Source organism: Ktedonobacter robiniae (assembly GCF_016587375.1).
GTDB lineage: Bacteria > Chloroflexota > Ktedonobacteria > Ktedonobacterales > Ktedonobacteraceae > Ktedonobacter > Ktedonobacter robiniae.
Map to the genome: position 1 here is coordinate 576715 of NZ_BNJG01000001.1, position 115343 is coordinate 692057.

Sequence of the window (115343 nt, forward strand, 5' to 3'; positions counted from 1 at the left end):
ACCCTCATGTATCAGTTGATGCATCTGCTCATCATAGGCATGCCCTGCGCGTATGGCTTTCTCAAAGGTCGTGGGATTGGCTGTCACTCCTACAACGCCGTCTTCCTCAAGGAGACGGTGAAGTTGTCCAGACTTGATCTGGGCACGATCAATATTGTCATACCACAGGCTTTGTCCCAATGGCCTCAATTGAAGTAATGGATTGCTCATAGCCTCATCCTCTTTTCTGCTTGCTGGACTCTGTCCAAATAAACACGTAGCTCGCTTGTTAGGCGTTTCTCCAAAAAGAGCTTCAGAGTATCAGACTCTCACTTTCCCAAGAAGCGCTGGGTGAAGGTCGCAATAAAGCTGACCTCGATCAACAGACCCAATACTGCTTCTATGGCAGCCAGTCGTGCGAAGGCATCTCCTAATGACATGTTTTGCAGCAAGAAGCCACGCCCATGAAAACAGACCACGCTCAAAACGAGTGCCTCTTCCCAGCTAAGATGAGCAGAGGGGGTGAATAGATAGAGACAAGTGAAGCAGAAGATAACGATGAGATAGGCAAGCAGGCTCCTTCCAGGCTTGTACCCGTAGCCTGCGAGCAGGTCAAGGCAGGTTGGGAAATAGAACTGCCCTCCGCCAGCCATGGGATATGCGGCCGCAAGCTCAGTATAAGCAAGGCCGACCATGACATAAACCAACCCTGAAGAGAGAAACGCAACGTTTGCCGCACCCTGGGCCGCCACCATCACGAGGCCTAAGGCCACATACACATCAACCTCGACATCCGCATAGCCCCAGGTATAGGAACCCCAGACTCCAACAGCGCGGCGCAGATTGGGGCTTTCTTGGGGGGTCCCAGTGGCGGTGGTATTGTTCAGTTGAGCTGTCTCTTGCGCCTCTTTGCCGATCATAAATAAACCTCAAATACAAACGATAATACTAATAATGCATTCAAAGTATTTTATTAGTATATCACCTTGGTTTATAAAAATGAACTGAAGAATAACTCAAAATCGAAACAGACACCGTTTGGAGGTAGTAGTCAGGTAGCATCGTAATGAAAGGGGCATAGTGGAGACATGTGCCAGAGATGTTACATATCCTTTTCTCCAAAACGTAGTTTCCATAGAACGAAACACAAGAGAAAGCTCGACATCAGTTTTCCTTGAACAAGCAAGAGGCAGAAACTATTCGAGCCTATCTCATTCGTTCTTACGTACCAAGGTGAAGTGCAGGAGATTGAAAGAAAAGGAAGGAAAAGGTTTATCCTATGCTCATTCGCTCAGATCCACTGCGCGGGGTGGCAAGTTTACGTCAGGCCATGGATGATGTGCTTGAGCAAAGTCTTGTGCGTCACGGATGGCCGGAAACCTTGCCACAAATGCTTCCTCCTATGGATGTGGAAGAAACTGACCGGGGCTATCACATTCGCTTGTCCGTTCCAGGTTTAACCCAGAAAACCTTGAGGTCATTGCACAGCCAAACACACTGACTATTCGAGGAGAGGTTAAGCAGGAAGAAACAGAACGGCAGAAACGAAAGAATTTGCTGAGACGAGAAATTCGTACAGAAGCGTTTGAGCGCAACGTCACATTTGATCGCCCACTTGATCCTGATAATATCACCGTTTCCTACGACGAGAACGGCATCTTGGAATTAGACATTCCTGCGCGCGAAGAGGCAAGAGCACGTCACATCAGTGTTACCAGTACCAAGCAAGCAAAAGCTATGGGGGCAGGTCAAACTGAGCAGGCAGCACAAGGTGGACAAACGACGCAGCAGCAAGCACAAGGTGGACAAACGACGCAGCAGCAACGTGGACAGGGGTGAGGCTTTAGTTAAAGCGGTGTGGAAATGCGCAGGCATTTCCACATCACCATCTCATACCTATGTGAGGCACAATTTGTCTTGCTCAAGGTGATAGAGCTGTTCTCAGTAGGCCGCTGTTAGGGGGACTCTCGTCTTATACCCCTGCATAGCAACAATATGGGGTTTCTGACAGGATCTTATCCGGTAACGGGCTCCAAGGCGGGATCAACCTCGATCCGGTTTTCAACTTCGGTGACACCGGGAGCTGACCATGCGCTCTCTTCCGCTACCAGTTTCTCCATATTGGAATGTACCTTCCCGTGGAGGATAACCTTGCTACCCTGAACTTCGACCGTAATATGCTTTGCGTCCGTCTCCGCATTGCGAACAAGGGCTTCCTCGATTTTTAACTTCAGGTCACCTGGTATCGGATGAGGTTTGACCGTGAGAAGATTGTTGATGCCCTTGACCCCTGGTATGCGCTGAACAACATGTTCGGCTTCTCTCTTCTGGAAGTTGTACTCGACCTCACCCTTAAGCGTTACCCGGCCGTTGCTTACCGTCACATCCAGGTCATCAATCGGAACGGGTGCATGCCATGCAAGGGCATCTCTTACAAGTTTAGTGAGGTCATCATCGGTGCGCTGAGCGGAACTGGCCAGGCGAACCTCAATTTCATTGACGACATCCCTGACTCCGCGAACGCGGCGAGCAGCGGCCTCGGCAGCAACCTTTTGCACATATGAATCGACCCAGCCCAGCAACGTGACGACCCCATCCCTGGTAATGACGCCGATTTCGTTTGCGCGGACACGTGGCTCCCACCTCAATTCATTCAGCACATCCTCTTGAATTTCTTCATCAGTATGTGGGCTAATCGCCATGGTGTGTGCCTCTTTCTCCTATTTTCACCGTAGAGTCTTCAACACCTACCGTTTCCATTCTATCAAACAATAGTTTCAACCTGATCCTGGTGCAGCCTTCAATGCTTGCCATGCATGTCATGATCCGCATTAGAGCATCTCAAGCGGCCGCTTCGAGGTTGGCGGTGGAAACGCGCTGTCGAGGATAGCAAGCTCTTGTTTCGAGAGGAAGATTTTGAGCGCTCCGCAGTTCTCCTGGGTGTGCTCTGGTGTACTGGCTTTGGGAATAGCATTCACTCCATCAAGCCGGATTACCCAGGCAATTGCCAGCTGAGTCGGCGTCACTCCGTGACTGGCAGCTACTCTCTGAAGCACGGGATGATTAAGCAGTCGACCCTGCTCAATCGGCGAGTAGGCCATGATTGGAAGATTACGCGCACGACACCAGGGCAACAGGTCATACTCGATACCACGCCGAGTGAGGTTGTAGAGTACCTGGTCGGTCGCGACGTCTGCACCATTGCGCGTGATAACAAGTTCTTCCATATCGAAGACATCGAAGTTACTGACGCCCCAGTGGCGAATTTTACCGACACGGGCTAAATCAGCGAAGGCACCGAGCGTCTCTCTCACTGGCACAAGGCCGCGCCAGTGTAGCAGATAGAGGTCAATGCGGTCTGTTCCGAGACGCATCAGGCTACCCTCGCAGGCCGCGATTGTCCCGCCCCGTGTTGCATGCTCTGGCAACACCTTGCTGACCAGAAAAACCTCGTCGCGCCGCCCGGCAATCGCCTCGCCAACAAGTTCTTCAGCAGCACCATCAGCGTACATTTCAGCTGTATCTATCAGTATCATACCGAGATCGAGGCCAAGGCGTAATGCCGCGATCTCGTCATCTCGATGTCGCGCGTCTTCCGCCATGCCCCAGGTCCCCTGTCCAAGCACTGGAATTGCCTCCCCGGAGGGAAGCTTTATCGTGCGCATGGCAACAGACATGGTAATTCTCCTTTGGCTGGTAGACAAACTTCGCTAAGGCACTGCTGAAGAGCCTTTCTACTCTCCTGGCTTTATAAGGTTCTGATAACCAACCTTGCAGGGAGATGAAATCTTCATTCCCATCTTTACCATAAACGCATGTATATTATTTTATTTACTCAAATGACAGATATCATAAATGTAAATCTTTGTCAAAGTCATAAATAGAGAATTTTCCTAAAGAGAGACCATGACTCGTGTAAGAATTGAACCTCCTAAGATCTTCAGATGCGAAAGGGAGAAACCTCTTTTGGCGACCAAGCGTGTAATAGGCTGAGAGAGAGCGATTTGTAGAGCATTAACACTATTAGTTGAACTGGGGTCAGATATGACGAAGCCTGCTCTCGTTGTAGTGGATGATTCGCCCACCACTTTGCATCAGCTTGAACATGATCTCCAACAGAAATACGGAAACCGCTTTCGCATCCTTGAAGCGACCTCGTGTCAACAAGCCATCGATCAACTTCGAGAGATGAATGTGCAAAACGAGCCAGTTGCCGCTCTCCTGGTTGATGCGGACATGCCAGAGATGCAGGGCTCAGAGTTTCTACAAATCGCACGCGCCCTCTATCCCAAGGCCAGGCGCATCTTGCTCACCACCTATGAGGATAGCCGAGCAGCCATTCAGGCCATCAGCTCGGCACTCATCGACTATTACATCATGAAACCATGGGAACCACCAGAAGCCAATCTCTATCCCGCACTCGACGATCTCCTGGCTGACTGGCTGGCTTTCTATGAAACCTCCCAGAACCAGCTACGCCTTGTAGGCCATCGCTGGTCACCCCAGATGCATGAGATTGGCGACTTCCTGGCACGTAACCGCATCCCCTACCAATGGCTCTATGTCGAAAATAGCTCGGAGGCGAATCAGGTACTGACTCAGCTAGGTCTCAGTCTGAGGAATTTGCCTGTTGTGATTTGTCCAGATGGCTCTTACCTGGTCAAACCCAGTTTAGTTCAGCTTGCGGAGAAAATCCACCTCAAGACGCATGCAGAGCAACCTTTCTATGACCTCATCATCATTGGCTCGGGGCCTGCCGGACTTGCAGGGGGAGTCTATGGCGCCTCAGAGGGGCTGCACACCCTGCTCATAGATCAGGAAGCAGCAGGGGGACAGGCTGGAACCAGTTCGAGAATCGAGAACTACCTCGGTTTTCCAGTGGGATTATCGGGAAGCGATCTCGCCTGTCGCGCCGTTATCCAGGCCAAACGCTTTGGGGCGGAGATCATCACGCCGCAAAAGGCCACAAAAGTGCGCCTGGATGGACAGTACCGTTGTGTTGAGCTAGGTGACGGCACAGAATTACGTTGCCATGTCCTCGTGCTCGCCTGCGGGGTCTCTTACCGCAGATTGGATGTACCAGGAATTGGACACCTGACGGGGAAGGGAGTCTACTATGGCGGCTCCGTTACTGAGGCCATGACTTGTATAGATGAAGACGTGTATATCGTAGGAGGCGCGAACTCGGCTGGTCAAGCCTCCATTTACTTTGCAAAATACGCTCGTCATGTAACCATGTTGGTACGTGCCGACTCGCTTGCAAAAGACATGTCCAGGTACCTCATTGATCAGATTGCGAGCACACCCAACATCGAGGTCAAAACGAGTACGCACGTCATTGCCGCCCATGGCAAACAGCACCTCGAAAGCATCACAATCTTCAATGACATCACCCAGGCTGAGCAAACGCTGCCCGCAACCTCACTCTTCATCTACATAGGAGCTGAGCCTCACACGGAATGGCTACAAGGCATAGTGCGGGTGGATGAGAAAGGCTTTATCCTGACCGGTTCGGACCTTATTCACGAAGGGCGGCTTCCAGAGGATTGGGCGCTTGATCGTGAGCCATTCCACCTGGAGACAAATGTACCCGGCGTTTTCGCCGTCGGCGACGTACGCCACGGTTCTGTCAAACGCGTCGCCTCCAGCGTCGGCGAGGGAGCCATGGCGGTCATGTTCGTACATCGTTACCTGGATAACATCGCCCTCAGAACGTAGTGGTTTTCATCCAATTGTTTACTGCTTATGCGAGAAAAGTCGCTCCAGGTGCGGCTAAGGAGAGGGATCATGGAACATTCCATACTTTATAAGGAAAATGTCCCCTACCTGAGACCGGTTGAAACGCTTCAGATTGGCTATACCCCGCTATGGCCGCCGCTTCTGAATGACGACATGCTCTACATTGCTGCGCGCAACCACACGCTCTATGCCCTGGATAAGCATACACACAAGCCACTTTGGAGCTATAAAGCACAGGGAGATCTTCTATCTGCACCAACTCTGCTTGACGATGTCCTCTATATCGCATCCTCTGATCGCACAGTCTGCGCACTCGAGGCCAGGACTGGCGGTATACTATGGTATTACCAGGCCCAAGGGACATTACTATGCGCGCCCACCATAGCTGAAAGTGTTGCCTACTTTGTCGCAGGCCAAACACTCTACGCCTTAGACGCCGGATTAGGTGACGTACTCTGGTCTTATGACTTGCAAGAACGTGCACACGTACCTTTGACGGTAAGCAACGGCATTATCTACATAGCGGAGAAAAGCAGACTCTACGCCCTTGATGCCATTCGCCGGGCCATCATCTGGAGTTATGCAACTCAGGATACAGTGCGCGCAGCGCCGGCCGTCGTAGATGAAATGGTGTACCTCGGTTCGCAAGATCACACGCTCTACGCGCTCAATAGTGAAACCGGGCAAAAGCTCTGGAGTTATACCACTCGGGACGCCATTCTCGCCTCGCCAGCCATTGCCTATGGGATGGTCTTTGTTGGCTCCAATGATTACACACTCTATGCTCTGGAGGCCAGATTTGGCACGCTGCGGTGGCAGTATGCGACCAATGGGCCTCTTCTCGCACCACCTGCCTTCTCAGATGAAACACTGTTTGTGGGCTCTTTCGACCACTCCTGCTATGCTCTGGACGCACTCACAGGAGAGAAACTCTGGAGTTACGGCACCAGGGGACCAATAGATACGTCGCCGAGCATCGCAGAAGGCATCTTGTATGTCTCCTCCACCGACACTTACCTCTACGAGTTCGCCAGCGACCGCCGATGGACCTTTACTACCGGCAATGCCATCGAATCCTCGCCAGCGACTGCAAATGGCATGGTCTACTTTGGCTCAACGGACCATAACGTCTACGCGCTTAAAGGGGAAGCTGGTGAAGTGCAGTGGAGCATAGAAACCGGCGAGGAGATCTTCTCCTCTCCCCTGGCAGATAGCACACGCGAGGTCATCTACATCGGGTCAAATGATTTTACGCTTTACGCCCTGGCCGCAAGCACAGGAGCTATCCTGTGGGATTTCCTTACTGCGGGACACATCATCTCTTCGCCTGGCGAATGGAATGGCATGGTCTATGTCGGTTCAGCTGATCATTGCGTCTACGCCCTCGATGTAGAGACAGGCGAAGAAATCTGGCATTATGAAACAACTGGAAACATCACTTCCTCGCCCTGCATTGTTGATGGTGTTCTCTACATAGGTTCACTTGACCAGCAAGTTTATGCGCTCAATGCCAGCGATGGAAAGCTCATATGGTCGTACATGACCGGAGGAGGGGTCCATTCTTCGCCCACTGTAGAGCAAGGACTCCTCTATGTAGGCTCACGCGACTATAAGCTCTATGCTCTGGATACCAGGACAGGAGCAAAACGCTGGGAGTTCGAGACAGGCAACATTGTGGATTCATCTCCTACTGTTGCCAATGACATTGTGTATGTTGGCTCACACGATCACCATCTCTACGCATTCGATGCGCGATCGGGGAAAAAGCGTTGGCAATATAGAACAGGCGGCGCAGTAGCCTCCTCACCGAGAATAACCGATGGAACAGTCTATGCAGGCTCGGAAGATGGTAATCTCTATGCACTCGACATTCATTCAGGAGAGAAGCGCTGGTGCTACCCTACAAAAGGGGCAATCCATGCCTCAGTGGCGACCGATGAAGACACTGTCTACATTGGCTCCTCTGACCACTCCTTCTATGCCTTGCAGCGCATCCAACTTCCAACGCATCTTCACCTGCCAAGCTGATGCCTCAGCGCCAAGTAGCAGGAATTCGGAAAGGTAGCCAAACAGAGGCGTCACGTTGACGGGCGCAAGGCGATGGTGCCTGTAATCAGTCAGATACCTCACGGCTAAAGCCGGAGGCTTGTCCCTACGCTGAAGCGTGAGACGATAGGTCGTCTGACAGCGGCCCACTAGCCAAAGATGTACCGAGGCTAGCAAGGTGTTTCTCTCGAATATTGCGAGAGGCGTTGAGGTCAGCATTCAAGCTGAATCCACACACACGACAGAGGAAGAGACTTTGAGAACGACGGTTATTGCGTGCCTGATGCCCACAGCGAGAGCATGTTTGGCTGGTGTGACGCGGGTCTACCTTCACCACGTCAATGCCCTTCTCTTGCGCTTTGTACGAGAGGAAGGCATGGAATTGGGCAAAGGACCACGAATGCAAGCGGCGCTGCCCTTCCCCCTTGCGCATACGAGTGCGAGAGCGAATGTGAGTCAGGTTCTCAAGCACAATGGTAGAACCGGGGGTCGTGTGTTGCACGATACGCTTGGAGAGCACATGGTCATGGTCTTTGCGTTGCCGAAACAGTTTGCCAGAGAGCTTGCGCAGGTGACGTTTCGCGCTCTTGGTGCCTTTGGCTTGCAACTTTCTTCGGAGGCGGAAGATACGGCGCTCTTGCTCTTTCCAGCGTCGTTCTCCCAAGAAGTGGCGATTGGAGGTCACAGCAGGATGATTGAGGCCCAAATCGACGCCCACAACCTCTTGCGAGGGGGTAACAAGAGGGTCAGGAAGACTCACCACCACATGCAGCGTGTACTTGCCCTTGCGAGAACACAGATCAGCACTGCATACCTTCCCGCCAATGTACTTTTGAGCATGTTTGGGAACGGTAAAGGCAAGCTGAACTCGTCCTTCAACGGTGGCAAGGCTACAGGTCAGGCTCTCCCACTTCACCCAATACGAGCGAGCATCATAGCGGATAGGACAGACACGAGAGTGTGGTGTACTCGCCTTGAGCCCCTTCTTGCGTCGGTCAAGCGCACTCTTGACCGCTTCCGTGGCTTTCACACGAGCGGCACATACCAATTGCGAAGGCAAGTTGGGATACTCACGGCGCAAATCGTAGTAGGTGCGCTTATGCAATTCAACGCCATTACTGCACTGAGAGGTAAAGCCTTCTTCAGCCACAGTATGAAAGCAAGCGGTATGCTCCTGCAACGTTTGCTGCAAGAGAGTGGCTTGCTCGTGCGTCGGAGTAAGTTGCAAAACAATCGTTCTGTCCATAGAGAATGTATTTCATATATAACGTGTTTTGTCAAGTCGGGAGTACTCCCGGCCCTATCTACCCCAAGGAAAGGAACGCCTCTTTCCTCCCCATACCTGAAGGTAGGGGTATCCAGAGGCGGAGGTTCCGATGAATGTGGGGCAGGGGGCCGGGTTCTCTCACACAGACCCCCACTGGTCACTCGCAGGGCGGTATCCCTGAAAGGGTGCTCTCGCCTTCCCCTCAGCACATGCTTTGCAAGGAATAGGGGCAAGAAGTCGCACTCTCATGATTCTCTACTATAAATAGTTAGATGGCAGGCTATTTATAGTGGATTATGGGTTTGCAGCCCAGAACAATTAAATACTTTATTTGTGTTGCTACTGACAATAATTCATAGAGATATTTTTCATTTGATGCTATCTTTCATTTAATGAAAGGAAAAGGGCAACAGCAGAGCATAAATAAATACTGATCAGTCAATTGGCGCAGGTCTCATTCCGAGGAACTATAAGGGCGATCATTGTTACACTCTTGTTTTCCAATGTACCGTCGTAACGCAGGTCCTCTCTCTTAGGACCCTCAATGACGAGAGATGCGCCTAAATTTCAGTATCTAGATGGATTGCCGCGTCATCGTTATCGCAACCTCAAAGGTATTTCGGCGTAACACGCAATCAAGTGAGCGAAGCTGCCAGGAAGGCGACCAAGTGCGCTTCTGAGAGACGAATATCTCAAGGGTGAGATATGGCGGCACCGTCAGCCACTACGAAGCGGTGCTCACGGTTGCTTTTTCATAGCTTGTTTGTTGTTTGGCAAGATGCCGCTAATAAGAGTCAAAAACAGTGCTCAAAGGAAGAGGGTCATGCTATGCAGTCAAACAATCCGGAACAACAGAAGGCCACAACTGGAACCACGACAGCTACCCAGGCAACCCAACAGGGGCAACAGCAGGCTCCGCCTGAAGCGACGACAGCCATCCAGTCAGTTCCCCCGAGCGAAGCAGAACAGGAAGAGCACCGCAAAGCGGAAGAGTACCTGGATCAACTGCGCAGGACGCAGGCAGACTTTGCCAATTATCGACGTCGCATGGGCAAGGAACAGGTCGAGGGGCGCATCGCAGCCCAGAGTAGCTTGCTCTATCAGATGCTGCCGGTCCTGGACGATCTTGAAATAGCTCTGCGCTCGGCACCTACGGAGATGTGTCCGCATTCCTGGGTGCAGGGTCTGTTTCTGGTCGCGCGCAGACTCGAGTCAATGCTTGACCAACTGGGTGTGCAACGTGTTGGTGCCATCGGCGAACAATTCAACCCACGCTGGCATGAGGCCATCGCGACCGAGGCTCGAAGAGATGCGCCAGAGGGGACCATTCTCGATGTACATCAACAAGGATATATCATCGAGGACCACGTCATTCGTCCAGCCAGGGTGAGTGTCGCGGGAGCCTCCCCACAACGCGAAACGCCCACGAAGCAAGAAAAGACTGATCCTACTAATAACAGGCAAACGCAAGCCGAATGAGTTGTGACAACGCCTCATTGGAGTCGAGGATGCCAGGAAAAGAAGCAGCTTCTGGCATTCGACAGTTCACGTGAGCAGGCCACATACATGCTCGGGCTCCTTGTCGAGAGGAGCCGTGGACACAATACGAGAGAGAGGGGCAACAATGGCAAAGGTACTCGGCATTGACCTGGGAACAACAAACTCAGTCATGTCAATCATGGAGGCAGGCGAGCCAACCGTTATTGAGAACAGGGAGGGTGCGCGGATTACGCCCTCTATCGTTGCGATTACAAAGAATGGCGAGCGCCTGGTGGGCCAGGTCGCCAAACGCCAGGCCGTGACCAACCCAGAAAATACCGTCTTCTCCATTAAGCGTCTCATGGGGCGTAGGTTCGATGATCCCGAGGTACAGCGTACGATAAAAATGGTTCCCTACAAGATTACAGGCGCTGCGAACGGTGATGTCCGCGTCGTGATGGGAGGGCGTGAGTATAGTCCGCCAGAAATTTCGGCCATGATCCTCCAAAAGCTGAAAGTCGATGCGGAAGACAAATTGGGGGAGCGCATTACGCAGGCCGTCATCACTGTCCCCGCCTACTTCAACGACTCACAGCGCCAGGCCACGAAAGACGCGGGTACCATCGCAGGACTTGAAGTCTTACGCATCATTAATGAGCCAACCGCGGCCTCACTTGCCTATGGGCTGGACAAGAAGCATGACGAGCTGATTGGCGTCTATGACCTTGGTGGTGGCACCTTTGATATCTCCGTCCTACAACTGGGGGAGGGTGTCATTGAAGTCAAGTCCACCAATGGTGATACTCATCTGGGTGGCGACGACTTTGATCAGCGGATTGTGGATTGGCTTGCTGACGAGTTTCGCAAGGATCAGGGTATTGATTTACGCAACGATCGCATGGCGCTGCAGCGCCTAAAAGAAGCAGCTGAGCGCGCCAAGATCGAGCTCTCCTCATCGACTCAGACCGAGATCAACCTCCCCTTTATTACAGCTGACGCCAGTGGGCCAAGGCACCTTGTGATGACACTTACACGTGCCAAGCTAGAGCAACTGGTGGGTGACCTGATCGAGCGCACGCGTGGTCCGGTCATGCGTGCCTTGGAGGATGCGCAGGTCAAGCCAAGCGACGTCAACGAGGATGTGCTGGTGGGCGGGCAGACCCGTATGCCAGCCGTAGTTGAGTTTGTCAAAAACATTTTCGGCAAGGACCCGCACAAGGGGGTCAATCCCGATGAGGTCGTCGCCGTTGGCGCGGCTATCCAGGGAGGTGTGCTGGGAGGCGAGGTTAAGGATGTCTTACTCCTGGATGTCACCCCGCTCTCACTTGGCGTCGAGACACTGGGTGGAGTGACAACCAAGCTCATTGAGCGCAACACGACCATTCCTACACGCAAGAGCGAGACTTTCAGCACAGCCGAGGACAATCAATCAGCAGTGGACGTTCATGTACTCCAGGGTGAACGTGAACTGGCAAGCGATAACAAGAGCCTGGGCCACTTCCGCCTGGAGGGTATCAGTCCCGCGCCGCGTGGCATGCCACAGATCGAGGTCACCTTCGACATCGACGCAAACGGCATCCTCAACGTGACCGCGCGCGACAAGGCCACGGGTCGTGAGCAAAAGATCACCATTACCGCCTCCAGTGGTCTCTCGCAAAGTGATGTTGACCGCATGGTGCGTGAAGCGGAGCAGCACGCTCAGGAAGACCGCCAGCGCCGCCAGGAGATCGAGATACGCAACAATGCTTCCAGTGTGGCCTACCAGGTAGAGCGTACTCTCAAGGAGAACACGGAGAAACTCTCACCCAGTATGCGCAATGAAGCCGAGAGCAAGGTCAAGGCTGTGCGCGACGCCCTAATTGGGAGTGATATAGCACGTGTGCAAAGCAGCATGGCTGAACTAGAGAGCACCTATCAGCGCATGCAACAGGAGATTGCCAGCTATACAGGCGCTCCAGCTGGCAGCCAAGCCACTGAAGCAAGAGCGCAAGCCAGTTCTGGCAGCGAGCCAGGGACCGTCGAAGGAGAATACCGAGAACTCTAGCGACTCACCTGACTCACTTATAGATATCCTGGGGGCTGCCTCTCTAGCTTTGGAGCACCTCCAGGATAGCAAGCGCACCGTTACAGTTACAACTGAATGCAGACATACAAGATTGCTCTCTATGGATGCACTCAGGAGAGCAGGAAAGGATGTGCAATATGCTCTTAGCTTCAGCGCATCTCATCGCGTTACAAGAGCTGGCTGCCGAAGAGGCTGCGGGACACGCAACACATTCATTGGCAGAAGATGATCCTCAGGAACACATTTATCGCGAACTTGAATTGCAGGGCCTTGCCCTTCTCCAGCCTCCTCGCGCCTACCAACTCTCCTATGCCGGGCGTGAGGCGCTTGACCTCATGAGAGCAATGCATGCGGAGAACTTGCTTCCTACTATAGATCGTCTCGAGCACAACTGGCGTTTTCTCGGCTCAGATATTCTGGCCGCTTTACACGCAGCAACGTTAAAAAAGGGGCAGGTTGGTCCGGTAACAGTAGATATGCTGCGTGCACGCGGCTTCACAAAGCAGGTGCAGGATACACTCGAAAAGCGTCAGCTTACCTGTCTAAATCGTTATGGCGAGGCCTGGAGGGATTTCGCTGAACACCATCGTCCACGTCTGGAGATTTATGGCGATCTCGCAAATGCGATCCGCCACATGCATCCTGGCTATGCCCAGAAACCAGCCGCTCAAATGACCGCAGAACAACTAGCGCTCATGGAAGCCATGAACCTCCTGGCCTGGTCGATTCCTGAAGGGGATAATTATGTCCTAACGGCATTAGGCCAGGCCGTCTATGATGCTTTGCGTAAAGAAGGCTATAGCCCTCTAGATGTGGCTCTTGATGAGCCATTGCTCCAGGTACTAGCAGAGTTAGCTGATAAGGGAAGCTCCGTTTTAACGCCTGAACAAATAGCCAGCCTCCAATTGCTGGGCTATGTCGATGCGGATGAAAAACTGAGCGAAGCAGGTTATGCAGCGCTCAAAGCATATTCTCTTCTACAAAAAGAGGTACCAGAAAAGACGCGTACATTCGCGATCACCGAACCTGAAGTTGAATTACTCACGACCATCGATCACCTGGTTCAGGAACATAAACCCACCAATAAAGAGGCCCTACATCGCGTGCTAGTTAATCGTATGGTCAAACGCTATCGCGCCCTGGAAGGACGCCGTGGCCGAACCTTACGAGAGAGAACGCCGTTGAAGCGTCAGGCTGTGGCGCTGCTAGAGCAGGTAAAAGAGCACGATGAGTGGTTTAACACCAATTGGGATCTCGAGGAGCTCCTCGTTGGCCTGGAGGCCTTTGACTTGCTAAGAGCTGAAATGGAAGGCCGTAATATGGGCTATCGCCTGACGTTCACAGGTCAAAAAATTGTGGAAGAGCAGGAGGGGAACACACGCGACATCAGCGCTACAGCGGTTAAAGCTCTAACGATTGCCGAAACCCACCTGGGCGTTCCTGCGCAGTGGTGGATTGAGCAGGCACGTGAGGAAGAGCTTATTGGCACTGGAGGGATCACTGCATCGGGCCGCTTTTACGCCAATCTCGCCAACCACTGCATACGAAGGCTTGCACTTACACGAGAGGAGGCCGAACTTTTGGAGCAACTCCCCGACACCGAAGGGGAATCATGTGGTTTTGGCAGCAACAGCCGAGAAGGGCTCGACGAAGAAAAACGCAACTGGGCGCTGGAAAAGCTCGAAGCACGCGGCTTTATTGACAGGCTTGTTGATTGTCAGATGATACGTACGGAGGCGGGGCAACTCCTCACCAGAGCTGTGAGCGGGGCGATGCACCTCGGGCATCCCGTTACGCCAACCCTCGTGCGCGTGCTCGCCGCCATCCGGCAGGTGGGGACATTATATGTGAAAGAGCGCAAGGTCCGTATGCAGCCTCACCAGTGGGAAGAAGCAGAGCGCCTGAGCGGTTTAAGGGAATCTGAATTTCGCGAAATGCTGCACATTGCCCGTATGGGTCAGTATGTCGGGGAAGCAACGCTCACAGAGGCAGGTCTAGATCTCCTGGCTGTCCAGGAGCTCATTGACAAAGAATATAGCGTTGCTGCGAAGAGGGCTTAGGAGATCGATATCATTCGGATCCTCTAAAACTCCTCTTCCAGGGAGAAACAACCCATGGCTGTTGATTATAAGGACTACTACAAGACGTTGGGCGTGGACAGGAACGCAAGTCAGAAGGATATTCAAAAAGCCTTTCGCAAACTCGCGCGCCAATATCACCCTGATATCAATCCAGGTGATAAGGCAGCCGAGGAGAAGTTCAAGGAGATCAACGAAGCCAACGAAGTGCTCTCCGACCCAGAGAAACGGAAAAGCTACGACGAGATGGATAGGTACTACCAGCAATACGGGAGCTGGCCGGGTGCGGGCTACGCGGCTGGAACGGGGGCAACAGGCGCTGGTAGAGGACGCACCCACTATCATACCGTCAGCGAAGAAGACTTAAACGACCTCTTTGGCGGCGCGTCTCCGTTCTCGGATTTCTTCGAGACCTACTTTGGTGCAGGTCCAGGAACCAGGCGATCGCGTACGGCTGGCCATACGCGGGCCGAGGCTCGTGCCCCGGCCCGCCAGGACGTCGAGGCTGAAGTCACTGTGACACTTCCAGAAGCCTATAAAGGCGCTACGCGCGTTTTAGAACTGGCCACTACAGATGGCAGCACACGTCGGTTGGAGGTAAAAATCCCCCCTGGGGTTGACGAGGGTTCGCGCATACGGATAGCTGGTCAGGGCCAGGAGGGGCCTGCTGGGCGCGGTGATCTGTACCTGCGTGTACATATGGCGCCTGACTCTCGCTTCACACGGGAGGGGACGACGCTACATACGCGCGTCGAGGTTCCTCTCGCCGAGGCTGTATTAGGTGGAGAGATACAGGTACCGACCCCAGATGACCGCCGCCTGTTGCTGCGTATACCGCCCGGGACCGAGGAGGGTACCGCGTTGCGTCTACGGGGCCAGGGCATGCCTGTTATGGGAGAACCAGATAAAAGGGGCGATCTCTACGCTGACGTACACGTGGTAATGCCTAAACACCTCAGTCCAGAGCAACGTCACCTCTTCGAAGCCTTCGCCCGTTCTGTTGGCTACGTTCCCCAGGCAAGCCCGGTAGAAGAAAGGAGCAGACGTGGATAACTCATATATCACGCGTATTGTAGTACAACCATATGCCGCGCTAAGCTCATATAGCGCGCATGAGGCTGTCACCGCGAGCCACCTCAACATGCGTGCGCTGCATTCCCTGGAAGCATTAGGCCTGGTCCAGGGCGAAGGCAGCAGTAGAAACCGGCGCTATAGCGAAGAGGATGTGCGACGCCTGCGGCGTATTCGCCGCTTACAGCATGAATTAGGAGTGAATTTGGAGGGCGTCGAAGTCGTTCTCCACTTACTCAAGCGCCTGGCAACGTTGCAGCAAGAACTGGAAGAAACGCGAAGCCAAGTGGCTCAGATACAATCTTCATCATGGCAATTTTCTGGCGACTGAGAAAACTGACTCGTGGTCATTGTAGTGCTCAACCTACAAGAATCGTTCATTTGTACACCAACAAGGGAAACGAGAGAGTATGAACATTGAGCGTTTCACCGAAAAAGCTCGTGAAGCCATCAATGAAGCTGGCCAGATCGCGAGAGCAAACAATCATAGTCAGGTTGATGTAGAGCATCTCCTTGCGGCTCTGCTCAGTCAGGAAGGCGGAGTGGTACAGCAAGTTATCGCGAAGGCAGGAGGCAATCTTGAGGCAGCGCAGCGCCTGGTTAGCCAGGAACTTGAGCGCATGCCAAAGGTGTATGGTGGAAGTGAGCCAGGCATTTCACCGCGCCTGCGCACGCTCCTGGAAGATGCATTTAAGGAGATGGGAGCCTTTCACGACGAGTATCTCAGCGTTGAGCACTTGTTGCTGGCCATGTTTAATATAAGCGATGGTGTAACACCAAAGGCGCTAGAAGCGGCAGGGCTTACACGTGACAAGGTGTTACAGGTTCTCACGTCCATCCGAGGAGGGCAACGCGTGACCGACCAGAATCCCGAAGGTAAATACCAGGCGCTCGAAAAATATGGCCGCAATCTCACTCTGCTGGCAGGGCAAGGAAAGCTCGACCCGGTCATCGGCAGAGACGCGGAGATCAGGCGTGTCATCCAGGTCCTAAGTCGCCGCACCAAGAATAACCCGGTCCTAATTGGAGAGCCGGGCGTTGGCAAGACCGCTATTGTAGAGGGATTAGCCCTGAGGATCATGCGCAGCGATGTGCCGAAGACACTGGTCGGCAAACAGATTATCGCTCTCGATCTCGGCGCACTCATCGCTGGCGCCAAGTATCGCGGTGAGTTCGAGGAACGACTTAAAGCCGTGCTCAAAGAGGTGATCGACTCCAACGGCAACATTATCCTCTTCATCGACGAGCTTCACACCCTGGTCGGCGCTGGCGCGGCGGAGGGGGCCATGGATGCCTCCAACATGCTCAAACCCTTGCTGGCCCGTGGCGAGCTCCACTGCATCGGTTCGACCACACTGGAGGAGTATCGCAAATACATTGAAAAAGATGCCGCGCTAGAGCGCCGCTTCCAGCCCGTCATGGTTGATGAGCCAACCGTCGAGGATACCATCAGTATCCTGCGCGGCCTCAAGCAGCGCTATGAGACCCATCATGGCGTACGCATCACCGACAGCGCCCTGGTGTCCGCAGCCGTCCTCTCCAAGCGTTACATTACCGACCGCTTCTTACCCGACAAGGCCATTGACCTGGTGGATGAGGCAGCCAGCCGCAAGCGCGTCGAGTTGGATAGCACCCCTACCGAGATCGACGCGCTGGATCGACGTATTAGACAGTTGCAGATTGAACATGAAGCCCTGAAAAAGGAGTCTGATCCTGGCAGCCAGGAACGCCGTGCAAAAGTTGAACAGGAGATCGCCAATCTGCAAGAGCAACTCAATACTATGAAGCTGGCTCTAGAGCGCGAACGCGGCCCTGTCGAGACCATGCGCCGTGTACAGCAAGAACTCGAACAGGCCCAGATAGAGCTGGAGAAAGCCGAGCTCGAGTACAACTTTGCCCGCGCGGCTGAACTGCGCCATGGCGTCATTCCCAGGCTGGAGCAGCAACTCCACGAGATGGAGGAGAGGCTCGCCAATATCAAAGGTGCTCGTATGCTTAAAGAAGAAGTGGATGCCGAAGATATTGCCGAGGTTATCTCGCAATGGACCCATATTCCCGCGACCAGGCTCATGGAGGGTGAGATAGAGAAGCTTGTCCATATGGAGGATAACCTGCGCAAACGCGTTGTCGGGCAAGAACGGGCGTTACAAGCGGTCTCCGACGCTATACGTCGCGCGCGAGCGGGACTCCAGGACCCCAACCGGCCGCTGGCCAGTTTCCTCTTCTTAGGCCCGACTGGTGTAGGGAAAACCGAGCTGGCACGAGCACTCGCCGAATTCCTCTTCGATGATGAGCATGCCATTATTCGCATCGACATGTCCGAGTATATGGAGAGACATAGTGTAGCACGCTTGATAGGCGCGCCTCCTGGCTATGTCGGCTATGAAGAGGGAGGTCAGTTAACCGAGGCGGTACGCCGTCGTCCCTATAGCGTTGTGCTCTTCGACGAAATCGAGAAAGCCGCGCCAGAGGTCTTCAACATCCTGCTCCAGGTACTCGATGATGGTCGCCTGACAGATGGACAGGGCCGCACTGTTGACTTCAAGAATACCGTCCTGATCATGACAAGTAACGTTGGAGTCCTCTGGCTGCCTGAGCTTGAGAAATTGGACGAGGACGAGGTCCAACGCATGGTTCGTCAACGCTTGCGCGGGGAAGGCTTCCGTCCAGAGTTCATCAACCGCATCGATGAAATCATCGTCTTCCATCCGATTTCGCGCGAACAGATGCGAGATATCGTGAATATCCAGCTGGATCGCCTGCGCCAGCGCCTGAGCGAGCGCCACATTACGCTCCAACTCACCGGCACTGCCCGTGATCGGCTGGCCGAAATGGGATACGACGAGGAATTTGGTGCCCGTCCGCTGAAGCGCGTCATTCAACGGGAGATTGAGAACCGCATCGCGCGCGAACTGCTTGACGGGACAGTGCGCGATGGAGATACCGTCGTCATTGATGTGAAGGATGGCAAGTTTACGCTTGAAGCGGTCAGGGTGGAGGTCCCTGAGGAAGTTCATGCGCGCAGGTAGCGGTTGTATGCCTTGAGCAAAACCACATGGAGGGCAGAGAGGTGCTTGCCAACGATGCATCTGCTTTGCCCTCCTGTCGGGTTCGAGGCAATAAGTAATTGTCTTGTTTTATCTCTCCTGGCTTTTCAGTGTACAACAAGCGGATTGCTATGCGTCATTCGTGCTGGAGGAATAAGATGCAAAGACGATTTTCGATGTGGTGGACATCTATACTGCGGCATAGAGCACTCAGTGAAGGGATAGCCATTGCACTAGTCGTCTCCATTGCCGCCATTGTGGCTGGCTATCACATGGACTGGACTGGTTTTCAGGGCAGAACGCTCTGGGACTGGCTCTACCTCCTTGGTGTCCTGGCAATTCCAATAGTAGTCGGCGTGGGGACGGCATGGATTAGCACTGAACAGGCGCGAGAAGCCGCCCTCCATGGCTACCTCGACAAAATGGCGGATCTCCTGTTGAGCGAGAATTTACGCCAATCAAAAACCAATGCGGAGGTGCGCGCTGTTGCCCGCACACGCACATGGACCATATTGCGGCTCTTAGACCCCGGTCGCAGAAGCATCCTCTTCGCGTTTCTAGCGGAATCTGACCTGATTAACATCATCGATTTGAGCAAGGCCAATTTCAGCGGGGCCGATCTCAGCGGAGCAGACCTGCGCGGTGCCGACCTGAGCGCGGCAAATCTGAGTAGCGCTAATTTACGAGGGGCAAACCTGGATGGGCTTAATCTTCTGGCGACGAACGTCACCATGGCACAGCTCCTTCAAGCCAAATCACTCGAAGGGACTATCATGCCCAATAAATCTCGATCGTCCTGACAGAGAAGAACCCGTTGCAAGCCCCGCGGCTTGCAGCCCCAGCGATGAGGCGGGCTTGTCTTAGCTTCAGCCTTTTCTTGCCTCAGCCTCTAACTAGGCTGAGTTCCTTCATTCTTTGGTAAAATCAACATGCACATGATCAAGTAACTTTAGTGTGACTCCCAGAGCAAGGATTATAGCGGCGCTCACCCCTAACTCCACGGTAGCCTGGGTGAAGTTCACCGAAGGCGCCTGGGTAGCCCCGCTTGCTATCGGGCTGTTCATCCTGGTCGCGATGCGCATTCGACGCCACTACGACCTGGCCGCTCAGGCGCTCGCGCTGCAGGCAGGGGTGGTTGAAGTACCACAGCCACAGCGCCTACCTGCGCTCGTCTCAGGCGTGGAGGCAGGCCTGGCCGAAGCGGAGGAAACGCCCGAGGAGATCCACCACCTGGTGATCGTACCAGTTGCCTCGCTGGACCGCGCCAGTATGCGCGCCCTGGCGTATGCGGCCTCGCTCCAACAGCCCGTGCTCGCACTGCACCTCAGTTCCCCGGAAGAGGATGCTAAACGCTTTCACGATTACTGGCACCTCTGGGGGGACCATCTGCCGCTCGCGGTTATCGTCTCTCCCTACCGCGCGATCGTTGCGCCGATAGTCAAATACATCGAGGTGTTACATTGGCAACGCCCCGACCTCACGGTGACGGTGATCCTTCCAGAGATCGTCGTCCGGCACTGGTGGCACCGCATCCTGCACGGTCAGACTGCGTCACAACTGAGGCATGCACTCCGACCTCTGCCGAAGATTGTCGTCACAACCATCCCGTTCCATCTGCCCGACTAATGCCCATTGTGACACGAAATTGGTGAAATTTGGAGCATGTTCTGTGGATGAGTTGTTTTCTCTCTCTCCATTTGATCAGCCTTCTCACTACTACAAAAGTAGGTTTATCAACAGAAGAAATGGAAAAATTTTCACTATTTTCGGTCGTATTCTGAGGGAGGCTTTATCCAAATGTTTCAAACACTATGTTTGCACTAAGCAGCAAAAGCGAGTGTATCCACGAGGCGATCAAAGAGCACCCGTGGAATTTGAACGATGGCTCCTTCGAGCGCTTATGTACAACCACCTGCCTTGAGCAGCATATCACCTCTAGCACTGCTGATTGAGCAGTGTTGGATTGAGGTACAGGCTGGTCAGGGTCGCCCCCACCACTTGCGCCGACTCCAGGACGAGACGTCCTGCCTCCCGTTTGGCATCCTCGACCTGCTGATCAAGATGGGCCAGCGCATCCTCGATCAAGGCACGTTCCTGCCGGGCCTTGATCAAAGCCTGCTCCAATGCAGCAATACGTGGATTGCCAGCCTGAAGTTCGCGCTCCAGATCCGCCAGATCCTGAGTAAGCGCAGCCTGCTTCTGGATATAGTGAGCAGGTTGTGTATCACGCTTTTTAGTCCAGGAGTCAATCGTGGGCTGGAGATCAGCATGTTGCCTCTCTGCCTGCCCATAGGTCAGCTTGGCTTTGGCGATCCGCTCCTGTATAGGAGCCATCTGGTCTTGCAGTGTGCGCAGGAGTGCGGCAAGTTCCTCAACGCTGGCTTCCAAAGCCTTTTCCCACTTGCCGGTCAAGAGCTGGACAAAAACACGTGCAACAGGCCGATACTCATGCAGCCCTTCTAGCTTTTTCAGTCCTGCCTCATAGAGTGACCACTGATCGATGTAACGCTGTTGCAAGGGCATAAGCCGCGCCTCCTCAGCTTGCCAAGTTGCTTTTGCGGCTTTCATAGCCTGGATGGCTTTCTTATCGCGTTTTATGAGCGATGCCAGCTGCGCTTGAATAGGAGACAACTGGCGCTGCTCTTCTTCTTCCAGGCATTCCAGTTCCGTCTCTATCCGTTTCCGCTGGAGCGGGATCTCCTCTTGACGCTGGTTCCAGTCACGGACCTGTATCGGCAATTCTTGCCGATACTCGGTGATATCGAGCAACACCTTTTCGCGCCTGCGTTCCAGGCGGGTGATCTCCTCACGCTGCTGCTCGATAGCATCATTGACAATCATGGATATCGTGACGTTGTGGAACGCATCAGTCTCCAGATCAGCCAAATGCGGATTGCCTGCACGGACCAGATTTCGCTCCTCAAGAAAGCAGTCCATCCCGTGCTTACGAAAGAAGGTCGCTAGGCGGATAATCGCGTTATCAATCGCGATATTAGTATGCGAGGTAATCAGAACGCGACTCTTATAAAGAATGGCATGTAACATCGCAATAGCGGTCAACACATCAGTTTTCCCCGTTCCGCCAGGACCCAGTATCATCTGTACTTCGCTGGCAAGTGAACGCTGGATCGCCAAGCGCTGCACATCATCAGGGACAAACACGTCGCTGATCGCATCAACGAGTGAGGATGTTACTGCCTCATCAGGGCAATCGAGGTATCCGAACAGCTTAAGACCGAGATCCATAGAGGCTTGCACCTGCCCTAACGCTTCTTTCATCTTGCGCAGGAGATGCGCCCGCTCGACAACCAGGTGCGCATAGGAGAGCGTGCGTTCTGGCAAGCGTTGCATCGTTGTGATCGTGACACGATCATCCTTTGTGTTCGATAACTCCACCAGCAGGTGATCGAAATCGGCACTCTGTAGCTGAAAGTCGGTACTGTCAGGCAGATCCCAGGATGACGACTCCAGCGTAAAGGCGTAGCGATAGCGGCGGTGTTGCTCATAAACCAGCTGGCCATCGACGATAGTATACTGTTTACTTCCTACAGATAACTCAATGGCTCTGTCTAGAGCCTGTTCCATCTCTGGCCGGGGATCATTGAGTGGACGAAATGTATATTGCATAATGCTCACTTTCTTGCTAGCTATACGCCTCTTTAGAAATCGCAGACCCCAGGCGCTCCATTTCGCTAGTACGTAGACCGCAGCCTCTCACGCAGTCGGCCACAATCTGCTCATAGGTTGGCACCTCTTTTTTGTGTCTTGGCATCATTTCTCCTTTCCAGACTTACTGCTCACCTAGAACATACCGAATAGGCACGGTATCAGCGCGGAAATAATGCGGTACTAGCACGGTACGAATACTGAAATGGCACGGGTAGAACACGGGAAGGGTGTCTGCTGACACTCTTTCCGTTGGCCAATCAGATGGCTAGCCAGAACAGGGAAAAGAGGATATGCTGAGAAGAACGCCGGTCTAGAAAAGTTTGGACTTACCGTGGGTCACATATTCTATTATAATACAGCCATTATCAGAAATACATGTATTTCTGATAATGTTCACCCTTTTACCTGTTGCTCCTTGACATGAGTACGCTTGCGTCTGATCTCTCTTGGCCCAGGCATCCGAGTTGGAATATGATCACCAGGACTGTATTTACGTTTTTGCTCCTGCAAGATCGTATCATTCATGTGGATGTAGTTGAGCACAGTGGTCAGATCTTCGTGCCCCAGCAACTCTTGTAAGCTGAAAGGATCGTTGCTCTTGATGAGATAGTTCATGGCAAACGTGTGTCGAAAAATGTGCGGACTGATGCGCTTGCCAGAAATACCAGCACGAGCTTTGAGGCGCTTGAAGAGCATTTCTACCCCGTTTTTGGTCAACGGTTGACGAGTCTCGGAGAGAAAGAGGTGATCTTCACCGGCGCTGCCCCACTCGGCCAGTTCTTCTTCATCTGGACGATATTTGTCCAGGTAGTAAGAGAGGTTGCGCAGACAGTTTTGGCCCAGGGCAATGCGTCGCTCCTTTGATCCCTTTCCCAACACGGTCACGACCCCTTTTTTACGATCCAGGTCATCCAAGCATAAACTGATGAGTTCCGAGACGCGGATGCCGGTATCGTAGAGGAGCCAGAGAATGGCACGGTTGCGTACAGCTGCCCTCTCGGCCAAAGGACCGGTCTCGTTCGGTGGGGCACATGCAAGCAGGAGCTTTTCAAACTCTTCGGTGGTGATGGTTTGGATGAGTGGCCGACCAACTTTAGGAAAGACAACGTGGTCAAAGGGATTGTGCTCAAGGGTGCCACGACGGACGAGCCAATGGAAGAAGGCACGGGCCGAGCGAGCATAGGTTTGCACTGTCCGTTCACTGCGGACTTTGCCACGGGCTCCTGGAGTCGCTCGCAGGTGGGCAAACCAGGCGCTAACGTCATCGGCATTGACCTCATCGATCTGCGTTATGTCCAACTCCTCTTTGAAGAAGATCTGCATCAATCCTAAAGCTGTCCGGTGCCACTCCAGGGTTTTCTCGCTATGGTTACCACCAATATGATCCTGGAGGTAGGCATCAATGAGCGTTGTGATGATGCGCCGTTTGGCCTGGGCCTCTTGCCGTGCTGCTTTCTTGTGCCGCGTAGCCTGAACAACGGCTTCTTGCTCTTCTTGAAGGTGCCGGGTCTCAACCTGCGCGTCGAGTTTGGCACGTTGGGCTTTGGCACGTTCTTGTGTGACGCGTGATCCTTTCTTGTGCGTTCGCCTGTCTGCTCCCCTTGACTGCACGGCGTGTGCAATAGAAGAATCGTTGTTTGTCGCCTTCAATACCATGGTTGCTCGTTTCCTTTCGTCCGCATCATCTTGAAGCCTTACGGGATCTTGGTGACGCATCTGTGTAACACATCAACATACGCGAGCAGTGTTTCAGGTTACCGAGTACCAAGTCTAGCTATGCGTTCTTGCGATAGAAAAGGAATCACGTCAGGCGGCCTCCAGATTCGCGCGAGGAAGAAGCTGAGAGGCAGGTGTTTGCGTTCCCATGCAGGCAGGTGTTTGCTTAGGTGGAAGGGCAGGTGGTCATGGATTGAATGGCTTGTGAACACTTTTGTCAGAACGTGGAACGCGAGGCAGGTGTTTCCCGGAAAATGAAGGCAGGTGTCCGTTGAACGCCTTTTGGCCATAAAGAAAACCGTCCTTCTCATCTGTCATCACTGCTCGCTTCATCTGAAGGAGCTTGTGAAGCACGTTGAGAAGGACGGTTTTCTAAGAAAAGCGGGACACGAGACTCGAACTCGCGACAGCCTGCTTGGAAGGCAGAAACCCACAAGCAGCCCTCCCCAACCCCATCAATCGGCCTGGCAAGCCGTTTTACTCACCTATCACCTAATATGAGCAGCGCTGGAGAAAAAGGTTACGACAATTTTTGCTCTCTTGCGGCAAAAAATGTCCGAACATTTTTGCCATTTTCAGCCTTTTATCACTCGCTGCTTTCGGCTCAAAGACAAAAGAGGCTATAAGGTTTATCATCTTTTATGCATGAGCTTTTTCAACTGCGAGACAAAAGGCGTCATACCATCCTTTGACTATGAGAGCGCCCTCTTCCCGCACTTCTTCTGATGAGAAGCGCATCGTGGGATAACGAAAACAGCGAAATCTTTTCCCCGCAAACATGCTCTTAAAGAAACTATAAGGACTTTCTGCCTACATTTCAAGCGGGAAAGCCTGCCTCTGACATACCACACTTGTATCACAGCAAATGCTTTCTCGTTGTGATTGCTACCTACCATAAAGAGAAAGGAGAATATGTACTCATGCTTTGGCTCTCCTTCTGTTCAGACCAATGTGTCCCAGCAACACCCAGAAAGCAGGGAAAGCTGCATCCAGAGAGACCACACGATGGAAAGAGCCACAAGAGGAGCCGCCCAGACCTCGCTCCTCCTTTCCACCAGCGATCAAAGACACCCATTTCACGAGAAGCATTTCCTCTTCAGCAGGAGAAAGACGACACCATCCCTCCCACTTGCCTCATACGGCATCGTCGCCAAAAGAGAATGAGACCTCAAGCGATGGACAACGTGGATAGGCCATATGGCCCCTACGGGGAACAGCGTGCAAGTCACTCTGAAAAGGAGAAAACATACCATCAACATCATACACGAGGGTACGATTTCTCGTGGGGCAACGCGCTCTCCAACTCCTATGTTCCACAGTCAACCATTGATTAGCGCGCCTGGCGTTATAACGGTTCCGTGTCGTCCAGCTTCACTTCGCACGTCTTTTTATCCAGCGACCAATTCTGGGGAACATGGAATCGGCGTTAAAATACGGCGATGGTAGCGCTCAAAACAACTGCGTCTGATAGCTACCACGGGTGCGAGGAACCAACAATTCAGCGATCTGCCCCGCAAAGGTCGCACCCAAGGCCAAAAACGTTGGGGACGGATGACCTTTTCTCACAAAGCACTTTCTCATTAGAATGCAAAAGATGAATCACACTCGCTATATGTCTATCTATTGTATTTATTTGTGAAATAGCATATTATATAAACATAAACATAAATATCCTCCATTCCTTACACTCCTCGTAAGAAAGAGGCCCTAAGCCCTTTTCATCATAGGAACACGATTCTGAGATAACCTTCCTCACTCTCTTGCCGTTGTACCCTCTTTCATTTCTCGTATGTACGATATCATCTGATAACCGTGGCTCCATAGGAATGAAACGCCTAGCGAGTTCTGTGATTCACAGTAACTCATGAGAGGAAAAGTGAGTAAATGCAACAAGTCAAGACTTATACGTCGAATTTTTTTAAGGGCGAGGCGCGAGAGCAATTTAGCAAGGATTTAAAGAAAATGGCAAAAGCTGGTTGGCATGTCCATACTGTCACTGATAAAGGGATGGGAACAGGCCAAGATCATACTGGCTGCTTGCAAGTATTGTACGAGAGGGATTCCAACCATAGGGAGCATGTGGATTAAAAACAGGCGCAGCCATACAACACAGCGCATGTTCGATGGAACGCGCAGTGAACTGGTCAAACGACTACTTGCAGACACTTGTGAAATGTGCGGAAGCAAAGAGGACGTTGAAGTTCACCACATCCGTAAACTGGCCGATCTCAACACTGAGGGAAGGCCAGAAAAACCCGCCTGGGTCAAACGGATGGCGGCTCGGAGAAGAAAAACGCTTGTCGTCTGTCAAGACTGTCATGATGCCATCCACGCAGGACGACCAACACGGCAGTTTTCTCGGACTGGTCACTGGAGAGCCACGTGAGACGGAAACGCTCATGCGTGGTCGGAGGCAGGCCGACAGAAAAGTGCCCTACAAGGTAACTCGCTGGCGGCCTAGCCTACTGTATAGCCAAGACGTGAGAGGGCCGCAAACAAGTTGATTCTCGTTTGCGGCCCTCTCACATGTTCCCATATTAGGAAATGGTCTTTTTTCTGGTTGGTCCTGGCAAATGAGCATTGCCTTTGCCCGGGTTGTTGCTTGCCTCTGGATGATTGAGCTTCTGCTGTCTCAGGTAGTGATGAATTTGTAAACCGACATCGCGCCCTTCCCGCAAGGCCTCCTCCAACGATTCCAGGTCATGGACAACATCTCCGGCAGCAAAGAGACCCGGTACGAATGTCGTAAAGGGACCTGCCAACTGGAGTTCCTCGCCAGATGCCGTCGTTATAGTCATCTCATGAGGAAGAAATGACAGGTCTGGAACCTCGCCAATGGCGACAATCACTGTTTCAACAGGATAACACTGCCCGCGCCCTGGCACAAAGGCCAGGTGCGAGGTTTGCCCCTGGTCAATCCAGTGCGTCCTCTGGCAACGTATCCCACAGACATGCATATCTTCCGTCCCTAGAAAGCTCTTCGGCATAGTGTACTCGTGAAAGGTGATACGTTTGTGTGGGCGCAACAGTTGTTTTTTTGCCGTCTCAGGGAGTTCTGAAAAAGAGGCAGGGTAGAACACATGGACCGAACTGGCCCCTGCCTCGACAGCACGAGCGGCGACATCAAAGGTATAACGGCTTCCTCCCAAAACCACGACCATTCCCGTGCAGCCACCTTGTGAAGAAAAAGGCCGAGTCAAGAGCGTATCCAGCGCAGAGTACACCCCCTTCAACGCGTCTTCGCCTGGCACATCGACAGATGCCTGGTGTTGTACACCAACAGCTAGTAAGACAGCGTCATAGTCCTGGTATATCTCGTCAAACGAAATGTCGCGCCCAACGTGGGTGTGCAGGCGAAGCGTGCCTCCTGGCCGCATGAGTAACTCCAATAGCTGTGCTCTCGCCTGGGGCGGCAAGCCAAAGGATGGCATCTCAAGGGTGAGCATTCCTCCTGCCGTTGGGCTCTCTTCGAAGATCGTAATAGACCTATAGCCCAGGAGTGCCAGAATGTGCGCTGCATTGAGCCCCACCAGCCCGGCGCCAATAATCGCGATACGCTCTGTATAGGCATTGTGGGATATGGGAGCATTAGGGACAAGCATCGTATAATCTAGCAGTGTTGCATTTGTGCTTGAAGCCAAAGGCTGTGTATCACTCGCCCTGACCTGTGTATACTCATCCATTTGCGGCTGCCTTTCCAACAATGCGTATTTTATCTGGAACGTGTTGGGATTGCTCTCTACCTACCGATTGATGTTGAGAGACCCGAAGAAGGGACCTCTCTAGCATACTCTACAATTAATTTATTTTGGTTTGTAAAAAATACCATGTTTTTGAAATTTTGTCCACTATTATTAACATGATGTGGATTTTTTGGCTAAAAAGAGTAATATTCCTTCTGTTTGTGCTTTATTAATAATGTATTTACCATCGGGCATGATAGCTCTTATGGCAGATCATACTTTGCGTACGCATGCCTCTTCACGCTTGCCATCTGCTCTACCTGATCGAAGGTAGAGGCAACTGCCAGAATACAACCATGAGGAAATTATTCTACAGATGAAGTGTGCGTAGTTTTCCTGGCTGAAAAATCCGAAGTCAATGTTGTTTCTTAACAGAATCAGTTGAGTAGTATATCTTACCTTCCCCCACTCCACCAAATCGGGGCAAGCTCAAATTTAATGCAGATGAGGAAGTTCTGTCACTTCAGGATCGCCAGCGCTGAATTGGCCTGCTGAACTGAAAAGAGCTTAGGATCGTAAGACGCGCCGACCCACTGGCGCAGACGTTCGTGCTCAGGATGCTTTGGATCCTGCAACGACTCAAGTAAAGACGTGTATCCACCTATTCCACCAGCATCCTCTGGAGGACAGGCCCGTTCACCAGCCAGGCAACGCGGTGTGATCCAGAGAGCATCCTCATTCCAGTTTTCATCTGCGAGATGCTCAATTTTTTCAATTGTAATCTGGTGCAGCCAGCTATCACCCAGGTCATACTCATACGTCAACTTCAGCCACTCAGCCCAGACGGTCGCATCGAGCTTTGTGCGTCGGCTATCCCTGATGCGCATGCCCGTATCGTCCCAATCAGGATCAGGAAGCCCATACACCATTGTCTTCTCATTGATAGTGAGCCTGAACAAATACAGATGAGCGTTATCCCGCCCCATAACCACCTGAAGCATTTTATGAAGAGTATGGAGGCTGATGGCACCAGGCACAACCATTTTACGCCAGATAGGCGACTCAACATCAGCTAACTGAACATGCAGGTAATAGCGACTCTCTGACCAATAACTTCCCACGTGCGTCGCCCCTTCTCCATATTTTGACGGATTGCTCTCCAGGAATAACTGCCTCTATGCCCTCACAATTGCGAGGCATTCGCATGCACCAATATAATGTATATTGTATCTGGGCGTGATATCTTTTGAGAGTATCGGCGCCCTGATCGCCAAAATCTCTTAAAACTTGTTCCTTTAATTTTTCCGACATCCATGCCTCGCATTTATTTTTCTTTTTGCTTTAGTATCAAAGAAATTCTTTATATCTTAATATCAACCTATAGATAAAAAGAACTCAATAAATTGCTAATAATAGAATTTGCATTTAAAACGCTTGTGCATGGAGAAACATAAGTTGCTTCTGCTTTTCAGACTCATCATCAAAATGCGTTTGAGCCCTATTTCTATCTTCTGATATGCTCACAAAACCGCTTGAGATGCTTCCTTAGAGGGGTAAAATTTGACAGTAAATTCGTTGTCCAGAGCCGTATATGAATGGACAAAGCTGGACAATTTCGACGGGTAATCTGAGCTCAAAGGCAGGGTTGAGCAGGGTAAAAATATGTGATAGACTTACAAATCAACAGTAACAAACTACTAGGCTATTTGCTAGTGAGAGTAAAGACACAGTGAGGAAGCTCATTTCAGGTGATAGAATGCGTACCTGATCCTTTCTGTGCTGTATGCTTTACTGAAACTTTCCTCTCCGTTAAGCGTGTTACCCTCGAAGTCAAGAAAGGTTTCTCCTTTCGATGAGTTCACCAGATGGCGAGAAAGCATATCTTTTCGGGTATCTCTACAATTGCCCTCTCAACAACCACGCTATATGGCAACTCTTCTTTCTGTCCTTGAACGGTGAAACATTCTTTTATTCCGTAAGTGTTCCCAGAATGGAAACGGTTGCTATTTGTGAGAGTCGTCCCCGTCATACTGCTTCTTCTTGTATGAAGCAGTATGTGCACTCCCTAATCGCAGGGCTACATCTGCAAACCAGGGCCGGAAGTGTTGACCATCTGACTACTTAAGCGGTGTGGTCTGCTTCTGAGGAAGAAAGAAAGACATGTACATGACTTCTCTGCATTTAGAAACAACTACAACGAAATGGGCACGACGACGCGATATCCCTCTTGCCATACTGGCGTGGACGGCGTTGGCAGGTCTTGTTCTGTGGGGCGCGAGTCATATCATCCATACGCTTCTGCTGTTAACGATTGCGGCCCTTCTAGCCTATGCACTGGCTCCTGGTGTTAAGCTGCTCCATCGTTTTATGCCTCGCCTTTTGGCGATCCTGATTATGTACGTGTTGGTGCTTAGTGCGCTTTGTTTCCTGATCTACCTGGTGGTGACGACGGCAATAGACCAGGTGCGCGCCCTGGCCAGTTCTGTCCAGACACTTCTCACTCCCAAGGGAGCTGGTCAGCTTTCCCCAATCGAGCAAACGCTGGGCACTATTGGCATCTCGCACGCACAGATCTCGTCGTTCGGTTCACAAATTACCTCCAGTCTTGAAGGGGCTGCCAGGGATACAGTCCCTGTGGTCAGTGGAGTGGTAAACGCCATTTTAGATTTTGTACTGATCGCTGTACTGAGCGTCTACCTGCTTAATGATGGGACACGTATCTCCACCTGGGTTCGCAAAAACTCTCCTCATGTGGCGCGTGCCAGTACCGTTTTGGATACGCTCCAACGGATCGTTGGTGGCTATATTCGGGGTCAGCTGATCATGTCAACCCTCATTGGGGTTCTAGTGGGTGGCGGCATGTTCATCTTTCATGTTCCCTACGCTGTCTTCCTGGGAGTCATGGCATTCGTCCTGGAGTTCATTCCGGTGTTAGGAACACTAGTATCTGGAGCTATCTGTGTGTTGCTTGCGCTGACTCAGGGATGGCTTATCGCGTTGGGTGTCTTGATCTACTTCATTATCGTTCACATCCTCGAAGGCGATGTCATTGGCCCTCGGATTGTGGGCCAGGCGGTAGGATTGCACCCGGTGATCTCTATCGCTGCTCTGATTGCAGGTGCTGAACTTTTTGGTATCTGGGGGGCTCTCTTTGCTGCCCCTGTTGTGGGTGTGCTTCAAGTGCTCGTTGTGGCCCTCTGGACGAACTGGCGGCACACACGTCCAGAACAATTTGAACAGGTAGAACAGCAGGCTGTGGACACGGCTGATGTAAATTTGTCTGCCCCTTCCAAGATAAAAACGACGCCCGAAGAGCTTGTGTAGAGGAGTATCGAACGAACAGCAGAAACGCTTGGTTGGGGCTGAAACTCGGAAAGGGAGCAGTTCACGGCAAGGCTTTCTTGACCATGAAGATCTCTGTAAACATGAGTTGTATGCAGGCAAGCGTATCAAGCGTGGTTTGTTTCGTGCTGCAAACGGGCGTCTTCTCAATGCCGACGTCAACGGCGCATATAACATCAGTCGGAAAGTAGCACCCAAGAGTTTCGAGGGTGTAGAGGATGTGGTCGTGCATCCAAGATCGTTAGCCATAGCGGTCTAAACCTGAATGTCTAGCATACGCTAGGTTCGGGACGTCAGCGGAAATGAGTCTCCCGTCACATTTGTAGCAGTTGTACGTGATGGGGCACCAGATAGTACCGCATGTCGTGATGACGCTGTGATATACCCTAGCAAGAGCGAGAGAAGCATGTGAGACACAATCAGTACACTGAGAGGAAAGCAATACTGATGACCTCTTGATGCCGCTCCTCAATATGCGTCAAGGTCAGAGTGGATGAAGGAGATTACCTATGTTCAAGCGCATACTTATCCCGCTTGATGGCTCAAAACGTGCTGAAGAGGCATTGTCCATGGGGGCATACCTGGCACGCATGACTGGCGCCTCCCTGCTTCTCGTGAAAGTCATCGCCCCAGAGCTTCTCTATACCGGCCTCTATCCAACGGTGCCCAGCTATGTGGCTGAACAGGTCCACACAACGTATCTCGCTGAGGCCGAAACATATCTCAAACACGTGATTCGCATCTTGAAACTGGAGGATATCTCAGTCTCGACAGAGGTAATAATTGGTATCCCAGATGCGACTATTGTGCAGATCGCAGGAGAACGCCAGGCAGATCTTATCGTGATGCGTAGCCAGGGGCAGACAGGGGTCGCACGCTGGTTCTTTGGGAGTGTCGCACAGTATGTTCTTCGCCACAGCCTGGTCCCAGTTCTGGTCATGCGCGATGGGTGTTCTCCGCTGATGCTTCGGCCTGCTCAGCCATTCCATGTGCCCCGGATATTGGTGCCGTTGGACGGCTCACCCCAGGCTGAGACAGCCCTGGAGCCCGCGGCGGAGATGGCATGCCTTCTGGCGGGAAGTGAGCAAGGACAGATCCATCTCACCTGTGCAGTCCGCTCCGTTACCGCTCGTGATCATTTCACCATCGCCCAGGAGGAACAGCAAAATAAGGCTGTGCAAGCGGAAGCGGAGGCCTATCTGGCTGCTATCGCCACGCGACTACGGGCTGGCGAATTTGCCTCATCGGCGCTGAAGACCAGCTATTCTGTCGTGACCTATACTCGTGAAGAGGAGATCTGGAAACGCATTTTTCGCGAAAGCGAGTGCATTGGCGATGTCCCGGGATATGCGGGCTACGATCTCATTGCCATGTCTACCCATGGCAGGACTGGTCTGCAACACCTCTTGCATGGGAGCATTACAGAGCATGTTTTCGATAGCACTGTCGTACCCTTGCTGATTGTGCATACCCATACTATCCCCAAAGAGGAAATACCGAGCTCAGACGAGCGTGCTTACCTGACTATGTATCACGCACCAGATGGACGAGGGGAGAAGCAATCCAACTTCTCTTCTAAATCTTGATGGGACAAGCACAAACAGGTTCTCTGTAGAGAAAGAATCGGAGGCTGTGTGCGGGCGCTAGAATAGATGTTTTTCGATGTAGAAAAACCCCATCAGTGCATTCAATCCACGGAAAGGAAAAGGAATTTATGGCCAGTCAACGGAATATATCAACCCGCTGGGCTCCCTTCGTGATTGTCATTCTGGCAGGAGCCTGGACGCTCTTCCACCTCATCTGGAACTTCGTCGGGCAAACTTCCGATGATTATTGGGGCATCGCCTTACTCATCCTGTTTGTTCTCGCCCTCATTCTCGCTTTCGTCCATTTCTTTCAGGAGCGCTCGACTCTCAAGGCTACTGGCACAACGGAACCCTTCCCGGAACCAGCGATTGGAAAGTTTTTCTTTGCGTCAGATGGCTCGGCGCCGGTGTGGTTTGTGGTGCGCATGGAAGTCGGTGCCAAGTGGTTGCTGGCTGGATGGGAGAAGATTCAATCTCCGGCTTGGGGGACATCAGGCAAAGCCATCAGCGGTTTTGTCGCAGGAGCGCTGGCCAAAACATCTGGACCCAATCCAGCCGTACAGGGCTGGTACGCCTGGTTTTTACAACACCTCGTGCAGCCCAATGCCGGCCTCTGGTCGTTCCTTATCACCTATGGAGAATTTGCCGTCGGCCTGGGGATCCTGCTAGGCATCCTCACCGGGATTGCTGCGGGCTTTGGGGTTTTGATGAATTTCAATTACCTGCTGGCTGGGACAGTGAGCATCAACCCTGTACTTGGTATGCTTGGTCTCTTCCTGGTCCTCTCTTGGCGCGTCTGCGGATGGATTGGTGGGGATCGGTGGTTACTCCCAGCACTTGGCTTGCCCTGGAAACCAGGGACGTGGTTCCAACTACAAGCCAGAACGAGCGCCTCATCTTCATTAGAATGACACATCCTCCCGAGCGTCTCTCTCTGAAGCCACTGTCTGCTTGAGGCAGACAGTGGCTTTTTATGCAACAGCAACCAGGCCAGTGATTGTCCCTGCTTGAAGCAGAAGACTATCACCTGAACTGCATGCTTACCATCTTATAACCATATAGAGCATCACTCTTCTTCTGCTGGGTCTTGCGACACCCCAATTTGCGGCAGGATGTCAAGCCTGAAAGGGCAGGATGTTTCGCGTATCCCAATCTTGTGACACCCCTTTTTGCGGCAGGGTTTCGCCTGCCAGGGGGCAGGGTGTTGCCCGCGTTGGAGGCAGAGTGTTGCACTGCGCGAGGCAGGCTGTCCGCCTTTTTGGAGGCAGGATGTGATTGGAGGGAGTATGACCCAAAACGACATCGTCCCTGTGCTTCCTTTCGACCGGTCACTTCCTGGTGAAGTGGCCTCTCATCGGCTTGCACAGGGACGATTGATAAAAGAAAAGCGGGAGACGAGACTCGAACTCGCGACAGCCTGCTTGGAAGGCAGGAACTCTACCAACTGAGTTACTCCCGCATAATCGGGGTGCGCGGACTTGAACCGCGGACCTCCTGCTCCCAAAGCAGGCGCGCTACCAACTGCGCCACACCCCGTTTGTTACGGTTGAAATATTAACATGGTTTTGGCGGCTTGTCAAGCACTTTTCGGCGCGATTTCTCAGCCATCCATCATATCCAATTAACCCTTAGCGCGGGCGATCGTTCTTGCGATAACGTAGCTTCAACAAGAACAGGTTCCAGCGCGTGCGCAGGTTGCTAAAAGGGCCGCGCCGCAAGGGGGTAATGGTGACATTGCCAAACTGGACCGATTGATGGCGCGTACGCTGCGCGGAACCCGAACGAGGCGAGACAAAATTGGTGAGCGCGACACACACAATACAGATCATACCCACAATGGCCAGCAAACCTGTGATGAGGTTGGCCTCATGCGTTGGCGTGGCATAGGCATAGCCACCACCCAGCAAGGCCGCCACAATGGTGCTCAGGAGAAACCACTCGTTGGGGGAAAAGTTCCAGGAAAAGCCCCGAAAACGAGGGCCACGTGGGGGTCGCTCCTTCTTCGGGGAGCCTGATCGGCGCTCACTTCTCTTCCCCCCAGACCCCGGAGAGTCTGAGAGTTCCAGGTTGCGCAGTATCTCTTCAATTTCGCGTTCATATTTATTAGGCATAGCCGCTCTGCTTCCTTGTATGGTTACCAGGACGCTCTTGCTTGTAATCATACCAACTTTTGAGCGTCGATACAAGTAGTTTTCTTCCTATTTTCTTCTATCTAGCCAGGTGGGTATATTGCTTCTGCCGCCTGCGGCGGGGGGAGAAAGAAGAATTTGGGTACACCCCAAACCCCGCCAGGGGCGGAGCCCCTGGACCCCGTTCTCGCTCCTCGCCGGTGAGAAGTGGCCCTATCCCTGGACCCGTTCTCGCGTTCATCAGGCTTGTTTGGGGGGGCCTACCAGAGTCCGCACACGTTCTACGAGTTCGAAGGGGTGAAAGGGTTTGGTAATATGGAGCGCCGCCCCCAGATCTTCGCTGATCCGCTCGTAGATGTGCTCAGCGCGTGCTGTGACGATGATGACAGGGATGTGCCTGGTTCGACCATCCTCGTGTAACCCCCTACAAATATGATACCCATCCTCCCCAGGCATCATGACGTCCAGGATAATTAGGTCGGGTAGCGGTCCATGCACAGGGGCAAGGAGCTGCTGCAACTGAGAACCATCCTTCGCGCACTCCACTTCAAATCCATAGCGCACCAGGACAAATGCGAGTATCTCCCGCACCTCCCGGTCATCATCCACAACGATAATTCTCTTTGGCATCATTCCCAATCCCTTTACGGACCGCATCTCTCGCATGTATATATCTCCCATACATGCTGGCTTACGCCTCTCCTCTGCATCTACTCTATACACGTTCGCCGCCCCAATGGTTGACTCACTCTACCCCCTCTGTTATCATATACAAAAGCGCAAATGGAAGTCAGAAACGCATCTAATTATGTATAAAAGGTGGAACTGGCATGAGTAGCACCGCTCCTTCCTGGACATCCATCCTCCACTCCATCATTAAGTCAACCGCCGAGCGTCAACGGATCGCCAATGAACTCTCAATAGCTCCCATGACCCTGACCCGCTGGGCCAATGGTGAGACAAAACCGCATAAGCAACATCTTGTTCGCCTGCTTCAAGCTGTCCCCGTCAAGGACCGCCAGGAGCTCTTTCAAGCCCTGGAACAACAATATCCCGACCTGCATGCCTGGCTGATTGAAGATACCGTCGATACCATTCCTTCTGAGTTCTTCGCCCAGGTCCTGCATATGCGTACCATCACCAACGAACGCCTGCTCTTCTGGCGCCTGGCCGATCTCATCTTGAATCAGGCCCTGGAACAGCTCGATCCTAATCGCCTGGGCCTCTCCATTCGCCTGGTCCAATGCATGCCACCACGCGAGGATGGGGCCATTCATAGCCTGCGTGAGATCGCGGGCAAGGGGCACTTCCCCTGGCCGAGCGACCTGGAACACGAGATTTGCTTCCTTGGGGGCGAGACCCTCTGCGGCTACGTGGTTGAGACTGGCTACCTGCAACTTGTGAGCGACCTGCGCCATGAACATCCTCCCTTTCCCGTCTATCATGATAAATTTGAGGTCAGCGCGGTCGCTCACCCCATTCGCTACGCGGGACTAACCGCCGGGTGCCTCCTTGCCGCCAGCAGCCAGCCACACTACTTCACCCCCCTGCGCGTGGAACTGACCAAATATTTTAGCGACCTGCTGGCCCTGGCCTTCCCCAAAGGAGCCTTCTATGCCAACGAGGTCATCAAGCTGCATGTTATGCCCGAGCCAGAGAAACAATATGCCCTGATCAATACCTATCGTGAACGCACGGCCCGACTGGCTCAACAAGCCGCCCTGGAACACTTACCCTTCGATAATACTCAGACCAGCATCCACGTCTGGCAGCAAATTGAAGGCGAACTCCTCCAACGCTGCTGAAGGTACGCGTCTACATATCATGGGGCGGAGCGTATCGTACCATGATATGTAGACGCGTACCTTCAGCAGCGTCGTTCCACCACAACACCATCCCTTCCCTTTTTAATCAATGCCGTGTTTGCGCATGAGGTAGCGGAGCTGGTCGACTTTGGCGAAACCGAGCAGCTCCGCGGCTCGCGTGCGGTTGTGCCGGGTGGATTCCAAAGCCCAGCGGATAAAGTGGCGTTCGATGCGCCCGTTGATCTCTTCCAACGAGACCGGGCCGGTGGGGCGCGCGTTAAACCATTGCTCCCAGGGGTCTATGGGACTGGGCGCCTGCCCGTCTTTTGAGCCGACGATCTCATGGGGCAGGTGCATTGGCAACAGCTCTTCGCCGCTACTTAAAATAATGGCGCGCTCAATGACGTTTTTTAGCTCGCGTATATTCCCCGGCCAACTATAGTTCTGTAAGAGGTGTTGCGTCTCGGGCGCAAGCTTGCGCACGTTACGACCAAGCGAGCGATTGAAGTCTTCGATAAAATGGGCTGCGAAGAGTAGGATATCTGCTGGCCGCTCGCGCAAGGGCGGCAAGGGAATCTTCAGGACCGCCAGGCGGTAGTAGAGGTCCGAGCGGAAGGAGCCATCCTTCATGGCCAGTTCCAGGTCGCGGTTGGTCGCGGCCAGGATACGCACGTTGATTTTGACCTCCTTGTTGCCACCCAGGCGAAAGAAGGAACGCGTCTCCAGCACGCGTAGCAGCTTGGCCTGCATGTCAAGCGGCATCTCGCCAATCTCGTCCAGGAAGAGCGTGCCTCCTTCTGCCAATTCTAACAGACCGCGCTTCTGCTTCTTGGCGTCGGTAAAGGCATACTGCTCATACCCAAATAGCTCGCTTTCAAGCAGGTTGTGCGCGATGGCGGCGCAATTGAGCGGGTGAAAGGGGCCGCTGGCACGTGGGCTCTGCTCATGAATGGCGTGCGCGATAACCTCTTTGCCGGTGCCGCTCTCGCCGGTGATGAGCACCGAGGCATCGCTGCGTGCGATCTTGGAGACCAGCTCAAAGACGGCATGCATACGCTCACTATGCCCCACGACGTGATTAAAATGATAATTATCGCTGCGCTCTCGCTTTAACTGTCGCAGTTCTCTCGACATCGCGCTGGTATCCAGCGCTCGTTTTACAACTAGCAACAATTCCTCCAGGTCAAATCCTTTGAGTATGTAATCTGAGGCTCCTAACTTCATAGCCTCTACGGCGGTCTGGACGTCGCCATAAGCGGTCAGGATTACTACAGGTAGCTCCGCCTCATGCTCGCGAATACGCCTGAGTACCTCCAATCCACTCAATTTGGGGAGGCGCAGGTCCAGCAAGACAAGATCAATTGTATTCTTCTGGAGTTCGCGCAGGCCCGCCTCGCCATCTGAGGCAGTGTAGACATCATAGCCGCGCTTGCGCAGGTAGCGTGCAAGCTGGTGCGGTAGATGTGGCTCATCATCGACGATCAGAATACCCAGGCTCATCAACGCCCTCCTCCACTAACATCTCCTCTTCCAATAACATATCGCCCCAGGGCGCTTCATAAGCATATTTTCTGCGGGAGCTTGTACAGGCATCCTCATCGAAGATGGGCAGGCGAATCGAGATGGTTGCGCCATAGCCGTAGTGCCCCTCGACGCGGATATAGCCTCCGTGGTCCTCGACCAGGCGGCGCGTGATCGCCAGCCCCAGGCCGATACCGTGGGCTTTGGTGGTAAAGAAGGGTTGGAAGATACGCCCGAGTTGTTCTGGCCTGATGCCCTCGCCAGTATCGCTCACAGCGATCTCAACCCACTGCGAGAGGGTGATGCCTGGACGCTGTAGCCCAACCAGCGCCTGGGGTGAGCGTGTGGTGGCCACGTCCTCCTGCTCGCCCTCCGCTCTCTCCTGCTCGGCTGGTAGCGTCATGCAGGAGACGGTGAGGATGCCCCCTTCGGGCATGGCCTGCAAGGCATTCATGTAGAGATTAAGCAAGACCTGCTCCATTTGCCCGGCATCGACGCCGACGGCAGGGATGTCGCGGTAGACACGATGCACGACGACATTGGCTGCCTCGCACTGTGGCTGAATAAAGTGCAATACCCGGTCACTCAATTCGGAGAGGGAGCAGGGCGTGCGGTGCAATTGGCGCGGCTTAGCGAAGAGCAACAGATCATGCACGATGGCATTGAGCCGCTCGACCTCTTTCAGGACGACCGAGCTCTCCTCGCGTATCCAGGCCTGGTCGCTTCCCAGGCCACAATCAATCTCGTCCGAGGGCAGAGGCTCGGTCGTGGTGGAGAGTTCCTCCATGATCATTTGCATAGAGGTCTTAATCGAGGCCAGGGGGTTGCGCACCTCGTGAGCGACGTTGGCGGCCATTTCGCCCAGAGTCGCCAGGCGGTCCAGGCGCCGCTTCTCCTCCTCCAGGCGATGGACCGAGGTGACATCGGTGAAGGTCACGAGCATACCAATAGGCATGTTACTCTCATCGCTCAGGGGCAGGGCATCGACCTCCAGGACCACTTCGCGTCCCTGCCGGTCGGTGTTCTTGATGGTTCCGCTGCGCAGCTCTCTCAGCAGAGCGTGAAAGGGAGCTGGCAGGCGCTGGAGCAAGCCGGTGGATCCCGGCTCGCCATCCGCTCGCGCCAGGTCACCATTCGGTAGGGCTCCTTCACCTGGCGCCTCGCCTCGGAGAGCGCTGAGGACCGCCTCGAAGGTCTGCGTCTCGCGCACTGGCTCATCTATGCCTGGCGGCGAAGATGGCTGCTCAATAGGTGAGAGATATTGCTCATACGGGGCGGTCGCGACATGCAGGGAGCGTATATCCAGAACACACGCCAGCGGCTGGCCTACAATCTCGCGAGCATGATAGCCAAGAATGGCGGCGGCGGCGCGGTTAAAGGTGGTGACGCGCCCGGAGCGGTCGGTCGTGATCAGGCCGCTGGGAATGCTTTCGAGGATCATCTCTTTGAGGCGCTGGTCCTCAAGCACCTGGCGCAGGAGCTTGCGGGCCTCATTGCGGGCCTCAATGACCTCGTGCATGAGCGTCATATTTTCCAGCGCCGCCCCCGCCTGGCTGGCGAGCACCTGGAGCAGTACCAGTTCGGACTTGCGCAGCTTCCAGGGCGCGTGATAGGCTCCAATGACCACACCCAGGATACTCGTCTCCTGGGCATACTCCTGATCTTTGCTGATGCTCCCACGCAGCAGGGAGCCGCCACGCCGTGCGCCAATCTTGCCACCCAGTAGGGGGACCGCGAAGAAGGTCTTCACAGAGGAGGGGAGAGCCTGAGCCACTTGCTGGCTCCAGGGATCATTTCTGGCACCAGGCAGTTCTAGCAAGAGGATTTCGGGAAACTTCTGTTCACCAAAGTAGCGCAGGAGGAGGGTACGTAACTCTTCTGTCACCCATGTTTCCTTCTCGGGAGACCTGGGGCGCGTCCGCGCGCCCCGTGCAGGCACATCTAGCAAGGCTCCCAGGTCGGCCATCGAGATCTCGCGTGCGCGCTGGACGATGACGGCACGCATACGCTCGTACTCATACATCGAGTAGTGCATCTGGCTGCTGATGCTGTTAAGCAGCGACAACTCATGGATACGCTCCCGGTCGCGCTCCAGCAGGCGTGTATTCTCCAGTAGTAGCGCGACCACGCTCGCGACGGCCTCGACCATGCTCACCTCGTCCGACTGCCAGGTCATAAGCGAATCAGAGGATTCCTCGCGCGGCAGGCGAATGGTGACCATCACACCGATACAGCGCTGGCGATAGATGAGGGGCGCCGCGACATGCGTAGGCGCACGAGAGGGCGTGGCCCTGGCATGCCGCTCGCGCCAGGCCTGCGCCTCCAGGAGATCGCCTGTGAGTGGGATAGGATTGATGCGCGCCACCGAGAGTAGCGCGCTCGACCAGCCCGGCTGGTCATCGAAGGAGCCAGCCACAAACTGGAGTGTCTCGCCAATGCGCTGATAAAAGAGGACACAGCGACAGCGCAGCAGGGTCGCCAGCCGTCGCGGCAGGCTATCCTGTAACGTTTTATAATCAATAATGGCGCTAAAATCTTGTAGCAGGGCCTGCACGACCGCCGCGATCTCAACCTGCTCCACCAGTGGCACCCCTTCTTCTACCCATCAACCCAATCCCCACACGTTCCACAACGACATGCACCAGCCAGGCGTGCCCTCCCACGAAAAATCCCTCTCCACCGCTCTGGCTGAAATCAATCATACCAGATGCCCCCCGCGTAACGCACGCAATAGGACCGCTTTATGAAAATATTGTCACCAAATATCTGAAAGCGCTCGATAGTTGATGTGATATCGGGCAGATCAGAGCCGTACATATATATATAAGCCACACATATAGACATTGAAGGATAAAAAATATGCTCAAACGGCTTTAAGGAGATCACCACATGAGGAAACACTTCCACCTGCGACTCATCGCGCTCCTGCTACTCTGCCTGGTGCTCGCGGCCTGCACATCAGGAGGAGGCTCACCACAGACCTCAAGCCCCCCTACTCCGACCGCGACACCTCCCATCACTCCGACGCCTACTACACCCACAGTCACCAGTCAAGAGGTCCACTTTACGACAGCCGATCATATTAAGCTTGCTGGCCTGCTCTATAGCAAGAGCGGCACGACGGCGATTATCTGTTCTCATGAACTCAATAGCACCAAGGCTATATGGCAAGGGGTCGTGCCCTGGTTCGCCGCACGCGGCTTTATGGTCCTGGCCTATGACTTCCGTGGCAACGGCGAGTCCGAAGGGCAGCGTGATAGCGCCCAATATAGCCAGGATTTACTTGCCGCCATCACCTTTGTCAAAAGCCAGGGCGCGAAAAAAGTCATTCTGCTTGGCGCAAGCATGGGGGGATCCGTGAGCCTGGACGCTGCCTCCCAGGCCAAGGTAGCAGGGGTCATCACCCTCTCCGCCCCCCTCAAAGGTTGGATCGAGGAAAAGAAGATTCCCGCAATCACTGCACCCAAGCTCTTCATCAATAGTCAGGAAGACACCTACGCCCAGGAGACCCAGCACATGTTCGACATTGCCCAACAGCCTAAAGAGATACACATCTACCCCGGCAGCGCCCACGGCACCGCAATCTTTGGAACCGAGAATAGCCGTGATTTAATTGATCGCATCCTCGCCTTCACGACCAAAAACGCACCTCAATAAGACGCCCTTTCTCCAGACATTTTTAGTCCATGCCTGCATGGACTCTACAACTCCCCCCGCATCATATCTGAGTAATACAATGATTATGTAGAGTCCATGCAAGCATGGACCACAATGCCTTACTCCTACACACCTGGAATAATATGGGCGTGCATTGCGGGCGGATGCCCGCCATTCACGATCCTTCTATTATCCCTTGAGCGCCGCAGACGCGAAGGGTAATACCAAATAAAAAAATAGGAAGCAGGCTGTATTAGGGTAGACGCTGAGACGGAAAAAGAGTACAATAACTCATGCGCGAATATGTATGTATTAACTATATCTCTATGTCAAAAGGCCGGGTGTTGCAATGGAGCGCACATCGCCCACAGGGGCGCATGCTGTGACGTATGTTCTATTTGGGGAACGCGAAATTTAGAGGAGGAACAATGTCCGCCAAGGCGAATTCACATCTACCCTCAGAGGCCGCCGAAACGCCTGAGAAAAGTCTTGAACGCCTGCGCTATGAAAACAACAAGCTGCAAAGGCTACTGGAGGCGCGCACGCAGGAGAACGCCCTGCTCAACGAGGTCATCTCGACGGTTGGCTCAACGCTGCGCCTGGAAGAAGTGCTTAAACGCCTGCTCGAAGCCATTAACCGGGCCACCTCCTGCGATATAGCAACCATCTACCTCTATGATCCCGAGAAGGATCTGCTGGTGCTCTCCAGCGCGACCGGGCCGTACGAGGGCTATGTAGGCAAAATACATATGACGCTGGGCGAGGGCATTACCGGCTGGGCAGCCCTCCACCGCAAGCCAATCTTCCTTAAAGAAGCGGCCCTGGCCGATCCCCGCTTCCACTACATCCCTGAGTTTCAGGAAGAGAAGTTCCAGTCGATCTTTAGCGTGCCCATTATCGCCAAGGACAAGAGCCTGACAGGCGTGATCACGCTCCAGGCCGTGGCTCCTCACGAATTTAGCAAGCAGCAGCGCAATTTTATCAGCAACATCGCGGCCCTGGTGACGGGCGCCATCGAGAATGCGCAGTTGTACGAGAGTGCTCAGCGCAAACTCAGCATCCTGACCTCGCTCTCGATGCTGAGCCAGACTATCAGTTCAGGCCTCTACCTCGATGATATGCTCCGCACCCTGGCGACGCTGACGGTCCAGATCATGGAGGTCGATCTCTGCGTGATCATGCTGATGGACCAGGCCCGCGAGCGCGATGCCGACACCTCGCGCCAGCTACGCCGCCTGATCGTTCACGCCACAGCGCCCAACTGGAACGATCAAAGCCAGTTTCAGGCCGTGGATGTTGATCCCCATACCCTCGACCACCTGCGCAGCTTGAGCGATAAAGCCGACCTACAGACTATGCGCGCCTATAGTTCAGAGGCCCAGGACCTTCCCGAGGGGGAGACGCTTGAGCGCTTGAATCCCCTGCGCACCTCGCAGTATAAATCCCTGATCTCCGCTCCGCTGATCGCGGGCACCGAGCAGCTTGGCCTGATCAACTGCTATACCTATAAAGCACGGCGCTTCAACTCAGAGAATCAGACACTCCTGACGACCATCGCCAACCAGGTAGCCATCGCCATCAAAAACAGCCGCCTCGTAAACCAGTTGGCACAGAAAAACCTGGTCAAGGGCTTCTTCGAGGATCTCATCCAGGGCCTGCCGGAGAATGAAGAATCCCTACGCCAACGTGCGCACTTCCTGGGCTGCGACCTCACGCAGCCACATGCCGTGGTGCGCATCGAGATGACGCGTGGTGATGAGAGCACGCACCCCACCAGTGGGCGCAAGGAGGGCGCACCAAGCTCCAGCGCGCTCCAGAACACCTACCGCAGCCTGGGCAATCTCGTCCGCCGCCGCATTCAGGAGAGCGCCCCCGGCTCCATCTTCTATGAGCATGAGAACCTGCTCAATTGCCTGCTTCCGCTTCCGAAGGACTCTGACAGCCTACGTCTCAAGACCTGGATTCAGGAGCTGGCCCACCACATCTATGATGAATACGATGTCAGGCTGGCCGTGGGCCTGGGCAATGCCTGCCAGCAGATCAGCGATTACCGGCAGGGCTTTGCCGAGGCCAGCGAGGCGCTCCAGATGGGCCAGAGCATGCACTCGACCGAGCGCGGCCCCGCCGTGACGCACTTTAACGACCTCGGCGTCTACCGCTACCTCTACAAGATCGCCCATATGGACGACCTGCGCGACGTCTACCAGGAGCAGGTAGCAAAGATAGATGAATATGATAAACGTAAAAATACGGAGCTGCTAACCACGCTGGAGATGTACCTGGAGAACGCGGGCAACCTGACCAAGACCGCCGAGCACCTCTACGTGCACCGCAACACACTTATCCAGCGCCTGGAGCGCATCCAATCCCTCTGCAGCATCGACCTGCAAGAGCGCAGCAACTGGCTGACCTTCCAGGTCGCCATCAAGATCTACCGCTTACGCATGGAGTAGCCGCGTACGCCAGTAGCGGGCGGCCAGCTACTGGCGTACGCGGCTACTTGCGCAGGGTTACGCTTCAATGGGGATGCGCACGGGTTCGGGTTTCTCCTGGGAGCCTTTGCCGCGCAGGGGGATCTCTTTGAGGAAGAGGACGACCACGAGACCAAGGCAGAGTAGCAAGGTGCAGAGCAGGAAGACATGGTGAATGCCCTGGGTCAGACCGAGCTTGACAGCCTGCATGAGTTGGGTGTAGAGGTCCTGGCCCTGGGGGCCGAGGGCGGAGAGACCAGAGTGGACGTGGCTCTGCATCTCCTGAGAGAGCAGGATCTGCGGGTTGTCGAAGAAGTGGAGGGTCCCGACAGGCAGGGCCTTCTTGCTGGCCTCGGGGAGGGCACCATGGAAGGCCGGCAGGTAGCTGGCGTTCATGACTGAACCCATGGCTGCAAGGGCAATGGTGCCGCCGATAGAGCGGAAGAAGACCAGCGAGCAAGTGGCCTGGCCGATCTTCTGCGGCAGGGCGTTCTGCACGATCAGGGTGTAGAGGGACATGCTGGTCCCCATTCCCAGGCCGAGCATGATCATGGCCAGTAGCACATCACTGTCGCTGGCGTTGATATCCAGGCGCATGAGCAACCAGGAGCCAGCGATGCCGATAAGCATGCCGCTGATGGCGGCCCACTTGTAACGTCCGGTGCGGGCAACGAGCTGACCTGAGATGACGCTGCCCACAACCGAGGTGAGCATAAGCGGGGTCAGGACAAGGCCGCTGTTAGTGGCGGTGATACCAACAACGCCCTGGACGAAGAGCGGGATAAAGAAGGTGCTACCGAAGAGGGCCATGCTAAAGATGACCGTGGCGATAGTCGAGATGGTGAAGATGCTGTTGCGGAAGAGCGAGGGTTCGATGATGGGCTGTCCGCCCTCGCGCTGCACGATGGACTCATAGAGCACGAAGACGCAGCCTACGTTGATGGCCAGGGCGAAGAGCCCCAGGATAATGGGCGAGCCCCAGGCATACTCCGAACCAGCCCAGGAGAAGCCGAGCAGTAGCGGAACCGCCGTGGCGACCAGGAGAGCAGCACCCAGGTAGTCAATCTTTGGCTTCTTACTCGTCTGCTTGAGCGTGGGCATGAGAAAAATGAGCACGAGCATGGCCAGGAGGCCGATGGGCAGGTTAACGTAGAAGACCCAGCGCCAGGTCGTATGCTCGGTAATCCAGCCGCCCGCGGTAGGGCCGACTATAGAGGAGAGGCCCCAGACCGCGCCCGTGACGCCCTGCCATTTGGCACGCTCGCGGGGGGCAAAGAGGTCAGCGACGATGGCGATGGCGATGGGCATGAGCGCACCAGCGCCAATCCCCTGGAAGGCGCGAAAGAGCACCAATTGATCCATCGTTTGCGCGGCCCCGGAGAGCGCCGAGCCCGTCAGGAAGATGACGACGCCCACCAGGAAGATAGATTTGCGCCCAAAGATATCTGAAAGCTTGCCATAGATCGGTACCATAACCGTCGAGGCCAGGAGATAAGAGGTCGAGACCCAGGTGTAGCGGTCAAAACCTTGCAGGTCGGCGATAATTCTGGGCATGGCGGTCGAGACAATGGTCTGGTCCAGCGAGGCCAGCAGCATGACCATGAGGACGCCCAGCATGGTCAGGAGGGTATCGCGGGTGGAGTACTGTGGCTCCTCGTAGGTCTCCTCGTGCCTGGTTTCAAGTGGCCTGGAAACTGTAGTCATGGGCATGAATCCCCTTTCTACGCTCTTAGGCCTTCCCTGGCGGTATTTATAATAATGCTTCGCGCACTGGCTCGCGCCTACGGCGCTTGCTGGTTGATGTGGTTGTGGTGGGTCGTGGCAGCCTCTGGCTACCACGACCCACCACAACCACATCAACCATTATTTACTCTTTGTGGGCTATGATGCCATTGAAGTAGATGTGCTTGAGGTGCTGGACCAGCTCCTGGACATCCATGTGCTCGCCCAGGACCAGGCGTTCGTAGCTGCGCGGCGAGAGCAGGCTGAAGAAGGTGGCAACCTGGACGCTGGTCGGTGTTACAGAATCGAAGTCGCCACGGGCCTTGCCCGCCTCCAGGATGGAGGCGATGCGTGCCGCGAGCTGTTCCCAGGGACGCGGCTCCTGCTCGCGCCTGACCTCGAAGAGGCGCTTCATATCGACGCTGTTATAGAGGAGCTGGATCTGCTTGATATAGAAGCCTCCATACATGCAGGTCAGGATGGTCTCAAGCTGCTGACGCGGCGGCATGGCCTCGCTCAGGGCCTCATCAATGGCACGTACAAATGCGTCGAAGTTGTGCAGAAAGACGGCGAAGACAAGCTCCTCTTTGCTGGGGAAATGCAGGTACACCGTCCCCTTGGCAACCCCCACACGCGCGGCAATCTCGTCGATGGAGGTATCATGATACCCCTTCTCGTAGAGAACCTCTTCCGCCGCGGCAAGGATGAGCCGCTCACGCTCCTGGCGCTGCTTCTCCTTTAATGTCTGTGCTTGCTCGCTTGTAGATGCCTGCTCCATGCTCCACCTCCCAACATAGGTATTTTGACCCTATCGTCATCTTTTCGCATTCACGGTCATTCTACAAATCAGTGTACAACGCACACAAACTCATATATGGGTCTGGTTATATAGCGGCAGTTCGCAGGCGGAGCCTGCGAACTACCGCTATATAACCATTTTTTGCGCCTCTTGCAGTTTGATTTCATAGCGTGCTAGACTATGATGTGTCGATATCTTCTCGTCAAACCAAAGAGAATTGGTGGCACCAGCAGCGAGTCAAGTTTCGCGTGGGCTACCTGCTTATAGGGCTTATCCTGCTAGCTATCGGTAGTCTCGGCCATCTCCGCCTGCTCAACGAGGTTGGAAAATCGTTTGGCGGCTTCTACTGGGCTGTAGATACCGATGGACGGGTTGTTATTGTCTCCACCGCGCCTGAGCTCACAAATTTCAATGTCAGGCCCGATACCCTTACCAGTAGCACACGCCTGGTCTCGGTGAATGAGGTACCCGCCCCCCAAGGGCTAACTCAGGCCTATGCTCATGCCAGGCCCGGCACGCTCATCACCTATATCTTCACCACAACGAGTAACAGTCAAACTCAGACTAGCACCATTAGCAGTCCCGCCATGACCTTTACGCTGATGATGTGGTGGCAAAACTATGGTCTGAGCCTGGTGGCCGGCTTTATCTGGCTGCTGATCGGGGGCATCCTGCTCTTTAGGGCCAGCGATTGGAACGGCGCAGTGGAGGGCATTACGATGATCCCGCCCGCGATGCTGCTCCTGCTCTATAGCCATTGGGGAAATATCCAGGTGGCCTATGCGCCAAGCCTGGTCTTTCAGTTGCTGTGGGTCCCGGCCTTCGCCCTGATGGGGGCCTGCTTTATCCACATGAGCCTGACCTACCGTCCTACCTCCCTGCACCATTCACGCATGCCCAGCCTGAACATAGACCTCCCGCCCTATCTGCCGCTAATCGCGCTCCTGGCCTACGAATGGAGTTCGCTACTGCTTACTGGGCGGGTACCTACACGAGTGAACCTGACGGCGAGTCTGGGCTACGCGGTCTTTGGTGGCCTGGTGAGCCTCTTGATTGGTCTGAGCACCCTTATCTATGTCTTGCCGGGCCGCGATGGCCACAGGCAGGAAGGCCCCATCCCAACGCGGGTACGCCACCGAATCTTCGATCTCTTTATGCTCTGGCTAGGGGCTGTGGGCCTGGGCGCTTGCCTTGGCGTTGTGCCCATCCTCTTTACCGGGCATACGCTGATACCGCTGACGACCTTCTATATACTGGCGGCGATCTATCCCCTGGTGCTCTTCTACGCCATTCGTTCGCTGCGCCTGTTGGATCGCTTACACCTGACGCTTGAGCAACGCGAGATGGCCCTTCAGGAGCTACAGAAGACCTCGACTGAGCGTGAGCAGGCGCTCTATGAGCAGCAGAAGGCGGCACGCGAACTACGCCAGAGTAACCGGGAATTGGAGCAGGCGACCTCCCTGCTGCTGCATGCCGATGCCCACCTGCGCTCACTGCTCTCCCAGCGCATCCACGATCAGCCGAAGCAGCACGCGCTACGCATCCGCTCACTGCTGGGACACTGGCACCATAAACTCAGTGTAGAGGCCGACCGCTCGCCTGATGGGCGCGTCGATGTGCGACCGGTGGTGGAGGCCCTGACCAGGGTGCGCAAGATCAGCGAGGAGCTTGAGAGCGACCTGCGGGGGCTGCAATTGCTGGTTGAGGACGCCTATCAGCGGCGCAGCCTGGGCCTGCGCCTGCACCTGGAGAAGCTGGTCCGCGAGGATCTGCCCGCACTCCATCCCGAGTCGCATGTACGTGTACAGGCCGATCTCTGGGCGCTGGATGTTCTGACATTGGACCTGGAGAAGACGCCCGAGGGGGAGAGCATCGCGGAAGCCATCTCTTACACTATCACCCAGGCCCTGCTCAATGTCTACAATCACGCAGGCGCCAAATATGCGCGTGTCTTCACAGAATATAATTCCAAGAACGCCAACGCGAAGCTTGAGGTGACCATCCAGGATAACGGGCGAGGCTTCGATCCAGCCGCGGTGCCCCAGACCAGGACAAGTCTCTTCAAGGCCCGACTGAAGGCACGCGAGGCGGGCGGCTTCCTGACCGTCGATTCCGTTCCCAGGACACAAGATGATGCCTCAGAGCACGGGACCGTCGTGCGCCTGACACTTCCACTTCCCGCCTCCCTCCTGCACCAGGAGGCCGCGCTCAACGCGACCCGCGCCCGCGAGAAGAGTGAGTAGCGTCGGGCCGTTCACTTTAATCTCGGACGGGGTCGGAGGGCTTGCCACGCAGGCCGGCGTAGGCCTCATAGGCGTGGGCCAGCAGGACGCGTCGGCCGGGATCGCTGGGGGCGCCATAGATGGCAAAGAAGTTATAGAGCTCGCTCACGAGGTTCTCGACCGGGCCAATATTGGGCAGCCCCTTGTTATTTAGGAAGCCCATACGCGCGGCGATCTCATCATTACTCAGGCCAAGCGCGATAAGGGAGGCGCATTCCTCCTGGCGCGGCGTCAGGCGCTCGCCCCGCAGGCGCTCCAGCAGGAAGTTCAGCACCTCTGCATCGATGAAGGTCTCATTCTGGTCCACGACCTTCTCAACGATGCGCTCAAGGTAGTCGGGAAGCATATTGCCGAAGAGAACATAGCCATGCAGGCCCCTGGTCTTGTCCCGGCGACGGCTTGTACTACGCGATGTACCACGGCGCGTGTACTCCTGGCGAAAGATCTCCGCCGCCAGCGCCCAACTCGGATCCTGGGTATAAACAACTATACGCAGGCCAGGCGCCATTTCAAGCAGGGTTCGCCCCAGTTCTACACCGTTGTCCGAGCCTAAGCGCAGATCAGAAAATACAAGCCAGCCTTGCAAGGAGGAGTTTTCTGGCTGTCCCTGAATCAAACTCTCTACCAGATGTAGAGCCTCCTCAGCATCCTCAGCCTGCCCACATAGTTGTAACGTCTGCGTCTCCTCGATAAACTCGCAAACGCCTCGCCGTTTGATTGGTGTGTCATCAACGACCAGAACTGGTATCCGCTTCTCTTCCGTCATAGTACTTGTTCAAATTCCTTCTTGTTGACCAGCAAACGCAAGCTTTCGCACTCTTTTCCGCTAAATAAATTGTATCGCATTCGCCCTTGCAAGGCCAACAGATCCGCTACTGGCGTACGCGGCTACTACAAGGGTAAGGGGATGTGGTGCGGTGGCGAGAAGTTTGGGAAATTTCTTAAAACAGGGGGACGACAGAGCCGAGGAGGGCGGCATCGCGTCCGAGAAGGCCAGGAACGACCTTGACCAGGCTGCGTACACGGGCGTTGGTGTCGGTGTTGGCGGCGCTTTTGGCGCTGGAGAGAAGGAAGGCGCTGCTACAGAGAATGTCGCCGCCCAGGATAAACATATGCGGCTCAAAGAGTTCAACATAACGGGTAATGGCATTGCTGAGCCAGCGTCCCATCTCGCTGTAGATCTGGAGGGCAACGCTATCGCCGTTTTCGGCCTCCTCGGCCAGCAGGCGCGGCGTGAGGGTTTCGCGGTTCACCAGGCGCGTAATGAGGTTGCTTTCATCGCCGCGGCGCACGGCCCGCTGGACCATTTTCTGCATGGCATCCAGCGAGATCATGGTGTTGATGCAGCCACGCTTCCCACAACTACAGCGCGGACCGCTCGCAGAGACAGAGATATGACAGATATGCCCCATATATTGGCGCAGGCGCTGCTCATATTCATGTCCGGCTATCTTACCATCCACGATAAAGGCCGCCCCGACGATGGCATTCACATGTAAATAAAGCAGGCGTTGCGCCCCCTGACCCGAGCCAAAGCGCTGCTCGCCCAGAAGTGCGGCCTCCATATCTTCAAGCAGGCAGACGGGCAACTTATAGCGTTGTTGGAGTAGTTCGTAGAGGGGAAAGGCATTGAGGGCGGGGATTGAGGGAATGAGAAGCGGTCTCTGTCTTGTGTAGTCAAGCGTACCGGGAAGGCTGACCCCGATGCCCTCGACGCTCCAGCCTTCTGAGCGAGCTTGCGCCAGCAGGCCCTCGATAGCGCGGACATAGGGTTCAAGCGTGGCAATGGGAGGTCGCCCGCGCAACGTTTTGGTCTCGCTCCGCAGTCGTACACGTCCCTGCCGGTCAATTATAGCTACAGTTGTTTTACTCCCCCCAACCCCCAGCCCCACCGCGACACTCCTGTCTGCACGCATTGGCCAGACCGCCGTTCCGCAAGTGTTCTTACCCTGGCTCTACTCATAGGCTAGAACATCGGTTCGCACTACAACAGGTCTACAGCAATAGATATGAGATTCAAAACTGAGTTTATTTAAAGAAAGTATAACTGGCGGGTAGAACATTTGTCAATACAACATAATACATATAGAACATGTGTTCAATCGTTTCTTGAGAGGCAAATACTTTTCGCGCCTACGGCGCTCAAGGGGTAAAGTGGTGAAGTGAGGATGATGGTCGGCTGGCTATGCCAGCCGACCATCATCCTCACTTCACCACTTATAACTTCTCTCTGGTCAAGCAATTCGATCCGTGGTACAGTAGGACTATGGCTTGATATCATGACAGCGCAAAGAAGAGACAAGGAGATAATTTATGCCCGATATGCCCGATCAGTATTACGATGATGAGCAGCAGCCGCAGAAGGACCCCATTCTCGGGCAGGGACATGGCCTCTCCGACCAGGAGGGGGAGATGATTACACGCATGATCCGCGAGGAACAACATACACGTCGCCAGCTCCATATCCCTGAGCAGGACCTGGCCGAGGAGGCCACGACGGCGATGCGGCCCGAGGTGGCGCGCGTAGTGGCAGTCAGCAAGGTGCGCCAGGTGCTCGGCATGTTTAACCGCGATTTCCTCTATGGGCAGGGGCGCTTCGATGAGTATAAGGATGGCCTGATCCTCAAGTGGGGCGATGGCTACTCGCGCAAGCATATCTGGATCACCGTGGAGGATAATAACCTGGTAATGGAGACCAGCCACTTTAAGAAGTGTGACAAGTCCTACTGCACGGGGACGCATCACGTACTCACGCCCAACCTCTACACCAATATCGACGTCATCAACCAGGAGCTGGGAGATCGCTTCCGCCGCCCGGTCTACGAGCGCTCGGAAGATTAGACAAGGGGCGAGCCGTGACCATACGCGTTCTAGCACTTGAGAAGGATCTCTTCTTCTCGGTCAAAATTCAAGACACACTACGCCACCACGAGATGGAGGCCAGCATCGCGCGCACCCTGGCGACCTTTGAGGAACGCCTGGATGCCAGCGGCGAGGAGCGAGCCAACCTGGCCATCGTCAATATCTCCATCCGAGGCGTTGACTGGGAGGCAGCCATCCGCGCGGCCCGCGAGCGTGACTACCCCGTGCTCGCCTTTGGCTCACATATGGACCTCGATGCACGCACCAAGGCCCTGCAAGCCGGTGCCCAGCGTGTCGTCGCCAACTCCAAATTCGCCACCGACATGCCCGGCATCATCCACAGAATGCTGGAACAGCCTGGCGAACAACTCGACGAATAACCTGTCGAATAATCCGGCTAATTACCCGGTAGGGACCCGCTTTAGCGCGTCCAAAGGCGATTAATCGCCTGTAGGCGTAGCCCAAAACGTTCCATGGCTGCGGGTCGCCTGTTCACTGGCAAAGGATTGGCTTGCGCCGCACTGCCATGAATGGCATTTGGACGCGCTAAAGCGGGTCCCTACCAGATAGGGCGGGGTGAAAAGCCATTTCACGTGGTATTCTGTATAACAAAAGAGTGTGAGCCATTTCGTAAGAAATGGCTCACACTCTTTTGTTTTTCTGCTTTTAAAGGTCTAGTGACCGCAACCGCAGCTGCGGGCCTCGCCGCCGCCCTCAGCGGTTTTGAAGGAATGGCCACAGCCACAGGAAGAGACGGCATTGGGGTTATTGACGGTGAAGCCAGCACCCATCAGGCTATCAACATAGTCTACTTCACTACCATTGATATAACTGATGCTCATCTCGTCGACGAAGACTTTGATGCCACTCATGTTGATCACGGTGTCACCTTCCTGCTCCTCGTCGAGGGTCATGCCATACTGGAGACCAGAACAACCGCCGCCAGCGACGAAGATGCGCAGACCGAGGCTAGGATCATTCTCCTGCTGCAACAGTTCGCTAACCTTCACAGCTGCGGTCGGGGTCATGGTGATGACCTGAGTCTCTGTCGCTGCTTGCTGGTTCTGCTCAATCATGTATTTCACCTCTCATAGGGGCCATACAGCCCCAGGCAATCCGTATTAATAGACTAAAACGTGTTTTTCTGGCTTCGTTTGTGCGTATTATATCCTACACAAAATGAAGCGTCAAGATAACTGTACAAGCCCTAAAGGACCTGTAGGTAGTGTAGCACAGTAGCCGCGTACGCAAGTAGCGGGTTACAGCACAACACCATTCTCTATAAACCAAAACGCTGCTGCACCCGGATCATATTCCCTAATAGGGACGGAATTTCTGGCTCGGCTCCAAAGGGCGGCTCCCCTCGTCCATCGCCGCGCGCGGCCAGGCGAATCATAGAGTTGGCCGCAGACCAGCCCTGGGCCATCAGGTGCGCGCCTAGCCCGCTGGCGATGGCCGTAGAGAACGAGGTTCCACACCAGTCAGCCCAGCCGATATCATTATGATCACCATTGGGAAAGGTCGAGGCAATATATAGACCCCGTACGGCATCAGGGAAGGTATTGCCATCCGCCACACCATAACCATCGCCGCCAAAGGTCGCGACCCCTGTATCCGCGGGGGCGATATTAGCAGCATTGGCAAACATCGATGCTTGCCCCTGGCTGTTGACGGATGAGACGCTCAGGACCGAGTCGTAACGCGCGGGTGCGCGCGGCGGGCGCGGAGCTGCATTCTGTTGCCGGGATGCCACCGAGTCATTTCCGGCAGCGGCGATGATGAGCGCGCCATGGGCGTGTAGGCTCTCAAAGAGCAGGCGTAGCCCGGCCTCAACATGTTCCAGCAATCGCGTGACACCATAGAGCTGCGTCGTGGGCCACTGGCGCTGGTCCAGCCAGACATAGGGCAGACGGCGTACGTCGGGCATAATCGTCAGGCTCAGGTTAATGACCAGGCGCCGGATCGAGCCCGCAACCATCTCGCGCCCCAGGTCGCAGAGGGCCGCGAAGAGTGGATAGAGGTCCCCACCACCAAAGTCGTTGAGGACGCGGATCAGGCGTATACGAGCACGGGGCGCGACATCGCGGACCAGGCCCGTCACCGCCAGGCCATGGTCGGCCATATTATAGTAGCGCGCATCATTGTAGTAATCGCGGCCCGTGCGGACCTCATTCGTCAGCGGATAGCGATCATACTCCACTGAGAACGCGCCATCTTCGTTGCGCAGGTCGGACGCCAGCTTTTGCAGCAGCCAGTTGCGACGAAACTCGGGCCGGGTCGCGGCGCTCATGATGCGATCGGGATGGGGCGCGCTATCCAGAATAGCCACCAGGACATCTTCGGCAGACCTGGTATCCAGCGGAATGTCAGGCTCCATGAGGCGCATGCGCCAACCTATCAGGGCGTTGCTGGGCGCGGGGGCCTCTAGCTGGGGCGCGGGACGCGGCGGCAGCGCCGGTCCCCCTTCACTAAAGTAGAACGGGGCCGCTGTCACCAGCCAGTTGGGCATGGCCGAAACGATCTGCAAGCCTTGCTGTGCCAGGAGATCCAGGCGGGCTTGCAGGTAAGAGAGGACCATAGGCGTAGCATCCGCCACGCCCGGGTCCATATGGCGGGCGTGAAAGAAGATCGCGAGTAGTGGCTGCTTGCGGTGCAGGCCAAAAATAAATGAGCGACGACGCACTGGCGGCATCGTCGGACTCCCCTTCCACCTTCCCGCCGTACCATACGGCTCCAGCGCCAGTTGATATGGAGACAGAAATGTGTTGAGTCGAGTGCGGACCTGCTCTAACAAGGACTCCAGGGCCTCATCAGCAGGCAGGCGCGATAAACGCACCACAACGACCAGTTCACCGGGAATCCAATGGTAAAGCTCGTTGGGCGCGCCCATAACCTCCGAATAACTACGAGACATGCGGGCATGCTCCCCCTCTAGTGGTGTGGGACGTGTGTGCCCTCCGGGGCAAATTGTGCGTATGAGTGGAAATGTTAAACCAAAGAGCTAGAAATGAAGCGCATTCGTTAGCCTCAATTATAGCTGAAGCGGCACCAGGAAACAACGTTCCACAGCACTTTCCTGCTACAATGAAGGGGTGAAAGAGGCTCGTTTTTACATAGGCGCCCGATTTATCGCGCGCCTATGGATTTTGGATGGCCATCACCAGAAGGAGAGAGAGATGTACGCGGAGCAATTGTATCAGACGCTGCGGGAGTTAATTCGCCTCCCGAGTACTTCGGGGCATGAGGAGCGGGTGCGCGAGTATCTTGCCCGAACGCTTGCCAGCCGAGGACTGGAGAGCACCGTTGATTCCCAGGGGAACTTGATCGCCTTCCTGCCGGGCGAGGGCCACCCCCTCTTACTTAACGCGCATATGGACCGCGTGCCGCCGGGTCTGGGGCATGAGCCGGTCCTGCGCGAGGGTGTGCTCTACAGCGATGGCACAACCAACCTGGGCGCCGACGACTGCGCCGGGTTGACAATCATCCTGGAGGTACTGCGGCGCACGCTGGAGCAAGGCCTGCCCCACCCACCGCTGGTGCTGCTCTTCACCGTCATGGAGGAAACCGGCCTGTGTGGGGCCTCGCGCTTCGATGCCAGTGCCTGGCATATTGAAGAGGGATTGGTCTTTGACAATGCCTTTGAGGCGGGCGTGGTCGTCTCGCAGGGCGCGGCCTACGAGGCCTTTGACGTCACCATCGAGGGGAAGACCGGCCATCCTGGCAAGGACCTGGCCCAGACTATCAATGTCCTGAGCATCTTCCGCGAGACGCCGCTCACCCTGGGCGCGCTCAATGAGGATCAGACACGCATCAATATCGGGCGTATTACGGCTGGCAGCGCGCGCAACGCCGTTCCCGCCACGCTGACGCTTGAGGGCGAGCTACGCAGTTTTGAGCCAGAGGCGACCATTCAGCGCTACAGGCAGGAGCTTAAGGAGGCCTTCACGCACACAGCACAGCAAGCAGGTGGCTCGGCACACGTCAAGTTCAATACACACTCGCGTGGCTATCGCGTCGATCCCGGCGAGCCGCTGCTCCAGGTCTATGGCGAAGCCCTGCGTCAGCGTGGAGCACAGCTTGAGCTACGTCCAACCTTCATTGGCAGCGACGCCAGCGGCTTCCGCGCCTCGGGCATTCGCGCCTTTACCGTCTCCACCGGCGTCGTCAACGAGCACTCCTTCGAAGAATATGTCGCGCTCGCCCCCCTGGAGCAACTCGTACAGGACACCCTGCGCCTACTTGCCCTCTGGGTTAATAGATAACAGACAGGGGCTGGATGCTGTGCATCCAGCCCCTGTCTGTTATCTATTAACCCTTCTTCTCTTCTTTTCGACCAGACATGTGCTTGGCGATCTCGATACTGGCCCAACTAAAGTAGGCGTTGGTGAAGAGTAGCACGGCACAGGCCGCAACGAAGCCCCAGCCCAGGCCAACGACCGCATTTGTGTTCGCCCCTACCCCGTTTGCCAGCGCAACACCAAAGGCAATAAAGATGGGAATGACCGCAATCACGGAGATGATACCGAGCCACATACGCATGACGTTCATCCGGGAGATCTCTTCACGCGCCTTGTCGTCAGCGCCGGACTCCTGGCGCATGCGCTTGATGATCATATCAGCGAACATCTCGTCGCCATCGGCGTTGAGCTTCTGCTCTCTGTTCTGTCCAGAGCGATACTCGTCATCACCCCGGTAGCCTTCATAGCTGTCCTGCCAGGCTTTGGCCTGTCCTTCTTGCTCCTGCATATGAGACATCGCTTCGCTCCTCTTTGACCATTTTGACAAATAAAACTTTATTCCATGTTCTATACGCAGGAATACCAAACAGGTTAGAGAGATGTAACATCTACTTGTGTGCTACGACTGTGTGGGTGAGGCCCCTGGATGATATGTACGTACATTCAAAAAATGGAATTTAAAAGAATGTTATTGAGATCGAGTCAAAAGATACATCCCAGATCGTCGAGCACGACGGAATTATTTGAGCGCTATGCTCCGGCTGTCTTCACCTTTCTGAAACAACGTATTAATTCACGGGAAGACGCCGAGGATATGCTGCTCGATATCTTTACGGCCGTGCTGGAGAACGAGCAGGTTCACGATTGGTCGGAAGTTGAACAACGCCGCTGGATCTGGCGCGTGGCGCGCAACAAGATGGTGGATGCCTACCGCAAGTCTGCTCGCATAGCGCCGGTACCGCTGGAGGATGCCTTCGACGGTCTCTTCGCTGACGAAGCGCACGCGCCTGAACAAACGGCTTTACGCGGTGAGGAATACACGCAGCTACGCGCGGCTATAGGCACTCTACCGCCCTTGCAGCAGCAGATTCTGACCCTGCGTTTTGTACACGAGATGCGTAGCGCCGATATCGCCAAACAGGTAGGTAAAAGCGACGGAGCGGTGCGCGTTCTACTCTCACGGGCGCTCAACGCACTGCGCCGTGTCTGTAGTGAGAAGATTTAGGGAGAGCCAAAAGATAATGGCAGAACACAAAGATTTCTTCCTACCGGGACAGGTAGACGAACAGATAGAACAGCTTTTACACGAGGGTGGTCCCACGCGGAGAGAGCAGCGGCTCGCCAGGTCACTGCCAACCCTCATGCGCGACCATGAAGACCAGCAATCCTTGCAGCGCGTCCTGAGCAAACTGCACAGCAATCTCAAGGCGACAACGCCCGAGGACATAAACATCGTATCCCTCCCACAACAGCGCCAGCGCAGAGGAATAAACGCCGGGAATGCGCCAGCCGGGCGGAAGCCGAAAACGCTGCCCAGGGCCTTCACGCTTCTGGCCGCCTGCCTCGTCCTGGTAGCCGTGGTTGGCAGCCTGCTCCTCGTGCTGAACGCCGCCCAGCAGAAGAGAAACACCTCCAATAATACAGCGGCCCATACGCAGACACCAGCGCCTCACAAGACTGTCCAGAGCGAGGCACCAGGAAAGATTGTATACCAATCTGAAGACTACGATAATGCCTCTGCCCTGCAGTGGTCGCCCAATGGGCAGCGCCTGGCAGGCATACTTACTAATAATAGTAATATAACGCTCGCAAGCTGGGATGCAAAAACCGGTGCTCATAAACTCACCTATGCCATCTCCCCTGGTGAAACAAATGTAAGCAATGTCGTCTGGTCCCCTGATGGCAAATACTTGATGGTTTCGGGTAGCTCAAAGATCTACATCTTTAACGCTCAGACTACACAACAGGTCAGAATCTTACCTGTTCCCAGCGGGACAGCTAGCACAGCCTCACATGTTATGAGCAACGCAACGACGCATGGCACCTTCTTTAGCAGCCAGGTCTCACTCTCAGGTGGGTTTAACTTTGGCAAAGCTATCTGGTCGCCTGATAACAGATACATTGCCGCGAGCTATCACGCGGAGGATTCGCGCAACGAACTCTTTGTTTGGAAGGCAGCCGATGGCACTCTCGTCAAGACTCTGGACAAATTCCCAGACAATATTACCAACATCTTGTGGTCGCCCGATGGAGGTTCGTTAGCAACGCTGGCCTATCCATACTCAAAGGATGGCGTCACAACCACGGCCATCATCTGGGACACCAACACCTGGGAGAAGCTCAGAGAATATCCCGCCATTAGCTCGCTCAGCTGGTCGCCCGATGGCAAGCAAATCGCTATTGCGGACGCCGACTCCTCCACAGGGCTGGGCAAGGCCATCCGCATCGTCGATGCCCACAGCGGGCAAACCATCAAGCAATTGATCTCGGAGAAAAACATTTTCGCGATCAACTGGTCACCCGATGGAAACAGGATTGAAGTTGAATTGCAAAGTACGCACTTCACCATACAGCTTCTGGATGCCTCAAACGGCGCTGTTCTCTACGCATTTACGGGACATGGTTATGACGGAGCCTGGTCCCCAGATGGGAGATATATCGCCTCCAGTCAGTCAGTTGACGTAGTAGATGCTAATAAACATCACTACACCAAAGCCCATCTCCTCGTCTGGGTAGCGAAATAAGTTTTATACATAAACGCCACGCCGCGTCCCCTTCTGGGACGCGGCGTGGCGTTTATGTATAACTCATCCCTATGAGAGGGAATAAGCGCGTGTTATAATCAGTGGACATTATTTTTTGTGGTGAGGATCAGCAGGGCAAGCCTATAGGAAAAACTCGGGCATAAATTGGGCGCGCTCGCTGTTTTCATAGGCGAAAGCAATTCACTGGCAATACGCAAAGCAGACTTAGCTTCCAAAATAAAAGTGAGGATTGAGAGACATGGCGAAGGTTTACGGCACAATCATTATCGGCTCAGGCCCCTCGGGCTATACGGCGGCGATCTACGCGGCTCGCTCCAATATGTCCGTCCTGGTGCTTCAGGGCTATCAGACCGGCGGTCAGTTGATGCAGACGAGCGAGGTCGAGAACTATCCCGGCTTCGAGGATGGCGTCATGGGACCGGAGATGATGGAGAAGTTCGAGAAACAGGCGCAGCGCTTCGGGGCCGAATTGGTACCTGAGGACGCCATCAAGATCGATACCAGCGCGAAGCCCTTCACGGTCACGACAGATAGCGCCAAGTATCAGGGGCATACGATCATCATCGCCACGGGCGCCAGCGCGCAGTGGCTGGGCCTGCCCAATGAGCAGCGCTTACAGGGGCGCGGCGTCTCGGCCTGTGCAACCTGTGATGGCTTCTTCTTCCGTGGCAAGGATGTCGTGGTCGTGGGTGGCGGCGATACCGCGATGGAGGAGGCAACCTTCCTGACGCGCTACGCTAACCATGTGACCCTGGTCCATCGCCGTGACTCTTTCCGCGCCAGCAAGATCATGCAGGATCGCGCGCGCAACAATCCGAAGGTCAGCATCGTCCTGGAGAGCGAGGTCGCTGACGTCCTAGGTGAGGAAGAGGTGACCGGCGTACGCCTGCGCAACGTCAGGACTGGTGAGGAGAGCACGCTCGACGCGCATGGTCTCTTCATCGCCATCGGCCACAAGCCCAACACCGAGATCTTCAAGGGCCTGGTCCAGATGGACGCTCAGGGCTATATCGACCCGGTCGAGTACACCATGACCAATATCCCTGGCATCTTCGCTGCCGGTGACGTCACCGACCACCGCTATCGCCAAGCCGTGACCGCCGCCGCCGATGGCTGCCGCGCCGCCATCGACGTCGAGCGCTGGCTGGAGAACCAGGGCATCCACGTCGGCATCGAGAACTGGGAATAAATATTGTTGAAAGAGGATGTAGACAGGGGCGTGCTCGCACGCCCCTGTCTACATCCTCTTTCAACATTACCCATGTTTTTTGTGGAGGATTTTTTTCATGGATGAAATACGATCAGCCCCTTTTGGAGAAGTCTTGCAAACGCTGCGCAAGAAGAAGAAAATCGCGCAGCAGGTTCTAGCTGAGAAGCTGGGTGCGCATCGCAATACGATTAGCGCCTGGGAGCGCGGCAAGCGCCTTCCCGACACCAAGGGTATGGTAGCAGAGCTTGCCACCCAGCTCCACCTCGATGACCAGCAGACACGCCTTCTCCTGGAGGCGAGCTTAACAGCGGTCTCGCCCTACTGGTATGTCCCCTATCAACGCAACTACTATTTCACCGGGCGCGAGGCGCTGCTGGAGCAGCTTCATACCTCTTTCTCCTCCGGCCAGGCACTGGCACTCACGCAATCTTATACTTTAAGCGGGCTAGGCGGCATCGGCAAGACGCAGGTCGCGCTTGAATACGCCTATCGCTATCATCAGCACTATGCAGCCACCTTCTGGCTAGCCGCCGAGAGCAGCGAGACGCTCACGTCAAGCTTTCTCTCAATCGCTCAGACTCTGCGCCTACCCGAACGGCACGAGCAGGACCAGCACAAAATCATTGCCAGCGTGCTCCAATGGCTCAACAGCCATAAGGATTGGCTCCTCATCTTTGATAACGTCGAAGATATTGGCGTCCTCAAGCCATTCCTCCCCACGACGCGGCAGGGATCATTCCTGTTTAGCACGCGTCTGCATACCCTTGGGCATCTTGCCCAGACCCTTGAGCTTTCGCGCCTGCCTCGTGATGAGGGCATCGCTTTCCTCCTGCATCGTACGCACATACTACCCACGAACGCCCCCATGACCCAGGCTGCCGCTAGCGACGTGGAGCTTGCCGCGACCATTGTTGACCTGGTGGATGGTCTGCCCCTGGCGCTCGACCAGGCGGGCGCATATATCGAAGCTACCCAATGCGGCATGGAGGATTTCCTCCACCTCTTTCAGGCCTATCCCATGCAGCTCCTCGACGAACGCGACGCCCATGCCCAGCATCCCCACTCAGTCACCACGACGTTTCGCCTCGCCTTTGAGCAAGTGCAACGTAATAAAAATTCTGCCGCCATTGAGATCCTTACCCTGTGCGCCTTTCTCGCGCCCGATGACATACCAGAGGCCCTCTTTCTGGAGGGACAACGCTGGCTTGAGCCTCCCCTGGCAGCAGCTATCGAGCAACCGCTCCAATTTCAAGCGACCCTGAGGGACCTGCTCGCCTACTCCCTCATCCGTCGCAATAGCCAGAAGAAAACGCTCAGCATCCACCGCCTGGCCCAGGAGGTGCTCAAGGCACATGTAGGCGAGGAGGAACGGAAACACTGGGTGGAACGCGCCATCAGGATCGTCCAGCAGAGCTTTCCAGCGTCAGCAATTGAGTTTGCCAACTGGGAGCAGTGCGAACGCCTCCTACCACACGCGCTGGCAGCCGCCCAACAGATGCAACAGTGTTTTTCACTAGAGAACGACACTCAGCGTTTTCAGCCAGTAGCCTCTCTCTACACCAGCATCGCGGAATATTTCATCGAGCATGATCGCTATATCGAGGCCGAGCCCTTGCTTCAACAGGCCCGGTATATCTGGGAAAGCACCCTGGGGCCTGAGCACGTAGATATGACACTCGCGCTCAATAGCCTGGCAGACCTCTATCGCCACCAGGCGAAGTTTCAGGAGGCAGAGGCGCTCTATCGACGTTGTTTGCAGATACGCGAAGAGGCACTTGCTCCCAATCATCCCCTGATAGCGCGTACACTGCACGGGCTGGGCCGACTATATGGACAGATGGGAAAATATCAGCAATCTGAACCCCTTCTCCTACGCGCTTTGCGTATGCAAGAAGAACAGCCCACATCCCCAGCATTATCCCTCGCCAATCTTCTGAGCAACCTGGGCGAGCTCTATCGCGAGCAAGGAAGGTACGAGGAAGCCGAGCCATATTACCGCGAGTCCTTATACGTGATTGAACAAACATATGGGACACATCACCCCAGCCTTAGACATCCCTTGAACAATCTCGCCATCCTCTTCGCGGAGCAAGGAAAGTACAGCGAGGCCGAACCTCTCTTTCTCCGTACGCTTCATGTCGTAGAAGAGGCATTCGGTACAGATCATCTCCAGGTTGCTTACTCACTTATTAACCTGGGTGCATTGCAAGGAATACAGGGGCGCTATGCCGAAACAGCGACATCACTGCGACGCGCGCTTCGCATCCGAGAACAGGCTCACGGCCCGGACCATCCCGAGGTTGCCATGGTTCTTAATAACCTCGCGGAGGCCCACCGTTTGCAAAAGCACTATGCTGAGGCGGAACAACTCTTCCTGCGCACACTGGCTATTCGTGAATGTACGCTTGATGCAGAGCATCCACTCACCGCACATCCCATAAACGGCCAGGCAGATATCTATGCAGTACAGGAAAAGTACGCGCAGGCCGAAGAATGCTACCAGCGCGCACTTCGGATTCGTGAGCTGAAGCTAGCGGACAAGCATCCAGACCTGGCGGAAACCTGCCTGGGACTGGCAAATCTCTACGCACGCCAACAGAGGTACCAGGAGGCGGAGACCCTCTACCGGCGCACTCTGCGCATACGCGAAGAGGTCTTCGGCGAGACTCACCCGCTCACCGAGGAGGCCCGCTCAGCCTATGCCTCGCTTATCAAGCGACAAGCAGAAGAGACCTCCATCAAGCAAGACAGCAAGACAGATAGAACCTATAAACAACTCTAAATTGCTTATTTGTATGTGCCATAGCGGTCGCGAATGCGACCGCTATGGCACATACAAATAAGCAATCCAAAAATGCACTGCGAAACGGTGCATTTTTTTATTTACACTTATATTGCATACGGTATTCTACCAGCACATACATACTTAAAGGTCTTTTACTATGATTGGAGTGAGAATGCAGCACATGCATCGGAAGCAACATGTATTCCTGGCGCTCTTTGCCTTCTTCGTCAGTATTTCGCTTGTCGCCTGCGGAGGCTCAAGCACGGCCTCATCGGCGCCCGCAAAGGCTCAGGTAACGCCAAAACCCACCAGAATCATAGACCGTGATAACGGCTATCTCTACTATACAACGCCGCAGGGCATCTACCAGATCCATACCGATACTGGCCATCCGGGCTGGAAGACGCCCCAGGTTGTGGCCTATAGCTTGCAGAATGGCCATTCGCTCTGGACAAGCAACGCGCCCGCGCCCGGCAGCGGCATCAATACCACCGGGAACAGTGCCGCGAAGGTGACTGTCATCCAGCCAGGGGCGGAGAGCGACACCAATACGTACGCCGTCCTGGGCGACGGCACCGTCTATGCCTTTGATCCACAGGGGAAGTTGGTGTGGAACAAGCAGCTCTACGCCATCAATATCATCTCATATGCACGGCCTCATATCCCCCTAACGAAATATATGCCAGCGACTTATATGCGCTCGTGAGCGATAAATAAGAAGCTATCTCTCTTTCATAATGGGGCAACATTTGTATATTCAGAAGGAGTACTTATGTCCAGGTGTATATATTGTGGGGCAGAAAATCCCGAGGACGCCCGTTTCTGTGGTATTTGTGGCCGAAGCGGTCAGGACGAGCAGAACATCACGGCGACCGAGCGGTATGAGCCAGCGGAAGGCGAGCAGACGCTTATCTTGCCAGAGGGTCTAGCAAGCAAGGCACAGATCAAGAGCGAAGGGAGGCAAGAAGAGCCGCCGCTAGAAGAAGGCATCCCACCCATCGGCATAGGGGGGAGCGGGCAGGGCAGTACTCAGGTGCCTGGCGCACCTGGCACGCCGCAGGCTCCCCAGATGACCAGCGCACCCGGCACGCCTTCCACGCCTCAGCCCGCTGCCAACGCCGCCGCGAAGTTCTCGGCCAACACCCACACCTCACAGGGCGCATCTACAGCCTCTCAACACGCCCAGAGCGTATCTCACGAGGGCACAGCTCCCAACACCCAGGCTCAGCATACGGGAGCGACCCACGCCCAGGCCGGGCAAACCGCCGCGCAGCATACAATGGTCCATACCGCCATTAAAGGAGGGACTAGCGCAGCGACCAAAGTGATTGTGATCATCGTTGCCGCCATCGTCGTAGCCACTGGAAGCGTCGGGGCCTTCGCCTTCGCGCGCCAGAACCAGCACCCACAGGAGACCAGCAAGCACGCCTCGTCGACAACTACTCAGCATAATACTGGCGTTAGCTCACAGGTAGGACCAAACACCTTTATCATCACAGGCGCGCTCAACGGCACCTTAGCCAATGTCCAATATACTTCCTGCGAGTATGCTTCACATATGGATGGCACTGGTTACTATTTGCGAGTCGTGGGCACCCTCAATAACCAACCGTATAGCCTCTTCCTCGAGGTAATCAACGCCTCCAGGCCCGGCACCTACACCTACCCGACTGCAACATCCAGCCAACCCAAACCCCTTTTGGACTTCGAGAATGATCCAGGCACGCAAACCTGGATCACGGATGGAAGTACTGGTCACGGGAACATTGTCATCAATAATGACGGCCTCTCTGGAACGCTTGCAGCCGTGGATATTCCCGGGAACAAAGGCGAAAGCGGCAAAAAGATCTCTATCACCGGGAACTGGCATTGCCAGGGTTCATTTAAAGCGACGCCAGCCCTCACACCGACGACCCCGCCGGTCACCGCCAATATCTTTACCGTCAGCGGCGCGGTCAACGGTACGCTGACAATTACTAACTATCTGACCTGTGGTATGACGCCCAACGGGAGCGCCGTGGCCATGCTAGCAACTGGCACGCTTAACGGCGAGACCTATCACCTGAACTTCCTCTACCCCCACTATCATGGGCCAGGTACCTATACCGACCCGTCATCGCCGGGAAACGTCACGCTGAATTTTAATAACAGCTCGCAGACCTGGTCCACCAACGGGAGCGATGCCCAGGGCAGCGCCACGGTCAATCGCGACAACAATTCGGGCACGCTCAATGCCCTGACCGTGCCCGGTGTGAATGGCGCAGCAGGCTCCCATATCACCATCACTGGCGCCTGGAGCTGTTAGTGAACACAATCAGCATGCACTCCAGCCAGATTTGCAGCGGAGATTACAATGTAAAGAGAACTCTTGAAAAGAAAAATACTAATCCAGGAAACCTCCTAAAAACAATCTGGTAGTACACCAAGAAACACTTGTTAACCACGTCTTGACACGGAAAGGCTTGTTCGGGCCGTTTATGAGGACCCAACAAGCCTTTCTTTTTTTGCAGAAATTATGGAGGTGCCAGGCGGACGAATTAGTAAATGCCCTACGAAGCAAGCAGGTTTGGTCCTCAAATGTGGAACATTGTCCTTAATCTTGAGCACTGGGACAAAATTCCTGGAAAAAACAGCCAGAGCCATGCGAAGACACGATGGGGAACAGGCCAGAATCGCCCGTCAGCAAGAGCTTCCCGTTCGTGCTCATATTCAGGACGAAGCACGGGCAGCATGCCGTCGCAGGAGCACGGAAATTCGAGCAAGTGACCAAGCCCGCCAATGGGATCGCCAACGAAGAGACATTCATCCGAAACGCCCCAACTGCATGAAAAAGAGAAAGAACAGGAACACACAAACACATCCTCCAACTGCACGTTTTCTGGAAAACTGGTTCCCATCGATCTCAAACAATTTACTGACAGTGGCATCAATCTGGTGGAATGTCCTGACTGTGGAAGAATGCGTTCGCTCTCCCCTGTCAAGGGCGTTCTCCGGTTCAAACCGCACACCCCACGCAAGCAGCAGACGCCTCTGACAGAGAAACGTTGGTCAACCACAAGAAAAACAGGCTGGATGTGGTTGACAGGTAACGAACGAGAAAGGGAATGAACGATGCGGAAAGTTATTCCACCATCTTTGGGGAACGGATCTTTCATCTGCGTGGTCTTGAAGCAGAAAGTCCTGTTAGCCCCTATTTGCGCTAGTGTGAAAGAACGCAGAATTCATCCCGTTCTTCTATGATTTTCTTGCTCTCATCGAGCAAGTAGAGACTAGCTCTCGCTAGGGTCACCATCGTCCCACCTGGACCCAGACCGATCCTCAGAGTTTCCAGAACGAGTGCGTTCCTTTCATCACCAATTGCTGAGATCACCTGAACGCTTCCGGGTTCGATGAATTGCACAGTTTTTATCAAGCGTTCCATGTAATTGTCGATACCTGAAGCTTCTCCGCCAGGTAGCATGGACTGCGTAGACGTTGCCACAACGTGTACATTTGGGGCGACGAGCTCTCTTGTCTTCTCCCAATCCTGATGACTCCAAGCGTTGATATGGGCGCGTGCTATGGTAACGGCTGTCGATTCTTGCATGTTCATCATTTTTCCTCCAAATGAATTCTTTTTTTGAACAAATGCATTCTAAAAGGTACTAAAGCAGCATTCTCACAGAGGAAGGAAAAGCGGAAATGTGTAAATCGTTTTGCTTCACGGGCCGAAATCGGTCCAAGGGCGTCCTAATCTGGTCCTCGCGGATCACTGCCGCTCGAGATGGCCACTTTACTTGACCTAATCAGACACCTCCTAAAAATGACCCTTGTCAGTCCTCAACATGGCTGAGTATAATAGCCAACACAGTCTATTTATCGTTATCTCTCTAAAGCACATTTAAGGGGATATCTAAACATGGAGATATCTGAACAGTCTGGCAGTGATGCCACGTCGCCGATGTTGGCGACCGAGCCGCGTCCCGTCTCGCTCCTGGAGCAGATCAACATCAATGTCTTCTGGCTCGCGAACCAGTTCCATTGGAACGCCATTATCTCCGTTATCATTCCCAGCATGGTCGCCAAGCTGCTCGATCCGGCGCAGAAGGATATCAATCTGACGCTGGTCGTGGCGTGGGGAACACTGGCCGCCGTGGTCGTTAACCCGCTGGTAGGGGCCATCTCGGACTACGCGACCTTCCGCATGGGACGCCGCCGCCCCTTTATGCTCATTGGCACTATTTTCAATATCCTGGCCCTGGTCGCCTTCGCCTTCGCGCCCTATCTGAATCCCGGTCTGCTACTCCCCGCCTTCGCCATACTCTTCCTACTGCTCCAGGCCAGCAATAACTTCGCCAACTCGCCCTGGAGCGCCATCATCGCCGACAAGGTCCCGGTCAAACAGCGCGGCCTGACGGCGGGTATCAACGGCCTCTGCCTCCTGCTGGGGACCGCCATCGGCTCCGTCGTCGCGGGCCTGATCATCAATAAGCGCGACACCCTGGATGTCTATAAGAATGAGATCGTCTGGATCTTTCTGCTCATTGCCGTGGTGCAGATCATCGTGGTGGCCTACACCATCCTGACCGTCAAGGAGACGCCGCCACCACTGGAGGCGCGGCAGCAGTTCAGCTTTGGTCCCTTCATGCGCAAGTTCTTCTTCAAGCCCTCACAGTATCCCGATCTCTCCTGGGTCCTGCTGGCACGCCTGCTCGTGCAGATGGGCATTTGGACCATCTTCTACTTCCTGCAATACTATGCCGACGACGTCCTGCATGTCTCGGGCGAGCAGTTTATCGGCGGGCAGTTCCTCCCCGTCCTGCTTATCGCCTCGCTGCCAACCTCCCTGTTGGCGGGCTGGGCCTCCGACCGCTGGGGACGCAAGGGCCTGGTCTACCTCTCGGGCGCGATGATGACGCTGGTCTGCATCCTCTTCATCTTCTTCCAATCCACCAACATCTCCCTGATCGCCGCCCTCTTCTTCGGCATCGGCTATGGTGCCTACTCCAGCGTCGACTGGGCGCTGGTCGCCGACGCCCTGCCACCCACCGACGAGGCGGGCAAGTTCCTCGGTATCTGGTCCGCCATGGGCATCCTGCCACAGGTTGTGGGCATCGCCATCGGCGGCATACTGCTCCAACTCCTACACAACACCCCCAACCACCTTGGCTATACGACACTCTTCGCCGTCACCGTCATCTACTTCGCCCTCGGTACCGCCGTCATCTACCAGGTCAAAGGCGTGAAATAAACGAAACAAAGACCAGAAGTAGCCGCGTACGCAAGTAGCGGGCCCCGCTACTTGCGTACGCGGCTACTTCTGTGGCATGCATGATATGAGGGCTACCGCTTGCGGTTCTCGCGCTGGCGGACCTTCTTTTTCTGCTTGCCACGCAGCTTCTCGCGGGGCAATGCTTGTTCAGATGTTGCATTCTGCCGCATAGCAAGGAGTAGCGCGACATAGCTTGCTCGCGCTGTTCGTGTATGAGGATGCTCAGTCCCTAACTCACGCTCCCAGATCGTCAAAGCTCGCTCATACAAGGGCTCTGCGTTCTCGTACTTTCCCTGATCCTGGTAAAGTAGCGCTAGATGATATAGAATTTCTGCTGTATCTGGATGCTCCGCTCCTAACTCCTTTTCTCGGATCGCTAAAGCCTGCTGCAACAGCGACTCCGCTTCCTCATACCTTCCTTGGCCTTTGTAGAGCACGCCCAGGTTGTTCAGGGTACACGCTGTATCTGGATGCTCCGCTCCTAACTCCTTTTCTCGGATCGCTAACGCCTGCTGCAACAACGACTCCGCTTCTACATACTTTCCTTGGTCCTTATAGAGCCCCCCTAGGTCATTCAGGCCCACCGCCGTGTAATGGTCGTTGTTTCCTAACGTCTTTTCCCAGATCGCTAACGCTCGCTTATACGATGCCTCCGCTTCCTCATACCTTCCCTGGTCCTTGTAAAGGTTCGCAAGATTGTGCAAGCTCACGGCTATTTCTGGATGCTCTACTCCTAACTCCTTTTCATAAATTGCCAACACCTGCTTATACAACGGCTCTGCTTCTCTATACTTTCCCTGCCTCATATAAAGAACTGCAATGTTGTTCAAGAGTACTGCCGTATTAGGATTCTTTGCTCCCAACTTCTTCTCGGTGATTGCCAGCGCTCGCTTATACAACGGCTCTGCTTCCTTATACCGTCCTCGTTCTTTTAAGTACATACCTGCGTTATTGAGCACAATCGCGACTTCTAGTGTTTCGATTTTCCCTTGCTTCAACCAGTCAGTACACACCAGTATATGTGGCAGCCAGCGCTCATAGAGCGTCCAGTATGGAAAATATGGTCGTGGCAGAAAGACATACACGCCTTGAATAATGCGCTTCATCCAGTGTTTGTCCTGGCTGACAGGTGAGACACGGTGGCGCAGGAGGCGCGAGGAAAGGGATACTTCTCCCCCAGGCCCCTCACGCAGTATGATCTGCACCAGGCGGTGCATCGATAACAGAGAATGTGCCTGGTCGCGCTTCACAAAGGAGTAGCGCATCAGCACACCAATGGCCTCGTTGAAGCGCACTGGCTGCGAGACCAGCGAAGCAAGTGGGGGCCCCAGGCGAGAACCAATCTTGAGCAACAACTCTTCAGGAATGTCGTCCGGAGCAAGAAAGGCACAGAAACGCAGCAACTCGGCGGCAGCAGGATTTAGCTGCTCAACCTGCTCAAATGACAGCGACCAGGTTGTCGCTACCGACTCGGGGTAATCAACAGAGAGGCCACGGCGCTTGAGCAGTTCACTGCGTCGCTGCTGATATATTTGCCAATAAGCACTTAGCGTCGTTTGCACTTCTTCGATATACGCGCCAGCCTGGTCGAGGGCTAAAGGCAGGCCGCCAAGCGCCCTTGTGATTTGCAGGGCTAGCTCTCGCTCATGCTCAGGCGCTTGTTCCAGCGGAGCATCAGGCGCGAGGAGCTGGGCGCGGCGCAGGAGGAAGAGGGCGCCTTGCTCGTCAGGGAAGCTCTCGACAGGCAGGCAGTGGGCCAGGCGACCCAGGGTGGAGGCGCGCGTAGTGTAGAGGCAGTGGCCCTGGGGCGATGCGGGGATGTAGGGTGAGAGAACCTTGGGCTCGTCGGCATTGTCGAGGATAAGCAGCCAGCCGCCATTATTTTGTAGCCAGTGCTTGAGAGCCTGGACGCTGATGTGCTGGTCCTGGGCGTCCTTCTGGGGCAGGTTGAGCAGGTGGGCGAGGGCAACGTAGGAGGAGATGAGGCTCTCCTCGCTCTCGGCACGCGCCCAGAGGATGTAGCGGTATTCCTGACGGTAGCGGTAGGCATACTCGACCGCCAGTTGCGTCTTGCCCACGCCGCCCAGCCCGCTGATGGCCTGCGAGAGCGCGATGTCCTGGCCTGCGTGCAGTTGCTCATGCAGGCAAGCCAGCAGGTCCTCGCGGCCTGTAAAGTAGGAGTTGCGCTGGTAGGGCACATTCCAGGCGCGCTCCGGTGGCGTGGACTTACTATCAGATGGGTAGAAGTTTTGGGTAATGTTGTGATTGCGCCCACCAAAGATCGAGCCTTGCATCAGGCCGTCGTTCTCTATGTTATATGTGCTGCCATCATCCATGTGGCTAGTCGTGCCTTCCCTATTTCCTGGGCAGTTCTCCGAAGCTCATGTCGATTTTGTGGCCCGTGCCGCCAATAATCTGGCCCTGGACGGTGCCGCTATTCTGGATGTTGTAATTATTGGTGCCAACCTGTTGTTGCTGGACCAGCGTCATGAGGTACTGGGCGGCTTCGAGGATCTCGTCGTCGTTCTCGACCTGGGCGGTGCGCAGGGCCTTCTGGAGGGGTTTGGCGTAGGTTTCGGGATCTTCCTCGTGCTCCTTGAGCGTCTCCTGCACTTTAGGCTTGTCGCCATAGCGGCGCACGATAAGGGCTTTGAGGCCCTGGTAGACGTCTTTGAGCGCCTGGCCTGCCAGGGGTTGTGCGCTTGCCACTGCGCCCGCCGTGAGCGCGGCCTCCACGGTCGAGATCGGGTCCATAGTCATATGCTCCTTTTCTTCTGCTTTTGCATCTACTAACATTTATATAAACGCACCAATACACCAAAAGTTCGACCCGTGTTTAGCGTTTGCGGCGCTGGTGAGGCTTCTTTTTCTTGGGGGCAGAGCCATTGCGGGGGGCATAGGCAAACCTGGCACCAGACATCATGTGGCGCAGGGCACTGTAGTTTATGCGGGCTAGCCTCAACTGTAGGTGCTCTGGAGAGAATGAGCGTTCACAGATCGGCAAGGCCTGGTCATAGATGGCTTTGGCTTCGGCGTATCGGCCCACATCCTGGTAGAACTTCGCCAGGCCGAGCTGGCTGATGGCCGTTGAGGGGTGCTGGGAGCCTAGGCTCCCCTCTTTGATGCTAATGGATTGCAATAGCACGTCCATAGCCTCTTTACGCCTGCCTTGAGCATAGTAGAGGGATGCCAGGTTATTCAAGCTTGCGGCCGTATCGGGATGCCACTCGCCATACGCCTGCTGGAGAATCTCCAGCGCGCGCTTCAGCAATGGCTCCGCCTCTTCGTGCCTCCCCTGATTATGATAGAACATTCCCAGGTTGTTCAGGCTCCCTGCCGTATCAGGATGCCAGGCACCTAGCTTGCGCTCACGTGCGTCCAGGACCTGCTCATACAAGGCCTCCACCAGATCAAACTGCCCCACGCTATGGTAAAGGATAGCCAGGTTATTCAAGCCCGCCAGTGTTGAGGGGTCCTCACTCCCGGCTTTGCGCTGCAGGATCGCCAGGCCTTGCTTGAGCAGTGGTTCGGCTTCGGCGTACTTTCCCTGCTCCTGATAGATCGAACCTAGTTCATTCAGGCTTATCCCCGTTAGGCGATGCCCTTCTCCTAGCTCTTGCTCTCGAATCGTCAATGCCCGCCGCGCGGCTGAAGCTGCCTCTGTGTAACGCCCTCTCTCTCGCAGATAGTAGCATAGCTTCTGGAGGAGAGAGGCGCTCTCCTCCAATGCTATCCGCTCCTGCTCCGGCCAGTCAACGCACACCAGTATGTGAGGCAGCCATAGTTCATAGGTCGCCCAATATTCGAAGTCTGATTGAGGCAGGACAGCACGGGCTGCTTGCAGCACGCGCTTCTTCTGGCTGGCACGAGAGCTACGACGGCGTAGGAGGCGCGAGGAGAATGACTCCTCTCCCGTCCGCGCTTCTTCCTCTCCAAGTCCCTCACGCAAGACAATCTGTACCAGGCGATGCATCGATAACAGAAAATGTTCCTGGTCACGCTTCACAAAGGAGTAGCGCATAAGCACGCCAATGGCCTCGTTAAAGCGCTGCGGACGAGAGACAATGGAAGCAAGCGGACGCCCAAGCTCTGTGCCTATCGCAAGCAACAGGTCCTCGGGAATGGCGTCGGGCGCGAGAAGGGCACAGAGCCTCAGCAACTCGGCGGCGTCCTGGTTCTGCTGCTCGACGCGTTCAAAAGACTGCGACCAGGTCGTCGCCACCGACTCAGGATAATCTGTCGAGAAGCCCCGGCGCTTCAACAGCTCGGCGTGCCGCTGCTGGTACATCTGCCAGTAAACGCCAAACGTCGTCTGCGTTTCCTCAATATACGCTCCTGCCTGGTCCAGCACCAGGGGGAGACCGCCAAACTCGCGGGTCATCTGGAGGGCTAATTCTCTTTCCTGGTCAGGCGCTTGTTCCAGAGAGGAGTCAACGGCGAGGAGCTGAGCGCGGCGAAGGAGGAAGAGGGCGCCCTGCTCAGGAGTGAAGCTCTCGACATCCAGGCTGCGAGCCAGGCAACCGAGGGTGGAGGCGCGGGTGGTATAGAGACAGTATCCCCTGGGGGAAGTAGGGACATACGCAGGGAGAAAGCCGGGTTCATCGGCGTTATCGAAGATGAGCAGCCAGCCGCCACTATTGCGCAGCCAGCGCTTGACGGCTTCAAGGGCCTGGCTCTGGTCTCGCTCATCCTTCTGCGGCAAGTTCAACTCATGGGCGAGGGTAATATAGGAAGCAACGAGGCTCTCCTCGCTCTCGGCGCGCACCCAGAGGATATAGCTGTACTCCTCTCGGTAGCAATAGGCATACTCCACGGCCAATTGCGTCTTGCCCACGCCACCCAGCCCACTGATGGCCTGCGAGAGCGCCATACCTCGCTTGGCATGTAGCTGCTCATGGAGACTGCTCAGCAGGTCTTCGCGGCCCGTAAAGTAGGGGTTGCGCTGGTAGGGCACATTCCAGACCCGCTCAGGTGACGAGGAGGAGCCTGCCGCCGCATAATAGTGCTGGGTAATGTGATGGTTCTGCCCGTTAAGAATCTGTCCTTGTATTTGGCCATTATTATGCGCCTTGCCCATACTACTATCTTCCATATATCTCTCGCTTGCCCTACCATATTGATGCTTCTCAAACCTCATGCATTATAATCGATCCAAACCAGGAATTCAAGTTACGTTGTTGGGTGGGGGCGCAACATCTTTGCGATTAGCCAGGAGCATCTGCTGATGCAGGCCACAGATATTGGCTTTAGCACACTTATGCGCCAATATATGGACACTCTCGAAAAGCGCTTTGAGAACAATGGCAATATCACTGGTATCCCTACGGGCTATGATGAGCTTGATTGCCCGCTTGGTGGTTTTCAGCGCTCCGATCTCTGCATCCTCGCTGCACGCACAAGCATCGGTAAAACGGCCTTTGCCATCAATCTGGCCTATAACGCGACCATACGCAATAAAAGACGCGTTGGCATCTTCAGCCTGGAGATGAACCAGGAGCAACTGGCTCAGCACTTTGTGGCCCTGGACTCCGGCATTCAGCAACAAAGGTTGCGCACAGGCGATTTTGAAGATCAGCACTGGGAGCCGCTTGTCGCCAGCATTGGCAGGCTCTCGGACCTGGGCGAGCATGGCATTCGCATAGACGATACTCCGGGCATCACGCTGGCCCAGATGCGTAGCCGCGCCCGGCGCTGGGTCGCTGAGTATGGTATCGAGATGATCATCGTAGACTACCTGCAACTCGTGAGCACCGGAGAGAAGAAGGGCTTCGAGAACCGCCAGCAGGAGGTCGCGACCATTAGCCGTCAACTCAAGGCCATGGCGCGCGAGCTGAATGTGCCTGTGCTGGCCCTGGCCCAGCTCTCACGCGCCCTGGAGGCACGCCAATCCAAAGTACCCATCCTCTCGGACCTGCGCGAGAGCGGCGGCATCGAGAACGACGCCGACGTGGTGATGTTCATCTACCGCGATGAGATCTATACTCCCGACACCACACGCCGTGGCAAGGCCGATATCATCATCGCCAAGCAGCGCAACGGCCCCCTCGGCGAGGTCACCCTCCACTTCGACCAGGCCAAGTCCCGCTTCAGCACCCTCTCCCAACTCCCCCAATAATATTACCTGTGTTTCTTTTTGCGGTGGGCCTTGCCGGAATGCTTGCCGCCTTGCTTGAAGGAGAGAGGGCGCGAGGCTCTGGTTTGGGCCTCCTCCTGAGAGAGATGGGAGATGACATCCATGTACTTCCCCATCAATTCGATTGTCTCGGGGTGGTCCATGCCCAGGCGCTTCTCATAGTTGGTCAGCGTCTGCTTCAGGAGCTTCTCAGCTTCCTCGTAGCGCCCGAGAAGGTTGTAGACCATGCCAAGGTTGCCGCGCATCTTATCAAGCTGGGCACTGTTAGCACCGTAGCGACGGCTAGAGGCCTCATAACACTGCTTCATCAGTAGCTCGGCCTCCTCATAACGCCCCTGGGCCGCGTACAGGTTTGCCAGGTTATAACGACCAGCCAGCAGGTTTGAGTCATCGGGCGGCACAAGCGATGTGATCATCTCAAGCGATTTGAGGTAGAGTGACTCGGCCTCGTCTAGGCGTCCCTGGTACTTGTAGGTGAGCGCCAGGTTCCCTAGCGCTCCCACGGCTGGAAGCTGATCAGACGTCCCCTGTTGCTCAAATAGCTCCAGGGCGTGCTTCCAGCTCGCGATCCTCAGGCAAAGCCTTTCCCAGCGGGTCCCCCAGGACGATACGGGAGGCGTGACGTAGCAGCAGCAAGGCTCCATTCTCCGGGGTGAGAGGCTCCACTGCCAATGTGCTTGCTACGTCTTCAGACAATGGCTCTCGCGTCGTAAGCAGAATGTGCCCCTGGATTTTGGCGGGCAGCAGCTCCCGCAACAGCTCCAGGTCTGTGATATCATCGGCGATCAACAGCCAATCGTGCTGCTTCTCCAGCCAGGCGCGCAGGTCTTTTATGAGCGCAGACTGGTTCTTATCCTCATAACTTGTGATATCAGCCTCGAAGGCGATCAGGTTACATGAAGAAAAGAAGGTTGAGCGATTGCGAGCGTTGAGCCAGAGGATGTCCTTATACTCGTTTTTGTAGTGATTGGCATATTCCTGCGTGAGCTGCGTCTTACCCACCCCTGCCGGGCCACACAGGGCCAGCATATCTGTATCTTTGGAGCGCAAACGGCTATGCATCTCTTTGAGAGCACTCGCACGCCCTGTAAAAAATGGGTTATGAGCAAAGGGCGTTGTCTCTTCAAGCATTAGCTCTTTGAGCAGGGGATCGTTGGGAGTAAGAATCTTGATAAATTTTGCCAGCTCGCTTTCGCCGTTCAGTCCTGGCGTCAGTTTCTCTTTGTGCGATCTCTTATTACCTTCATCCATAGCACCGCATCCCTTCATCTTCGCCTAAAGCAGTATAACCCGTTCGCCACCACATGGCAAGCTCACCCGCTACTTGCATACTATAGCTGGAGTAAGGGTGTGTGCGGGTAGGCTGGCTTCGCTAGCCCACCCGCACACACCCTTATCCCTCATACTCCTCGGGGCGGATCTGGATATAGCGCTCGAACCAGGCGAGCATATGCTCGCGCATGGCCATGGACTGGCTGGGTTTGGGGATGCCACCGTGCCAGGCGCCGGGAACGCGCACCAGGTCGACGGGGACCTTGCCCATGAGTTTGAGCGCCATGTAGAACTGCTCCGATTGCTCGATGGGGCAGCGCAGGTCGTTCTCGGGATGGATGAAGCGCGTGGGTGTGGTGACACGGGCAGCGGCGTTGAGCGGCGAGCGCTCATAGTAATAGGCGGAGCGCTCCTCGTCCCAGGGGAAACCTTTGGACTCATAGGTCATCCAGGGACCAATATCTGAAGTACCGACGAAGCTGGCCAGGTTGGAGATGCCCGCGCGCGGTACCGCCGCCTTGAAGCGCTCGGTATGCCCGATGGTATACATGGTCATGTAGCCGCCATAGCTATAGCCCGTGACCACAAGACGCTCGGGATCGGCCACACCCCGCTCGATGCAGACATCCACACCGCGCATGATATCCTCGAAATCCTTGCCCCCCCAGTCACCCAGGACGCTGCGCAGGAAGGCCTCGCCATACCCGGTGCTGCCATGAGGATTGCAATAGAAGACAGCATAGCCCCGCGCCGCGAGATAGGCGTCATAGGGACTACGCCCATCGCCATAGCCCCAGTGAGGACCACCATGGATCTGCACTAGCAGCGGGTAGCGTACCCCCTCTTTCGCCCCGATGGGATAGACCAGCCAGCCATCGGTCTCCTCGCCCTCCGCGCCCTCGTAGCTGAATTTCTCGACTCTCGGCCAGGCCAGGTCGCGCATGAGACCGTCATAGAGCCTGGTCAGACGCTCTGGCTCGCCCTCACCCTCCAGGGGCAGGTGATAGAACTCACAGGGATGCTGCGCCTGCTCCTGCGCCACCAGCAGGCCACGCTCCCCCGGCAAAAGGTGCAGATAATATGTAATGCTCTCGCTCGTCAGCTTCTTCAACGTGCGCCAGACGACCTCCAGGCGGTAGACATGTGCCTGCCCACGCTCGGAGGCGATAAAATAGATGGCCTGCCCATCGTGGCTCCACTGGGGCTTGTAGGGGCCAGGCATGCCGAAGTGGCCGCCAACCCAGGCCGAGGTTGCCAGGTCCAGGTCGGGAGTCAGCAGCAGCGTACGGTCGCCAACATTTCCCCGGCGCGTCACGAGGTAGAGCCGGGCCAGGCTGCGCGCGATTCGCTCATCCTGGTCCGCCACGACCATCGCCATCTGGCCGTCTGGGGACCAGGCAAAAGACTCAATGGCCAGCTTCCCCTCGGTCAGGCAGCGCTCCTCGCCGCTTGCGGGATCAATCGCCCACAGATCGCGGACCCAGATGCCCATAAAGCGATCCTCGCGCCGGTTGCTCAAGACGCCGATCTCCTGGCTATCAGGCGTCCAGGCGGGCTGAGCGTGCTCGTAACGTCCACGCGTCAGGCGGCGAATCTGCGCCGGATCTACCGCACCATTCTCGCCAGGGGCGGGCATGACAAAGAGGTGCGCCTGTGTGTCGTAGTAGCCTCGCCCATCACTGCGATAGTCGGGATCATTAATGACGCGCAGGCGGTAGCGCCGCTCCTCATCACGCTTCTTACGCTCGGACTCGGAGAAACTCTTGAGGCCGACAAGCAGGTCGTCCTCGTCCTCCAGCTCAACGGAGGCGGTAAAGGCGATCCAACGCCCATCGGGCGACCAGGTGGCCTCGTTGACGCCATGCAACATTGTGGTGAGCTTGCGTGCCTCCCCGCCATCGGTATCAATCAGCCAGAGCTGGTTCTGCTCCCCCTCACGATCCGAGAGAAAGAGCAGGCGCCGGCTATCAGGCGCCCAGGCCGGGAAAGACTCGCTCTTCGCGCTCCGGGTCAACTGGCGTGGCTCGCCCTCAGGCTGCCCCTGCTCATCAAGATACAAGAGATAGAGCGTGCTTCGCAGCGTATCCGCCTCGCGCTCCGCGTAGTGCATCTCAAAGGCCACGCGCCTGCCATCGGGCGAGACTGCGACCTGCCCCAGCGTGCGTAGCGACCAGAGATCCTCCACGCCAAACTTCCGTGTAACTGGCATACAACTATCCTCTCTTTGCACATGCAGGTTTATTCATTCTCAGGATACATTACAGAAGGAGAAAAAGGTAAGAGTAGGACAGGCAAGCATGTAACGTTTTGCCCACTCTGACGTTGCACTGGTTGAGATATCTCAAGAGACAAATACTAACAAGGAAAAGAAGTTGCTACATAAAGGAAACATGGATGTTCCCATCCCGCTTCCCCTCTGGGGAGACGCCTCGCTGTGTGCTCAGCTCTACCGTGAATGTGCACCAAAACTGCTGGCCTATCTGCGGCGGCATGCGCCCACGCAGGAGGACGCGGAAGACCTGCTACTCGAAGTCTTTCTCGCCGCGCTGGAACACGAAGCACGCCTGGCAAAGATGGACGAGGACGAGCGACGCGCCTGGCTGGGAACCGTTACCCGCAACCGCGTCATCGATTTTCATCGGCGCACGCGTAGACACCCCGTCCATCGTCTGGAGAAGGCCGAGGAAACGCTTGGCTCTCGCTGGGAACAACCAGAACAGCTAATCTTGCGCCACGAAACATACGCGAACTTACATGGTTCTATTCAGAACCTCTCAACAATCCAGCAAGAGGTGCTCCAATTGCGCTTCACGCTTGGATTACGCTGCACCGATATTGCCAAAATACTGCATAAGCGCGAAGGAGCCGTGCGAACCATGCTTTCACGCACCCTGAACGCCTTGCGCGACCTATACAAACAGAAGGATGGAGGGAGAGAGTGAACAAGCAGGACAAGCATACCAGCTTTCACCCACAGACCGTTGACAAACAGATCGACGCCTACCTCGCGGGCAGGTCAGCCAATGGGCAGGAATCCGACCGCTATGCCCAGGCAAGCGTACACGACGTACAGGCCTATTTCGCGCCACCCGAGCAGGATGAGGCCCTGCAACGTGTCTGGCAGCGATTTGCCGCGCAGCGCACAAATCTCCAGAGGCTCCAGGCGGGACAGCAAACTCCCCAGGTTCTGCCGATAACAGGGAGGGGCAAATCGACGCAACAGAAAAACACTCGTCCGCTCGGGCGGGTATTGAGCGTTATGGCCGCCGTCATCGTCGTCGCCCTGCTCATCGGGAGTACAATGTTCCTCTTCCAGCAAGCCCGGCAGACTGGCAACCCAGCGGGGCAGGGACATCACCAGACAGCCATGTTTGTCCGCGTCAACCAGACGCTCTATCGCCTGGATATGCAGACGCACCGCCCCCTCTGGCAATTTCAGGCCCCCCCTGGACAGCCCGGGCTTGCCACCTTCAATGGGCCTTATATCGCTGGCATGGCTATTGATAGCACCTATTATGCCTGGGGGTTTGACGGCCAGCAGGTGGTGCTGTACGCACTCGACATCGCTAATGGCAAGCTACGCTGGCAACATGATACCTATGGAATAGGGCCTATCGCCGCCTCCGGGAATATGGTCGCTCTCCCGTTCATCAAAGGCACGAACCTGGAAGTCACCGCACTCGATATCATACATGGCACCTCCAGGTGGGAGCATATTCTGGGTCCGGCCGCCAGAACAAAAACGCTGCCATCCACGGTCAGCCTCTTCGGGGCCTCGGATACAGCGGTCTATGGAGCCGTAAATACTCCTGAAAATCACAGCGGCCTGCGCTTCGCCCTAAGTGTCCAGGACGGGCAGTTCATCTGGCAGCAGAAAGAGGTATATGATGCCTCCATTTCCTATGCGACTCTGGACCAGGGATTTCTCAGTGACGATATATTATGTGTCATACAGCATCTGAACTGGCAAAATCCGGGGCATATTCCCGAATCGAAGAGCGTCATCCTGGGTTATGATGCCCACAGCGGCAAGCAGCTCTGGAAGTCCTCATCGATTGATTGGGCAACAACAACCACGTTGGTCGATGGAGTTCTATACCTGGAGACACCTCCTAATTCTGTGGGGACGCCCTATAAAAGCATCTATGCCGTCTCGTCCAGGGATGGCAGCTTACGCTGGCAGTATCAGGAACCAATACAGAACCCATACCCCTTTATTACCAAAGAAGGGGTCTACTTTATACAGGATGGCGGGAAACAGGCCGGGTCAACCCTGGTGGTGCTAGATCCCGCGACCGGCAAGCCGCGCTGGACCTATGCCTTTCACGACTCGGGCACTGTTGAGTTCCCTCCTGTGGCTGATGATAACCAGGTCTATCTCAGTCTGCCAGGGAACATCATCCAGATTCTACGTGCATCAGATGGCAAGCCCCTTGGTTCGTTCAAAATAGACCCACAGAATGTCAAGCCGAATAATCGTATCCTCTTGCAAATAGTCGAGCTCTAAAATAAACAGGCATACAAAAGGCGTCCCCATTCGAATGGGGACGCCTTTTGTATGCCTTGAACGAGGCTGGTTCCAGCGATACACTGACTTATTTTGCTGTGGTCAGGCTAGTTTTCTCGCGTTTGTCACGAACCATATAACTAAAAAAGTAGCCGGTGAAAGAGGCTATTGTAGTGCTTCGCACAAAAAGTTCATCAGTAGTTTTACGTATAAAACATGCCTAGAAAGTTTTATACATTACATGCAACGGAGGAACTCGATGAGATTTTGGCGTCTTTCCACAAAGGCGGTGTGCTTCGTTACTTTTAGCGGGCTATGCGCGCTCCTATTGCTCCTTGGCACAACCTTTTCCGCATCAGCGGCCAGTGTCAAGGCAAGCGTACCGGCAAAGATTGTGACCCATAACCAGACAATCGCCTGGGGACCAGGCGGCATGTACGGTGGCACCAGTATCCCAGTCAATGTCCCTGGCAGTGGCACTGGTGGTGGCAGTGGTGGCCCTGGCAGTGGCACCGGTGGTGGTGGCTGGGGTGGTCCTGGTAGTGGCACCGGTGGTGGTTGGGGTGGCTATGGTGGTGGTCAAAGTACTGGCGGTGGCTGGGGCAGCCAGGGTGGTGGCTGGGGCGGCTATGGTGGTGGTCAAAGTACTGGCGGTGGCTGGGGCAGCCAGGGTGGTGGCTGGGGCGGCAGCAGTTGGGGTGGGACTGGCGGCGGTTGGAATGGTGGCAACACTGGTTGGAATGGCGGCAGCAGTTGGGGCGGCAACACTGGTTGGAATGGCGGTAGCAGTTGGGGTGGGACTGGCGGCGGTTGGGGCGGTCAAGGCAGCAGTTGGGGTGGGACTAGCGGCGGTTGGGGCGGTCAAGGTGGCGGGACTGGCGCGTATGGTTGGGGCGGCCCGGGCACAAGGTGTCCTGCTGGTGCCTACTGCTAATATCGCTTCAGGTCAAGAGTACAGCGTGTAATGTATCACTAAGAGGGCCTGAAGCAAAGGCGTCCCCCATTAGAATGGGAGACGCCTTTTATAGTGTCTTCTGGAAGGGGCAACGCTACTAAAGTACGCGTCTACATATAATGGTCATATATAGACGCGGTACTTTAGTAGCGTCGAGCTGTCCCTACTGGATGGAGCCTTCGTAAATGCCCATGATCGTGCCCAGGAACTTGAGGGCGTCTTCCTTCTTGCGCTGGAAGGAGTTGCGGCCCATGATTGAGCCAAAACCGCCACCATCGCGAATGGCGCGCACTTCGTTGAAGACCTGGTCATCACCAGCGGTCGCGCCACCGGAGAAGATCACGATGCGGCGCCCATCGAAGGAGCTCTGAATCACGTGCTTCACGCGCTCGGTCAGGGTCGAGATTGGAATCTCATATTTCTGGTAGACCTTCTGAGCCTCGGCCAGCTCCACCTTCGCGCTAGGCAGCTTCACCTTGATGATGTCCGCACCCAGTTGTGCCGCGATCTGCGCGGCATAGGTCACGACATCAACGGCGGTCTCGCCCTCTTTGCTGATGCTGCTACCACGGGGATAGGACCAGACCACCACGGCCAGGCCGGCCGCCTTGGCCTCAGCGGCCAGATCGCGCAACTGCTCATACATGATCGTGCGCTCGGAGGATCCAGGATAGATAGTGAAGCCAACCGCGACACAACCCAGGCGCAACGCATCCTCGACGCCCGCGGTCACCGCCGAAATAGGATCGCGCTCATCGTTCAATACGTCGTGGTTGTTACATTTGAGGATCAAGGGAATCTCGCCCGCGTATTCCGAGGCACCAGCCTCCAGGAAGCCCAGGGGCGCGGCATAGGCATTACAACCAGCCTCAATCGCCAGTTGGAAGTGATAGCGGGGATCATAACCCGCGGGATTGGGCGCGAAACTACGCGCGGGACCATGCTCGAAACCCTGGTCAACTGGAAGAATGACCATCTTGCCCGTGCCACCCAGGCGGCCATGATTGAGCATGCGCGCGAGATTGGTGCGCACACCGGGATTCTCGCTGTTATACCAGCTTAAAATTTCTCGAATACGATCAGTCATTTTCTTCGTTACCTCTGTACTCGTCATTAAGTCAGAAAACTACCTTCTCATACAAAAAACAACCCCACTCGCGTGGCTAGCGCTCCGCGCTCAGTTTTTCGCTAGGAAGTATATCCACATACATTGTGGCTGCTCCATTGTACCATGAAATGGCGCAGCCTTACATGTAGCAACATGTTTGCTTTGTGTCCAAACAATATCCAACTTATCTTCATTACGTTAGCATATATTAGCGTTTCAGTGAAGATGCGGTTCGCCAGAACACATATAACATTGTACATCATCTCGTGCGAGATCGACATAGCAAAATATGCCATATTGCTGGCATTAAAAATAAGCATATTTTATACATGTCTATACTCACATACTTAGACATACCAATTTCTAGCCCAATCATAAATAAGTGTTACTCCTCCCCTAATTGACACGTCTCAATACCAGACAGGGGGGACAAAGTAAACGTTTCATGTTTTGACCGATAGCGATACACAGAGACGCGCTCTGGCACAAAGCTGTAAGACCGCAACAGCGAGACCAGGAACGTGCTCCTCATAGCTCTTCTAAAAAGGTAAGCAGCCTTCGTTCTATGTATAGGACAGGGAAGTTGTGTGTCTGCTATTTGTAAGCATGTTTTGAAGGAGTTTTTTATGGGTGGTTTTGAGCATCTTTTGCAGGCAGTGAAGCAGCAGCAGCAGTTGATGGGAGAGTTGGAGGCGGAGAATCAGGAATTACGTCGTCAACTCACTGAACTGCGAGAAGGCCAGGGCATTTATCTCGATATCAATGGGCAGCGCTTCGCCCTGAGTGTCGATGGTATCATCGCCGAGGCCAGCAGCTCGACCTTCGCACCCGTGGTAACCATCGAGGAGACCGAGGCTGAGGCCAAGGTCGAAGAGGTATCACTTGCCGAGTACAACGTGGTCCCACAACAGGTAGAGGAAGAGGTCGCAGCGGAGGAGGAGCTACCCGCTCTGCCCGCAGCCCCGAAGACGCCCTTCCTAGAAGAGATCATGATCGACGAGTTTGTAGCCCAGACGACCAGCCCCATATCTGTCTGGAATGGCCCGGTTAAAGAAAAATCCCTGGAGTCAATCGACGAAGAGCAGAAGGCAGCTCTCCGTCAGGCTCTCTCGGGCAGCTACATCCTTGAATAGAGTATTTAAGGGATAAAGGGAGTGTGGTAGAGGCTGGCTGCGCCAGCCTCTACCACACTCCCTTTATTTCACGTCGAATGCGATGGTAGCATCGGTAAAGCCGCTATCGGCGGGGGCGTGGAGCGTAAGTGTGAGATGTTTCTGATCCTGGGGCACGAGGAAGGTGATCGTACCACTGGTCTCCTGTGTCTCTTTATCAAAGGAGACGGGCAGCGTCGTCAGAGCAGGCTTGGCGGTCGTGCTACCAGCCGCCAGGGTGGCGTAGTCGAAGGCCGAGCCGGGAATGGCCGTCTGCTCCAGGGTGCTATTCACCTTAAGCGTTACCGTTACGTAGCGCATCCCTTTGCTGGCCTGCTTGCCATCGATGCTCCACTGCGTTGTCGCGCTATCCAGCGTCCAGTCGAGACCATAGAAGGATTCTTTGGAGTCCAGAGCCTTGCCGATTTGCGTGGTTTGTGGCTGATAGATGCTAACACCAGAGTTCGAGCCAAGGGAAACATCCATCTGGGCCTCGTTCGTGCCCCCCAGGCGCAGCGCGATTTGCCCCGTATTGGTCCCGCTGGCAACGGCGAAATCGACCCAATCGCTATGGGACTTCCCCGCAGCCAGGCCCGCGTTACCATTGACATACGTCGGCTGGACGACCTTGCCGCCGGGCAGCACCAGCCGCGCGATATTGCTATAGACCATGTTGACGGGCACGTTCGTCTTGTTGTCGGCCAGGAGATGGACACGCAACATGCCATCGCCCGCCGAATGCGGATCATCGACAAAGCGTTGCGCCTGTTCTAGCCTGGTAAGCGTCACATCCACGCCCGCGTACTTCACGGTGGTACTCAGCGTTTGCGAGGCGATCTGAGGCTGTGTGGCATTCTGCACGAGAAGCGCATAGGCCAGGTAGCTGCCCGCGCCCACAAAGGCCAGCAACGGGAGGATAATCAACAAGGTGCGCCCAATGCCACCCCGGCGCTTCGGCTGCGAAGGCGGCATCGGAGTCGACCCCGGCTGGTAGGCCCAGGCAGGCTCAGAGGTCGGAGGCGCACCTTGAGGCCCAAAGCCGGGCTGGCTCACTGGTCCCTGGGGCGCGAAGCCGGGCTGGCTTATCGGTCCTTGCTGAGGGAATGGCGTCTGTGGAGGCATGGGCGAGACTGGTAGTGGCGTGGAGCGGTCCATAGCCTGAACATTCGCGCCCGGCGCATCTTGCCGCGAGAACATATCAAAGTTACAACGCGGACAATATCTACTGGCTGCCGATACCTCGGCGCCGCAATTGGGGCAATAGCGGGGTTGCACGTCTCTTCTCCTCACTCTCTGAAAAAGCAAGTTTCCTGGTCCCAGTCCCCCGCCCATCTTCAACGCAATCTACCAGGCATAGATAGCTCTATATCATAGAACGTGTCTGAAGCCATCAAATAGACATCCATATATCTTAATCGAATAATCCTGCCTTCTGCTACGTAGTGTAGCATATTTGGCCCCAGGCGCTGTGATCTTGCTTACAATTTGGTGTCTAAAGAGGAAAGAGGAGTGCTGGCAATGCGGTTTTGCTGCATTGCCAGCACTCCTCTTTCCTCTTTCAATACAGACCCTTCTTAGGGGGCGGCGCTGTAGAAGGCGTCCAGGTTGGGCGTGCCAAGGCCGGTGGCGAAGTCCCAGCCCTGCGAGGCGCGATAGTACAGGTTATTGCCCTGGGTGATATCAAAGTAGGCCTGCCCTTTATCCGCCTGGTAGAAGGTCTGCGGGCCATAGGAGAAGCTATGGCGCTGCTGCATCTTGCCCTGGTTAACTAGCGCCATGCCGGTTGCCCAGATGGGTGCTGCCGCGCTTGTGCCGCCAACGGCGCCCCACTGGCCCTTAAAGTAGACTGCCAGGCCATAGGCCGCCGCCGAGACATCCGGCACCTGGCGCATCCCCCGGCTATATTGATTCTTGGTACCAGGAGCGTTCTGCCAGCTCGGCTGCTTGAAGAGGATGCTATTGCCACCACCGCTGCCCCACTGGTTTTTACAGCTATTCCCCGAGTTATCGGACCAGACAACCTCCTGGTTACGCTGGCGATTCTGGTTAACCTGGAGGATGGTGCCACCCACCGAGGTAATCCAGGGGTCACTGCCAGGATAGCTGACCGCCAGCTTGCCATACTGACGACTACCGAAGGCACCACAGTCACCACTGGCAACGAAGACGCTCATATGCTCCACGCGCGTCAACTGCTGCAAGGTGCTATCGAGCGCGCGCACATCGTCCTGGGAGACCTCGTTCTCGGGCGCGCCCAGGCTGATGCTGACAACGCTGCCGCTATTGGCACCATTGGTGTTGTCGTCGAGGATGCGCTGCAACATGTCATTAACGCGCCCCCAGACATTATCATCGGCGTTACCATCGGTCTGATAGAGCTTGATGTTGACCGAGCGCGCCAGGCCCGCTGCCATCTGCACATCGAGCGTAGACTCGCCCAGGGCATCCTGCGGGGCGCTATCGACGTTGACGACCGAGAGATGGCCCTTAAATTGAATACAATCAAAGTAGTTCTGAATATCATCCCGGTAGGAGCCATCGATCTCGACCAGGTTGACCGTCATATTCTGCCCATTCCAACCCTTGTTCCACATGCGATCAAAGCCATAGGCGCCCGCGACATCCTTGGGGAAGAGCGTCTGGTCAGGTGGCGAGCAATCCTGCTGTGGCGTGCTGGCCTGCTGCGTGGAGAGTGTCTGCCCGGAGGTCAGTAGCTGGTGTGAGCTTGTCGCTTGCTGCTTCGAGTTTGTCTGTTGTGTGAGGCCTTGCAGAGTGTGCACGGGCTTGGAACTATAGTTGTCAAGACCCGTGACCGACTCGATGGAGCTGGTCATAAAGGCCGGGACCTTAGGGGCCGTCTCCGGGCCATAGAACTCGCGCCCGTTATACTTGCGCACTACAAATTTAGTTTGCAAGAGCTTTGCCAGCGTGCTGGCCTTAGCGTCGAAGGTCAGGTAGGTATGCAGTTTGTTCAGCTTTAAAGCAATGCCCTGAGGCGAGAAGAAATCCTTGAACTTCTGATAGGTCTGATCATCGATGCCTACCTTCTTCGCGAAATCCTCCAGGTGCGAGGGCTTCCCTGGCTCAATCTTGGTCCCCTCCATCTTCTTGAGCCAGTCCTGGTTCATCTTGAGCGTCACCCCAACATGCAGTTTCTGACTATCGGGAACAGGCCTGACCACAGGCGCCTTCAGCGCATCAGGCGGAATATTAAGCTGCAAATCCGAGAACTGGACGGCAGTGCTCGGGTCACACGCCGCCAGGGGGAAGATCAGGAGCATCAGTCCAATAAGCGCCATCAGAGCACTTCCTGAGCGGCGCCAATTGAAGATGGGCCGCCACGTGCCAGCCCTTTTATAGAATATATTCAATGTATTCATGAACTTACATGCCTCCACAATGAAGCCGCATTCGTCGCCATGTCAGGCGCTCCTCGCGTCTGCTTCTCCCTTGTTTTTACCTGTTATATAACTCTTAATAAGAGCACACGTACTCTTTGCAATTCTCTGTTAGTATCACGGACAACCCGCGAAAATCAGTTCAAAAATGTAGATTTTCTGCGCCCGGTTTCATGTTCTCTTCAGTTTGTTGACTGCTTTATATATAGACAGAGACATAGATAAACGACTACGTTGTAGGGCCAAGCTTGCTTGGATATTAGACGCTCAGGCTAATCTGGACCCTACAAAGCCATGAAGCAGTAGAGAGTCCAACTTAAAACAGCATTAGCCTTATCAGAAATCAGAGAAAGGAATGCACCATGAAAATTCCGTTCATCAGGATGAGCGCATATGCGTTTGTACTAGGGTGCCTGATCTCGTTTTACACGGTCCTTGGGCAGGCTCCTTCTGCCCATGCCTCAAGCATCGCAACCGCCAGGGTCAACAAGGTTCAGCACCACGTTCAGGGTGGTCCCGGCGAGATCAATATCGGATTCAACGGCTTCGGCAACGCTGGACTTGGCAATGCCGGCTTAGCTAATGCTGGACTCGGCAACGCTGGCTTGGCTAATGCTGGACTCGGCAACGCCGCCAACAATCCTAACATCAATATCGGCTTCAACCGCTTCGGCAACGCTGGCTTGGCTAACGCCGCCAACAATCCTAACATCAATATTCGCTTCGGCTTCAACAATCCTGGCATAGGCAATGCTGGTCTCGGTAACGTCGGTCTCGGTAACGTCGGTCTCGGTAATGTCGGTTTCAACCGCTTGGGCATTGGCAATGCTGGTCTCGGTAACGTCGGTCTCGGTAACGTCGGTTTCAACCGCTTCGGCAACGCTGGTCTGGGCAACGTCGGCTTCAACCGCTTGGGCATTGGCAATGCTGGCCTCGGTAATGTTGGCTTCAACCGCTTCGGTAATGTTGGCCTCGGTAACGCTGGCTTCAACCGCTTGGGCATTGGCAATGCTGGCCTCGGTAACGTTGGCTTCAACCGCTTCGGTAATGCTGGTCTCGGCAACGTCGGCCTCAACCGCTTCGGTAATGCTGGTCTCGGCAACGTCGGCTTTAACCGCTTCGGCAATGTTGGTCTGGGCAACCCCGGTTTCCGGTAATGCTGGTCTGGGTGGCGTGAATATCAACATACGTTAGCCAATAGAACCTGCATTGGCTCACTCACTCAGTGAGCCATCAATAGATACACTACATGGGACAGAGGCGTGCCTCTGTCCCATGTAGTGTATCTATCCAGGCTATACCCAGGCGCTGCAATTCGTGGTATAATGAGCTGAGTTTCGAAAAAATATTCTACAACATAGATCCAGTGGGGATGCCGCGCTATGCCAGATTTTAAAGTTGAATCACCTTTTGAACCGACCGGTGATCAGCCCCAGGCGATTGCAGAACTTGCCGAGGGCATTCGCAATAATCAGAGATTTCAGACCTTGCTTGGCGTCACTGGCAGCGGTAAAACTTATACCGTGGCCAAGGTGATCGAACAGGTGCAGAAGCCAACCCTCGTGCTCGCACCCAATAAGACACTTGCCGCTCAGCTCTATAGCGAGTATAAAGAGTTCTTCCCCAATAACGCCGTCGAGTATTTCGTCTCCTACTATGACTACTATCAGCCAGAGGCCTATATCGCCCGTACCGATACCTACGTTGAAAAAGAAAGCATGCTCAATGAGGAGATCGAGAAGCTACGCCTCTCCGCCACACGCAGCCTCTTTGAGCGTCGCGACGTCTTGATTGTAGCCTCGGTCTCCTGCATCTATGGCCTGGGCAGCCCCGAGGAATATGGTGAGGTGGTGCTGACCCTCAAGGTAGGTGAGGAGCGCCGCCGCGATAAAATTCTGCGCCACCTGAACTCTATCCAGTATGAGCGCAACGACGCCAACTTCGTACGTGGGCGCTTCCGCGTGCGCGGAGATGTGCTAGAGATCTTCCCGGCCTATGAAGACGTGGCCGTACGCGTGGAGTTCTTTGGCGACGAGATCGAGCGCATGACCGAGATCGATCCCCTGACCGGCGAGGTCCTGGGACAGCGCACGCGCCTCGATATCTATCCCGCCAAGCACTGGGTCACGACCCAGGAGCGCCTCAATAAGTCCATCTCTCTGATTGAAGAGGAGTTGGAGCAGCGCCTGGAGGAACTGGAGTCCGAGGGCAAGCTGCTGGAGCATGCTCGCTTGAAACAGCGCACCAACTTCGATATCGAGATGCTGCGCGAGACCGGCATCTGCTCAGGCGTCGAGAACTACTCACGTCACCTGGCGGGCCGGGCCGCTGGCGAACAGCCCTGGACCCTGCTCGACTACCTGCCCGAGAACTTCCTGCTGGTGGTCGATGAGTCACATATCTCTCTACCCCAGGTGCGCGGCATGTTCGCGGGCGACCGCTCGCGTAAACAGGTCCTGGTCGACTACGGTTTCCGCCTCCCCTCGGCCCTGGATAACCGCCCCCTGACCTTCCCAGAGTTTGAACACAAGCTCAAGCAGGCCATCTTCGTCTCCGCCACACCCGGCCCTTACGAGTATGAGCATAGCCAGGCCATTGTGGAGCAGATCATTCGCCCGACCGGCCTGATCGATCCAGAGATCACCGTTCGCCCCACACGTGGGCAGATCGATGACCTGATCGCCGAGATTCGTATACGCGTCGAGAAGGGGCAGCGCGCCCTGGTCACGACCCTCACCAAGAAGATGGCCGAGGACCTCGCCGACTACATGCAGGAGCTAAGCATCAAGGTCCACTACCTGCACTCTGAGATCGACACCATTGAGCGCGTCGAAATCCTGCGCGACCTGCGCTTGGGCGTCTACGATGTCGTGGTTGGCATCAACCTCCTGCGCGAGGGCCTGGACCTGCCCGAGGTCTCCCTGGTCGCCATCCTGGACGCCGATAAAGAGGGATTCCTGCGCTCAGAGGGCTCGCTTATCCAGACCGTGGGTCGCGCCGCCCGCCACGTCGAGGGCAGCGTCATCATGTACGCCGACAACGTGACACGTTCGATGCAGCGCGCCATCGACGAGACCAACCGCCGCCGCAAGATCCAGGAGGGATATAATGAGCAGCACAACATCACTCCACGCGGCATCAAGAAAGAGGTCAAAACCCTCTCCGAGCGTCTTAAGGCCATGGCTGGTCCCGAGGCAGGGGCCGACGGCAAGACCGCAACCGCCGTCGCAGGCATCCCCAAAGACGAGGCCCTGCGCCTGATCAAAGACCTCGAATCCCAGATGCGCTCAGCCGCCAAGCAGCTCGAATTCGAGAAGGCCGGCCAGCTCCGCGACCAGATTATCGAGATTCGACGTCTCATGCTGGAATAACCAGCGAGTAAACAGTTACAGCCATGGGGGCGAGATCACGCGTGATCTCGCCCCCATGGCTTTTCTCTGCGGCAGAGGTATGTTACACTAAAAAAATCAAATACACCATATATTTCTATTTCTACAGATACACTGAGGACTCCAAATGATCAATCTTGTAGGCCAGCAGTTGGGCAATTATCGTTTGCTGCATCTCCTTGGTCGTGGTGGCTTCGCCGAGGTCTATCTCGGGCAACATATCTGGATCCAGAACAAACAGGCCGCAATAAAGATACTACGTTCCCAGATAGCGGAAGAGTATATCGCCGATTTCCGCCAGGAGGCGGAGCTGATCTCCATGCTGCGCCATCCCCATATTGTCCCCATTCTCGATTACGCCGTCGAGCGGGATACTGCCTACCTGGTGATGGATTACTACCCGGAAGGCACGCTGCGCAGGCGTCATCCCCGTGGCTCATACCTTCCACTTACGGAGATTATCGCCTACGTCAAACAGGCCGCAGAGGCGCTCCAATTCGCCCATAATCACAAGCTTATTCATCGCGATGTCAAACCAGAGAATATGCTTATTGGACGCCAGGGCGAGATCCTGCTCTCCGATTTCGGTATCGCCGCCATGGCCCATCAAACCTCCTCAATGAGTACCCAACAGCCTACGGGAACCGTCCCCTACATGGCTCCTGAACAGATCAAAGGAGCAGCCCGTCCCGCCAGCGATCAATATGCCCTGGCAACTATCGCCTATGAGTGGCTGGCGAGCGAGCGCCCCTTCAGCGGCACGTATCACGAAATATGCGCTCAACACCTGATGGCACCGCCACCACCCTTGCGCGAGAGGGTCAAAAATATTCCTATGGAGGTTGAACAGGTCATCATGCAGGGGCTGGCTAAAGATCCTGCTCAGCGCTTTCCCAGCGTCTTAGATTTCGCGCTGGCTCTTGAAGCAGCCAGCCTCTCTGGTACAGTGGGTTCGCTCTCGACCCTCCCGCGAGACCTCGCACCACCTATGCCGACCTTCTCAGGCTCAACCTCAACCCCGGTTACGCCTCCCGAAGTTAATATCGACCCATCCCACTCATCCTCTATCCAGATACCTGCAAAGAGCACACAGCCAGCGCCGCTATCCACACACATGCCTAAACCCCAGGGCCGCGACCGGCGCAGCCTGCTTCTCGGCATCGCGCTTGTCGCCTGCGCTCTGCTGCTGATCCTTGGCGCGCTCGGCCTCTTTACCTATCAGAACCACAAGCAGCAGATACAAAAAGCGAACGCCACCGCGACCATGACAAATATGGCCGCCCGTACCGCGACCACCAGTACTCAGCAGACGACTACAGCCCAGGCCAATGTCAACGCGACAGCAACCTTCACCTATCTCTCGCCTCCCGAACAGTATAATCAGCTCAAGCGCACGCCGCCGACGCTGAATGATCCCATGCACGACAACTCACAGGGCGGGCGCTGGTATGAAGGGGAACATAGCTTTGGCACTTGCAAGTTCCTCGCGAACGCCTATCATGTGAGTGTCACCGAAGCAGACTATGGCAACTCCTGTGGAGGAGGCACCGACGCCCCTGTCCACGATTTCGCCTTCGAGGTCCAGGCCACCATTATCCAGGGCTATAGCGGCGGGCTATCCTTTGGTTATAACAACCAACAGGGATACCACTTTGTGGTCCGTGTTGATGGCACCTATCGTATCTCGCGCTACTCAAGCGCCCAAAACTATAACTCCACCCTGATCTCTGGTTCCAGTTCCACTATTAAGCAGGGACTCAATCAAACGAATGTCCTGGCAATTCTCGTGCGTGGCAGCGATTTCTCATTTTTCGTCAATGGGCAGTATATTACCCACTGGACCGATACCACCTACACAGCTGGTTACCTGGGCCTCTATGCTGCCTCCGCTCAAAGCCGCACCGAGGTCGCCTATGGCAACGCCCGCATCTGGAAACTATAATTGCGCGATATGGACCGAACGTATGATTGCAATCATCAAATTTAAACCGCTATCCTAGAAAGGGGAGCATGGCATGGAGACCGTACAGCAAGCTGAAGACGATGCTCAAGATGGAGCAGCATCTCACCTGCCACGTCTGCGCTGGACGCGCATTCTAGCCATCAGCGTCTTTGCGCTGGCCTTAAACTTCCAGTGGGCCGCGCTCGGCACGATTATTCTGCCCAGCCAGGTCTTTAAAATGGTTGGTGACCTTGATAAAGGCACCGCCCTGGCTTTTGTCCTTATCCCAGGGGCCTTCGTCTCCCTCTTCTCTAATCCCTTGTTTGGCTGGTTAAGTGACCGCACGCAGGGACGGCTCGCCATCTGGGGTCGCCGCCGCCCATATATCCTGCTGGGTACCCTGGCGAGCGTGTTCTGCCTGGGCTGGATGGCCACGGCCCCCAATGTCCTCACCCTCGCCATAGCCTACGCCCTCACACAGTTGGTCAGCAATGCCGCGCAGGCCCCGTTTCACGCCCTGCTGCCAGATATCGTGCCTCCTGAACAGCGAGGCCTTACTTCGGGCGTCATCAGCCTGATGCTCATTTTTGGCAATATTGGGGGCGTCCTGGTGGCAGGTAACCTCATCAACTCATCCCTGCCCCTGGCAAGCTACACCCAGGGCCTCTGGCTGACCTACGGCCTGATCATCGCCGTCTTGCTTGTTTTTATGCTAATCACGCTCATCTTCGTCCGCGAACTGCCAGTCTCGGCACGGAGCGCGGAGGCGGGACAAGCGACAACCGTCATGGCACGTAGGCCCTGGTATACCCTGCCAGCCGTGAGAACGCTGGCTGCCTCGCTCGTGGTAGCACTCCTGGCCTGGGGTCTTATGACCCTCTGGAATGCCTGGCGCATCGCGGGCCTTGAGATCAGTAGCAACTTTGAGCAGGTCATTATCGAGGTCATCATCACGGTTGGCATCCTGCGCCTCTTCGACTTTCGACCGCGCCGCGATCCTGACTTCGCCTGGGTGCTTGCCACGCGCCTGATCATGATGCTGGGAATCTACACCATTCAATCCTTCTTGCAGTACTACATGCGCGACGTGGTCCATGCCCCACACCCCGAGCAGCAGACGACCACCTTCTTGATTATCGTCTCGCTCACCAGCCTGCTCAGCGCCTTCGCCGCCGGCTGGATCTCGGACTACCTGGGGCGCAAGCGCGTGATCTACATCTCGGGCGCACTCATGGCGGTCGTGGGCGTGGTCTTTGTCGTTACCCAATCGCTGCCTCTCGTTATCGCCGCCGGGGCCATCTTTGGCCTGGGCTATGGTGCCTACCAAAGTGTGGACTGGGCACTCGTCGCGGACACCCTGCCATCGAAGAAGAATCATGCCCGCGACATGGGCGTCTGGAACGTCGCGCTCTCGCTCTCACAGGTCATCGCCCCCGTCCTGGGCGGCCCCCTGCTGGATAGCTTCGCCCGCGCCGGACAGCCAGTCCTGGGTTACCAGGTCATCTTCGGTATGTCGATCATCTACTGCATCGTGGGCACCATCACCGTCCGCTTCATTCGCGGCGTGAAGGGGTAAATATGGATTGATTGTGGTGATGTGCAAAGCACATCACCACAATCAATCCATATTTAGAAATTTACTGGCAGACTAGTGAGACCCCGCAAGATGGGGCTGGGATTCCACATGAGCTGTTCAGGCTCGCAGGCCAGGCGCAGATTGGGCAGGCGTTGCAGTAGGGTGCTAATGGCGATCTGCCCCTCCAGGCGTGCCAGCGGCGCCCCCAGGCAATAGTGAATACCCTTGCCAAAGGCCAGATGTTGGTTCTCCCGACGCGTAATATCCAGTACTTGTGGATCAGTGAACTGGTGCTGATCAATATCAGCGGCCACCAGAGAGACAAACACCATCTCGCCTTTGCGTATGACCTGGCCATGCATCACAATATCCTCGCTCGCCCAGCGAGGGGTAGAGAGCGTCACCGGAGCCGTGTAGCGCAAGAGTTCCTCAATAGCTGATGGTAGCAAAGATGAGTTCTGGCGCAGCAACTCCATCTGCCCTGGATGCAGCAATAACGCCAGCATACCATTGCCAATCAGATTCACCGTCGTCTCATGTCCCGCAACGATAAGCAGAAAAATTGTTGAAATCAGCTCATTCTCGTGGAGCCGATCTCCCCCCTCCTCAGCCTCAACTAAGGCGCTCGTCAGGTCATCAGCAGGATGAGCGCGCTTAGCTACCAGGAAGGCCTTGATGTATTGGACAAATGCCTCCAGGGCGGCCAGCGCCTCCTGCGGTTGAGATCCCACGGAGTTCGCTATGATCGTTTGCGACCAGGCACGAAACTGTAAACGATCCTCGACAGGAATCCCCAGCATCTCTGAAATGACCGTGATAGGCAGAGGAAAGGCAAAATCGGCAATGAGGTCCATTCTTCCTGACCTCTGTACAGCCTCCAATAGCTCGTCCGCGATCTGCTGAATGCGTGGGCGCAGTTGCTCAATCATGCGTGGCGTGAAGGCCCTGGAGACCAGGCCGCGCAGGCGCGTATGATCAGGTGGATCAACGGTGAGCATATCGCGCCGAAAGGCGAGGAAGCGCTTAAAAATGTCCTCTCTCTCATCGCTGGATGTCTGCTCATGTTCTGCTTGCCCGAATTTCAATGTGTCTTTGACGAAGCGTGGATCTTTGAGAACGGCCACGGCATCCTCGTACGTCGTTGTCATCCAGGCGCCTGTACCAAAACCAAAGGGTGCCATGAGAGGAAGAAGCGGCCCCTGCTCGCGCAAGTGCGCAGCAAAGGCGACCGGGTCACGCTTTGTCTCCTGTCCCAGGAGATCAGCGAATGATATTTGTTTCATCCTGTTGTATGTCCTTTCGTTCATTTTCCTGGCTGCGAAGACCGCGCCCCAATTCCACTCAGGAGCGCATCTACAGCCATTTCTGGCTCAAAAACGGTCTGTGTATTAGGAAAGAGCAGTTCGGTAAAGAGGTTGCCATATGCCAGAGAAATGACAATCTGATAGAGGATAAACGTCGCATCCATATCCTGGCGCAGTTCACCACGCTCCTGGGCGCGTTCGACAACCTGGCGAAACTGCTGCAAACGCGGAGTCGCCAGTTTGTCATAAAAGGCCTGGTAGATCTCTGGTCTTGACTTGATCTCGGCAATCAATTTGGTAAGCAACTTGCCCATCAAGGCATTGCGCTTAAAAAGTTCGTGTGCTTCCTTCGCAATATAGAGCAGGTCATCGCGAATATTCCCTGTGTCGGGCAGAGGATGCTCGCCGCGAAACAGGTCCAGCGCCTCCTTGATCACATCCTCTTTTGAGGACCAGCGACGGTAGATGGTGGTCTTGCCCACTCCGGCCCGCTCAGCAATCGCCTCGATACTCAAGCCCTGAAGGCCCTCCTCGGCGAATATTTCGAGCGTTGCCTCCAAAATGGCCTGGTGGGACTGGACGCTACGCGGACGCCCAGCCTTACGCACCGCCAGCCCAGGTTCAGCTTCATTCATCTACGTCGCTCTCCTCTCTCCCTTTTTTAACGCTTTACAAATTCAAATACGATACGGTAACGTATCTATTAAAGGGAGTATACCATTACAAATTACAAAACGCAACGGTAGCGTATCATTATGGCGCGATTCGTTTTTTACGACCTCACAGACCCTGCATTTATGATATTGCTGGAAAATTTTATCAGGTTGTTCGAACAAGCCTCCCCGAAAGGCGTCATAAATTCGGTAGGGACCCGGTTTACCGCGTCCAAATGCCATGAATGGCATGTCGGCGCAGCCGAAACCGTTTGTGAGCCGATGTGATGTAATGCGACATCATACAATGCAGCCATATGGGCTGCGCCTGCAGGCGATCAATCGCCTTCGGACGCGGTAAACCGGGTCCCTACCATATTGGGAAGCCGCTTCGCGGCGTGGGCAGCCTTCCAAGCGCAGCAAATTGTCCGAACATAATTTACCAGCAAAATTATTGATGGCACGCCGATTCATCTACCTCAGGCCCATCTCGATCAGCAGTTCGAGCATCAGGTCGGGGCGGTTGGTGAAGAGGCCGTCAGCTCCTAGCTCGATAAGTTGGCGCATCAAGGGCTTGTCATCAATCGTCCAGTAGTAGAGGTCCATGCCCCGGCGGTGCGCGCCCCGGATCAGGGCTAAGTCTTTCAGATTGACGTTACTATGGGCATCGGGCATAGCCAGCAACGTCGATTGGCGACGATAGAACCAGGGCAGGCGCGCCTTATGGGCGAGGACAAAGCTGGCCACCTCAGGCTGGCCCGCGCCGGTCGCCACCTGGCCCCCACTCAGCTTTTGGAAGCGCGTCACGATCTCCTGCTTAAAGGAAGAGACGATCACGCGCCTCTCCATGCCATACTTTTGGATCAGCGCCCAGAGCTTCTCCTCAATCTGGGAGGGGCCACCTTTGGGATAGGTATCTTTCACCTCAAAGTGCAGGTAATACTTCGCGGCATACCTGCTGAAGATCTCCTCCAGAGCCGGAATGTAGACCCCCTGGCCGCGATAGTTATAGCGCCCCTCCAGGTCACGGAAATGGTAGCCCGCGTCCAGCTTTTGCAACTCGGCCAGGGTATAGGCGTCCACACGCCCACTCCCATTGGTGGTGCGATCTACGGTTGCATCGTGGATGCCAACGATATGCCCATCCTTGGTCATATGGATATCGATATCCAGAAAATCGACGCAGCCAATGGCATCGGCCACATCGAAGGCCGCCAGCGTATTGGTCGGCGCCAGCAGCTCGCCCCCCTGGTGCGCAAAAATATACGGCTTCTTCAGCTCAGGAAAGAGGTTTGACATATTCTGTATTCCCATAATCTTTTCTTTCGCATACGTTAATTGATTAAATAATGTGGGCCGGTGGGCAGGCTGCGCCCACCAGTCCACATTATATAACCTCTTGCCAGGAGTATTGTTCTGTCATATCCTATAGGGCATTGGCATCACGCCTCCCAATGTTTTATATTCCCATTCCCGGAAAGGACTTTTTCGATGTCGCATCATGACTCTCACCATACAGAGGAAGAGCAGCACCAGCAGCACCAGCCGACACAACAGGAGTATTTAAGCGGGCAGCGCATCCTGCCCAACCGCGTCCGGCCCAATATGACGATCACCGAGTTGATGGACGAGCAGTTCCAGGCCTATAACTCCGCGCGCCTGCATGAGGCGTCGCGTCTCTTCGTGGAGAAGATGCTCAATCCCGAGCAGAATACGACCGTGGGCCTGACCATGGCGGGCGCGCTAACACCTGCTGGTCTGGGTGGCTGCCTGATTACACTGATGGAGTGTGGCTTCATCGACTTTATCGTGAGCACGGGCGCCAACCTCTACCATGATATGCACCACGCCCTGGCCCTCTCGCTGCATCGCGGCGACTTCCGTCTCGACGATACCAAGCTCCAGGAAGAGCATGTCGTGCGTATTTACGATATTCTCTTTGAGGATCGTGTGCTGCTGGATACCGACGCCTTTGTGCGCGAGGCCCTCAATAGCCTGCCCAATCGCCCCATCGCGACCTCTGAGCTGCACCACCACCTGGGCACTCAACTCCTTAAAGCAGGCGTCAACCCGGAGTACTCGGTGCTGGCCCAGGCCGCGGCCTGGAATGTGCCGATTTACACCTCTTCGCCTGGCGACTCCTCGATAGGTATGAACGTGGCGCGTAACGCCCTGGAGGGCAGCAAGCTCACCCTCGATCCCCTGGCCGATGTCAACGAGACGACCGCCATCGTGCACCATGCCGACCAGAACGGCGTCATCATCCTGGGTGGCGGTAGCCCCAAGAACTTCTACCTGCAAACCCAGCCTCAGCTCTGGGAGGTCCTGGGCATCCAGAAGGGTGGTCACGACTACTTTATTCAGATTACCGCCGACGCGCCACACTGGGGCGGTCTCTCGGGCGCGACCCCCTCTGAGGCTGTCTCCTGGGGTAAGATTAAGCCTGATCAACTCAATGATACCGCTGTGGTGTATGGCGATTCTACCATCGCACTCCCCCTGCTCACCGCCTATGCCGTCAGCAAGGCCCAGCCGCGCCCGCGCAAGGAGCTGTACGCAAAACGCGAAGCACTGCTAACAGAACTCAAAGATGCGTTTGAGGCCCATAAGCAGTTTCGACCGTAGAATAGACTCGATCTAATCACAAGTCTGGTTTCTCATTAGATGGAGACCCACCTGGCAATTAGGTAGACAAGGAAGCAAACAGCCAGGTGGGTCTCTACTGGTGTTTAGGTGGAGTGCGACTGGTGTTTAGATGGACCTTTGCTGGTGTTTAGGTGGAAGAAAGCTTGTTATTAGATACAATTTCGTCCTATTTTCTTTGCATTTTCTTGACAACCTAATATATAATATCACTCGTGCGTAAAATTTGAAGAAGCGATGCGCACCCGAAGTCTCGGCAATCGTGGCTCCTTATAATTCGGAGGGACACGCCACGCTTTTAACCCGGAGGAAGTAAACGATGCTTGTACATTTGATGTTGGAACTCTACAACTGCGCCCCCGAAACCCTCAATAGCGAGCCCCTGCTGCGTCGCGTTCTCGATCAGTATCCTGATCGCGTAGGCATGGAAAAAGTCAGCCCAGTTCACCTGTATGATATTGAAACATCTAACCCACTAGATGCTGGTATGTCTGGTTTCGTGGTCATCGCTCAGAGCCACATCAGCCTGCATGCCTGGCCCGAGTATGGCGAAGTAGACATCGACATCTGCTCCTGCAAAGAGTTCAGCCAGGAAGATGCCATCGCCTTCGCCAAAGAAGTTTTCAAAACCAACGACGTTGAGTCCCATTTCATCGTGCGCGCAACCCGTTCCCTACGCCCCGACGAGCCAGATCCAAAGCGCCTTGAGGCCGCCATGGAAGCTCGCCGCGCCAAGAAGGCCGCCGCGGAGGTGCGCTAAAGGCAACAAGCGCAAGGCGAAGAGTATCCCTTCGGGTTTCCTCTGCCGCCTCAAATTCTACTGAGAATAGAGAGTAAGGTGCAGTTACATCGTAGTTACAGCGTTCTTACTCTCTATTTTATTTATCGAATTTCTCTCCAAAGGTCTTCTATAGTATTCATTACCTCCTCTACATGCCACTCCCCCTTGACAACCAGCGCCCGTCTGCTACCATATGCACGTAATAGAGAACGCTGCGCTCATTTTTATTGCCTGTGGTGAGCCTCAAAGGTCACCGTTTTCTCTACATGAAGCATAATTACATCAGAGCTACGGCTCTCCTCGCCACCTGGCGGTGGCTCACAGGGGTTAGGGGATGTTGTGGGTGCGGCGAATGCCACTCTCACAACATCCCCTAACCCCTGCGAAGCGCCGTAGGCGCAGAGAAAGGTCCTCACCAGGCTCGACTGCTCTGTCAACATTGATTGGAAAGGCGGGGAGTGCAGAGGGGCGTCAGCCCCTCTGCGTCTAAATCCCCTCCCGCCGTAGGCGGCTTAAAACCTTTCCAATGAAGATTGACAGAGTACTACCTGGTGAATTACAGAAAAAAATAAAAGGATAGAGATACATGGAATATTCTTCCATTAGCCAGTTTGGTGCCCCTGATGCCCCCCACTGCAATCCAGAGACGGCGCAGGTCACTATTATTCCCGCGCCGCTAGAATATAGTGTCTGTTATATGAAAGGGACCGAGCATGGTCCCCAGGCCATTCTCGATGCCTCCAGCCAGATGGAGCTGTACGACGAAGAGCTCGACTGCTGCCCCATCGAGATCGGCGTCTATACCCGCCCCGTCCTCGACTATAGGGGCATGGACCACGCCGAGGCCCTCAAGGCAACCGGGCAGGCCGTCCGTGAGACCCTGGAGAAGGGCCAGCTCCCCCTCATCCTGGGTGGCGAGCACTCGCTCTCCGCACCCTGCATCACAGCCGTTCAGGAGAAGTATCCCGACCTGACGGTGGTACATATCGACGCCCACGGTGACTTGCGCGACGAGTACGAGGGCACCCCACTCTCACACGCCAGCATCGAGCGCCGCGTGGTGGATATGGGCATCCCCCTGCTGGAGATCGGCATTCGCAGCTTCAGTCCGGAGGAGGCCGAGTTCCTCAAGTCCGGCCCTAACGTCGCTGTGGTCTGGGCCTACCAGATCGCCAGGGGCATCGCACAGATTCCCTGGGAGCGCCTGGGCAAGCATGTCTATCTGACCATCGACCTCGACGCCATCGATCCCAGCGAGATGCCCGCTGTTGGCACGCCCGAGCCGGGTGGCCTCTCCTGGTACCAGGTCCTCGACCTCGTGCGCGAGATCTGCCAGCGCAGCACGGTCGTCGGCATGGACGTCGTCGAACTCTGCCCCATGGATGGGCAGACCCGCGCCGACTTCCTGGCCGCCAAGCTCGTCTACAAAATGATCGGCTACCGCTTCAACCAATAATCCTGTATAGAATGGGAATGCGAATGGACAGGTCCGCTGGCCCTGTCCATTCGCATTCCCATTCTACTAGTGACAAGCTTCCAGGCGTTCGGCTACAATACAAAGAGCATGTTGAAATTATTTTATGGAGATTGCACCCTATGCGTCAGCTTGCCCGCAAGGTCACATCCACGCTGCCCAAATCACGCCATCGTTGCTCTCTCATCACGCTGAGCAGCCTCTGCCTCCTGCTCCTCGCACTCGGCCTGGTGGCCTGCGATTCAGGGACCGCGAAGCAGAAACAGATCAAGACAATTCAGCAGGCGAAGGCAAATAAACAGGTCACCTATAGCGCCGATCCCCAGGACGTGGTTATCCGCACGCTCTATGGCGGAGGACTCAAAGGCTCGCTCTCGCTCAGTCCGGTGCTCAGCATCTATGGCGATGGCACCTACATCCTGGGAACTGAGCGCACAGGCAAGCTCGCCTCCGACGCCCTGCAACAGCTCCTCGACGCACTCGTCAACACCTACGATCTCCCCGATTTCAGCCAGAAGCAGTTTATCGACATTCAGGACCTCAACGCCACCTACCTGCAACTCGCGCTCAACAACCAGCAGACAGAGTTTGCATATGGGAGCTTTGGCCACTACCAAACCAAAGCCCAGGAGCTTGACGAGTATACCCGCCTGGGCAAAGCCCTGACCGCCATCAATAACACCGTCAACGCGACGAGCAGCCAGTCCTACAAGGCCTCGACCTACGCCCTCCTGGCGCGCAGGACCTTCAGCGCCGATCCCCAGCGCGACTACCCCTTCTGGCCCCTAAGCGACTACACGCTGGAGCAGGCCGCCACCTATGAGTGTGGTAGCATTCCTCCCAATGAGAACACACCCAACCTGGAGACCCCTTGCCTCAAGTTCACCATCCCCAGCCACGCCCTCCTGCTCAACCACGGACAATACCAGAGTCTCAAAGCCAGCCTGAACGGCAATAGCGGTACCATGAGCGAGGCTGGACTCTACTACACCCTCGCCCTGCGCCCCCTGCTCCCCGACGAGGCACAGACAAAAGCGCTCGCCATGTTCGGCAGCCAACAAACCCAATTCACGCCCGTCCCCCTGGCCTCTACCCCCTAGCCCGCTACTGGCGTACGCGGCTACTTGGGGGTGGCGCCTATAATAATTTCCTCTACTTCATCGCTTGTTCCAGCGCCGCCAGTTGCTTCTGCTCTCTGGCGGTGAGGCGATTGGCAAAAATGGTAAAGGTAAAAGAGCCTGTTGCAACCAAAACAGTGTTAATAAGCATTAGCGTCTGAACATGCTTGCCAATAAAGGTGCTGACTGGATCGGCAGACCAGCTCCAAATATAAGCCAGCTTCAGTAAACAGACAATCAACATCACAACGAAAGGAATGAGCATAAAATATGAAGAGAAACGCCTGGTTGTGTCCTTAGTTTGTGCCTTTGGCATCCTCGTGATCTGGTACCCTAGCAAAGGAGGCAGAAGCAGCCAGAAACAGGCACACAGCACGATCCAGAACACCTCCGCCGGGGAGCCAACAACTATCATGGAGAATATAACTAAAACGTCCAGCAGAATACCAGCTAGCACGTTAATAACAACCGCCAACTGCATCTTTCGCCTGATTGTTTGGCGCAACTATTGCTCATCTGGCGAACCTGCGGGGTCTGCATTAAACAACTGCGGCACATAGTTGCGGATCGCCATACCCAAGTCGCTCACCTCCCAGTTACGGCGCGGCAGCGTATATATCAGCGGCACAAAGACTCGCAAATCATTTCTTTCGCCTGCCCACCGGCTAAGTTTGATCGTAGCCACACCACACTGCCTCCCATCTTCAATTCTTCCCTTGGGCGCTGACTCCTTCAGAATCAATGAAGGAGGGTTATAAGCGCCCAGAGGCCTTGGAGCGATACACACAATATTGCTCCAGGGTGTATAGATGCTATAACCAAAGGTATGGAACTGAATGCCATCAGAGGTAACCACGTGGCGCGTGCTCCTCCATACAAACCATGAAAGCATATAAGTAAGCAAACAACCAGCAATCATTCCCCCTAGAAAAATAGTCACAAGGGAATTGGGCGGGGAAAAAATACTTTCCCTACTCGCCAGAATAGTAATGAGTATAATCAACAAGGGAAGCAAGCAGATTATCCCAAATACACACACTGGAAATAACAGAAAAAATAGCTTCCAGCCTGGCGTCAGGCGAAAGTTTTGCTGCGAGGGATCGGCATACATATCTTCGGTCGCTCCTAAAATACAATATCTTCTATATTACAGAAACGAACGAAGATCGCGCCACTCAAAACCGCCAGAAGCATAATGCAGTCCCTGGGAATACATAGTGCTTCCGGGTGTGTTTATGTTACTGAATAGTCGGCCGAAGAGAAATATGGTATACTATAGGCAGACGCGCCCCCCTACATAGAAGCATCGGACCCTACACGCTCTTTATGCGCGTCAAAGGATTTTTTCGAGGTTGGTGTGGCATGACCGACGGGAGGGACAAACGATCTTGCCGTTATCCACCATTCTTAATTACATTACATACCCCCATAACAAGAGAAGACACTTTTGAAAGGAACTATGACCAGAAACTTCAATCCACAGCGAAGAGATGGCGCGCGCCCACCGTACCGCGATTCATCCTCTTTTGGTACATCTGATGGTCAGCAACAGGGCAATACTCAACGCCCAGGCAAAGTACGCCTCAATCGCTCCATTGTTGATCGCGCCTGGCAAAATGGGGCCCAGCGCAATCACGCAGACTACCGCCCACGCACAACCAGCAACAACTCATTCAATACGCCTTCTAATGGTCAGCACTCCCGTCCCAACCATTACAACGGCAATACCGGCGCTCCCAACTATAATCGCCCCAATCAGCATACTGGCCCTCGCCCCGGATTCTCCTCTCCATCACATGACCAGGCCCAGTATCCAGAGCGTCGACGTCCCTACAACAACAATAATACGAATACGCCGAATTTCGCGCGCCGTGGCAATGAACAGCCTGAATGGGAGTCGGGGCAGGAGCGTTACCCCTCCCATGGCGGAACTCGCCCACATGGCGGTCGCTTCCAGGGTTCAACTGGCCCTCGCCGTCCCTACGGTGCAGGACCCAATCGCTTCGAGCACGACCAGGCACCGCGTCGATTCGAGCGTGATTCCACGCCTCGTCGCTTCGAGCAGAATCAACCTCCTCGCCGCTTCGAGCGCGATTCCACGCCTCGTCGCTTCGAGCAGGACCAGCCTCCTCGTCGCTTTGAGCGCAATTCTGCTCCCCGGCGTTTTGAGCAGGATCAGGCACCGCGCCAATCCCACACAGGTCACTTCGAGGGCGACTACGAGTCGTTTAACGAAGAGGCTCGCACGCCTCGCACGCGTAACTTTCGCCAGGCCGAGAAGACTCAGCAGCCTGAGTTCCATGTGACCCGCCTCCCCGATGGACGCGTGCTCAAGGGACCTCGCCCGGTACAGCGTCGCAACGCCGAGTTCTGGACCGGGATCGACGAGGACGCCGATAACTTACTCAAGCCCGTCACACCAGCAGAGCCTGCCGAGGGGACACCAGCCAAGAAAAAAGTGGCCAGGAAGCAGGATGCAGACAAGCCATCAGACGCGAAGGCCAGAACCCCTCGTGCGAAGAAGGCTACCAAGGGCGAGAAGAAACCACGCACGCCTCGGGGACCTAAGCCCTCACATCCCGGCTATAAATGGCCCTCACAGGACTAAGCTACTGGCTCGACACATAGGGTATACTAGGTATATCCGTTGACCAGGACCTGGCCCTAGAGGGTCAGGCATACAAGAACAATTAACATAAGAGTGTCCGGTCATCGCAGAGAAGGCTGGGCACTCTTCTTAGCGCTAAAGGCGTCTTGACCATATCCGATCATTTCGCAATCTCGCACTTGGAGTTGCCAGATGCTTTATCCCAGTTACCTTCAACTCTATGAAACCGGTGAACTAGCCGAGCGCGCGGCCGCTGCCTGGGAAGTCCTACGCAGTTGTACTATCTGCCCACAGAACTGCCGCTGCAACCGTATCGCGGGCAAGACTGGCGTCTGCCACTCGGGGACCGAGGCCATCGTCGCCTCCTGGAACGTCCATCGCCGCGAAGAGCCACCCATCAGCGGGACGCGGGGAGCCGGAACCATCTTCTTTGGCTACTGCCAGGCTCGCTGTACCTACTGCCAGAACTTCTCGCTCAGCCAGGGCGGCCTGGGCCATCGTGTCACCCCCGAACGCCTCGCGGATATGATGATGTATTTGCAGAAGAAACGCTGCCACAACCTGGACCTGGTGACTCCAACCCACTTCGTACCACAATTCCTGGCAGCCCTGGTCATTGCCTGTGAAAAAGGGCTACGCCTGCCGATTGTATACAACTGTGCAGGCTATGAAAACCTGGAGACATTAAAACTCCTGGATGGCGTCATCGATATCTATTTACCCGATGCCAAGTACTCAGACAACAAAAACGCGTTACGCACCTCGAAGATGCCTCGCTACGTGGATTATAACCAGGCGGCGCTCCGCGAGATGTACCGCCAGGTTGGTCCCCTACAGCTCGATGAGGAAGGCATAGGGAGACGTGGGCTGCTTATCCGCCACCTGGTCATGCCTGAGGATATCTCTGGTACACGTGAGGTCCTGCGCTGGATCGCCGAGGAACTGGGGCCAGATACTCCCATTAGCTTGATGGATCAATACTTTCCCGCCTGGAAAGCCGTCAACGATCCCGTGCTCAATCGGCGCTTAAGCTGGAGCGAGTACCGTACGGCCCTCGATGTGCTCGATGAGTTCGATTTCACCAATGGCTATGTCCAGGAAGACCTGGTCGAGATCGATACCACCGCTGAGGTGTAATAAATTGGTGTCGTGGTGTGGAGGTGCCAGGCGGTCTGCAGTCGCCTGGCACCTCCACACCACGACACCAATCGGGATATCTTAACAAGCTTGGACAAAGCGCGTTATAATCTGATTAGCAACTACCTTGTTAAACTTTAACATGGCTCTTTTTTTATGATCGTTCGTACCTATAAAGTCGCTTGTTTCGCCTTGTCAGAGCGCTGACAGTCAGGGGATGCCTTAGTACTGTGCCTACAGACATCCAAAGGCTACTACCTCCTTATGCGAAAACCAACGCCGCTCACGCGGCTAGCGCTCACGCGCTCAGGTTTTCGGGAGGCACTACCATGAGGAAATGGAGAATCCTACCATGAACACAACGGCCACTTTGAGCCGACTCTTTGCCGGTATCCAGGCTGATCTCGACACGGTCGATAAGACGTTTCAAGAGCGAGCAACCTCAGGGCTGACGATCCTCAACTCGGCCTCGATGCATGCCCTGGGCGCGCCAGGCAAGCGACTGCGTACCGCGCTCACCCTGCTGGCTGGCAAACTCAATACCTATCGCTTTGAGAAACTGCTACTCTTGAGTGTGGCCTTCGAAATGACACATCTAGCTACGCTCATTCACGATGACATCGTTGATGAGTCAAGCACCCGGCGCGGCAACCCCACCGTCAATGCCCTTTTTGGCGATAAGATCGCGATCCTGCTTGGCGACTACTACTTCGCCAAAACGGCGGGCCTGATCGCCGACATCGAGGACCCCCGTATCGATCACCTCTTCTCCGACACTGTCGCCACTGTCTGTGAGGGCACCATCCTGGAGATGATGACGGCAGGCAATATCGATCTGAGTAAAGAGACCTACTATGAGAAAACCAAGAGCAAGACCGCCTGCCTGATGGCCGCCTGTAGCAAGGGTGGCGCGATCATCAGTGGCGCGACCCCAGAAGAGATCGAGCTACTGCACGCCTATGGCATGCACCTGGGTACCGCCTTCCAGATCATTGATGATATCCTTGACTATACCCAGGATCAATCAACGATTGGCAAGCCCGTAGGCAATGACCTGCGCCAGGGCATGGTCACGCTCCCCCTCATCTATGCCTTGCAGGATGCGCCCCAGAACGGGCATTACCAGCAAGTGAAGACCCTGCTCGGGGAGAAGACCCATAAAGACGAGGAGATCAGCGAGATCGTGGAGTGGGTCACCCAGGGCAACGGCGTGAAGCTGTCGCTGCTGGATGCTCATGCCCAGGCCAACAAGGCGCGCGAGGCTCTCTATCACTTCCCGGCCTCGCCCGACCGCGATGTGCTTGATGAGCTGATCGATTTTGTCCTGATGCGGAAGAAATAACTATTCATAAACTCTACAAGGAAGCCTCTTAGCTATGTCTGCAAAATTGTCTCTCGAAGAAAAATTTAAGGAAACTGGCGGCAAGAAGCCCTATGTGCGGCGTCTCTTTGGGCGTATCGCGGGCATCTATGATATCATGAACCGTCTGATGAGCCTGGGGCTCGATCCCTACTGGCGCAAGCGGGCCGCACGCTACCTGGCCCTGGCAACTGGCGAGACCGGCCTTGATCTGGGCGCGGGCACCGCTGACCTCTCGATCTCGGTCATTCGCAACTCGGGACCCGGCACCCATATGATTGGGATGGATATCACGCCTGAGATGCTAGAGGTTGGCGAGAAGAAACTCAGGCGTATGGGCCTGCAAGACCGCATCGAGCTACGCGTCGGCGACGCCGAGAATATCGATCTCCCCGACAACAGCGTCGATGGCTGCTGCTCCGCCTTTACGGTGCGCAACCTGACCAATATCGGCAGGGGCTTCAGCGAGATGCTGCGTGTTGTGCGCCCCGGCGGGCGCGTCGTCTGCCTGGAGATCAGCCATCCACCCGGCAAGATCTTCGGTACGCTCTTCTATCTCTACTTCTACAAGCTTGCCCCCCTCTTTGGCACCATCCTGGGCAAAGCCTTCGAGGAGTATAACTATTTGCCCAACTCACTGACGACCTTCCCCAAGGCTCCCCGCGTCAAGGAGATCATGGAGGAGGCCGGATGGAGCGATGTGCGCTACTACTACCTCAACGGTGGTCTCGTCGCCATCCACGTCGGCACCAAACCCGAATAGGCAACATACACTGCGTGAGGCCCGACGCTACTAAAGTACGCGTCGGGCCTCTTTCTCATAGAAATCCCTGGCTGGCCCAGACCAGGACAATCACACAGAGCATAATCGCGCCCAGCCAGAGCAGGGATTGCAGCAGGTCATTGCCCTCGCTCATGGGCGGGAGATCCTCTGGCTGTGGAAGCTGTGACTTATCTTCATCCTCCAGGTCACCAAGCATACTGGGGAGCATCTGGGCCACGCTATCCGTCGGGCGACGTTCGCCCGGGAGGGCGCTATTAAAAGATACCGGGGCCACGCTGGTAAACGAGGCGCCCGAGGCCGAGACAATCGCTCCCATGCTCGATGTCGTTCCCCCCATGCGCCAGGACAGCAGGTCCTGCTTCAGTTCAGCGGGACTTTGATAACGCTGAACAGCCAGGGGGCGCAGGCCACGCGTAAGTATGGCATCTAACCGCGGCGAGACCTGAGGTGCGACCCGCCTGGCGGATGTAATAGTATTGCTCGCCGGATCACGCTCAGGCGCCCTCCCCGTCACAGCATGGTAGGCTGTCGCCAGCAGCGAGTAGAGATCCGAGCGCACATCGAGTTTACCACTTCCCATTTCGGGCGCGGCATAGGGCGAGAGGCGCGCCTGCTCCCGGTCAACTTCATACTGCCCCCCAGAACCAGACTGCACAACCGAGAAACCCGTCAGCGCGTATTGCGCACCATAGCGGCTGATCACAATATTTTCGGGACAGATCAAGCCATGCATAAGTGGGGGCTTTTGCGTTGAGAGCGCCTCCAGGACTTCCACGATATGCACACAGAGGCATACGACCTCCTGTTCAGAGAGAGGCCCTGCCACGCGTTGTAGGCGTGCTATGAGCGTCTCGCCCTCCAGTGGCTCAAAAACAAAGAAGTTGCGCCCATGCTCCATAAAGGCATCCCAGAGCGCGGGAACACGCGGAAGGCGACCAGCCTCCATCAGGGCCACGGTCGCGTTCCGTAGCAGGGCCTGAGTGCGCTCGCGTCCCTCCGCCAGTTCAACCTCTTTGATGAGCACCAGAGCGCCCGCGCGCTGAGCATCCTGGGCACGCCAGGTCGTTTCATAGGTACCTGACTTCCACTCATGACGCGTTTGCGGCTCGCTCAAGCGATAGCGCCCATTGCGCAGAAGGGACCCTGAGACCAGCACGGGCGCGCCCGCTGGCTGACTGGTATCAGCCAGCGGGCGCGCCCCCATCCCTGAGCGAGCAGACTCGCCACCGGCCTGCTCGATACTTCGTAGCGAGGCGATATTATTGGCCAGACGGTTCACACGTGCGGGCAGCGACGATGGCGAGAACTCGCTGCGACCAGGCTGGGCCGGTAAGGACTGAGAGCGCAAAGGTGGGGTCATCTGCGGGTAACCCGGCAGAGCCTGCGCAGAGCGAGGCATCGCCTCCTGGGAGCGCTGCCCCCCCGGCACCCCTGGACGCGGTAACGACCCTGGAACCGCCTGGGATGCTCCTGGTGGAGGCGTAGCAACGTAGCGCGCCTGCCGTACACGCTGCTCATTGCGTTCTCGCAGGGGGCTGCGCGCTTGAAACGTCGAGGCGGTAGCAGTCGCCTTGCGCGCTTCGCCATCCTCATCTTCAGGAGGTGAGCCTTGCGTCTGCGTAGCCGCCGCGTCCTGGGCAGCGGTCCCCGTACCCGCCATCGGGACAAACATTTCACACCGCTCACAGGGCTTCTGTGTCACATCCCCCTCATAACCACACCGCGGACACACCATCTCTTCTTACCACCTCTCAACTCACTAACAGATCAAATGCCCCTTCGATAAATTGATATACGCAACGAGCTATCCTCACATAGGCACCACGCCGCGCCCCCAGAATGGGGGGTTGATGACTCCTTCAGAAAATGCACCACCCTCGGTAGGGACCAGCTTTAGCGCGTCCGAAGGCCATTCATGGCAGTTCGGCGCTAGCCAAAACTTTTAGTGGGCAACAAATGACCCACCACCCGAGATGGTGCTGGGAAACGTTTGGGGCTGCGCCCACAGGCGATCAATCGCCTTCGGACACGGTAAACCGGGTCCCTACCAAGGTCTGCGCGTTTCAAATGTGCCGGCAAAGTCATAAATCGTGCGCCTATGATGGACGTACAGGCCAAATAATTCCAAGAAAATAATATATATACTGACTCTTCAAGTATAAGCTTACGCTCAGAAGGTGTCAATATACGTATCTACTTGTACTATTTTATCTCTTAGGCTACAAAATTTTCTATTTTCTTGTGCATCAAACACATAGTTATGCTGCGCTAATCTTTGCCTTTGCAGCCAATAAATGAGAAACAATTCTTTGTGCTCAAAAACGTGAGGGAGCTTTTTGAAAGCACCCTCACGTTTTTGCAACTCTCGACTTCGGTATCGAATGCCAGTGGAGAGGTAGACGCCCTCACCAGTGCCTCCAATGAGGAACCAACTATCTCTCCATCTTGAGAGCGTTTTTGGGAGGAACGCTCGAAACCTTCGCTGATTAGCGGCACTTCCCGGCTGGCATGACCATCTGAGACACCAGAGTGTTTGGACTTGTGACCAATACGCCTCCCGGCGCTGGATAGGTATGGTCACCTGGAAGACTTCCTTGCCATGTGAACGTGTAGTTTGAGAGGTACTGACCAGGCAGAATAGTTAACTTTTCCGCCGTTTGGGAACGCCCATTGTTGGTGGTATAGGAGAACACAATCGTTCCCCCATTTGGGCCTGAGACGACATGGAAGACGGCATTGTAGGTGACTTGAATGTAAGAGCCGCATCTCCATAGCGAGGTGGTGCTTGGGGTAACAGACATATCAATGCTTGTTACCCTGAAGGTTGAGGCGTTCGTCGTGATTACATTGGTTGAACCGCTCATCCTGACTACATTGGTTGAACCGTTCGTCGTGACTTCATTAGTTGAAGATGCTGAGTGTGAGTGAGATGGGGAAGTTGTTGCTGCATTAGCTATACGGCTACCTATGACACTCCCAAAGGATACTATTCCTACTACGAGCAAACAGACTATGATGGCGAATGTTTTTCTTCTCCTGTTGTCGCTCCACATTGAGGTACCTCCTTTACAGAACCTCCGTAGACGAGAGTTGGCTGTGTTTGGCCTTCTCGTTTGATATCGTTACCCAACATGAGCTGCGACATCAAAAACCTACTACTCTAGTAATGCTTGCAATTGTTGTTTCGTTCCGGTCCAACACATCATCTTCCGAAGTGTTGCTAAAATAGTGTCTGTAAAGATGCCCTTTAGTTTCTCCTTCATGCTTCCCCCTCTCGCTCTTCGGCGAGACGCTGGGTGACCTTCTGTGCCATTTCGCTAAAGACGCATGCCGCCGCCGATTCGGGCATACTTACGACCACCTGATAGCCCTGGTCGCTCATTGAGACCACGCCGGGGTCCAGGGGGATATCGCCGAGAACCGGCACGGAATCAAGGGCATTGCGCTGTTCAGTGCTACGAGGAAAGGCCTCAAATAGTTCTCCACAGTGGGGACATAGGACGCTCCCCATGTTATGCACCACGCCCAGCACCGGCACATGCGCGCGCTGGAACATCGCCAGCGCCTTGGCGGTATCGATGCGTGCTATATCCTGGGGCGTCGTGACCAGGACCGCTCCATCCACAACTAGCTCACGGCAGAAGGTATCCTGCGGCTCGCTCGTGCCGGGTGGCAGGTCAATCACTAAATAATCCAGCTCGCCCCAGTCCACGGAGAAGAGCAACTGGCGCATCAGCAGTCCCAGCGCATCGGGCATCGGAGCCACCGCCTGCTCCTCACCTATAAAGAAACCTACTGAGATAATTTTAACACCATAGCGCGTGAGTGGCTGAATCTTACGTTGCTGAGTCTTGAGGTCCGCCAGGGGCAAAGCCGCGCTCCAGCCCTTGCTCTCCGACCGCTTACGCACTCCTAACATCAAGGGAATGCTGGGACCATAGGCATCGCCATCCAGCAAGCCCACAGACGCTCCTTGTTTCGCTAACGCAACCGCCAGGTTGACACTGACCGTCGATTTACCTACGCCCCCCTTACCACTTCCCACAACCAGTAACGCACCAATATTCTCCAAACGCTTGCGTGCTTCTCTAGGCATCTGAATTACACTCCTTGTCTCTTTCTCAACCTTATCCCGTTAGTATAGAAGTAGTATAGTATGTATACATTAATACTTCCAGTCCTGAGCCTCTTTCATATACATGTTAAGCATCACCCCTTCCCATCAACTTTTTGATGGAAGGGGTGATGCATGCGTGGATAGAGACAAGATGACCTGAGCTAGCTTACTACTTCTCCGAAAACCTGAGCGCGCGTGTCCCCGAATGGGGGAAGCGCTAGGCACGCCAGTGACGTTGGGTTTCGGAATAAGATCTTAGTGTAGTGAAGTGGGTTACGCTCCACATGCCCCTACAGCCGCTTGCGGGCCACAAAGCTGGTTGCCCATACCTACGCCAGCAGAAAAGCGTACCTGGTTTCCAGGCAGCAGGGTCAATGTCGCTTCTGAACCAACGGGACACACATTTCCAGATGTAATTGTCCCATAAGCGACATTACCGTCTACCCTGGAAAACTGTATATTTTCTGTATAGCCGTCGATAATACCTCCCTGTGACGAATCACACGGCTGCTTTACCCCAGGACCACACCAGGTATAGGTGCGCGCACCAAAATGTGCCTGACCATCTGCGTTAACGACCACGTCTGCCCCATGAGCATACCAGAAACCAACAAACCTGCTGAAATCAGGCACCTTCCTCGACATATATGTATCAGTTGCTATTGAAGTAAAACGTGTAGCAGCCCTGGCAGCATCAGTGGTATATCCCATGAGCAGCAGCGCAAACAGCCCACTTAATACGGTCAGAACAACAGCTTTTGCAAAAAGTCTCACAGAGCTCCCCTTTTCGCTTTAGCACATCAAAACACTTTAATGTGTTAAAAAACCATAAAAGTACTACCAATCTTAATATGAGCAGGCACTACAAAAACACTTCATCTCTGGACACCTGTATTTATATCACTCTGAACAAACACCAGCACACTCACAACATCGGACTCTTATAAACGGCTGGTTGCCTGAGATATGTTACAATGGCGGGCGAGACATATGTACAGGCTATCTCAATTTAGGAGCTCTTTTCTATGTATCGTTTGCTGGCACTCGACCTCGATGGCACGCTGCTCGATCCTAAGCGCGTAATCACGCCGCGCACACATGAGGCGCTCAGACGGGCCGTTGAGGTGGGCGTAACCCTGGTGATCGCGACCGGGCAGACCTTTCCCGCGCTCCTCTCGCTCTGTCCCGGCGTTCCCCTCAACGGACCACAGATCGTCTATAATGGCGCAATCATCGCCGACGTAGCCGATGGCTCGCCCCTCTATGAACAACTCGTTCCAGATGAATATATTCTGCCCACATTGGGCGCCCTGCAGGAACAGGATGTCTTTCGCGTCTACCATACCCACGAGCGCGTCTTCGCCGACACGGGAACGCCCGGCGCCAGGAACTGGTATCTTCCGCCCGCACCCACAGCCGTAGAGGTCCCGGACGTGGCGGAGCTCTATCCCCAGCCCTGCATCAAGCTGGTGGGCGTCTGTGATCCAGCCGAGCTGGCACGCAAACGCGTATATTTTGAGGAGCTCTTCGCCTCGCAGCTCTACGTCACCCAGGCCGCCTCGGACCTGATTGAGTTTCTGCATCCCGCAGTCTCCAAGGGGCACGCTCTCCTGAAGATCGCCAGTATGCTTGGCATCTCATCAAACGAGATCGCCGCCATTGGAGATAACCACAACGACATCGACATGCTGCGTTTCGCGGGCCTGGGCATCGCCATGGGCAACGCCTCCGAGGAAGTAAAGGCCGCCGCCCACCATGTCACGCGCAGCAACGCCGAAGACGGTGTCGCCCTCGCCATTGAGGAGCAAATCCTGCCCTTCATTACCCCGGCATAGTCCCGGTTCGCAAGCCCACCTTTTCAGGGATTATATACACATATATGATGTGAGCGTATGATGGACATTGTTCGCCATACGCCCCCATCTCTATCCTCTCAGCGCCGCAGGCGCGAAGAGCGTGGACGCGCTGCCACAATATGCGGTACTATATAAGCCAATAGGGAAGATATGTTGTAGTGACTCACAAAGGGAGAGCTTCAAAGATGAATGACGAACAGAATCAAGCACCTAATAATCTGGTGAAGGACCAGATTATTCCGGCCTTTACGCTGCCGGGACCCGATGGTATGCCGCATAGCCCCTGGGATTATAAGCAGCGCGAGCATCTACTGCTGCTCTTCATCCCCAGCCTCACCGATGCGCGGGCGCGAACATGGCTCAGTGGCTTCGTGGAGCAGTACCGTGCCTTTCGCGATGAGATGTGTGCTATTCTAGCCATCACGCCTGATCCTGTTCTGAAAAACCTCCAGGTCCAGGAAGAGCTGCACCTGCCTTTTCCCCTGCTAGCCGATCCGCAAGGGAGCGTTATCGCACGCTATACGCAGTGGGAATCCGCCACACGCACACTGCTTCCAGGCGTGGTGCTGGCGGATCGCTATAACGCGCTTTATCAACAGGGCTTCACACAGGATGAAGAGGCTCGCCCCTCCATCGCAGAGCTATTGGCCGATCTCCGCTATATCAATACGCTCTGTACGCCCTGAGAACACCGGCCCCCGGCGCTCCCGCCCGGTTATCGCTTCTACAGTAAAGAGGTTGCTTGCTCATGACAGACTACAATACTAACTGGCACCTGGACACACAACTCATCCATGAAGATCGGAGTGCACGCTCGCGCTACCAGACTGGCACACCAACCGTCCAGCCCATTCACGCCAGCACGACCTATATCCACGAGAGTTGCGAGGCCCTGGACCAGGCCTTTAGCGGCAAGACGCCCGATGGGGACGCCGCCTTCGTCTACGCTCGCCAGGGCAATCCCAACGCCCAGACGCTTGAAGACGCCCTGGCCCGCGCCGAGCGAGGCGTAGGAGCCATCACCTTTGGCTCAGGCATGGCGGCCATCAATGCCGCGCTCATCACAGCAGGCCTGACCAGTGGGACCAAGATCCTGGCCTCCAAAGACCTCTACGGCCCCTCAATTGGCCTCTTGCAGGCCCACTACATCCCCAATGGCGTTGAGGTCGTACTCAAAGATCTCTGCGTACCGGAGGTTGGAGCCATCATTCGCGAAGAGCAACCAGACGTTGTTTATTTAGAGACCATCTCCAACCCCCTGGTCAAGATCGCTGACCTCGACGCCATCAGCGCCGCCGCGCAAGAGGTCGGGGCCATTACCGTGATCGATAGTACATTCGCGACCCCCTATTTAATTCGCCCACTCGAACACGGCTTTGACCTGGTCGTCCACAGCACTACCAAGTATATCAGCGGGCATGGAGATAGCACAGGTGGGGCCGTCATCAGCTCCAAGAACTCACTGATGGGAAACCTGCGCACCAACGCTAACCTGCTGGGCGCCATGCTCAGCCCCTTCGAGGCACACCTGACCATGCGCGGCCTGCGCACCCTGGCTCTACGCATGGAGCGCCATTGCAGCAACGCCAACCAGGCTGCGGCCTTCCTGAACGAGCATCCCGCCGTCGAGTGCGTCCACTTCCCCAGCCTCGCCAGCCACCCACAGCATGCGTTAGCAGAGCACCTCATTGGCCAGGGGCGCTATGGCGGCCTGCTCTCCTTCGAACTCAAGGAGCAGAGCCAGGAGGCCGTCTATCGCTTTATGAACCGGCTCCAGCTCTGTCTACCTGCCACGAGCCTGGGCGATGTCTTC

General features: G+C 55.2%; 89 protein-coding genes, 2 tRNA genes and 1 pseudogene (2 of these 92 only partly in view). 51 read left to right on the forward strand and 41 right to left on the reverse strand.

Features of this window, described 5'->3' with window-relative positions; translation table 11 throughout:
• Window positions 1-210, reverse strand: the 5' end (the start) of a protein-coding gene (gene tal, locus JMJ04_RS02330; RefSeq protein WP_201368956.1) for a transaldolase. It extends 924 nt beyond the left edge of the window; the window shows 210 of its 1134 coding nt (coding positions 1-210); its start codon is at window positions 208-210; its stop codon lies off the left edge, out of view.
• A 98-nt stretch (window positions 211-308) separates the two neighbouring features.
• On the reverse strand, window positions 309-899 hold the full coding sequence (locus JMJ04_RS46375) for a hypothetical protein (RefSeq protein WP_236037893.1): 591 nt from the start codon (window positions 897-899) through the stop codon (window positions 309-311).
• Between the two features lie 359 nt (window positions 900-1258).
• On the opposite strand from JMJ04_RS46375, the gene JMJ04_RS02340 reads away from it, so the two are divergent.
• Both JMJ04_RS02340 and JMJ04_RS02345 read left to right on the forward strand, forming a co-directional pair.
• The gene (locus JMJ04_RS02340; protein ID WP_201368957.1) at window positions 1259-1480 is read left to right on the forward strand and encodes an Hsp20/alpha crystallin family protein; all 222 of its coding nucleotides are present in this window, start codon (window positions 1259-1261) and stop codon (window positions 1478-1480) included.
• Window positions 1481-1482: 2 nt separating this feature from the next.
• A complete protein-coding gene (locus JMJ04_RS02345; RefSeq protein WP_236038115.1) occupies window positions 1483-1818 on the forward strand; it encodes an Hsp20/alpha crystallin family protein in 336 nt (111 codons plus the stop codon).
• 176 nt (window positions 1819-1994) lie between these two features.
• Here JMJ04_RS02345 and JMJ04_RS02350 read toward each other — a convergent pair whose 3' ends face one another.
• Window positions 1995-2681 carry a BON domain-containing protein gene (locus JMJ04_RS02350; protein WP_201368958.1) on the reverse strand — a complete coding sequence of 229 codons (687 nt, stop codon included), beginning with the start codon at window positions 2679-2681 and terminating at the stop codon, window positions 1995-1997.
• A 129-nt stretch (window positions 2682-2810) separates the two neighbouring features.
• Complete coding sequence (locus tag JMJ04_RS02355) at window positions 2811-3656, reverse strand: aldo/keto reductase (protein WP_201368959.1); 846 nt, start codon at window positions 3654-3656, stop codon at window positions 2811-2813.
• A gap of 367 nt (window positions 3657-4023) precedes the next feature.
• On the opposite strand from JMJ04_RS02355, the gene JMJ04_RS02360 reads away from it, so the two are divergent.
• Window positions 4024-5697 (forward strand): FAD-dependent oxidoreductase, encoded by a 1674-nt coding sequence (locus tag JMJ04_RS02360; protein ID WP_201368960.1) that lies wholly within the window; start codon window positions 4024-4026, stop codon window positions 5695-5697.
• A 69-nt stretch (window positions 5698-5766) separates the two neighbouring features.
• A complete protein-coding gene (locus JMJ04_RS02365) occupies window positions 5767-7746 on the forward strand; it encodes an outer membrane protein assembly factor BamB family protein (protein WP_201368961.1) in 1980 nt (659 codons plus the stop codon).
• A 124-nt stretch (window positions 7747-7870) separates the two neighbouring features.
• Here JMJ04_RS02365 and JMJ04_RS02370 read toward each other — a convergent pair whose 3' ends face one another.
• Complete coding sequence (locus tag JMJ04_RS02370) at window positions 7871-9010, reverse strand: RNA-guided endonuclease InsQ/TnpB family protein (protein ID WP_201368962.1); 1140 nt, start codon at window positions 9008-9010, stop codon at window positions 7871-7873.
• An 849-nt stretch (window positions 9011-9859) separates the two neighbouring features.
• Between JMJ04_RS02370 and JMJ04_RS02375 the strand changes: the two genes are divergently transcribed.
• From JMJ04_RS02375 to JMJ04_RS02410, 8 genes are all read left to right on the forward strand, one after another.
• Window positions 9860-10510, forward strand: a complete 651-nt coding sequence (locus JMJ04_RS02375) for a nucleotide exchange factor GrpE (protein ID WP_201368963.1) — start codon at window positions 9860-9862, stop codon at window positions 10508-10510.
• 145 nt (window positions 10511-10655) lie between these two features.
• On the forward strand, window positions 10656-12554 hold the full coding sequence (gene dnaK / locus JMJ04_RS02380) for a molecular chaperone DnaK (protein WP_201368964.1): 1899 nt from the start codon (window positions 10656-10658) through the stop codon (window positions 12552-12554).
• A 158-nt stretch (window positions 12555-12712) separates the two neighbouring features.
• Window positions 12713-14635 (forward strand): DUF505 domain-containing protein, encoded by a 1923-nt coding sequence (locus JMJ04_RS02385; protein WP_201368965.1) that lies wholly within the window; start codon window positions 12713-12715, stop codon window positions 14633-14635.
• Between the two features lie 54 nt (window positions 14636-14689).
• Window positions 14690-15706, forward strand: a complete 1017-nt coding sequence (locus tag JMJ04_RS02390; protein ID WP_201368966.1) for a DnaJ C-terminal domain-containing protein — start codon at window positions 14690-14692, stop codon at window positions 15704-15706.
• The gene (locus JMJ04_RS02395; protein WP_201368967.1) at window positions 15699-16055 is read left to right on the forward strand and encodes a chaperone modulator CbpM; all 357 of its coding nucleotides are present in this window, start codon (window positions 15699-15701) and stop codon (window positions 16053-16055) included. Before JMJ04_RS02390 ends, JMJ04_RS02395 begins: the two co-directional genes overlap by 8 nt.
• Before the next feature lie 79 nt (window positions 16056-16134).
• The gene (clpB, locus tag JMJ04_RS02400) at window positions 16135-18753 is read left to right on the forward strand and encodes an ATP-dependent chaperone ClpB (RefSeq protein ID WP_201368968.1); all 2619 of its coding nucleotides are present in this window, start codon (window positions 16135-16137) and stop codon (window positions 18751-18753) included.
• 176 nt (window positions 18754-18929) lie between these two features.
• A complete protein-coding gene (locus JMJ04_RS02405) occupies window positions 18930-19571 on the forward strand; it encodes a pentapeptide repeat-containing protein (RefSeq protein ID WP_201368969.1) in 642 nt (213 codons plus the stop codon).
• 154 nt (window positions 19572-19725) lie between these two features.
• On the forward strand, window positions 19726-20397 hold the full coding sequence (locus JMJ04_RS02410; protein ID WP_201368970.1) for a hypothetical protein: 672 nt from the start codon (window positions 19726-19728) through the stop codon (window positions 20395-20397).
• 309 nt (window positions 20398-20706) lie between these two features.
• On the opposite strand, the gene JMJ04_RS02415 is transcribed toward JMJ04_RS02410, so the two are convergent.
• Complete coding sequence (locus JMJ04_RS02415; protein ID WP_201368971.1) at window positions 20707-22398, reverse strand: AAA domain-containing protein; 1692 nt, start codon at window positions 22396-22398, stop codon at window positions 20707-20709.
• A 435-nt stretch (window positions 22399-22833) separates the two neighbouring features.
• Complete coding sequence (locus JMJ04_RS02420; RefSeq protein ID WP_201368972.1) at window positions 22834-24096, reverse strand: tyrosine-type recombinase/integrase; 1263 nt, start codon at window positions 24094-24096, stop codon at window positions 22834-22836.
• A 1944-nt stretch (window positions 24097-26040) separates the two neighbouring features.
• Here JMJ04_RS02420 and JMJ04_RS02425 point away from each other — a divergent pair.
• Together JMJ04_RS02425 and JMJ04_RS48505 are read left to right on the forward strand one after the other, a co-directional pair.
• Window positions 26041-26244 (forward strand): hypothetical protein, encoded by a 204-nt coding sequence (locus tag JMJ04_RS02425; protein ID WP_201368973.1) that lies wholly within the window; start codon window positions 26041-26043, stop codon window positions 26242-26244.
• 37 nt (window positions 26245-26281) lie between these two features.
• Window positions 26282-26601: pseudogene (locus JMJ04_RS48505) on the forward strand (HNH endonuclease); the annotation flags it as partial.
• Between the two features lie 92 nt (window positions 26602-26693).
• Here the strand turns inward: JMJ04_RS48505 and JMJ04_RS02430 are convergent.
• Window positions 26694-27839 carry an FAD-dependent oxidoreductase gene (locus JMJ04_RS02430; RefSeq protein ID WP_201368974.1) on the reverse strand — a complete coding sequence of 382 codons (1146 nt, stop codon included), beginning with the start codon at window positions 27837-27839 and terminating at the stop codon, window positions 26694-26696.
• Between the two features lie 518 nt (window positions 27840-28357).
• The gene (locus JMJ04_RS02435; RefSeq protein ID WP_201368975.1) at window positions 28358-28960 is read right to left on the reverse strand and encodes a plasmid pRiA4b ORF-3 family protein; all 603 of its coding nucleotides are present in this window, start codon (window positions 28958-28960) and stop codon (window positions 28358-28360) included.
• Between the two features lie 1045 nt (window positions 28961-30005).
• On the opposite strand from JMJ04_RS02435, the gene JMJ04_RS02440 reads away from it, so the two are divergent.
• From JMJ04_RS02440 to JMJ04_RS02450, 3 genes are all read left to right on the forward strand, one after another.
• Window positions 30006-31163, forward strand: a complete 1158-nt coding sequence (locus tag JMJ04_RS02440; protein WP_201368976.1) for an AI-2E family transporter — start codon at window positions 30006-30008, stop codon at window positions 31161-31163.
• A 527-nt stretch (window positions 31164-31690) separates the two neighbouring features.
• On the forward strand, window positions 31691-32767 hold the full coding sequence (locus JMJ04_RS02445; protein WP_201368977.1) for a universal stress protein: 1077 nt from the start codon (window positions 31691-31693) through the stop codon (window positions 32765-32767).
• Window positions 32768-32895: 128 nt separating this feature from the next.
• Window positions 32896-33678 carry a hypothetical protein gene (locus tag JMJ04_RS02450; RefSeq protein WP_201368978.1) on the forward strand — a complete coding sequence of 261 codons (783 nt, stop codon included), beginning with the start codon at window positions 32896-32898 and terminating at the stop codon, window positions 33676-33678.
• 475 nt (window positions 33679-34153) lie between these two features.
• Here the strand turns inward: JMJ04_RS02450 and JMJ04_RS02455 are convergent.
• From JMJ04_RS02455 to JMJ04_RS02470, 4 genes are all read right to left on the reverse strand, one after another.
• Window positions 34154-34226 (reverse strand) — tRNA-Gly (locus JMJ04_RS02455).
• Window positions 34227-34230: 4 nt separating this feature from the next.
• Window positions 34231-34303 (reverse strand) — tRNA-Pro (locus tag JMJ04_RS02460).
• A 92-nt stretch (window positions 34304-34395) separates the two neighbouring features.
• Entirely contained in the window at window positions 34396-34878 is a 483-nt protein-coding gene (locus JMJ04_RS02465) for a hypothetical protein (protein WP_201368979.1), read from the reverse strand.
• Between the two features lie 258 nt (window positions 34879-35136).
• Window positions 35137-35529 (reverse strand): response regulator transcription factor, encoded by a 393-nt coding sequence (locus JMJ04_RS02470; protein WP_201368980.1) that lies wholly within the window; start codon window positions 35527-35529, stop codon window positions 35137-35139.
• A gap of 197 nt (window positions 35530-35726) precedes the next feature.
• Here JMJ04_RS02470 and JMJ04_RS02475 point away from each other — a divergent pair, with 197 nt between their 5' ends.
• The gene (locus JMJ04_RS02475; RefSeq protein ID WP_201368981.1) at window positions 35727-36701 is read left to right on the forward strand and encodes a GAF domain-containing protein; all 975 of its coding nucleotides are present in this window, start codon (window positions 35727-35729) and stop codon (window positions 36699-36701) included.
• A 102-nt stretch (window positions 36702-36803) separates the two neighbouring features.
• Here the strand turns inward: JMJ04_RS02475 and JMJ04_RS02480 are convergent, their stop codons facing one another.
• Together JMJ04_RS02480 and JMJ04_RS02485 are read right to left on the reverse strand one after the other, a co-directional pair.
• A complete protein-coding gene (locus JMJ04_RS02480; RefSeq protein WP_201368982.1) occupies window positions 36804-38201 on the reverse strand; it encodes a sigma-54-dependent transcriptional regulator in 1398 nt (465 codons plus the stop codon).
• Complete coding sequence (locus tag JMJ04_RS02485) at window positions 38173-40803, reverse strand: sensor histidine kinase (protein WP_201368983.1); 2631 nt, start codon at window positions 40801-40803, stop codon at window positions 38173-38175. Before JMJ04_RS02485 ends, JMJ04_RS02480 begins: the two co-directional genes overlap by 29 nt.
• 308 nt (window positions 40804-41111) lie before the next feature.
• Here JMJ04_RS02485 and JMJ04_RS02490 point away from each other — a divergent pair, with 308 nt between their 5' ends.
• A complete protein-coding gene (locus JMJ04_RS02490; RefSeq protein ID WP_201368984.1) occupies window positions 41112-41879 on the forward strand; it encodes an alpha/beta hydrolase in 768 nt (255 codons plus the stop codon).
• Between the two features lie 428 nt (window positions 41880-42307).
• Complete coding sequence (locus tag JMJ04_RS02495; protein WP_201368985.1) at window positions 42308-44332, forward strand: GAF domain-containing protein; 2025 nt, start codon at window positions 42308-42310, stop codon at window positions 44330-44332.
• 57 nt (window positions 44333-44389) lie between these two features.
• Here JMJ04_RS02495 and JMJ04_RS02500 read toward each other — a convergent pair whose 3' ends face one another.
• Together JMJ04_RS02500 and JMJ04_RS02505 are read right to left on the reverse strand one after the other, a co-directional pair.
• Window positions 44390-46054 carry an MDR family MFS transporter gene (locus JMJ04_RS02500; RefSeq protein WP_236037894.1) on the reverse strand — a complete coding sequence of 555 codons (1665 nt, stop codon included), beginning with the start codon at window positions 46052-46054 and terminating at the stop codon, window positions 44390-44392.
• A gap of 163 nt (window positions 46055-46217) precedes the next feature.
• Window positions 46218-46850 (reverse strand): TetR/AcrR family transcriptional regulator, encoded by a 633-nt coding sequence (locus JMJ04_RS02505; RefSeq protein WP_201368987.1) that lies wholly within the window; start codon window positions 46848-46850, stop codon window positions 46218-46220.
• 206 nt (window positions 46851-47056) lie between these two features.
• Between JMJ04_RS02505 and JMJ04_RS02510 the strand changes: the two genes are divergently transcribed.
• Window positions 47057-49114 carry a sensor histidine kinase gene (locus JMJ04_RS02510; protein ID WP_201368988.1) on the forward strand — a complete coding sequence of 686 codons (2058 nt, stop codon included), beginning with the start codon at window positions 47057-47059 and terminating at the stop codon, window positions 49112-49114.
• 16 nt (window positions 49115-49130) lie between these two features.
• Here JMJ04_RS02510 and JMJ04_RS02515 read toward each other — a convergent pair whose 3' ends face one another.
• Window positions 49131-49919: a response regulator gene (locus JMJ04_RS02515; RefSeq protein WP_201368989.1), complete on the reverse strand. Its 789-nt coding sequence runs from the start codon at window positions 49917-49919 to the stop codon at window positions 49131-49133.
• Window positions 49920-50094: 175 nt separating this feature from the next.
• The gene (locus JMJ04_RS02520; protein WP_201368990.1) at window positions 50095-51069 is read right to left on the reverse strand and encodes an ROK family protein; all 975 of its coding nucleotides are present in this window, start codon (window positions 51067-51069) and stop codon (window positions 50095-50097) included.
• A 397-nt stretch (window positions 51070-51466) separates the two neighbouring features.
• Here JMJ04_RS02520 and JMJ04_RS02525 point away from each other — a divergent pair, with 397 nt between their 5' ends.
• Together JMJ04_RS02525 and JMJ04_RS02530 are read left to right on the forward strand one after the other, a co-directional pair.
• Window positions 51467-51994, forward strand: a complete 528-nt coding sequence (locus JMJ04_RS02525; RefSeq protein WP_201368991.1) for a hypothetical protein — start codon at window positions 51467-51469, stop codon at window positions 51992-51994.
• 14 nt (window positions 51995-52008) lie between these two features.
• Window positions 52009-52395, forward strand: a complete 387-nt coding sequence (locus tag JMJ04_RS02530) for a hypothetical protein (RefSeq protein WP_201368992.1) — start codon at window positions 52009-52011, stop codon at window positions 52393-52395.
• 294 nt (window positions 52396-52689) lie between these two features.
• On the opposite strand, the gene erpA is transcribed toward JMJ04_RS02530, so the two are convergent.
• The gene (gene erpA, locus JMJ04_RS02535) at window positions 52690-53091 is read right to left on the reverse strand and encodes an iron-sulfur cluster insertion protein ErpA (RefSeq protein ID WP_201368993.1); all 402 of its coding nucleotides are present in this window, start codon (window positions 53089-53091) and stop codon (window positions 52690-52692) included.
• Window positions 53092-53294: 203 nt separating this feature from the next.
• Window positions 53295-54929, reverse strand: a complete 1635-nt coding sequence (locus tag JMJ04_RS02540; RefSeq protein WP_201368994.1) for a S8/S53 family peptidase — start codon at window positions 54927-54929, stop codon at window positions 53295-53297.
• 262 nt (window positions 54930-55191) lie between these two features.
• On the opposite strand from JMJ04_RS02540, the gene JMJ04_RS02545 reads away from it, so the two are divergent.
• Entirely contained in the window at window positions 55192-56277 is a 1086-nt protein-coding gene (locus JMJ04_RS02545; RefSeq protein ID WP_201368995.1) for a M20/M25/M40 family metallo-hydrolase, read from the forward strand.
• A gap of 46 nt (window positions 56278-56323) precedes the next feature.
• Here the strand turns inward: JMJ04_RS02545 and JMJ04_RS02550 are convergent, their stop codons facing one another.
• A complete protein-coding gene (locus JMJ04_RS02550; protein WP_201368996.1) occupies window positions 56324-56770 on the reverse strand; it encodes a hypothetical protein in 447 nt (148 codons plus the stop codon).
• Window positions 56771-56938: 168 nt separating this feature from the next.
• Here JMJ04_RS02550 and JMJ04_RS02555 point away from each other — a divergent pair, with 168 nt between their 5' ends.
• From JMJ04_RS02555 to JMJ04_RS02580, 6 genes are all read left to right on the forward strand, one after another.
• Window positions 56939-57478 (forward strand): RNA polymerase sigma factor, encoded by a 540-nt coding sequence (locus tag JMJ04_RS02555; protein ID WP_201368997.1) that lies wholly within the window; start codon window positions 56939-56941, stop codon window positions 57476-57478.
• Between the two features lie 16 nt (window positions 57479-57494).
• Window positions 57495-58997 carry a WD40 repeat domain-containing protein gene (locus JMJ04_RS02560; RefSeq protein WP_201368998.1) on the forward strand — a complete coding sequence of 501 codons (1503 nt, stop codon included), beginning with the start codon at window positions 57495-57497 and terminating at the stop codon, window positions 58995-58997.
• A 259-nt stretch (window positions 58998-59256) separates the two neighbouring features.
• Window positions 59257-60207, forward strand: a complete 951-nt coding sequence (trxB, locus tag JMJ04_RS02565; protein ID WP_201372310.1) for a thioredoxin-disulfide reductase — start codon at window positions 59257-59259, stop codon at window positions 60205-60207.
• Between the two features lie 97 nt (window positions 60208-60304).
• Entirely contained in the window at window positions 60305-63010 is a 2706-nt protein-coding gene (locus tag JMJ04_RS02570) for a helix-turn-helix transcriptional regulator (RefSeq protein ID WP_201368999.1), read from the forward strand.
• A 184-nt stretch (window positions 63011-63194) separates the two neighbouring features.
• Window positions 63195-63719 (forward strand): PQQ-binding-like beta-propeller repeat protein, encoded by a 525-nt coding sequence (locus JMJ04_RS02575; RefSeq protein WP_201369000.1) that lies wholly within the window; start codon window positions 63195-63197, stop codon window positions 63717-63719.
• Window positions 63720-63785: 66 nt separating this feature from the next.
• Entirely contained in the window at window positions 63786-65318 is a 1533-nt protein-coding gene (locus JMJ04_RS02580) for a zinc ribbon domain-containing protein (protein WP_201369001.1), read from the forward strand.
• Between the two features lie 894 nt (window positions 65319-66212).
• Here the strand turns inward: JMJ04_RS02580 and JMJ04_RS02585 are convergent.
• Complete coding sequence (locus JMJ04_RS02585; protein WP_236037895.1) at window positions 66213-66599, reverse strand: nuclear transport factor 2 family protein; 387 nt, start codon at window positions 66597-66599, stop codon at window positions 66213-66215.
• A 312-nt stretch (window positions 66600-66911) separates the two neighbouring features.
• Between JMJ04_RS02585 and JMJ04_RS02590 the strand changes: the two genes are divergently transcribed.
• Window positions 66912-68243 carry an MFS transporter gene (locus JMJ04_RS02590; protein WP_201369003.1) on the forward strand — a complete coding sequence of 444 codons (1332 nt, stop codon included), beginning with the start codon at window positions 66912-66914 and terminating at the stop codon, window positions 68241-68243.
• 92 nt (window positions 68244-68335) lie between these two features.
• On the opposite strand, the gene JMJ04_RS02595 is transcribed toward JMJ04_RS02590, so the two are convergent.
• The 3 genes from JMJ04_RS02595 to fxsT all read right to left on the reverse strand — a co-directional run bounded on the left by JMJ04_RS02595 (window position 68336) and on the right by fxsT (window position 73356).
• The gene (locus tag JMJ04_RS02595; protein ID WP_201369004.1) at window positions 68336-70600 is read right to left on the reverse strand and encodes a tetratricopeptide repeat protein; all 2265 of its coding nucleotides are present in this window, start codon (window positions 70598-70600) and stop codon (window positions 68336-68338) included.
• A 19-nt stretch (window positions 70601-70619) separates the two neighbouring features.
• Complete coding sequence (locus JMJ04_RS02600) at window positions 70620-71024, reverse strand: hypothetical protein (protein WP_201369005.1); 405 nt, start codon at window positions 71022-71024, stop codon at window positions 70620-70622.
• A gap of 76 nt (window positions 71025-71100) precedes the next feature.
• On the reverse strand, window positions 71101-73356 hold the full coding sequence (gene fxsT, locus JMJ04_RS02605; protein WP_201369006.1) for an FxSxx-COOH system tetratricopeptide repeat protein: 2256 nt from the start codon (window positions 73354-73356) through the stop codon (window positions 71101-71103).
• A 132-nt stretch (window positions 73357-73488) separates the two neighbouring features.
• Here fxsT and JMJ04_RS02610 point away from each other — a divergent pair, with 132 nt between their 5' ends.
• Window positions 73489-74379: a replicative DNA helicase gene (locus tag JMJ04_RS02610; protein ID WP_201369007.1), complete on the forward strand. Its 891-nt coding sequence runs from the start codon at window positions 73489-73491 to the stop codon at window positions 74377-74379.
• Between the two features lie 2 nt (window positions 74380-74381).
• On the opposite strand, the gene JMJ04_RS02615 is transcribed toward JMJ04_RS02610, so the two are convergent.
• The 3 genes from JMJ04_RS02615 to JMJ04_RS02625 form a co-directional block, all read right to left on the reverse strand.
• A complete protein-coding gene (locus JMJ04_RS02615; protein ID WP_201369008.1) occupies window positions 74382-74900 on the reverse strand; it encodes a tetratricopeptide repeat protein in 519 nt (172 codons plus the stop codon).
• Between the two features lie 31 nt (window positions 74901-74931).
• Complete coding sequence (locus JMJ04_RS02620; protein ID WP_201369009.1) at window positions 74932-75648, reverse strand: NB-ARC domain-containing protein; 717 nt, start codon at window positions 75646-75648, stop codon at window positions 74932-74934.
• Window positions 75649-75790: 142 nt separating this feature from the next.
• Complete coding sequence (locus JMJ04_RS02625; protein WP_201369010.1) at window positions 75791-77878, reverse strand: S9 family peptidase; 2088 nt, start codon at window positions 77876-77878, stop codon at window positions 75791-75793.
• A gap of 163 nt (window positions 77879-78041) precedes the next feature.
• Here JMJ04_RS02625 and JMJ04_RS02630 point away from each other — a divergent pair, with 163 nt between their 5' ends.
• From JMJ04_RS02630 to JMJ04_RS02640, 3 genes are all read left to right on the forward strand, one after another.
• The gene (locus tag JMJ04_RS02630; protein WP_201369011.1) at window positions 78042-78611 is read left to right on the forward strand and encodes an RNA polymerase sigma factor; all 570 of its coding nucleotides are present in this window, start codon (window positions 78042-78044) and stop codon (window positions 78609-78611) included.
• On the forward strand, window positions 78608-80176 hold the full coding sequence (locus tag JMJ04_RS02635; protein ID WP_201369012.1) for an outer membrane protein assembly factor BamB family protein: 1569 nt from the start codon (window positions 78608-78610) through the stop codon (window positions 80174-80176). The genes JMJ04_RS02630 and JMJ04_RS02635 overlap by 4 nt, the downstream gene beginning before the upstream one ends.
• A 259-nt stretch (window positions 80177-80435) precedes the next feature.
• Window positions 80436-81110 (forward strand): hypothetical protein, encoded by a 675-nt coding sequence (locus JMJ04_RS02640; protein ID WP_201369013.1) that lies wholly within the window; start codon window positions 80436-80438, stop codon window positions 81108-81110.
• 184 nt (window positions 81111-81294) lie between these two features.
• Here JMJ04_RS02640 and JMJ04_RS02645 read toward each other — a convergent pair whose 3' ends face one another.
• Complete coding sequence (locus JMJ04_RS02645; RefSeq protein WP_201369014.1) at window positions 81295-82218, reverse strand: class I fructose-bisphosphate aldolase; 924 nt, start codon at window positions 82216-82218, stop codon at window positions 81295-81297.
• Between the two features lie 647 nt (window positions 82219-82865).
• Here JMJ04_RS02645 and JMJ04_RS02650 point away from each other — a divergent pair.
• Window positions 82866-83372 carry a hypothetical protein gene (locus JMJ04_RS02650; RefSeq protein ID WP_201369015.1) on the forward strand — a complete coding sequence of 169 codons (507 nt, stop codon included), beginning with the start codon at window positions 82866-82868 and terminating at the stop codon, window positions 83370-83372.
• A gap of 63 nt (window positions 83373-83435) precedes the next feature.
• Here JMJ04_RS02650 and JMJ04_RS02655 read toward each other — a convergent pair whose 3' ends face one another.
• Window positions 83436-84665, reverse strand: coding sequence for a zinc ribbon domain-containing protein (locus JMJ04_RS02655; RefSeq protein WP_201369016.1), 1230 nt, complete (start codon window positions 84663-84665; stop codon window positions 83436-83438).
• Between the two features lie 299 nt (window positions 84666-84964).
• On the reverse strand, window positions 84965-86689 hold the full coding sequence (locus JMJ04_RS02660; protein WP_201369017.1) for a S53 family peptidase: 1725 nt from the start codon (window positions 86687-86689) through the stop codon (window positions 84965-84967).
• Between the two features lie 461 nt (window positions 86690-87150).
• Between JMJ04_RS02660 and JMJ04_RS02665 the strand changes: the two genes are divergently transcribed.
• From JMJ04_RS02665 to JMJ04_RS02680, 4 genes are all read left to right on the forward strand, one after another.
• Window positions 87151-87945, forward strand: coding sequence for a hypothetical protein (locus JMJ04_RS02665; RefSeq protein ID WP_201369018.1), 795 nt, complete (start codon window positions 87151-87153; stop codon window positions 87943-87945).
• A gap of 225 nt (window positions 87946-88170) precedes the next feature.
• Window positions 88171-90159, forward strand: coding sequence for an excinuclease ABC subunit UvrB (gene uvrB, locus JMJ04_RS02670; RefSeq protein WP_201369019.1), 1989 nt, complete (start codon window positions 88171-88173; stop codon window positions 90157-90159).
• A 145-nt stretch (window positions 90160-90304) separates the two neighbouring features.
• On the forward strand, window positions 90305-92119 hold the full coding sequence (locus JMJ04_RS02675; protein ID WP_201369020.1) for a serine/threonine protein kinase: 1815 nt from the start codon (window positions 90305-90307) through the stop codon (window positions 92117-92119).
• 73 nt (window positions 92120-92192) lie between these two features.
• Entirely contained in the window at window positions 92193-93695 is a 1503-nt protein-coding gene (locus tag JMJ04_RS02680) for an MFS transporter (RefSeq protein ID WP_201369021.1), read from the forward strand.
• Window positions 93696-93748: 53 nt separating this feature from the next.
• On the opposite strand, the gene JMJ04_RS02685 is transcribed toward JMJ04_RS02680, so the two are convergent.
• The 3 genes from JMJ04_RS02685 to JMJ04_RS02695 all read right to left on the reverse strand — a co-directional run bounded on the left by JMJ04_RS02685 (window position 93749) and on the right by JMJ04_RS02695 (window position 96966).
• Window positions 93749-94978, reverse strand: coding sequence for a cytochrome P450 family protein (locus tag JMJ04_RS02685; protein WP_201369022.1), 1230 nt, complete (start codon window positions 94976-94978; stop codon window positions 93749-93751).
• 20 nt (window positions 94979-94998) lie between these two features.
• Window positions 94999-95634, reverse strand: coding sequence for a TetR/AcrR family transcriptional regulator (locus JMJ04_RS02690; protein ID WP_201369023.1), 636 nt, complete (start codon window positions 95632-95634; stop codon window positions 94999-95001).
• 492 nt (window positions 95635-96126) lie between these two features.
• Window positions 96127-96966 (reverse strand): glycerophosphodiester phosphodiesterase family protein, encoded by an 840-nt coding sequence (locus JMJ04_RS02695; protein ID WP_201369024.1) that lies wholly within the window; start codon window positions 96964-96966, stop codon window positions 96127-96129.
• 177 nt (window positions 96967-97143) lie between these two features.
• On the opposite strand from JMJ04_RS02695, the gene JMJ04_RS02700 reads away from it, so the two are divergent.
• The 4 genes from JMJ04_RS02700 to JMJ04_RS02715 all read left to right on the forward strand — a co-directional run bounded on the left by JMJ04_RS02700 (window position 97144) and on the right by JMJ04_RS02715 (window position 101650).
• Window positions 97144-98277, forward strand: a complete 1134-nt coding sequence (locus JMJ04_RS02700; RefSeq protein ID WP_201369025.1) for a homospermidine biosynthesis protein — start codon at window positions 97144-97146, stop codon at window positions 98275-98277.
• A 337-nt stretch (window positions 98278-98614) separates the two neighbouring features.
• Window positions 98615-99055, forward strand: coding sequence for an S-adenosylmethionine decarboxylase family protein (locus JMJ04_RS02705; RefSeq protein WP_201369026.1), 441 nt, complete (start codon window positions 98615-98617; stop codon window positions 99053-99055).
• A gap of 607 nt (window positions 99056-99662) precedes the next feature.
• Window positions 99663-100532, forward strand: coding sequence for an agmatinase (gene speB, locus JMJ04_RS02710; protein WP_201369027.1), 870 nt, complete (start codon window positions 99663-99665; stop codon window positions 100530-100532).
• A gap of 140 nt (window positions 100533-100672) precedes the next feature.
• The gene (locus JMJ04_RS02715) at window positions 100673-101650 is read left to right on the forward strand and encodes a hypothetical protein (protein ID WP_201369028.1); all 978 of its coding nucleotides are present in this window, start codon (window positions 100673-100675) and stop codon (window positions 101648-101650) included.
• 52 nt (window positions 101651-101702) lie between these two features.
• Here JMJ04_RS02715 and JMJ04_RS02720 read toward each other — a convergent pair whose 3' ends face one another.
• Together JMJ04_RS02720 and JMJ04_RS02725 are read right to left on the reverse strand one after the other, a co-directional pair.
• A complete protein-coding gene (locus JMJ04_RS02720; RefSeq protein WP_201369029.1) occupies window positions 101703-102149 on the reverse strand; it encodes a hypothetical protein in 447 nt (148 codons plus the stop codon).
• 24 nt (window positions 102150-102173) lie between these two features.
• Window positions 102174-102779: a hypothetical protein gene (locus JMJ04_RS02725; protein WP_201369030.1), complete on the reverse strand. Its 606-nt coding sequence runs from the start codon at window positions 102777-102779 to the stop codon at window positions 102174-102176.
• A 348-nt stretch (window positions 102780-103127) separates the two neighbouring features.
• Here JMJ04_RS02725 and JMJ04_RS02730 point away from each other — a divergent pair, with 348 nt between their 5' ends.
• The 4 genes from JMJ04_RS02730 (at window position 103128) to JMJ04_RS02745 (ending at window position 107536) form a co-directional block, all read left to right on the forward strand.
• Complete coding sequence (locus JMJ04_RS02730; protein ID WP_201369031.1) at window positions 103128-104276, forward strand: hypothetical protein; 1149 nt, start codon at window positions 103128-103130, stop codon at window positions 104274-104276.
• A 192-nt stretch (window positions 104277-104468) separates the two neighbouring features.
• Window positions 104469-105413 carry a radical SAM protein gene (locus tag JMJ04_RS02735; RefSeq protein WP_201369032.1) on the forward strand — a complete coding sequence of 315 codons (945 nt, stop codon included), beginning with the start codon at window positions 104469-104471 and terminating at the stop codon, window positions 105411-105413.
• A gap of 352 nt (window positions 105414-105765) precedes the next feature.
• Entirely contained in the window at window positions 105766-106755 is a 990-nt protein-coding gene (locus JMJ04_RS02740; RefSeq protein ID WP_201369033.1) for a polyprenyl synthetase family protein, read from the forward strand.
• Window positions 106756-106789: 34 nt separating this feature from the next.
• Complete coding sequence (locus JMJ04_RS02745) at window positions 106790-107536, forward strand: ubiquinone/menaquinone biosynthesis methyltransferase (protein WP_201369034.1); 747 nt, start codon at window positions 106790-106792, stop codon at window positions 107534-107536.
• A gap of 55 nt (window positions 107537-107591) precedes the next feature.
• Here the strand turns inward: JMJ04_RS02745 and JMJ04_RS02750 are convergent, their stop codons facing one another.
• The 4 genes from JMJ04_RS02750 to JMJ04_RS02765 all read right to left on the reverse strand — a co-directional run bounded on the left by JMJ04_RS02750 (window position 107592) and on the right by JMJ04_RS02765 (window position 112448).
• Window positions 107592-109259, reverse strand: coding sequence for a serine/threonine protein kinase (locus JMJ04_RS02750; protein ID WP_201369035.1), 1668 nt, complete (start codon window positions 109257-109259; stop codon window positions 107592-107594).
• Window positions 109260-110043: 784 nt separating this feature from the next.
• A complete protein-coding gene (locus JMJ04_RS46380; protein WP_236037897.1) occupies window positions 110044-110358 on the reverse strand; it encodes a hypothetical protein in 315 nt (104 codons plus the stop codon).
• Window positions 110359-110816: 458 nt separating this feature from the next.
• Window positions 110817-111653, reverse strand: a complete 837-nt coding sequence (locus tag JMJ04_RS02760; RefSeq protein ID WP_201369037.1) for a P-loop NTPase — start codon at window positions 111651-111653, stop codon at window positions 110817-110819.
• A 294-nt stretch (window positions 111654-111947) separates the two neighbouring features.
• Window positions 111948-112448: a hypothetical protein gene (locus JMJ04_RS02765; protein WP_201369038.1), complete on the reverse strand. Its 501-nt coding sequence runs from the start codon at window positions 112446-112448 to the stop codon at window positions 111948-111950.
• Window positions 112449-112699: 251 nt separating this feature from the next.
• On the opposite strand from JMJ04_RS02765, the gene JMJ04_RS02770 reads away from it, so the two are divergent.
• The 3 genes from JMJ04_RS02770 to JMJ04_RS02780 all read left to right on the forward strand — a co-directional run.
• On the forward strand, window positions 112700-113509 hold the full coding sequence (locus JMJ04_RS02770) for a Cof-type HAD-IIB family hydrolase (RefSeq protein ID WP_201369039.1): 810 nt from the start codon (window positions 112700-112702) through the stop codon (window positions 113507-113509).
• Between the two features lie 206 nt (window positions 113510-113715).
• On the forward strand, window positions 113716-114216 hold the full coding sequence (locus JMJ04_RS02775) for a peroxiredoxin family protein (protein ID WP_201369040.1): 501 nt from the start codon (window positions 113716-113718) through the stop codon (window positions 114214-114216).
• 62 nt (window positions 114217-114278) lie between these two features.
• Window positions 114279-115343 carry the 5' portion of a trans-sulfuration enzyme family protein gene (locus JMJ04_RS02780; RefSeq protein ID WP_201369041.1) on the forward strand. The gene runs 156 nt beyond the window's last position, so the window shows 1065 of its 1221 coding nt (coding positions 1-1065); the start codon lies at window positions 114279-114281; its stop codon lies beyond the right edge, outside the window.

Bases quoted from the DNA above. Each gene is read 5' to 3' on its own strand.
- JMJ04_RS02420 (WP_201368972.1), bottom strand. From the start codon at position 24,096: ATGGTATTGAAGGCGACAAACAACGATTCTTCTATTGCACACGCCGTG.
- JMJ04_RS02545 (WP_201368995.1), top strand. From the start codon at position 55,192: ATGTACGCGGAGCAATTGTATCAGACGCTGCGGGAGTTAATTCGCCTC.
- JMJ04_RS02405 (WP_201368969.1), top strand. From the start codon at position 18,930: ATGCAAAGACGATTTTCGATGTGGTGGACATCTATACTGCGGCATAGA.
- JMJ04_RS02730 (WP_201369031.1), top strand. From the start codon at position 103,128: ATGACCAGAAACTTCAATCCACAGCGAAGAGATGGCGCGCGCCCACCG.
- JMJ04_RS02610 (WP_201369007.1), top strand. From the start codon at position 73,489: ATGCAGGCCACAGATATTGGCTTTAGCACACTTATGCGCCAATATATG.
- JMJ04_RS02680 (WP_201369021.1), top strand. From the start codon at position 92,193: ATGGAGACCGTACAGCAAGCTGAAGACGATGCTCAAGATGGAGCAGCA.
- JMJ04_RS02495 (WP_201368985.1), top strand. From the start codon at position 42,308: ATGTCCGCCAAGGCGAATTCACATCTACCCTCAGAGGCCGCCGAAACG.
- JMJ04_RS02575 (WP_201369000.1), top strand. From the start codon at position 63,195: ATGCATCGGAAGCAACATGTATTCCTGGCGCTCTTTGCCTTCTTCGTC.
- JMJ04_RS02375 (WP_201368963.1), top strand. From the start codon at position 9,860: ATGCAGTCAAACAATCCGGAACAACAGAAGGCCACAACTGGAACCACG.
- JMJ04_RS02720 (WP_201369029.1), bottom strand. From the start codon at position 102,149: ATGCAGTTGGCGGTTGTTATTAACGTGCTAGCTGGTATTCTGCTGGAC.
- JMJ04_RS02740 (WP_201369033.1), top strand. From the start codon at position 105,766: ATGAACACAACGGCCACTTTGAGCCGACTCTTTGCCGGTATCCAGGCT.
- JMJ04_RS02370 (WP_201368962.1), bottom strand. From the start codon at position 9,010: ATGGACAGAACGATTGTTTTGCAACTTACTCCGACGCACGAGCAAGCC.
- dnaK (WP_201368964.1), top strand. From the start codon at position 10,656: ATGGCAAAGGTACTCGGCATTGACCTGGGAACAACAAACTCAGTCATG.
- JMJ04_RS02550 (WP_201368996.1), bottom strand. From the start codon at position 56,770: ATGTCTCATATGCAGGAGCAAGAAGGACAGGCCAAAGCCTGGCAGGAC.
- JMJ04_RS02465 (WP_201368979.1), bottom strand. From the start codon at position 34,878: ATGCCTAATAAATATGAACGCGAAATTGAAGAGATACTGCGCAACCTG.
- JMJ04_RS02475 (WP_201368981.1), top strand. From the start codon at position 35,727: ATGAGTAGCACCGCTCCTTCCTGGACATCCATCCTCCACTCCATCATT.
- JMJ04_RS02760 (WP_201369037.1), bottom strand. From the start codon at position 111,653: ATGCCTAGAGAAGCACGCAAGCGTTTGGAGAATATTGGTGCGTTACTG.
- JMJ04_RS02340 (WP_201368957.1), top strand. From the start codon at position 1,259: ATGCTCATTCGCTCAGATCCACTGCGCGGGGTGGCAAGTTTACGTCAG.
- JMJ04_RS02745 (WP_201369034.1), top strand. From the start codon at position 106,790: ATGTCTGCAAAATTGTCTCTCGAAGAAAAATTTAAGGAAACTGGCGGC.
- JMJ04_RS02690 (WP_201369023.1), bottom strand. From the start codon at position 95,634: ATGAATGAAGCTGAACCTGGGCTGGCGGTGCGTAAGGCTGGGCGTCCG.
- JMJ04_RS02440 (WP_201368976.1), top strand. From the start codon at position 30,006: ATGACTTCTCTGCATTTAGAAACAACTACAACGAAATGGGCACGACGA.
- JMJ04_RS02725 (WP_201369030.1), bottom strand. From the start codon at position 102,779: ATGTATGCCGATCCCTCGCAGCAAAACTTTCGCCTGACGCCAGGCTGG.
- JMJ04_RS02555 (WP_201368997.1), top strand. From the start codon at position 56,939: ATGTTATTGAGATCGAGTCAAAAGATACATCCCAGATCGTCGAGCACG.
- JMJ04_RS02480 (WP_201368982.1), bottom strand. From the start codon at position 38,201: ATGAGCCTGGGTATTCTGATCGTCGATGATGAGCCACATCTACCGCAC.
- JMJ04_RS02775 (WP_201369040.1), top strand. From the start codon at position 113,716: ATGAATGACGAACAGAATCAAGCACCTAATAATCTGGTGAAGGACCAG.
- JMJ04_RS02415 (WP_201368971.1), bottom strand. From the start codon at position 22,398: ATGCAATATACATTTCGTCCACTCAATGATCCCCGGCCAGAGATGGAA.
- JMJ04_RS02665 (WP_201369018.1), top strand. From the start codon at position 87,151: ATGAAAATTCCGTTCATCAGGATGAGCGCATATGCGTTTGTACTAGGG.
- JMJ04_RS46380 (WP_236037897.1), bottom strand. From the start codon at position 110,358: ATGTCTGTTACCCCAAGCACCACCTCGCTATGGAGATGCGGCTCTTAC.
- JMJ04_RS02390 (WP_201368966.1), top strand. From the start codon at position 14,690: ATGGCTGTTGATTATAAGGACTACTACAAGACGTTGGGCGTGGACAGG.
- JMJ04_RS02580 (WP_201369001.1), top strand. From the start codon at position 63,786: ATGTCCAGGTGTATATATTGTGGGGCAGAAAATCCCGAGGACGCCCGT.
- JMJ04_RS02585 (WP_236037895.1), bottom strand. From the start codon at position 66,599: ATGCAAGAATCGACAGCCGTTACCATAGCACGCGCCCATATCAACGCT.
- JMJ04_RS02470 (WP_201368980.1), bottom strand. From the start codon at position 35,529: ATGATGCCAAAGAGAATTATCGTTGTGGATGATGACCGGGAGGTGCGG.
- JMJ04_RS02715 (WP_201369028.1), top strand. From the start codon at position 100,673: ATGCGTCAGCTTGCCCGCAAGGTCACATCCACGCTGCCCAAATCACGC.
- JMJ04_RS02430 (WP_201368974.1), bottom strand. From the start codon at position 27,839: ATGGATGAGTATACACAGGTCAGGGCGAGTGATACACAGCCTTTGGCT.
- JMJ04_RS02685 (WP_201369022.1), bottom strand. From the start codon at position 94,978: ATGAAACAAATATCATTCGCTGATCTCCTGGGACAGGAGACAAAGCGT.
- JMJ04_RS02600 (WP_201369005.1), bottom strand. From the start codon at position 71,024: ATGACTATGGACCCGATCTCGACCGTGGAGGCCGCGCTCACGGCGGGC.
- JMJ04_RS02500 (WP_236037894.1), bottom strand. From the start codon at position 46,054: ATGACTACAGTTTCCAGGCCACTTGAAACCAGGCACGAGGAGACCTAC.
- fxsT (WP_201369006.1), bottom strand. From the start codon at position 73,356: ATGGAAGATAGTAGTATGGGCAAGGCGCATAATAATGGCCAAATACAA.
- JMJ04_RS02525 (WP_201368991.1), top strand. From the start codon at position 51,467: ATGCCCGATATGCCCGATCAGTATTACGATGATGAGCAGCAGCCGCAG.
- JMJ04_RS02625 (WP_201369010.1), bottom strand. From the start codon at position 77,878: ATGCCAGTTACACGGAAGTTTGGCGTGGAGGATCTCTGGTCGCTACGC.
- JMJ04_RS02490 (WP_201368984.1), top strand. From the start codon at position 41,112: ATGAGGAAACACTTCCACCTGCGACTCATCGCGCTCCTGCTACTCTGC.
- JMJ04_RS02595 (WP_201369004.1), bottom strand. From the start codon at position 70,600: ATGGATGATGGCAGCACATATAACATAGAGAACGACGGCCTGATGCAA.
- JMJ04_RS02425 (WP_201368973.1), top strand. From the start codon at position 26,041: ATGCAACAAGTCAAGACTTATACGTCGAATTTTTTTAAGGGCGAGGCG.
- clpB (WP_201368968.1), top strand. From the start codon at position 16,135: ATGAACATTGAGCGTTTCACCGAAAAAGCTCGTGAAGCCATCAATGAA.
- uvrB (WP_201369019.1), top strand. From the start codon at position 88,171: ATGCCAGATTTTAAAGTTGAATCACCTTTTGAACCGACCGGTGATCAG.
- JMJ04_RS02355 (WP_201368959.1), bottom strand. From the start codon at position 3,656: ATGTCTGTTGCCATGCGCACGATAAAGCTTCCCTCCGGGGAGGCAATT.
- JMJ04_RS02360 (WP_201368960.1), top strand. From the start codon at position 4,024: ATGACGAAGCCTGCTCTCGTTGTAGTGGATGATTCGCCCACCACTTTG.
- JMJ04_RS02620 (WP_201369009.1), bottom strand. From the start codon at position 75,648: ATGGATGAAGGTAATAAGAGATCGCACAAAGAGAAACTGACGCCAGGA.
- JMJ04_RS02660 (WP_201369017.1), bottom strand. From the start codon at position 86,689: ATGGCGCTTATTGGACTGATGCTCCTGATCTTCCCCCTGGCGGCGTGT.
- JMJ04_RS02650 (WP_201369015.1), top strand. From the start codon at position 82,866: ATGGGTGGTTTTGAGCATCTTTTGCAGGCAGTGAAGCAGCAGCAGCAG.
- JMJ04_RS02640 (WP_201369013.1), top strand. From the start codon at position 80,436: ATGAGATTTTGGCGTCTTTCCACAAAGGCGGTGTGCTTCGTTACTTTT.
- JMJ04_RS02515 (WP_201368989.1), bottom strand. From the start codon at position 49,919: ATGACGGAAGAGAAGCGGATACCAGTTCTGGTCGTTGATGACACACCA.
- trxB (WP_201372310.1), top strand. From the start codon at position 59,257: ATGGCGAAGGTTTACGGCACAATCATTATCGGCTCAGGCCCCTCGGGC.
- JMJ04_RS02520 (WP_201368990.1), bottom strand. From the start codon at position 51,069: ATGCGTGCAGACAGGAGTGTCGCGGTGGGGCTGGGGGTTGGGGGGAGT.
- JMJ04_RS46375 (WP_236037893.1), bottom strand. From the start codon at position 899: ATGATCGGCAAAGAGGCGCAAGAGACAGCTCAACTGAACAATACCACC.
- JMJ04_RS02505 (WP_201368987.1), bottom strand. From the start codon at position 46,850: ATGGAGCAGGCATCTACAAGCGAGCAAGCACAGACATTAAAGGAGAAG.
- speB (WP_201369027.1), top strand. From the start codon at position 99,663: ATGGAATATTCTTCCATTAGCCAGTTTGGTGCCCCTGATGCCCCCCAC.
- JMJ04_RS02735 (WP_201369032.1), top strand. From the start codon at position 104,469: ATGCTTTATCCCAGTTACCTTCAACTCTATGAAACCGGTGAACTAGCC.
- JMJ04_RS02590 (WP_201369003.1), top strand. From the start codon at position 66,912: ATGGAGATATCTGAACAGTCTGGCAGTGATGCCACGTCGCCGATGTTG.
- JMJ04_RS02700 (WP_201369025.1), top strand. From the start codon at position 97,144: ATGTCGCATCATGACTCTCACCATACAGAGGAAGAGCAGCACCAGCAG.
- JMJ04_RS02365 (WP_201368961.1), top strand. From the start codon at position 5,767: ATGGAACATTCCATACTTTATAAGGAAAATGTCCCCTACCTGAGACCG.
- JMJ04_RS02450 (WP_201368978.1), top strand. From the start codon at position 32,896: ATGGCCAGTCAACGGAATATATCAACCCGCTGGGCTCCCTTCGTGATT.
- JMJ04_RS02560 (WP_201368998.1), top strand. From the start codon at position 57,495: ATGGCAGAACACAAAGATTTCTTCCTACCGGGACAGGTAGACGAACAG.
- JMJ04_RS02705 (WP_201369026.1), top strand. From the start codon at position 98,615: ATGCTTGTACATTTGATGTTGGAACTCTACAACTGCGCCCCCGAAACC.
- JMJ04_RS02385 (WP_201368965.1), top strand. From the start codon at position 12,713: ATGCTCTTAGCTTCAGCGCATCTCATCGCGTTACAAGAGCTGGCTGCC.
- JMJ04_RS02645 (WP_201369014.1), bottom strand. From the start codon at position 82,218: ATGACTGATCGTATTCGAGAAATTTTAAGCTGGTATAACAGCGAGAAT.
- JMJ04_RS02770 (WP_201369039.1), top strand. From the start codon at position 112,700: ATGTATCGTTTGCTGGCACTCGACCTCGATGGCACGCTGCTCGATCCT.
- JMJ04_RS02695 (WP_201369024.1), bottom strand. From the start codon at position 96,966: ATGGGAATACAGAATATGTCAAACCTCTTTCCTGAGCTGAAGAAGCCG.
- erpA (WP_201368993.1), bottom strand. From the start codon at position 53,091: ATGATTGAGCAGAACCAGCAAGCAGCGACAGAGACTCAGGTCATCACC.
- JMJ04_RS02675 (WP_201369020.1), top strand. From the start codon at position 90,305: ATGATCAATCTTGTAGGCCAGCAGTTGGGCAATTATCGTTTGCTGCAT.
- JMJ04_RS02350 (WP_201368958.1), bottom strand. From the start codon at position 2,681: ATGGCGATTAGCCCACATACTGATGAAGAAATTCAAGAGGATGTGCTG.
- JMJ04_RS02570 (WP_201368999.1), top strand. From the start codon at position 60,305: ATGGATGAAATACGATCAGCCCCTTTTGGAGAAGTCTTGCAAACGCTG.
- JMJ04_RS02540 (WP_201368994.1), bottom strand. From the start codon at position 54,929: ATGTCTCGTAGTTATTCGGAGGTTATGGGCGCGCCCAACGAGCTTTAC.
- JMJ04_RS02445 (WP_201368977.1), top strand. From the start codon at position 31,691: ATGTTCAAGCGCATACTTATCCCGCTTGATGGCTCAAAACGTGCTGAA.